This window comes from Pseudonocardia sp. DR1-2, assembly GCF_023717215.1.
Lineage (GTDB): Bacteria > Actinomycetota > Actinomycetes > Mycobacteriales > Pseudonocardiaceae > Pseudonocardia > Pseudonocardia alni.
Map to the genome: position 1 here is coordinate 1 of NZ_JAMQOF010000013.1, position 114062 is coordinate 114062.

General features: G+C 74.2%; 105 protein-coding genes and 3 tRNA genes (1 of these 108 running past the window's edge). 53 read left to right on the forward strand and 55 right to left on the reverse strand.

Going from position 1 to position 114062, the window contains the following annotated elements:
- Positions 1-326 precede the first annotated feature (326 nt).
- The 3 genes from ND486_RS27055 to ND486_RS27065 are packed head-to-tail and all read right to left on the reverse strand — an operon-like array spanning position 327 to position 2662.
- Positions 327-1430: a quinone-dependent dihydroorotate dehydrogenase gene (locus tag ND486_RS27055; protein ID WP_251787161.1), complete on the reverse strand. Its 1104-nt coding sequence runs from the start codon at positions 1428-1430 to the stop codon at positions 327-329.
- Positions 1431-1450: 20 nt separating this feature from the next.
- Positions 1451-1825: an RNA-binding S4 domain-containing protein gene (locus ND486_RS27060; protein WP_251787162.1), complete on the reverse strand. Its 375-nt coding sequence runs from the start codon at positions 1823-1825 to the stop codon at positions 1451-1453.
- A 36-nt stretch (positions 1826-1861) separates the two neighbouring features.
- Positions 1862-2662: an SDR family NAD(P)-dependent oxidoreductase gene (locus ND486_RS27065; protein WP_251787163.1), complete on the reverse strand. Its 801-nt coding sequence runs from the start codon at positions 2660-2662 to the stop codon at positions 1862-1864.
- Between the two features lie 53 nt (positions 2663-2715).
- Here ND486_RS27065 and ND486_RS27070 point away from each other — a divergent pair, with 53 nt between their 5' ends.
- Positions 2716-3594, forward strand: coding sequence for a diacylglycerol kinase family protein (locus ND486_RS27070; RefSeq protein WP_251787164.1), 879 nt, complete (start codon positions 2716-2718; stop codon positions 3592-3594).
- A 12-nt stretch (positions 3595-3606) separates the two neighbouring features.
- Here the strand turns inward: ND486_RS27070 and ND486_RS27075 are convergent, their stop codons facing one another.
- Together ND486_RS27075 and malQ are read right to left on the reverse strand one after the other, a co-directional pair.
- Positions 3607-4422, reverse strand: a complete 816-nt coding sequence (locus ND486_RS27075) for a 2-keto-4-pentenoate hydratase (protein WP_251787165.1) — start codon at positions 4420-4422, stop codon at positions 3607-3609.
- A gap of 28 nt (positions 4423-4450) precedes the next feature.
- Positions 4451-6451 carry a 4-alpha-glucanotransferase gene (gene malQ, locus ND486_RS27080; protein ID WP_251787166.1) on the reverse strand — a complete coding sequence of 667 codons (2001 nt, stop codon included), beginning with the start codon at positions 6449-6451 and terminating at the stop codon, positions 4451-4453.
- 253 nt (positions 6452-6704) lie between these two features.
- On the opposite strand from malQ, the gene ND486_RS27085 reads away from it, so the two are divergent.
- The 5 genes from ND486_RS27085 (at position 6705) to ND486_RS27105 (ending at position 16770) form a co-directional block, all read left to right on the forward strand.
- Positions 6705-9032: a carboxypeptidase regulatory-like domain-containing protein gene (locus ND486_RS27085; protein WP_251787167.1), complete on the forward strand. Its 2328-nt coding sequence runs from the start codon at positions 6705-6707 to the stop codon at positions 9030-9032.
- The gene (locus ND486_RS27090; protein ID WP_251787168.1) at positions 9029-9889 is read left to right on the forward strand and encodes an alpha/beta hydrolase; all 861 of its coding nucleotides are present in this window, start codon (positions 9029-9031) and stop codon (positions 9887-9889) included. The genes ND486_RS27085 and ND486_RS27090 overlap by 4 nt, the downstream gene beginning before the upstream one ends.
- Positions 9890-9963: 74 nt before the next feature.
- Positions 9964-15561 (forward strand): SpoIIE family protein phosphatase, encoded by a 5598-nt coding sequence (locus ND486_RS27095; RefSeq protein ID WP_251787169.1) that lies wholly within the window; start codon positions 9964-9966, stop codon positions 15559-15561.
- 214 nt (positions 15562-15775) lie between these two features.
- Positions 15776-16339, forward strand: coding sequence for a cysteine dioxygenase family protein (locus tag ND486_RS27100; RefSeq protein ID WP_251787170.1), 564 nt, complete (start codon positions 15776-15778; stop codon positions 16337-16339).
- Positions 16336-16770 carry a rhodanese-like domain-containing protein gene (locus tag ND486_RS27105; protein ID WP_226354896.1) on the forward strand — a complete coding sequence of 145 codons (435 nt, stop codon included), beginning with the start codon at positions 16336-16338 and terminating at the stop codon, positions 16768-16770. The genes ND486_RS27100 and ND486_RS27105 overlap by 4 nt, the downstream gene beginning before the upstream one ends.
- On the opposite strand, the gene ND486_RS27110 is transcribed toward ND486_RS27105, so the two are convergent.
- On the reverse strand, positions 16716-17009 hold the full coding sequence (locus tag ND486_RS27110) for a hypothetical protein (RefSeq protein WP_251787171.1): 294 nt from the start codon (positions 17007-17009) through the stop codon (positions 16716-16718). The two genes, ND486_RS27105 and ND486_RS27110, sit on opposite strands and share 55 nt — an antisense overlap.
- On the reverse strand, positions 17006-17371 hold the full coding sequence (locus ND486_RS27115) for a TetR/AcrR family transcriptional regulator (RefSeq protein WP_251787172.1): 366 nt from the start codon (positions 17369-17371) through the stop codon (positions 17006-17008). The genes ND486_RS27110 and ND486_RS27115 overlap by 4 nt, the downstream gene beginning before the upstream one ends.
- A 56-nt stretch (positions 17372-17427) precedes the next feature.
- Between ND486_RS27115 and ND486_RS27120 the strand changes: the two genes are divergently transcribed.
- Positions 17428-18663 carry an oxygenase MpaB family protein gene (locus ND486_RS27120; protein ID WP_251787173.1) on the forward strand — a complete coding sequence of 412 codons (1236 nt, stop codon included), beginning with the start codon at positions 17428-17430 and terminating at the stop codon, positions 18661-18663.
- Positions 18664-18678: 15 nt separating this feature from the next.
- Here ND486_RS27120 and ND486_RS27125 read toward each other — a convergent pair whose 3' ends face one another.
- The 3 genes from ND486_RS27125 to hrpA all read right to left on the reverse strand — a co-directional run bounded on the left by ND486_RS27125 (position 18679) and on the right by hrpA (position 24277).
- Positions 18679-19881, reverse strand: a complete 1203-nt coding sequence (locus tag ND486_RS27125) for an acyl-CoA dehydrogenase family protein (RefSeq protein WP_178374737.1) — start codon at positions 19879-19881, stop codon at positions 18679-18681.
- A 70-nt stretch (positions 19882-19951) separates the two neighbouring features.
- Entirely contained in the window at positions 19952-20341 is a 390-nt protein-coding gene (locus tag ND486_RS27130; protein WP_251787174.1) for a VOC family protein, read from the reverse strand.
- Positions 20342-20377: 36 nt separating this feature from the next.
- The gene (gene hrpA, locus ND486_RS27135) at positions 20378-24277 is read right to left on the reverse strand and encodes an ATP-dependent RNA helicase HrpA (protein WP_251787253.1); all 3900 of its coding nucleotides are present in this window, start codon (positions 24275-24277) and stop codon (positions 20378-20380) included.
- On the opposite strand from hrpA, the gene ND486_RS27140 reads away from it, so the two are divergent.
- Positions 24200-24559, forward strand: a complete 360-nt coding sequence (locus tag ND486_RS27140) for a hypothetical protein (protein ID WP_251787257.1) — start codon at positions 24200-24202, stop codon at positions 24557-24559. The two genes, hrpA and ND486_RS27140, sit on opposite strands and share 78 nt — an antisense overlap.
- Positions 24560-24994: 435 nt before the next feature.
- On the opposite strand, the gene ND486_RS27145 is transcribed toward ND486_RS27140, so the two are convergent.
- Positions 24995-25450 (reverse strand): MarR family winged helix-turn-helix transcriptional regulator, encoded by a 456-nt coding sequence (locus ND486_RS27145; protein ID WP_251787175.1) that lies wholly within the window; start codon positions 25448-25450, stop codon positions 24995-24997.
- A gap of 59 nt (positions 25451-25509) precedes the next feature.
- Here ND486_RS27145 and ND486_RS27150 point away from each other — a divergent pair, with 59 nt between their 5' ends.
- The 4 genes from ND486_RS27150 to ND486_RS27165 are packed head-to-tail and all read left to right on the forward strand — an operon-like array spanning position 25510 to position 27993.
- A complete protein-coding gene (locus ND486_RS27150; RefSeq protein WP_208824538.1) occupies positions 25510-26091 on the forward strand; it encodes a UbiX family flavin prenyltransferase in 582 nt (193 codons plus the stop codon).
- A complete protein-coding gene (locus ND486_RS27155; protein ID WP_251787176.1) occupies positions 26091-27524 on the forward strand; it encodes a non-oxidative hydroxyarylic acid decarboxylases subunit C in 1434 nt (477 codons plus the stop codon). Before ND486_RS27150 ends, ND486_RS27155 begins: the two co-directional genes overlap by 1 nt.
- Positions 27524-27748, forward strand: a complete 225-nt coding sequence (locus ND486_RS27160) for a non-oxidative hydroxyarylic acid decarboxylases subunit D (RefSeq protein WP_251787177.1) — start codon at positions 27524-27526, stop codon at positions 27746-27748. Before ND486_RS27155 ends, ND486_RS27160 begins: the two co-directional genes overlap by 1 nt.
- Complete coding sequence (locus ND486_RS27165) at positions 27745-27993, forward strand: hypothetical protein (RefSeq protein ID WP_208824544.1); 249 nt, start codon at positions 27745-27747, stop codon at positions 27991-27993. The genes ND486_RS27160 and ND486_RS27165 overlap by 4 nt, the downstream gene beginning before the upstream one ends.
- Before the next feature lie 7 nt (positions 27994-28000).
- Here ND486_RS27165 and ND486_RS27170 read toward each other — a convergent pair whose 3' ends face one another.
- A complete protein-coding gene (locus ND486_RS27170; protein ID WP_251787178.1) occupies positions 28001-28831 on the reverse strand; it encodes a serine hydrolase domain-containing protein in 831 nt (276 codons plus the stop codon).
- A gap of 135 nt (positions 28832-28966) precedes the next feature.
- Here ND486_RS27170 and ND486_RS27175 point away from each other — a divergent pair, with 135 nt between their 5' ends.
- The 3 genes from ND486_RS27175 to ND486_RS29980 all read left to right on the forward strand — a co-directional run bounded on the left by ND486_RS27175 (position 28967) and on the right by ND486_RS29980 (position 31686).
- On the forward strand, positions 28967-29728 hold the full coding sequence (locus ND486_RS27175) for an alpha/beta fold hydrolase (protein WP_251787179.1): 762 nt from the start codon (positions 28967-28969) through the stop codon (positions 29726-29728).
- The gene (locus tag ND486_RS27180) at positions 29725-30540 is read left to right on the forward strand and encodes a DUF72 domain-containing protein (RefSeq protein ID WP_251787180.1); all 816 of its coding nucleotides are present in this window, start codon (positions 29725-29727) and stop codon (positions 30538-30540) included. Before ND486_RS27175 ends, ND486_RS27180 begins: the two co-directional genes overlap by 4 nt.
- A 105-nt stretch (positions 30541-30645) precedes the next feature.
- Positions 30646-31686, forward strand: a complete 1041-nt coding sequence (locus ND486_RS29980) for an MmpS family transport accessory protein (protein ID WP_251787181.1) — start codon at positions 30646-30648, stop codon at positions 31684-31686.
- Between the two features lie 137 nt (positions 31687-31823).
- Here ND486_RS29980 and ND486_RS27190 read toward each other — a convergent pair whose 3' ends face one another.
- The 8 genes from ND486_RS27190 to ND486_RS27225 all read right to left on the reverse strand — a co-directional run bounded on the left by ND486_RS27190 (position 31824) and on the right by ND486_RS27225 (position 39668).
- The gene (locus ND486_RS27190) at positions 31824-32210 is read right to left on the reverse strand and encodes a DUF1304 domain-containing protein (protein WP_251787182.1); all 387 of its coding nucleotides are present in this window, start codon (positions 32208-32210) and stop codon (positions 31824-31826) included.
- A gap of 67 nt (positions 32211-32277) precedes the next feature.
- The gene (locus ND486_RS27195; protein ID WP_374231907.1) at positions 32278-33096 is read right to left on the reverse strand and encodes an ABC transporter permease; all 819 of its coding nucleotides are present in this window, start codon (positions 33094-33096) and stop codon (positions 32278-32280) included.
- Positions 33093-34064 (reverse strand): ATP-binding cassette domain-containing protein, encoded by a 972-nt coding sequence (locus ND486_RS27200; protein ID WP_251787183.1) that lies wholly within the window; start codon positions 34062-34064, stop codon positions 33093-33095. Before ND486_RS27200 ends, ND486_RS27195 begins: the two co-directional genes overlap by 4 nt.
- A 42-nt stretch (positions 34065-34106) precedes the next feature.
- The gene (locus tag ND486_RS27205; protein WP_251787184.1) at positions 34107-35324 is read right to left on the reverse strand and encodes an MFS transporter; all 1218 of its coding nucleotides are present in this window, start codon (positions 35322-35324) and stop codon (positions 34107-34109) included.
- A gap of 25 nt (positions 35325-35349) precedes the next feature.
- Entirely contained in the window at positions 35350-36975 is a 1626-nt protein-coding gene (locus ND486_RS27210; protein WP_251787185.1) for an acyl--CoA ligase family protein, read from the reverse strand.
- A 110-nt stretch (positions 36976-37085) separates the two neighbouring features.
- Positions 37086-37277 carry a ferredoxin gene (locus ND486_RS27215; RefSeq protein WP_062399810.1) on the reverse strand — a complete coding sequence of 64 codons (192 nt, stop codon included), beginning with the start codon at positions 37275-37277 and terminating at the stop codon, positions 37086-37088.
- Between the two features lie 95 nt (positions 37278-37372).
- On the reverse strand, positions 37373-37630 hold the full coding sequence (locus tag ND486_RS27220) for a hypothetical protein (protein WP_062399812.1): 258 nt from the start codon (positions 37628-37630) through the stop codon (positions 37373-37375).
- A gap of 148 nt (positions 37631-37778) precedes the next feature.
- Entirely contained in the window at positions 37779-39668 is a 1890-nt protein-coding gene (locus ND486_RS27225; protein ID WP_251787186.1) for a propionyl-CoA synthetase, read from the reverse strand.
- Between the two features lie 190 nt (positions 39669-39858).
- On the opposite strand from ND486_RS27225, the gene ND486_RS29985 reads away from it, so the two are divergent.
- The 6 genes from ND486_RS29985 (at position 39859) to ND486_RS27255 (ending at position 43070) form a co-directional block, all read left to right on the forward strand.
- A complete protein-coding gene (locus ND486_RS29985) occupies positions 39859-41220 on the forward strand; it encodes a GDSL-type esterase/lipase family protein (protein ID WP_251787187.1) in 1362 nt (453 codons plus the stop codon).
- A 185-nt stretch (positions 41221-41405) separates the two neighbouring features.
- A complete protein-coding gene (locus tag ND486_RS27235) occupies positions 41406-41624 on the forward strand; it encodes a hypothetical protein (protein ID WP_062399816.1) in 219 nt (72 codons plus the stop codon).
- Between the two features lie 120 nt (positions 41625-41744).
- Positions 41745-41817, forward strand: a tRNA-Glu gene (locus ND486_RS27240).
- A 40-nt stretch (positions 41818-41857) separates the two neighbouring features.
- Positions 41858-41931, forward strand: a tRNA-Asp gene (locus tag ND486_RS27245).
- A gap of 36 nt (positions 41932-41967) precedes the next feature.
- A tRNA-Phe gene (locus tag ND486_RS27250) sits at positions 41968-42041 on the forward strand.
- Between the two features lie 84 nt (positions 42042-42125).
- Positions 42126-43070, forward strand: coding sequence for an MBL fold metallo-hydrolase (locus ND486_RS27255; protein WP_251787188.1), 945 nt, complete (start codon positions 42126-42128; stop codon positions 43068-43070).
- Here the strand turns inward: ND486_RS27255 and ND486_RS27260 are convergent.
- The gene (locus ND486_RS27260; RefSeq protein WP_251787189.1) at positions 43054-43992 is read right to left on the reverse strand and encodes a hypothetical protein; all 939 of its coding nucleotides are present in this window, start codon (positions 43990-43992) and stop codon (positions 43054-43056) included. The two genes, ND486_RS27255 and ND486_RS27260, sit on opposite strands and share 17 nt — an antisense overlap.
- 86 nt (positions 43993-44078) lie before the next feature.
- Here ND486_RS27260 and ND486_RS27265 point away from each other — a divergent pair, with 86 nt between their 5' ends.
- Positions 44079-45020: an endonuclease/exonuclease/phosphatase family protein gene (locus tag ND486_RS27265; protein ID WP_251787190.1), complete on the forward strand. Its 942-nt coding sequence runs from the start codon at positions 44079-44081 to the stop codon at positions 45018-45020.
- Here ND486_RS27265 and ND486_RS27270 read toward each other — a convergent pair.
- The 3 genes from ND486_RS27270 to ND486_RS27280 form a co-directional block, all read right to left on the reverse strand.
- Positions 45002-45628, reverse strand: coding sequence for a MerR family transcriptional regulator (locus ND486_RS27270; protein WP_251787191.1), 627 nt, complete (start codon positions 45626-45628; stop codon positions 45002-45004). The two genes, ND486_RS27265 and ND486_RS27270, sit on opposite strands and share 19 nt — an antisense overlap.
- A 10-nt stretch (positions 45629-45638) precedes the next feature.
- Entirely contained in the window at positions 45639-46193 is a 555-nt protein-coding gene (locus ND486_RS27275; protein ID WP_251787192.1) for an ATP-dependent Clp protease proteolytic subunit, read from the reverse strand.
- Between the two features lie 62 nt (positions 46194-46255).
- Positions 46256-46738 (reverse strand): MarR family winged helix-turn-helix transcriptional regulator, encoded by a 483-nt coding sequence (locus ND486_RS27280; RefSeq protein ID WP_251787193.1) that lies wholly within the window; start codon positions 46736-46738, stop codon positions 46256-46258.
- Between the two features lie 91 nt (positions 46739-46829).
- On the opposite strand from ND486_RS27280, the gene ND486_RS27285 reads away from it, so the two are divergent.
- On the forward strand, positions 46830-47480 hold the full coding sequence (locus tag ND486_RS27285; RefSeq protein WP_251787194.1) for an FMN-dependent NADH-azoreductase: 651 nt from the start codon (positions 46830-46832) through the stop codon (positions 47478-47480).
- Positions 47481-47487: 7 nt separating this feature from the next.
- On the opposite strand, the gene ND486_RS27290 is transcribed toward ND486_RS27285, so the two are convergent.
- Both ND486_RS27290 and ND486_RS27295 read right to left on the reverse strand, forming a co-directional pair.
- Positions 47488-48219: a phosphotransferase gene (locus ND486_RS27290; protein WP_251787195.1), complete on the reverse strand. Its 732-nt coding sequence runs from the start codon at positions 48217-48219 to the stop codon at positions 47488-47490.
- On the reverse strand, positions 48198-49238 hold the full coding sequence (locus tag ND486_RS27295; protein ID WP_251787196.1) for a sigma-70 family RNA polymerase sigma factor: 1041 nt from the start codon (positions 49236-49238) through the stop codon (positions 48198-48200). The genes ND486_RS27290 and ND486_RS27295 overlap by 22 nt, the downstream gene beginning before the upstream one ends.
- Positions 49239-49473: 235 nt before the next feature.
- Between ND486_RS27295 and mftR the strand changes: the two genes are divergently transcribed.
- Positions 49474-50112 carry a mycofactocin system transcriptional regulator gene (gene mftR / locus ND486_RS27300; RefSeq protein WP_374231913.1) on the forward strand — a complete coding sequence of 213 codons (639 nt, stop codon included), beginning with the start codon at positions 49474-49476 and terminating at the stop codon, positions 50110-50112.
- Between the two features lie 61 nt (positions 50113-50173).
- Here the strand turns inward: mftR and ND486_RS27305 are convergent, their stop codons facing one another.
- Positions 50174-51145 (reverse strand): hypothetical protein, encoded by a 972-nt coding sequence (locus ND486_RS27305; RefSeq protein ID WP_251787197.1) that lies wholly within the window; start codon positions 51143-51145, stop codon positions 50174-50176.
- A gap of 644 nt (positions 51146-51789) precedes the next feature.
- Here ND486_RS27305 and ND486_RS27310 point away from each other — a divergent pair.
- Positions 51790-51993: a cold-shock protein gene (locus tag ND486_RS27310; RefSeq protein WP_020627638.1), complete on the forward strand. Its 204-nt coding sequence runs from the start codon at positions 51790-51792 to the stop codon at positions 51991-51993.
- Positions 51994-52070: 77 nt separating this feature from the next.
- Here the strand turns inward: ND486_RS27310 and ND486_RS27315 are convergent, their stop codons facing one another.
- Positions 52071-52871 carry a tryptophan-rich sensory protein gene (locus ND486_RS27315; protein ID WP_251787198.1) on the reverse strand — a complete coding sequence of 267 codons (801 nt, stop codon included), beginning with the start codon at positions 52869-52871 and terminating at the stop codon, positions 52071-52073.
- Positions 52872-53024: 153 nt separating this feature from the next.
- Between ND486_RS27315 and ND486_RS27320 the strand changes: the two genes are divergently transcribed.
- From ND486_RS27320 to lon, 7 genes are all read left to right on the forward strand, one after another.
- Positions 53025-53717, forward strand: coding sequence for a bifunctional DNA primase/polymerase (locus ND486_RS27320; RefSeq protein WP_374231916.1), 693 nt, complete (start codon positions 53025-53027; stop codon positions 53715-53717).
- 283 nt (positions 53718-54000) lie between these two features.
- Positions 54001-55344: a DUF445 domain-containing protein gene (locus ND486_RS27325; RefSeq protein ID WP_374231918.1), complete on the forward strand. Its 1344-nt coding sequence runs from the start codon at positions 54001-54003 to the stop codon at positions 55342-55344.
- Positions 55345-55503: 159 nt separating this feature from the next.
- Positions 55504-55968, forward strand: coding sequence for a helix-turn-helix domain-containing protein (locus ND486_RS27330; RefSeq protein WP_062399838.1), 465 nt, complete (start codon positions 55504-55506; stop codon positions 55966-55968).
- 5 nt (positions 55969-55973) lie between these two features.
- Positions 55974-56702 carry a hypothetical protein gene (locus ND486_RS27335; protein WP_224403690.1) on the forward strand — a complete coding sequence of 243 codons (729 nt, stop codon included), beginning with the start codon at positions 55974-55976 and terminating at the stop codon, positions 56700-56702.
- 207 nt (positions 56703-56909) lie between these two features.
- Positions 56910-57164, forward strand: a complete 255-nt coding sequence (locus ND486_RS27340; RefSeq protein ID WP_062404096.1) for a DUF2516 family protein — start codon at positions 56910-56912, stop codon at positions 57162-57164.
- Positions 57161-57700 (forward strand): YbaK/EbsC family protein, encoded by a 540-nt coding sequence (locus ND486_RS27345; RefSeq protein ID WP_251787200.1) that lies wholly within the window; start codon positions 57161-57163, stop codon positions 57698-57700. Before ND486_RS27340 ends, ND486_RS27345 begins: the two co-directional genes overlap by 4 nt.
- A gap of 246 nt (positions 57701-57946) precedes the next feature.
- Entirely contained in the window at positions 57947-60289 is a 2343-nt protein-coding gene (gene lon / locus ND486_RS27350; RefSeq protein WP_251787201.1) for an endopeptidase La, read from the forward strand.
- Positions 60290-60397: 108 nt separating this feature from the next.
- Here lon and ND486_RS27355 read toward each other — a convergent pair whose 3' ends face one another.
- The 3 genes from ND486_RS27355 to ND486_RS27365 form a co-directional block, all read right to left on the reverse strand.
- On the reverse strand, positions 60398-61315 hold the full coding sequence (locus ND486_RS27355) for a DUF559 domain-containing protein (protein ID WP_251787202.1): 918 nt from the start codon (positions 61313-61315) through the stop codon (positions 60398-60400).
- A gap of 183 nt (positions 61316-61498) precedes the next feature.
- Entirely contained in the window at positions 61499-62371 is an 873-nt protein-coding gene (purU, locus tag ND486_RS27360) for a formyltetrahydrofolate deformylase (RefSeq protein WP_208826575.1), read from the reverse strand.
- Positions 62371-62868, reverse strand: a complete 498-nt coding sequence (locus ND486_RS27365; protein ID WP_062399848.1) for a DUF2505 domain-containing protein — start codon at positions 62866-62868, stop codon at positions 62371-62373. Before ND486_RS27365 ends, purU begins: the two co-directional genes overlap by 1 nt.
- Positions 62869-62891: 23 nt before the next feature.
- On the opposite strand from ND486_RS27365, the gene ND486_RS27370 reads away from it, so the two are divergent.
- The 3 genes from ND486_RS27370 to ND486_RS27380 all read left to right on the forward strand — a co-directional run bounded on the left by ND486_RS27370 (position 62892) and on the right by ND486_RS27380 (position 65442).
- Positions 62892-63941 (forward strand): UDP-N-acetylmuramate dehydrogenase, encoded by a 1050-nt coding sequence (locus ND486_RS27370; RefSeq protein ID WP_308215890.1) that lies wholly within the window; start codon positions 62892-62894, stop codon positions 63939-63941.
- A gap of 132 nt (positions 63942-64073) precedes the next feature.
- Complete coding sequence (locus tag ND486_RS27375) at positions 64074-65246, forward strand: Ig-like domain-containing protein (RefSeq protein WP_251787203.1); 1173 nt, start codon at positions 64074-64076, stop codon at positions 65244-65246.
- A 16-nt stretch (positions 65247-65262) separates the two neighbouring features.
- Complete coding sequence (locus tag ND486_RS27380; protein WP_251787204.1) at positions 65263-65442, forward strand: hypothetical protein; 180 nt, start codon at positions 65263-65265, stop codon at positions 65440-65442.
- Here the strand turns inward: ND486_RS27380 and ND486_RS27385 are convergent.
- Both ND486_RS27385 and ND486_RS27390 read right to left on the reverse strand, forming a co-directional pair.
- Complete coding sequence (locus tag ND486_RS27385) at positions 65439-66176, reverse strand: SDR family NAD(P)-dependent oxidoreductase (RefSeq protein ID WP_251787205.1); 738 nt, start codon at positions 66174-66176, stop codon at positions 65439-65441. The two genes, ND486_RS27380 and ND486_RS27385, sit on opposite strands and share 4 nt — an antisense overlap.
- A gap of 17 nt (positions 66177-66193) precedes the next feature.
- Complete coding sequence (locus tag ND486_RS27390; protein ID WP_100879442.1) at positions 66194-66502, reverse strand: DUF2530 domain-containing protein; 309 nt, start codon at positions 66500-66502, stop codon at positions 66194-66196.
- Between the two features lie 65 nt (positions 66503-66567).
- On the opposite strand from ND486_RS27390, the gene ND486_RS27395 reads away from it, so the two are divergent.
- Positions 66568-68001: an NCS2 family permease gene (locus ND486_RS27395; protein WP_251787206.1), complete on the forward strand. Its 1434-nt coding sequence runs from the start codon at positions 66568-66570 to the stop codon at positions 67999-68001.
- A gap of 160 nt (positions 68002-68161) precedes the next feature.
- On the opposite strand, the gene ND486_RS27400 is transcribed toward ND486_RS27395, so the two are convergent.
- The 7 genes from ND486_RS27400 to ND486_RS27430 form a co-directional block, all read right to left on the reverse strand.
- Positions 68162-69076 carry a glycoside hydrolase family 16 protein gene (locus tag ND486_RS27400; protein ID WP_251787207.1) on the reverse strand — a complete coding sequence of 305 codons (915 nt, stop codon included), beginning with the start codon at positions 69074-69076 and terminating at the stop codon, positions 68162-68164.
- A 185-nt stretch (positions 69077-69261) separates the two neighbouring features.
- The gene (locus ND486_RS27405) at positions 69262-70893 is read right to left on the reverse strand and encodes a glycoside hydrolase family 16 protein (RefSeq protein ID WP_251787208.1); all 1632 of its coding nucleotides are present in this window, start codon (positions 70891-70893) and stop codon (positions 69262-69264) included.
- 24 nt (positions 70894-70917) lie between these two features.
- Entirely contained in the window at positions 70918-71484 is a 567-nt protein-coding gene (locus tag ND486_RS27410) for a hypothetical protein (RefSeq protein ID WP_251787209.1), read from the reverse strand.
- A gap of 4 nt (positions 71485-71488) precedes the next feature.
- Positions 71489-72628 carry a hypothetical protein gene (locus tag ND486_RS27415; RefSeq protein ID WP_251787210.1) on the reverse strand — a complete coding sequence of 380 codons (1140 nt, stop codon included), beginning with the start codon at positions 72626-72628 and terminating at the stop codon, positions 71489-71491.
- Between the two features lie 3 nt (positions 72629-72631).
- A complete protein-coding gene (locus tag ND486_RS27420) occupies positions 72632-73147 on the reverse strand; it encodes a hypothetical protein (protein ID WP_251787211.1) in 516 nt (171 codons plus the stop codon).
- The gene (locus tag ND486_RS27425) at positions 73144-74337 is read right to left on the reverse strand and encodes a hypothetical protein (protein WP_251787212.1); all 1194 of its coding nucleotides are present in this window, start codon (positions 74335-74337) and stop codon (positions 73144-73146) included. The genes ND486_RS27420 and ND486_RS27425 overlap by 4 nt, the downstream gene beginning before the upstream one ends.
- Positions 74338-74481: 144 nt before the next feature.
- A complete protein-coding gene (locus ND486_RS27430) occupies positions 74482-75969 on the reverse strand; it encodes a glutamate--cysteine ligase (RefSeq protein WP_251787213.1) in 1488 nt (495 codons plus the stop codon).
- 167 nt (positions 75970-76136) lie between these two features.
- On the opposite strand from ND486_RS27430, the gene ND486_RS27435 reads away from it, so the two are divergent.
- Positions 76137-76946 (forward strand): RNA methyltransferase, encoded by an 810-nt coding sequence (locus ND486_RS27435; protein WP_208827030.1) that lies wholly within the window; start codon positions 76137-76139, stop codon positions 76944-76946.
- Between the two features lie 84 nt (positions 76947-77030).
- On the opposite strand, the gene sepH is transcribed toward ND486_RS27435, so the two are convergent.
- The 3 genes from sepH to ND486_RS27450 form a co-directional block, all read right to left on the reverse strand.
- Complete coding sequence (sepH, locus tag ND486_RS27440) at positions 77031-78857, reverse strand: septation protein SepH (RefSeq protein WP_251787214.1); 1827 nt, start codon at positions 78855-78857, stop codon at positions 77031-77033.
- 885 nt (positions 78858-79742) lie between these two features.
- Positions 79743-80876, reverse strand: coding sequence for a phosphoserine transaminase (gene serC, locus ND486_RS27445; protein WP_251787215.1), 1134 nt, complete (start codon positions 80874-80876; stop codon positions 79743-79745).
- Between the two features lie 63 nt (positions 80877-80939).
- Positions 80940-81905 (reverse strand): GlxA family transcriptional regulator, encoded by a 966-nt coding sequence (locus ND486_RS27450; protein WP_251787216.1) that lies wholly within the window; start codon positions 81903-81905, stop codon positions 80940-80942.
- A gap of 70 nt (positions 81906-81975) precedes the next feature.
- On the opposite strand from ND486_RS27450, the gene ND486_RS27455 reads away from it, so the two are divergent.
- Positions 81976-83262: an MFS transporter gene (locus ND486_RS27455; RefSeq protein ID WP_251787217.1), complete on the forward strand. Its 1287-nt coding sequence runs from the start codon at positions 81976-81978 to the stop codon at positions 83260-83262.
- 88 nt (positions 83263-83350) lie between these two features.
- Complete coding sequence (locus ND486_RS27460) at positions 83351-84268, forward strand: hypothetical protein (RefSeq protein WP_251787218.1); 918 nt, start codon at positions 83351-83353, stop codon at positions 84266-84268.
- Between the two features lie 36 nt (positions 84269-84304).
- Here ND486_RS27460 and ND486_RS27465 read toward each other — a convergent pair whose 3' ends face one another.
- Positions 84305-85444 (reverse strand): citrate synthase 2, encoded by a 1140-nt coding sequence (locus tag ND486_RS27465; RefSeq protein ID WP_251787219.1) that lies wholly within the window; start codon positions 85442-85444, stop codon positions 84305-84307.
- A 200-nt stretch (positions 85445-85644) separates the two neighbouring features.
- On the opposite strand from ND486_RS27465, the gene pdxH reads away from it, so the two are divergent.
- The 4 genes from pdxH (at position 85645) to ND486_RS27485 (ending at position 90755) form a co-directional block, all read left to right on the forward strand.
- Complete coding sequence (gene pdxH, locus ND486_RS27470) at positions 85645-86298, forward strand: pyridoxamine 5'-phosphate oxidase (protein ID WP_251787220.1); 654 nt, start codon at positions 85645-85647, stop codon at positions 86296-86298.
- 49 nt (positions 86299-86347) lie between these two features.
- Positions 86348-87742: an MFS transporter gene (locus ND486_RS27475; RefSeq protein WP_251787221.1), complete on the forward strand. Its 1395-nt coding sequence runs from the start codon at positions 86348-86350 to the stop codon at positions 87740-87742.
- Between the two features lie 89 nt (positions 87743-87831).
- Complete coding sequence (locus ND486_RS27480) at positions 87832-89142, forward strand: citrate synthase (RefSeq protein WP_062399893.1); 1311 nt, start codon at positions 87832-87834, stop codon at positions 89140-89142.
- 221 nt (positions 89143-89363) lie between these two features.
- Positions 89364-90755, forward strand: a complete 1392-nt coding sequence (locus ND486_RS27485; protein ID WP_251787222.1) for a deoxyribodipyrimidine photo-lyase — start codon at positions 89364-89366, stop codon at positions 90753-90755.
- Here the strand turns inward: ND486_RS27485 and ND486_RS27490 are convergent.
- Both ND486_RS27490 and ND486_RS27495 read right to left on the reverse strand, forming a co-directional pair.
- On the reverse strand, positions 90736-91908 hold the full coding sequence (locus tag ND486_RS27490) for an ABC transporter permease (RefSeq protein WP_208824601.1): 1173 nt from the start codon (positions 91906-91908) through the stop codon (positions 90736-90738). The genes ND486_RS27485 and ND486_RS27490 overlap by 20 nt on opposite strands.
- A complete protein-coding gene (locus tag ND486_RS27495; RefSeq protein ID WP_251787223.1) occupies positions 91905-92816 on the reverse strand; it encodes an ABC transporter ATP-binding protein in 912 nt (303 codons plus the stop codon). Before ND486_RS27495 ends, ND486_RS27490 begins: the two co-directional genes overlap by 4 nt.
- Before the next feature lie 225 nt (positions 92817-93041).
- Between ND486_RS27495 and ND486_RS27500 the strand changes: the two genes are divergently transcribed.
- The gene (locus ND486_RS27500; RefSeq protein ID WP_238589777.1) at positions 93042-94367 is read left to right on the forward strand and encodes an MFS transporter; all 1326 of its coding nucleotides are present in this window, start codon (positions 93042-93044) and stop codon (positions 94365-94367) included.
- A 58-nt stretch (positions 94368-94425) separates the two neighbouring features.
- On the opposite strand, the gene ND486_RS27505 is transcribed toward ND486_RS27500, so the two are convergent.
- The 3 genes from ND486_RS27505 to ND486_RS27515 form a co-directional block, all read right to left on the reverse strand.
- The gene (locus ND486_RS27505) at positions 94426-95526 is read right to left on the reverse strand and encodes a gamma-glutamylcyclotransferase (protein ID WP_251787224.1); all 1101 of its coding nucleotides are present in this window, start codon (positions 95524-95526) and stop codon (positions 94426-94428) included.
- Between the two features lie 75 nt (positions 95527-95601).
- On the reverse strand, positions 95602-95850 hold the full coding sequence (locus tag ND486_RS27510) for a hypothetical protein (protein ID WP_251787225.1): 249 nt from the start codon (positions 95848-95850) through the stop codon (positions 95602-95604).
- A gap of 10 nt (positions 95851-95860) precedes the next feature.
- A complete protein-coding gene (locus tag ND486_RS27515) occupies positions 95861-97789 on the reverse strand; it encodes a helix-turn-helix domain-containing protein (RefSeq protein ID WP_251787226.1) in 1929 nt (642 codons plus the stop codon).
- A gap of 345 nt (positions 97790-98134) precedes the next feature.
- Between ND486_RS27515 and ND486_RS27520 the strand changes: the two genes are divergently transcribed.
- The 7 genes from ND486_RS27520 (at position 98135) to ND486_RS27550 (ending at position 106781) form a co-directional block, all read left to right on the forward strand.
- Positions 98135-99772 (forward strand): methane monooxygenase, encoded by a 1638-nt coding sequence (locus tag ND486_RS27520; RefSeq protein WP_043276429.1) that lies wholly within the window; start codon positions 98135-98137, stop codon positions 99770-99772.
- 206 nt (positions 99773-99978) lie between these two features.
- Complete coding sequence (locus tag ND486_RS27525; protein WP_073577855.1) at positions 99979-101034, forward strand: 2Fe-2S iron-sulfur cluster binding domain-containing protein; 1056 nt, start codon at positions 99979-99981, stop codon at positions 101032-101034.
- A complete protein-coding gene (locus tag ND486_RS27530) occupies positions 101031-102239 on the forward strand; it encodes a toluene hydroxylase (protein WP_251787227.1) in 1209 nt (402 codons plus the stop codon). Before ND486_RS27525 ends, ND486_RS27530 begins: the two co-directional genes overlap by 4 nt.
- Positions 102236-102592: a propane 2-monooxygenase effector subunit MimD gene (mimD, locus tag ND486_RS27535; RefSeq protein ID WP_350589363.1), complete on the forward strand. Its 357-nt coding sequence runs from the start codon at positions 102236-102238 to the stop codon at positions 102590-102592. The genes ND486_RS27530 and mimD overlap by 4 nt, the downstream gene beginning before the upstream one ends.
- A 179-nt stretch (positions 102593-102771) precedes the next feature.
- Positions 102772-104460, forward strand: coding sequence for a chaperonin GroEL (gene groL / locus ND486_RS27540; RefSeq protein ID WP_208824612.1), 1689 nt, complete (start codon positions 102772-102774; stop codon positions 104458-104460).
- A gap of 84 nt (positions 104461-104544) precedes the next feature.
- Positions 104545-105702, forward strand: a complete 1158-nt coding sequence (locus tag ND486_RS27545; protein ID WP_251787228.1) for an amidohydrolase family protein — start codon at positions 104545-104547, stop codon at positions 105700-105702.
- Between the two features lie 65 nt (positions 105703-105767).
- A complete protein-coding gene (locus tag ND486_RS27550; RefSeq protein ID WP_251787229.1) occupies positions 105768-106781 on the forward strand; it encodes an iron-siderophore ABC transporter substrate-binding protein in 1014 nt (337 codons plus the stop codon).
- A gap of 42 nt (positions 106782-106823) precedes the next feature.
- Here the strand turns inward: ND486_RS27550 and ND486_RS27555 are convergent, their stop codons facing one another.
- The 4 genes from ND486_RS27555 to ND486_RS27570 form a co-directional block, all read right to left on the reverse strand.
- Complete coding sequence (locus tag ND486_RS27555) at positions 106824-107969, reverse strand: MFS transporter (RefSeq protein ID WP_251787230.1); 1146 nt, start codon at positions 107967-107969, stop codon at positions 106824-106826.
- Between the two features lie 168 nt (positions 107970-108137).
- Positions 108138-108764 (reverse strand): MBL fold metallo-hydrolase, encoded by a 627-nt coding sequence (locus tag ND486_RS27560; RefSeq protein ID WP_251787231.1) that lies wholly within the window; start codon positions 108762-108764, stop codon positions 108138-108140.
- Positions 108764-109852 (reverse strand): S-(hydroxymethyl)mycothiol dehydrogenase, encoded by a 1089-nt coding sequence (locus ND486_RS27565; RefSeq protein WP_251787232.1) that lies wholly within the window; start codon positions 109850-109852, stop codon positions 108764-108766. The genes ND486_RS27560 and ND486_RS27565 overlap by 1 nt, the downstream gene beginning before the upstream one ends.
- A 168-nt stretch (positions 109853-110020) precedes the next feature.
- Positions 110021-110590, reverse strand: coding sequence for a hypothetical protein (locus tag ND486_RS27570; protein WP_224403663.1), 570 nt, complete (start codon positions 110588-110590; stop codon positions 110021-110023).
- Between the two features lie 149 nt (positions 110591-110739).
- Between ND486_RS27570 and ND486_RS27575 the strand changes: the two genes are divergently transcribed.
- The gene (locus ND486_RS27575) at positions 110740-111915 is read left to right on the forward strand and encodes a fumarylacetoacetate hydrolase family protein (RefSeq protein WP_251787233.1); all 1176 of its coding nucleotides are present in this window, start codon (positions 110740-110742) and stop codon (positions 111913-111915) included.
- A 23-nt stretch (positions 111916-111938) separates the two neighbouring features.
- Here ND486_RS27575 and ND486_RS27580 read toward each other — a convergent pair whose 3' ends face one another.
- A complete protein-coding gene (locus ND486_RS27580; protein WP_062399919.1) occupies positions 111939-112376 on the reverse strand; it encodes a thioesterase family protein in 438 nt (145 codons plus the stop codon).
- A gap of 29 nt (positions 112377-112405) precedes the next feature.
- The gene (locus tag ND486_RS27585) at positions 112406-113194 is read right to left on the reverse strand and encodes a MerR family transcriptional regulator (RefSeq protein ID WP_224403661.1); all 789 of its coding nucleotides are present in this window, start codon (positions 113192-113194) and stop codon (positions 112406-112408) included.
- Between the two features lie 179 nt (positions 113195-113373).
- Between ND486_RS27585 and ND486_RS27590 the strand changes: the two genes are divergently transcribed.
- Positions 113374-114062: the 5' portion of an acetyl-CoA C-acetyltransferase gene (locus ND486_RS27590; RefSeq protein ID WP_202968078.1), read on the forward strand. The gene runs 532 nt beyond the window's last position; only the first 689 of its 1221 coding nucleotides appear in the window; the start codon lies at positions 113374-113376; its stop codon lies beyond the right edge, outside the window.

Sequence of the window (114062 nt, forward strand, 5' to 3'; positions counted from 1 at the left end):
CATGGGATATGCCCCGGACTTTCGAGTCCGGGGCATTTCTCGTTTCCGGACCGTTTCTCGGTCCGATGCGTGCTACCCGGCCCGGGTGGGGTGTCGGGGTGTCCTTTCCCGAGCCCCTGGTGCGGGTTGTCCGGGGTCGCTGGTCAGGGGCGTGCCGCTCCCCGGCGGAGTCGGGGGGCCGCATCCGGTCCGGTCCTGCTGGTGGGCCAGCCGCACCTCGCACCCCTTTCTGCGACCTCGCACCCTCTGCGGGGGCTGCGAGGTCGCAGAAACAGGTGCGACGGGGGCGCGGGGGGCGGCCGGCGGGAACACCGGCGCCGCGGGTGTCAGAGATCGGCGCCCACGGCGTCGTCGACGCACGAGAAGCCGTCGGCGCGCAGCAGCGCCGCGAGCTCGCGGTGGACCCGGGCCGGCCAGAGCAGACCCCCGTAGACGAAACCGGTGTAGGCCTGCACCAGTGCCGCGCCGGAACGGATCCGGCGGTAGGCCTCCTCGGCGTCGGCGATCCCGCCGACGGAGACGACGACCTGGTCGTCGTCGAGGCGGGTCCGCAGCTGCCGCACGACGGCACGGGCCCGCTCGGTCAGCGGACGGCCGGACAGCCCACCCGCACCGGTGGCGGCGACGACGTCGGGGGCAGTGCGCAGACCGTCGCGGGCGACGGTCGTGTTCGTGGCGACGACCCCGTCGAGCCGCATCCGGCGGGCCAGGTCGGCGACGGCGTCGAGATCCTCCGGCGCGAGGTCGATCGTGATCTTCACCAGGAGCGGGACACGACGGTCCCGGGACACCCGGTCCAGCTCCTCGCGGACCGCGACGAGCAGCGGCTCCAGCACGTCGACCTGCTGCAGGTCCCGCAGACCGGGGGTGTTCGGGGAGCTGACGTTGACCACGACGTAGTCGGCGTAGGCGCCCAGCGCGGCGGCGCTCGCACGGTAGTCCGACGCGGCGTCCTCGGCGGGTACAGCCTTGCTCTTGCCGATGTTGACCCCGAGCACCGGCATACCCGGCCCGGAGCGGGCCCGGAGCGCGGCGAGGCGGGGCCCGACGGTCCCGGCACCGGAGTTGTTGAAGCCCATCCGGTTGACCAGCGCGGCGTCGTCGACGAGCCGGAACAGGCGGGGCCGCGGGTTGCCGGGCTGCGCCCGTCCGGTCACCGTGCCGATCTCGACCGCGCCGAACCCGAGCCTGCCGAGCGCGAGCACACCCTCGGCGTCCTTGTCGAAACCGGCGGCGAGACCGAGTGGGCCCGCGAACTCCAGACCCAGCGCCCGGGTGCGCAGCACGGGGTCCGACGGGGCGAACCGCTCCGCGACCCGCTCACCGACGACGGGTGCGGTCCCGAGCGCGCGGACCACACCGAACCCCATCCGGTGCGCGGGTTCGGACGGGACGTGCCGGAGCACGTGGCGTATGAGGGCGTCGTACATGCCCCCATCCTCACACCGGCCTAGGAGGTGCGGCGGGACAGCCCCAGCTGGTCGAGCATGCGGCGGTCGCGCTTCGTCGGGCGGCCGGCGCCGCGGTCGCGGTGGGCGAACAACGGCTGCCCCGCGGTGCTCGGCTCCGGCGGGGTGTGGTCGATGTAGCACTCCTGCGCGATCGGGGCACCGACCCGCTTCTCGATCACCCGGGTGACCTCGACGATCCGGTTCCGGTCGTACACCCGCGCCCGCACCCGGTCGCCGACCTGCACCGTCGCCGCCGGCTTCGCGGGCCGGTCGTTGATCCGCACGTGCCCGCCCCGGCACGCCGTCGCGGCGTCGGCACGGGTCTTGGCCAGGCGCACCGACCACAGCCACCGGTCCACGCGGGTCCCCTCCATCGGACCATCGTGCCATCCGGGACGGCGGTCCGGGCCTCAGTAGTGCACGACGCCCGGTGTTCCCCCGCCCGCGGCGACGGCGTCGCCGGTGATCGCGACCGAACGGGGCGAGCACAGGAACGTGATGACGTCGGCGACCTCCGCGGCGGTCGTGATGCGGCCGATCGTCGTCGTTGCGTCCAGCTCCGCGCGGGCCTCACCCCCGGTGATCCCGGCCGACTCCGCCCGCGCGGCGACGGCGTCGGGCGTCCGCTCGGTCTCGGTGACACCGGGGTGCACGACCGTCACGTTGATGCCGTGCGGACCCAGCTCCTGGGCGAGCGCCGCCGTCATCGAGGCCACCGCGACGTTGCGCACCGACCCCACCAGCGACGTCGACTTCCGTGCGTTCAGGCCGCTGACGTTCACGATCCGCCCCCACCCCTGGGCCCGCATCAGTGGCGCGACCGCCCGCGCGCACCGCAGGTAGCCGAGGACCTTCGTCTCCAGCTCGACCCGCACCGCGTCGTCGGTGATCGAGGCCAGGTCGGTCGGCGGGCCCGCGCTCGCCGGCCGCGCGGCGGCGTTCACCAGCACGTCCACCCCACCGAACCGGTCGGCGACGGCGGCGACACCCCGGCGGACCGCGTCGTCGTCGGTGGTGTCGACGGCGACGGCCAGCACCTCCGGCGCACCCTCGGCGCGCAGTCCGGCCGCCGCGGCCTCCAGGGCGCCGGCGTCGCGCGCGAACAACGCCACCCGGGCGCCCTCGGCGGCGAGCGCCCTGGCCGTCGCCAACCCGATGCCGCGGCTCCCACCGGTGACGATCGCCCGGCGCCCGTTCAGTTGCAGATCCATGATTCCCACCGTGCCGCAACCCTGCCGGGACCGCAGGCGTCTACGGTGTGCGCGTGGCTGAGCCGATCGACTCCGTGCTGGTGGTCTTCAACCCGGGCAGTACGGGGGACGCCGACGTGCTCGCCGAACAGCTGCGCGACGAGCTCGGCGCCGCCCGGCCCGAGTTGCCCGTGCGGCTGGTGCCCACCGAGTACGCCGGGCACGCCCGCGTCATCGCCCGCGAGGCCGCGTCCGCAGGCGGGCGCCCGCTCATCGTGTCGGCGTCCGGCGACGGCGGCTACAACGAGGTCGTCAACGGGATCATGGACGTCCCCGGCACCGACGCCTCGGCCGCCGTCCTCGCCGCCGGGAACGCCAACGACCACGACCGCGTCACCGCACGCCGTCCGCTGGCCGAGGCGATCCTCGACGGCCGCCCCGAGCCGATGGACCTGCTCGAGATGCACCGCGACGACGACCCGCCGCACTACGCGCACTCCTACATCGGGTTCGGGCTGACCCCCGTCGTCGCGCTGCAGATCGAGAAGGGCGGCAAGGGCAGCATCCGCGAGGTGATCACCACGGTGCGGGCGTTCTGGGCGTTCACCCCGTTCGAGGTGGAGTTCTCCCGCGGCGACCGGCGCCGGATCGACAACCTGGTCTTCGCCAACATCGGCGAGATGGCCAAGGTCGCCGAGCTGTCGGCCACGAGCCGTCCCGACGACGGCCGGTTCGAGGTCGTGCTGCTGGAGCACCGTCCGAAGTGGAAGCAGCTGTGGGTGGCTGCCCGGGCGGCGTTCTCCGGGCTCGGCCGCCAGCCCGCGACCTCGGACTTCCGGTTCACCGCGTGCGGGCCGATGCCGGTGCAGATCGACGGCGAGGTCGACGAGGTCGCCGGCGGCACCGCGATCCGCGTCCGCTGCGCGGCCGGGGCACTCAACGTCGTGCGCTGACCCCCGCCGTGCTCACGGGGCGAGCGTGAACTCCACCGCGCCGAGGTCGTCGCCGAAGCTCGCCCGCACCCGGGCGCCGCGGTGCACGGGCATCGGGACGGTCGTCGTCCCGGTGGTGACGACCGCGCCCGCCTCGAGCCGCAGGCCGTAGCCGGGCAGGACGTCGGCCAGCCACGCCAGCGCGGTCCACGGGTCCCCGAGGACGGCCGCGCCGGACCCGGCCGCCCGCTCCTCGTCGACCTGCAGGGTGGTCGGGGTCGCGGCGAGGTCGAGGTCGAGGGCGCCGGGGAGCTCCGGTCCCAGCACGAACCGGCCGGCGCACGCGGCGTCGGCCATCAGCGACGGCGCCCCCGCGGTGACGAAGTCGGTGAACCGCGACTCGGGCAGCTCCACCGCCCCGTGCACGGCCGCGACCGCGGCGCGCAGCTCCTCGCGGGTCGCGCCGGCACCCACCGGGGCACCCATCACGAACGCGAACTCCGCCTCGGCGACGGCCATGTGCAGGTCGTCGGAGGGCACCACGTCACCGGGGGAGTGCCGGAACCGCTCGAACAGCGCCCCCGGCAGCGGGGCGTCCACCCCGATGTGGGCCTGCCCGGCGGGCGCGGTCGCCGCGAGCTTCCAGCCGTAGGACGGCCCGGCCCGCTCCGACAACCTGCCCTGCGCGGCGAACCCCTCGGCCAGGCTGCGCGGACGCAGCAGCTCCGGCAGCGCGGCGATCCGCTCGCCGGTGGTCCAGGCCTGCCACAACGCGCCGGCGGTACCGTCGGCCCGCACGAGGTCGACGGCGGTCGGGTCCATGCCCGCGGAGCTGTTCTCGGCACTCATCGGGGCGGCATCCTGCCAGGGCCGCGGGTCAGCCGTCGTCGCCGGTCCGGGCGCGCAGCACCTCGGCGACGCGGCGGACCCGGTCGTCGGCGAGCGCGTCCTCCAGCGACACCGGCAGCGGGATCCGCCAGTTCGGGTACTCGTCGACGGTGCCGGGCAGGTTCGGCTGCCGCGTCTCGCCCAGCACGTCGTAGAGGGACGCCAGGACCAGCCGCGACGGCGCCGACGCCAGCAGCGCGTGCAACGCGACGACGATCGTGTCCTCGTCGGTCTCGTCCGGGGAGTCGAGCAGCCCCTCCGAGGTCAGCAACGCCAGCAGCTCGTCCCGTTCGGCTCCGGCCTTCGCCTCCTCGGTCGTCGGGTCGTCGAGAAGCCCCAGCTCGGCGCGCACCCGCACCTGCTCACCGGCCAGGAACCCGGGCGCGGTCGGCAGGTCGTGGGTGGAGATCGTCGCGACCGACCGCTCGGGCCAGCGACGCGGCGGGCGCAGCGGGCCGTCGTCGCCGCCGGTTACCGGGTCGGGGTCGCGGGAGAACCACAGCACCGTCGAGCCCAGCAGGTTCCGCTCGGCCATGTCCTCGCGGATCCGCGGGATCACCGTGCCCAGGTCCTCGCCGACGACCAGCGCGCCCGCGCGGTGGGCCTCCAGCAGCAGCACCGCGAGCATCGCGTCGGCGTCGTAGTGGACGTAGGTGCCGCGGTCGGCCGTCTGCCCCGACGGCACCCACCACAGCCGCCACAGCCCCATGACGTGGTCGATCCGCAGGCCGTCGGCGTGCGCGAGCAGTGCGCGGGTCATGTCGCCGAACGCGGCGTAACCGGTGTCGGCGAGGCGGTCCGGGCGCCACGGCGGCAGGCCCCACGTCTGGCCGCGCTGGTTGAACGCGTCCGGCGGTGCACCGACCGTCGCGCCGAGCGCGAGCACGTCCTGCAGCATCCACGCGTCGGCGCCCTCGGGGTCGCAGCCCACGGCGAGGTCGTGGATGACACCGACCGGCATCCCCGCGTCCTTCGCCGCGGCCCGCACCCCGGCCAGCTGCGCCTCGGCCTGGCGCTGCACCCAGGCGTGGAACGCGACGCGCGGCGCGAGTTCGGCACGGGCGGCCGCGACGCCGGGGGCGTCGGGACGACGCAGGTCGTCCGGCCACAGCGACCAGCGGCCGCCGAAGCGCTCGGCCAGCGCGCAGTAGGTCGCGAAGTCGCGCAGGTCGGCATCCGGGGCGCCGTCGGGGTACCCGGCGCTGCGCCACAACGCCTCCAGCGCGGACCGCTTCGCCGCCCAGACCCGGTCGTGCGCGATCCGGTCGCCGGTCGTCTCCGGGCGCAGGGCGTCGACCTCGGCGCGGGTGGCCGCGTCGGCGGCGGCGTAGGCCGGGAGGTCGGTGACCCGCAGGCTCAGCGGGGTGGCGTAGCGGCGCGACGACGGTGTGTACGGCGACGGCTGCACCGGCGGCACCGGGGTGATCGCGTGCAGCGGGTTGAGCAGCACCGCGCCCGCGCCGTGCCCGCCGCGGATCAGCGTGGTCAGGTCGCCGAGGTCGCCGATGCCCCACGAGTCGCGCGAGTGCAGGGCGTAGAGCTGCAGCATCCAGCCCCACGTCCGGGGCGGGTCGGGCAGCCTGGGCGGCGCGACGACGACGTGGGCACGCCCGGCCGTCGTCTCGCACGCGTAGCGGCCCGGCTCCAGCCCGGCGGGGAGCTCGCCGTCGATGTCGCGGGCCCATCCCTCGTCGCCACGCGCACCGTCGACGGCGGTGAGGCGACCACGGCCCGGCACGGTGCGGGAACGGTCGCTGCGCAGTCCGATCGTCGGCGGCAGCGCCCCGGCGCCGGCGCGCTCGCGGGCCCCGGCGAGCGCCACCCGTTGCGCCTCGGGGGAGGCGACGTCGACCTCCAGCAACCCGAGGACGGTGCGGACCACCTCCGCGTCGATCGGCTGCTCGGTCCTGCTGCCGTCGAGGTACGAGGTCGCGACGCCGTACGCGTCGGCGATCTCGGCGAGCTCGGGGGTCACCGGGTCGCTGGTCATGGGTCGATCCTGGCGGATGAGCGGCCGCCCGGCCCGGCCGCCCGGGGTGATACGGGCAACCGCCGCGACCGACACGCGGGACGCCTCCGATCACCCCCGGTCAGGGGGGCCGCGGTGCTACGGTGCGTCGCCGGATGCGCCGACCGGGTCACCGTGGCCGGCCGGGCGGCGGGGCCCGGCGACGGGCACCTCCTCCCGGGCCGCACCCTGTCGTGGACGACGGTTCGCGCAGCTCCGGCAGGAGGACTTCCAGATGTCGACGTGGGCCCTGCTCGGGCTGGTTGTGGTGGTGGTGCTGGTGGCCGTCGGGATCGCCGGGTTCCTGCGGTGGGGGCGGGGCCGGGAGGACGACGTCGCGTCGTCCGAAGGGGACCGTCCGCGCACCGTCGCCGATCTCGTCGACCGCCGCGCCCGCGGCCTCGACGACGGGCCCGGCAGGCCCGCGCCCGACCCGTCCGTGCCCGCGGCGCCCCCGGCGCCTCCGGTCGACGATGCCCCGGAGCCCGTGGTCGACGAGGAGCCGGCCGCGGACCGTGAGACCGCCGGGTCCGCCGCCGCGGCGGACGACGGTCCCGACGACACCGTCGCCGCGACCACGCCCGTCGCCGCGGTCCGTCCGCAGCAGGAGCGCCCGCGGCCCCCCGACGCGGAGGACACCGCCCCGGACGTCGGGCCGTCGTCGTCGGCGCCCGACATCACCGAGGCGGTCGGCACGGCCGATCCCACCGACGAGCTGCCGGCGGTCCCGCGGGTGACGCCCGACGTGAGCGCGGGCCCGGTCGGCCCGCCCTGGTCGCGCGGGTTCAAGGACGGCAAACCGCTCGAGCCCGTCGAGGTGGCACCGGCCCGGCGGACCCCGGCCCCGACGCCCTTCGTGCGACGACGGCCGGTCGCGGACCCCGCTGCCCGTACCGCCGACGAGGCGACCGCGGCCACCGGCACCGGCCCGGACAGCTCGGCGCCCGACATCAGCACGCCCACCTCCGGGACCGCGGTCGTGGGCGACGCGTCGACGACCGCGTCCGAGGCGCCGGCCGACGCGTCGACCGGCGTCACCGGGTCCACCGGCGTCACCGGGGACGTCGCGTCCGTCGGGGACACCGCCTCCGCCGGGGAGGAGGCCGACGAGTCGGTCGACGAGGCCCTGCCCGCCGCCACGACCCCGTCCCGCGCGCCCTTCGACCCGGACCTGGTCCGGCGGGTCACGGCGCTGCCGTCGGAGCGCACGTCGGTCCGCGCCCCGGCCGACCCGGACACCGAGCGGGAGTTCCGCGAGGCCCGGGACCGCATCTCGACCCCGCACACCTGGGCGGGCCGCGTCCCCGAGCAGGCCGGCGCACCCGAGACGGCCGGCGACACCCCGCCGGTGAGCCGGATCCCGTCGATCGGGCTCGCCGCCTCCGGCGCCCGTGCCACGCGCGAGAGCACCGACAGCCCCGAGCCGCCGCCGCGGCCCGCCCCGCGGGTCCTGCGGTCGGCGCGTCCCGGGAGCGGACCACGGCACCTCGCCCCGTCGCTGCGCGGGACGTCCGCGACCGACAGCGGCCCCGACGAGGACACCGCTCCTGTCGAGGACACCGTCGTGTCCGGCGAGACCGGGGACACCGGTTCCGAGGCGGGCTCCGGCGGCACGGTGACCACCGACCGCGCCGCCGGTGCGGTCGACGTCGTCGACGTCCGTGGTCCGGCGGGGGACACCGACGCCTCCGTGCCGGGCACCGGCGAGCGCGAGACCCCGACCGGGGATGCGGCCGACGACGCCACTACCGACGACGCCACGACGGACGACGCCACGACGGACGACGCCGCGACCGCCGCCCCCGAGGCGACGGACCCGGCCCCGCCCCGCCAGGCCCCGGACGAGCAGGCCTCGCACGTGCAGGCTTCGCACGAGCAGGCCCCGCGGGAGCAGGCCCTGCAGGAGCAGGACCCGCAGGCCGAGGCCCCGACCCCGGACCCCACCACCCCGGAGCGGTCCACCACCGCGCCGGAGGCCGAGGAGACACCCGTGCACGCCGGCCCGACCACCGCCACCCGCCCCGACCGCGCCGAGGACGTCTCCCTGTCCGTGCTCCGGACCGGGCCCGTGCCGTCGGCGGTCGTGCCGGACACGGCGCCACAGGACATCGAGGTCCGCGTCGTCGACGCCACCGACGCCCCGCTGCCCGGCGCCGAGGTCGCGCTGCGCGACCGCTCCGGCGGGCCGATCGGCTCCGCCACCACCGACGCCGACGGAACGGCGCACGTCACGGCGCCGGGCGCCGGGGCGTTCGTCGTCGTCGCCCGCGCCGACGGACACCTGCCCGGCGTCGCGACCTGCACCGTCGGCGACGACGACGCCGGCACCACCCTGCGCCTGGCCGCTGCCGCCGCGGTCCACGGCTCGGCGCCCGCGGGCACCGGCGTCGTGCTCTCCCAGGACGGCGAACCGGTCGCCTCGACGACCGCCGCGGCGGACGGGACCTACCACCTGGCCGACCTCGACCCCGGCCGCTACCTGCTCGCCGCGGGCGACGGCCCGGGGGTGGAGGTCGACCTCGTCCCCGGTGGCGACGAGCGGCGGGACCTGGCGGGCTCGTGACCGGCACCACGGAGGTCCACGGCCGGCTCCCCGGCGTCGGCGGTGTCGAGCTGTTCTGGCAGGGCCGCCTCCCCGAGGGCGACCCGAGCGGCGTCCTGCTGGTCAGCCACGGCATCGGTGAGCACTCCGGCCGCTACGACGCCGTCGTCGACACGCTGGTCCCGGACGGCTGGGCCGTGTACGGCCTCGACCACCGCGGCCACGGCCGCTCCGGCGGCACCCGGGTGCACGTCCGCCGCTACGACGACCTGCTCACCGACCTCGAGACGTTCCGCCGCGAGACCATCGCCCGCCACCCCGGCGTCCCGGTGTTCCTGCTCGGGCACAGCCTCGGCGGCCAGATCGCGCTCGCCTACGCGCTGCGCCACCAGAACCGCCTCGACGGGCTCGTCCTGTCCGCGCCCGCACTGGCCTCCGACGCCGTCCCGGCCGCGCTCGTGCCGCTGCTGTCGGTCGTCGCGAAGGTCCTGCCCACGGTCCGCCCGGTCGGGATCGACACCTCCGCGATCAGCTCGGACCCGGCCGTCGTCGCCGACTACGACGCCGACCCGCTCGTGCACCACGGCCGCCCCACCCTGGCTCTCGGCGCGGAGATCTACCGGCAGATGGCCGAGCTGCCCGTCCGGGCCGCCGAGCTGCGGATCCCGCTGCTCGTGCAGCACGGGACCGCGGACCGGCTGACCGACCCGGCGGGCACCCGGCTGCTCGACGAGCGCTCCGGGTCGGCCGACACCACCGTGCTCTGGTACGACGGTTTCTGGCACGAGATCTACCACGAACCGGGCCGGGCGACCCCGCTCGCGGACCTGCGGGACTGGCTCGACCGGCACCGCGACGCGGCCCGTCAGGCGACCTGACCCGACCGATCCCCGCCTCACCGCGCCGGACCCGCCCCGGTGGTGCGATCCTGGGGCCGGTACGGCGGAACGGGGTGGCGCGCACGGTGGAGCGGTTCGACCGGCGGACGGAGGACGAGTACGTCCCCGTCCGCGACCTGCTGGCGACGATCGACTGGTCGGCGACCCCGCTCGGCGTGCGCGACACCTGGGACCGCGAGCTCGAGGACACCATCCGGTTCATGCTGGAGAGCCGCCAGCCGCTCGTCGCGTGGTGGGGGCCCGAGCTCGTCCTGTTCTACAACGACGAGTTCGCCGGGCACTCCGGCCTGCGCCACCCCCGGTCCTTCGGCAAGCCCCTCAGGGAGGGCTGGCCGGAGATCACCGCGCATCTCGGGAGCCACCTCCACGAGCTGCTCTCCGGGGACCGCGAGGGCATCTACCGCAGCGACGACCGGATCGTGCTGCGGCGCTGGGACACCCTGGAGGTCACGTGGTGGACCTACTCCGCCACCCCGGTCCGCGGTCCCGACGGCGGCGTCCTCGGCCTGATCGTCTTCACGGCCGAGACCACCCCGCAGGTCGTCGGGGGCCGGCGGATGGCGCTCCTGGCCGCGCTCGGCGAGGTGGCCCGGGACGCACCGACGCTGGACATCGCCGTCGAACGGCTCACCACGGTCCTGACCGACCTGCCCGACGACGTCGGCTGCGCCGTGGTGACGACGGTCGGCGCCGACCCCGGCCCGCTGGCCACCGTCCGCATCGACGCGCCGCCCGCGGGCTGGCTCCCCGACGACCTCGACCCCGACCACGTCACCGACGTCGAGTTCCTCGCCGTCGACCCGGTCGCGGTCCACGGCGACGACGGCGTCCCGGTCACCGACGTCGTCCGGGCGGCGGTGCACACCCCCGACGGGTCGGCCGGCATCGCCGTCGTCATCGGGGCGCCGCCGTTGCTCCCGCTCGACGAGGACCACCGCTCGTTCCTGCGGCTGGTCGCGGGCACCGTCGGCGGCCTGCTGACCGCCGCGCTCGCCCGCGACCGCGAGCGCGACCGGCGCGACGACGCCGGGCTGATCGAGCAGGCCCGCGCCGAGTACTACGCCGGCCTCGGCGACGAGTTCCGCGACCCGCTGACCCTCGTCCTCGGACCGCTGGAGCGGCTGCGCGACCACGACGACGCCGCCGTCCGCACCCAGGTCGAGCTCGCGCAGCGCAACGCGCAGCGGATGCTCAAGCTCGTCGACGGGCTGGTGGACGTCTCCGCCCTGCAGACCGGCAAGCACGACGGCCTGTTCGCCCCGACCGAGATCGGGAAGACCACCGCGGCGCTCGTCGACGCGTTCGCGCCCGTCGTCGAGCGGGCCGGGCTGGAGCTGGCGGTGTCCTGCCCGCCGCAGGTCCGGCCGGTCTGGGTGGACCGCGACGCCTGGGAGAAGGTCGTCCTCAACCTGCTCAGCAACGCGGTCAAGTACACCCGCCAGGGCACGATCACCGTCGACCTCGCCCAGGACGGCGAGCAGGTCGTCCTGCGGGTCTCCGACACCGGCGCCGGCATCGTCGACGGCGAGCTCGACGCGGTGTTCGACCGCTTCCACCGTCCCACCCGGCGGCACGGCCGCAGCGGGGACGGCAGCGGCCTCGGCCTGCCGCTGATCCGCCAGCTGGTCCGTCTGCACGGCGGCACCATCGGGGTGACCAGCGAGCCCGGCGCGGGCAGCACCTTCACCGTGCGGCTGCCGCTGGGCTTCGCCCACCTGCCCCCCGAACGCCTCGTCCGGGCCCAGGTCGGGTCCCGCGCCGCCCCGCAGCTCGCCGCGCCCTACGTGGCGGAGGCGCTGCGCTGGCTGCCCGACGCCCCCGAGCCCACGGGCGCCGCACCGGTCCTCGCCCGCGGCCGCTCGGTGGACGGGTCCGTCGTCGACGGGCTGGAGGTCGACCACCGCGACCGGGTGCTCGTCGTCGACGACGACCGCGAGATGCGCGGCTACCTGCGCGACCTGCTCGTCGAACGCTGGACCGTCCGGGTCGTCGCGGACGGTGCGGCCGCACTGGAGTCCGCCCGCACCGACCCGCCGGACCTGGTCGTCGTCGACGCGGCGCTGCCCGGCAACGGCGGCATCGAGCTCCTGCGGGCGCTGCGGTCGGACCCCCGCACGATCGGGGTGCCGGTCGTGCTGCTGTCGTCGCGGGCCGGGGAGGAGGCCGCCGTCGAGGGGTTCGCCGCCGGCGCCGACGACTACCTGGTCCGCCCGTTCTCCGCCCGCGAGCTGCTCGCCCGGGTCGCGAACCACCTGCAGCTCGGCCGGGTCCGCCGGGCCGCCGAGCTGCAGTTCCGGGCCATGGCCGACTCCACCCCGGCACTGATCTGGGTCGACGACCCGGGCGGGCACCGGCTGTTCGTCAACCGGGGCTGGCTGGACTTCACCGGCGTCGAGGACGCGGCGCAGGAGCTGGGCCACGACTGGCGCCGCCGCATCCACCCCGACGACCGCGAGCGCTACCGCTCGGTGACCTCCGCCGCCGCCCGCGCGCACGCGCCGTTCGAGGTGGAGTACCGGCTGCTGGACCGGGCGGGCCGCTACCGCTGGGTGCTCGACCGCGGCGCCCCCGTCCGCGACGGTGAACGCTCCGCGGGCTACGTCGGCGGCTGCCTCGACATCGACGTCCAGCACCGTGAGCAGCGCCGGCACCGCATCTACTCCGAGGTCGCCGAGTCCCTGGAACGGGAGATCACCCGCACCGGGCGCACCGACCAGCTCGTCCGCGCCGTCGTCGAGGACCGGCTCGCCGACATCGCCGTGGTCCACGACGCCGACGCGGTCACCGGCACCGGCACCCTCGCCGTCTCCGCGCAGCGCTCGGCGCTGGAGCCCTCGCTGTGGCGGCTGGCCCCGCTGGTCCCCGCCGACGACGACGGCCGCCCCGAGATCCTCGACGCCGCCCACTTCGACGAGGTCCTGAGCCGGCTCGCACCCACCCAGCGCCGGGCCTGGACCCGGCTGCGCATGACCTCGGCGATGGTCGTGCCGCTGCCCGCCCGCGGCCGCACCAGCGCCGTGCTGACCGTCGTCCGCACCGAGTCGGGCGACCCCTACACCGACGACGACCTGGACCTCCTGTCCGAGATCGGGCGCCGGGCCGGGCTGGCCGTCGACAACGCCCGCCTGCTGGAGCAGGAACGAGCCTCGGCCCAGCGCCTGGGCCTGCTGCACCGCGCCACCGCCAAGATGTCGGCCGCGGCGACCCCCGGCGAGGTCGCCGCGATCGCCGCGGACCACATCGTCGACCTGCTCGACGCCGACCACGCCGGGCTCTGGGAGATCCGCGGGGAGTGGCTGCAGGCGCTCACCGGCCACGGGTGGGACCGCGACATGTGGCAGCGCGCCGCCCGGATCCGGGTCGACGCGCCGCTGGCGTTCACCGAGGTGCTGTCCGGGCACGAGCCGATGTGGTTCACCACCGCGCACGAGTGGGCGACGCGCTACCCCGCGGCCATCGGCATCGCACCGGACCACGCCCAGACCATCGGCTACCTGCCGCTCGTCGCCGGCGGGCGCTCGCTGGGGGTCCTCGCCGTCGCCATGCTGACCGAGCGACGGCTGTCCGACGCGGACAAGGAGGCGGCCGTCGCCGTCGCCGAGCTCGCCGCGCAGGCGCTGGACCGGGCGTCGATGCTGGAGGCCGAGACCGAGGCCCGGCGGCTCGCCGAACGCCTCGGCGCGGTCGCGACCGGGCTGGCCCGGGCCACCGACCTGGAGTCGGTCGCCGAGGTCGTCGTCGAGCACGGCCGGATCTCGATCGGGGCCGACGCGGTCGCGGTGCTCGTCGTCGACGAGGGCGGCGCGCTCTCGCTGCTCCGGGAGACCGGCTGGCCCGCCGACGGCCCGCCGATGCGCACCCCCGGCCGCGCGCACCCGCTGAGCCGCGCGGTCAGCAGCGGCGAGCCGATCTGGAACGCCGACGGGCCCGCCGACGGAGAGGTGCGGCGCTACCCGGTGCACACCGCGGTGCCGCTGATGGTCGCGGCCCGCCCGATCGGCGTCATCGGGCTGCGCTTCGAGACCGAACCGGTGTTCACCCCCGAGCAGCGCAGCTTCGTGCTGACCCTGGCCAACCAGTGCGCGCAGGCGATCGTCCGCGCCCAGCTGCACCAGGCCGAGCACGAGGTCGCGGTCACCCTGCAGCGCAGCCTGCTGCCCCAGCGCCTGCCCGACATCGAACGGCTGTCGCTGGCCACCCGCTACCGACCCGGCACCCAGGGCACCGAGGCCGGGGGCGACTGGTTCGACGTCCTGGACCTCGGCGACGACCTGGTGGCACTCGTCGTCGGCGACGTCGTCGGCCGCGGCCCGGCGGCGGCCGCGGTGATGGGCCAGCTGCGGTCCGCGGTCGCGTCGAACCTGGTCAACGGCCAGCCCCCGGCGCGGGCGCTGGAGCAGCTCGACCAGTACGCGCTGCGGGTGCGCGGCGCGATGGCCAGCACCGTGGCCATCGCGACGATCGACACCGGCACCGGCGAGATGCGCTACGCCAGCGCCGGCCACCCGCCGCCGCTGGTCGCGGGCCCGGACGGGGTGCGGACCCTGTCCGAGGGCCGCGGCGTGCCGCTGGGGATCTCCGGGCGGCCCCCGTTCCCCGAGGCCGTGGACCGGATGGAGCCCGGCGAGACGATCCTGCTCTGCTCGGACGGCCTGTTCGAACGCCGCAACGAGGTCATCGACGACGGCCTGGCCCGGCTGTCCGCCGCGTTCGACGAGCTGTCCGCCGCCCAGCCCCGCGACATGGCGGACACGCTGCTGCACCGCATGTCCGAGGGGACGGTCATCCCCGACGACACGGTCGTCGTCGTCGCGCGGCTCATGCCGCCGCCGCTGCGGATCGCGATCGAGGCCGACCCGAAACGGCTCGCCCCGCTGCGTCGCGCGGTGGCCGCCTGGGCCGCGCAGTGCGGGATGGGCCCGGACGCGGTCAGCGACCTGCAGCTGACCGTCGGCGAGGCCGCCACCAACTCCATCGAGCACGCCTACCTGCCCGAGGACACCGACGGGCGCGCCGGGGTCGACCTCGACCTGGCGCTGACCGCGGACGGCTCGGTCGCGGTGCGCGTCACCGACGGCGGACGCTGGCGGCCCCCGCCGCCCGACCCCGGCTACCGCGGCCGCGGCATCGCGCTCATCCGCGAGCTCGCCGGGGACGTGCACATCGACCCCTCGGACTCCGGCACCACCGTGCGGTTCCTGCTGCCCGCGATCCCGGTCGAGGTGGGCACCCCGGGCGCGGGACCGCCGGTGGAGTTCGTCGCCGGGGAGCCCGAGCCGGACCGCGACCGGATCGACACCCCGTCCGGCGACGGCGACGACGGCACCGTCCGGGCCCGGCTGCGTGCCGTCCCGGACGCGCACGGCGTGCGGATCGGGATCGTCGGCGACCTCGACCTCGGTGGGGTCTCGGCGATCCGGGCCCCGCTGATGGAGCACGTCGACCGCGGGCTGCCGATCACCCTGAACCTGCCGGGGGAGGCGTTCGTCAGCAGCGCCGGGATGGCCCTGCTGTCGGAGGTCGCCCGCCGGATGCGGACCAACGGCGCGGCGCTCACCCTCGTCGCGCCCGCGGGCAGCCAGGCCCGCCGCTCGCTGGTGCTGTCGGGGCTCGACACCGTCATCGGCATGTCCGACGACGACGGCGCCTGACCCGCCGACCTGTCCGGACACGCACGGGGTCCTCCCGCGGGCCGGACGGCGGGTTGAAACCGTGCCCACCGCTGTGATGCCATTCCCGGCATGAGTCAGGCAGCGACCCTCGGACCCCTGTGGGGCACCCGTCGCGCCGACCACTTCGACCAGGGCTGTCGCCCGAGCTGAGTCCCCCGACCACGCTCGCCCGATCGTCCCCTGGAGCACCACCGTGTCCGCGCCTGCCTCCGTGCCCGCGTCCCGCCCCGCCCGCCTGCGCGTCCCGCACGCACGACCCGTCACCGCGCCCACCCCGTACGGCCTCGAGGACCTGCAGGAGCTGACCCGCGAGATCGCCGCCGAGGTGCGCTCCGGGCGGCACGAGGTCGTCGTCGACCCGGAGCGCCGCTGGTACCGGCTGCTGCGCAGCGACGGCTTCGTCGACGTCTGGCTGATCAGCTGGGCCACCGAGCAGATCGCGGAGCTGCACGACCACGCGGGCTCCCTCGGCGCCCTCACCGTGGTGTCCGGCTCGCTGACCGAGCGCCGCTGGAGCGGACCGTCCGGGCTGCGCACCCGGACCCTGCGTCACGGCCGCGGCGCCGGCTTCCCGCTGGGCCACGTGCACGACGTCGCCAACACCGCCGACGACCCCGCGGTGAGCGTGCACGCCTACTCCCCGCCGCTGTCGGCGATGTCCTACTACGACGTCGAGGACGTCGCGGGCACCACCGGCCACCAGCGGCTGCGCCGCACCCGCACCGAGCTCGTCGAACCCGGCCGGGGTGTCGGATGAGCCGCACCGTCGCCGACCTGCTCGCCGCCGCCCGCGCCCGGCTCGACCGGCCGGACCCGCGGCGTGCCGCGGAGCTCGCCGCGGCCGGGGCGCACCTGGTCGACACCCGGCCGGGGTGGCAGCGTCGTGAGGAGGGGCAGATCCCGGGCGCGCTGGTGATCGAGCGCAACCACCTGGAGTGGCGCCTCGACCCGACCTCCGACGCCCGCGTCCCCGAGGCCGTCGACCACGACGTCGCCTGGGTGCTGTTCTGCTCGGAGGGCTACAGCTCCAGCCTGGCCGCCGCGTCGCTGCAGGACATCGGGCTGCACCGGGCCACCGACGTCGACGGCGGCTTCCGCGCCTGGGCCGCGGCCGGGCTCCCGGTCGAGGCCGGTCAGGACGGCCCGTCCGACGCCACCCGTCCGCCGGACAGGCGCGCGTCGAGGTAGCCCGCGACCAGCGCGGTCAGCTCGTCGACGACGACCGCCCGCGCGAACCCGGGCCGCTCCAGCACGAACCCGGTGGTGAGGTGCTCGACGGTCCGCACGACCGTCCACGCCGCGGCCCGCGCCGCGTCGGTGTGCCCGGCGCCGCGGGTGAGCAGCACCGTGGTGACCAGGTCGTCGATCCGGCCGGCGAACGCGGCCCGGCGCCCGCCGGGGGAGCGCGGCAGCTGCTCGACGATCACCCGTAGCAGTCCGGCTCCTCGCCGAACGTGTCGAGCAGGGCCTCGAGGGTCGCGCGCACCGCCGGCGCGGTGCCCGTCCCCGGCCCGGCCGCGGCGACCGAGTCGAGGAACGCGCGCGAGACGCGAGCCTCCATCGCGTCGAGGTAGCGATCCAGCACCTCGGTCAGCACCGCGTCCTTGTCCGGGAAGTACTGGTAGAGCGACCCGGGCGACACCCCGGCGGCGGCCGCGATCCGGTTCGTCGACGCGCCGTCGTACCCGCGGGTGACCAGCACGTCCCGGCCCGCCGCGACGATCCGCTCCACCATCGCCCGGGACCGCTCCTGGCGCGGCTCGCGCCGCCGGGCCCCGCGCCCGCTCACCGGGCGCCCCGGAACGCGCGTTGAAGGCGAGCATTCGCTCGTGTCAGCATCGGTCCATGCTGGCAGAGCCGCCCGTCGCCCCGCGACGCTTCCGCAGTGCGCCCGAGCGCGCGGCGCGGATCGCCCGTCCGCTCGGCCTGGTCGCCGGGGTCCGCGACCCCGACCCCGCGCTGCTCGCCGAGATCGGCCGCCGGATGCTCACCCGCGACGAGACCGGCGCCGCGCTGGCCCGCGCGATGGGACGCGACCGCGACGACGCGGGCCGCGCCGGGAACGGCCGTGTGACCATGCGGGCGTTGCACACCGCGCTGGCCGCGGGCGCCGCGCCGGCCGACGCCCCGCCCGCGCTGCGGGACTTCCTCGCCGCGGTCACCCCGGACCCGGACTGGCTCGACCGGGACCTGCTCGAACGCGGCGCCCGCGCCTACCGCAGGCTCGGCCGCAGCCGCGACGACGTGCTGCTGGGACTCTCGCTGATCGGCGGCTACCGCTACGGCGGCCCCACCGAGCTGCTCGTCCGCACCGGTGGGCTCACCGGCGCCGGCGCGATGCGCCGCCTCGGTGAGACCCAGGCGTGGGCGTTCGCCGTCAGCCGTCCCGGCGGGATGGTGCCCGGCGGTGCGGGCTGGGCGGCGACGCTGCACGTGCGCGCCATGCACGCCCTCGTCGCGGAGCGGTTCGAGCGGGGCGACCGCTACGACGTTGCCGGCCACGGGCTGCCGATCAACCAGGCCGACGCCGCGGCCACGCTCGGGCTGTTCAACAGCACCGCGATCCTCGGCTGCCGCCTGCTCGGACGGCACGTCCCGCGCGCCGACGGCGACGCGATCATGCACCTGTGGCGCTACGTCGGGTGGCTGATGGGCGTCGACGACGACTGGCTGTTCGACACCGAGCGCGCCCAGAACGCGTTCAACCACCACATCGTGCTGGCCCAGGGCGACGTCACCCCGGCAGGCCCGCTGCTCGCGGGCGCGCTCGTCGAGGGGCTGCGCAGCGAGCGGACCGGTGGCCCCGCCGACCGGCTCCGCGGCGCCTGGGAGCGACGACGGCTGCTGTCGCTGCTGCGGGTGTTCCTGCGCGCCGAGGGCCTGCGCGACCTGGACCTGCCGGTGACCGCGGCGTGGATGTGGCCGTCGCAGGTGCTGCGCAACCTGGTCGAGTCGCTGCTCGTCGCGCGGACCGCACGGGGGCGGCGGTGGCTGGAGCGCCGCTCGGACCGCCGCGTCGAGGCCGACCTGGCCCGTCGCTTCGGCCGCGAGACGCCCGGCCCCCGCGACCTGGCCGCCTGACCCCGCCCGCCGGGATCAGGTGAACGCGCTGATCCCGGTCACGTCCCGGCCCACGATGAGGGTCTGGATCGTCTCGGTGCCCTCGAAGGTGTGGATGGCCTCGATGTCGGCCCAGTGCCGCACGACGTGGTGCTCCAGCAGGATCCCGTTGCCGCCGAGCAGGTCCCGCGCCTCGGAGAGGATCTTGCGGGCGGTCCGGGTGTTGTGCATCTTCGCCAGCCCCGCGACGGTCGGCGACAGCTTGCCCACCTCGGCGAGCCGGGCGGACTGCATGCAGTAGAGCTGCATGCCGGTCAGGTCGGCGAGCATCGCGACGAGCCGCTGCTGCACGATCTGGAAGCTCGCCAGCGGCTTGCCGAACTGCTCGCGCTCCAGCGCGTAGCGCAGGGCGGCGTCGTAGCCGGCGGTCGCGTGGCCCAGCGCCATCCAGGCGCAGGTGCCCCGGGTGGTGGCCAGCACCGCGGCGCAGTCGGCGAAGGTCCGCGCCTCGGCCAGCCGGTTCTCCTCCGGTACCCGGACCCCGTCCAGCTCGATGTCGGCCTGCCAGAGCGCCCGCAGCGACACCTTGCCCGGGATGACGGTGGCCTCGTAGCCCTCCGCTGGGGTCTCGACGACGAACCCGAGCACCTCGCCGGAGTCGGTGTCGCGCGCCCACACGACCACCAGGTCCGCGACGCTGCCGTTGCCGATCCAGCGCTTCGACCCGCGCAGCACCCAGTGGTCGCCGTCGCGGGTCGCGGTGGTCTCCAGCGCGACCGAGTCCGAACCGTGCATCGGCTCGGTGAGCGCGAACGCGCCCAACTTGTCCATGGTGGACATCGACGGCAGCCAGCGTTGCCGCTGCTCCTCCGAGCCGCACATCGCGATCGCCTTCATCGCCAGGCCCGCGTGCACCCCGAGGAACGTGCCGAGCGAGCCGTCGCCGCGGTGCAGTTCCATGTGCACGAGGCCGAGCGCGAGCGGGCTCATCCCGGCCGCCCCGTAGCCCTGGATGTCCTCGCCGACGATCCCGAGCTCGGGCAGGCGCCGGAACAGGTGCCAGGGCAGCTCCGCGCGCTCCCAGTAGTCGTTGATGCCGGGGAGGACCTCGGTGTCGACGAACTTGCGGGTGTCGGCGAAGCGCTGCCACTGCTCGTCGGTGAACTGGTCGCGCACCGAGAAGAAGTCGGTGCCCAGGGCCTCGCCCAGCTCGGTGTACGGAGTGGTCGGTGCGGTCATGATCGCGGGCCCCTCGCCGTCGACGGAGACCTGATCCTCACAGAATCACCGGGGTTCCGCCGGGCGGAACTCAGGCCCGCACCAGGCAGAACGGGTGACCGATCGGGTCGAGGAAGACCCGGAAGCTCTCCGGTGCGGGCTGGACCTCGTGCCTGGTGGCCCCGAGCGCCAGCACCGCGGCCTCCCCGGCGTCGAGGTCGGGCACGTCGAAGTCGATGTGCCCGCGCTGCGGCCGCACCTGCCCCGGCCACTCCGGCGGGGTGAACTCCCCCTCGGAGATCTGCTGGAACGCCAGGGTGGCGCCCGCCCCGCCCGCGTCCAGCTCGACCCAGTCGGGGTCGCTGTCGGTGGGCCCCGTGACCGGCCAGCCGGTGATCGCGGAGTAGAACCGGGCGAGCTCCAGCGGGTCCGGGCAGTCGAGCGCGAACAGTGCGAACCTGGCAACGGGTGCATCGGTCATGGGGGCAGTGTGCCTGCGACCCCCGACAGTCACGCCTCAGAGCGCGTCGATCGCCCGCTCGATCCGCTGCACCGACACCGGATGGCGGGTCTTCATCGGGTGCGCGTACAGCGAGATGCGCAGCTCCTCGACCATCCACCCGATCTCGCGCAGCGCGGCCGACGGCGGCGTGTGCTCGGGCAGGGCGGCCAGCAGCCCGCGGTACTCCGCCTCGACCGGTGCGATCTCGGCGGTCCACCGGGCGTCGCGGGCGGGGTCGGCGCGCAGCTTCTCCAGCCGCAGCTCGCAGCCCTGCAGGTAGCGCTTCACGTCGCCGAGCCGGGTCGCCCCGGCGGCGGTGACGAAGCCCGGCGCGGTCAGCCGGCCCACGACCGCCGTCACGTCGGCGACGCCGTCGCGGGTGGCGGGGCCGCGCAGGTCCGCCAGCGCCGCACCGACCCGGTGCCAGACCTCCAGCACGCCGCGTACGGCGTCGAGGACCTGCAACGTCGTCGACGGCAGCCGCATCCGCAGCAGCTCAGCGAGCCGGGCGTACTGCGCCTCGTCGAACGGGTCGCCGCCGCCCCGGGCCATCAGGTGGTCGGCCGCGGCGGTGGTGCAGTCGTCGAGCAGGGCGTCGAGCGAGCCGTGCGGGTTGCGCGACAGGGCCAGCCGCGCCCGGTTGTCCAGGCCGCGCTGCACCTGCTTCCCCGGGTGGGTGGTGTTGAGGAGCAGGAGCCGCCGGGCGCCGCGGTGGTGGGCGGGGTCGCGCTCGGGCGCCGTCGCGTACACCCGGACGTCGGCGCTCGTGCCGCGGTCGCGCAGGCCCGGGTAGCCGGTGACCGTGTGCGCGCCACGCCGGATCGGCAGCTCCCGGGGGAGGTCGCCGATCGTCCACGACGTCAGCCCGGTCGCCTCGACGTCGCTGCCCGCGGCGGCCAGCTCCTCGCGGACCTTCGGGGCGAGGGCGCGGCGCAGCCGGTCCAGGTCGGTGTCGCGGGCCAGCTCGGCGCCGGACTCGTCGAGCACCCGGAAGGTCACCGTCAGGTGCTCGGGCAGCCGCTCCAGCTCCCAGTCCTCACGCCGGATGTGCACGTCGCGCATCCGGCCGAGCTCGTCCTCCAGGACGTCCAGCAGCGGACGCCGGCCGGTCTCGCCGCGCAGCCGGGCCAGCACCGCCTTCGCGTGGTCCGGGGCGGGGGAGAAGTTGCGCCGCAGGTTCCGCGGCAGCGTCCGGATCAGCGCGGTGACGAGCTCCTCGCGCAGCCCGGGCACCTGCCAGGTGAACGGCGTCGGGTCGACCTGGTTCAGTGCCGCCACCGGAACGTCGACGGTCACGCCGTCCTCGTGATGGCCGGGCTCGAACGCGTAGGACAGCGGCAGGGTCAGCCCGCCCGCCTCGACGTGGTCGGGGTAGTGGGCGCGGTCGACCTGCTTCGCGGCCTCGGTCGCGAGCATCTCCTCGGTGTAGGTCAGCCGGTCCGGGGCCCGCCTCGACTCCTTCTTCCACCACCGGTCGAAGTGCGCACCGGAGACGACGTCGGCGGGGACCCGCTCGTCGTAGAAGGCGAACAGGGTGTCCTCGTCGACGACCAGATCGCGACGCCGCGCCCGGTGCTCGAGCTCCTCGACGCTGTCGAGCAGCTCCCGGTTGGCGTGGAAGAACGGGTGCCGGGTCTCCCAGTCGCCCTCGACGAGGGCGTGCCGCAGGAACAGGTCGCGGCTCACCTCGGCGTCGATCCGGCCGTAGGCGACGCTGCGGTCGGCCACCAGCGGCAGCCCGTGCAGCGTGACCCGTTCGGTCGCGACGGCGGACGCGCGCGTGCGTGACCAGCGCGGTTCCGAATACGTCTTCTTGACGAGATGTCCGGCGAGGGGCTCGATCCAGTCCGGCTGGACCGGTGCGACGGTCCGCGCCCACAATCTCGTCGTCTCGACGAGTTCGGCGGCCATCACCCAGCGCGGGGGCTTGCGCGCCAGTCCCGAGCCGGGCCAGATCGCGAACTTCGCGCCGCGGGCGCCGAGGTAGTCCTTCGGGCCCTTCCGCTCCTTCTTCCCGTCTCCACCGTCCCCTCTGCGCTTCCCCGTGGCCTTCTCGGAGAGAGGGTCCTGCATACCGACCTGCGACAGCAGCCCGGCCAGGACGGACTGGTGGATCCGGTCGGCGTGCCGCGGCCACTCGGGGTCGTGGTCGTTCAGATCCATGCCGGAGCTGCGGGCGGCCTGGCGGAGCTGGCCGTGCAGGTCCCACCACTCGCGCACCCGCAGGTAGTGCAGGAAGTCCTCACGCAGCTCGCGGCGGAACCGGCTGCCCGACAGCTCGTCGCGGCGGGCGTTCAGGTGGTCCCACAGCCGCAGGTAGGCCAGGAAGTCCGAGCCGTCCTCACCGAAGCGGCGGTGCTTGTCGTCGGCGGCCTGGCGCTGCTCGGTGGGCCGCTCGCGCGGGTCCTGCACGCTCAGCGCGGCGGCGATGACCAGCACCTCGCGCAGACAGCCGTTGCGGTGCGCCTCCACGAGCATCCGGCCCAGCCGCGGGTCCACCGGCAGCCGCGCCAGCGACTGTCCGACCGCGGTCAGCGAGCGCCGGTCCGGGCGCAGCGCGCCGAGCTCGTGCAGCAGGTCCAGACCGTCGGCGACGGCACGCCGGTCCGGCGGCTCGACGAACGGGAACTCCGAGATCTCGCCCAGGTCCAGCGCGATCATCTGCAGGACGACCGACGCCAGGTTGGTCCGCAGGATCTCCGGGTCGGTGAACTCGGGGCGGGCGTCGAAGTCGTCCTCGGCGTACAGCCGGATCGCGATGCCGTCGGAGGTACGGCCGCAGCGCCCGGACCGCTGGTTCGCCGAGGCCTGGGAGATCTTCTCGATCGGCAGCCGCTGCACCTTGAGCCGGCGCGAGTAGCGCGAGATGCGCGCGGTGCCGGTGTCCACGACGTAGCGGACGCCGGGCACGGTCAGCGAGGTCTCGGCGACGTTGGTGGCCAGCACCACCCGGTTGCCCGCGTGCGGCGCCCAGACACGCTGCTGCTCGGCCGTCGACAGCCGGGCGTAGAGCGGCAGGATCTCGGTGTTCCGCAGGTTGCGCCGCTCCAGGGCCTCGGTGGCCTCGCGGATCTCGCGCTCGCCGGGCAGGAACACCAGCACGTCGCCCGGGCCCTCGCGCTGGAGCTCGACGACGGCGTCGCCGATCGCGTCGTCCAGCTGCCGGTCGGGATCGGCGTCGGGGTCGTCCGGGTCGACGACGGGGCGGTAGCGCACCTCGACCGGGAACGTGCGCCCCGAGACCTCGACGATCGGGGCCGGGGTCGGGTCACCGCCGTCGGTGGCCGCGCCGAAGTGCCGGGCGAAGCGCTCCGGGTCGATCGTCGCCGAGGTGATGACGACCTTGAGGTCCGGACGGCGGGGGAGCAGCCGGGTCAGGTACCCGAGGATGAAGTCGATGTTGAGGCTGCGCTCGTGCGCCTCGTCGATGATCAGCGTGTCGTAGGCCAGCAGGTCCTTGTCGCCGGCCAGCTCGGCCAGCAGGATGCCGTCGGTCATCAGCTTGACCATGGTCGAGTCGCCGACGGCGTCGGTGAACCGGACCTTCCAGCCGACCGCCCCGCCGAGCTCGACGCCCAGTTCCTCGGCGATCCGGGTGGCGACGGTGCGCGCGGCGAGCCGCCGCGGCTGGGTGTGCCCGATCATCCCGTGCACACCGCGGCCCAGTTCGAGGCAGATCTTCGGCAGCTGCGTCGTCTTCCCGGATCCGGTCTCCCCGGCGACGATCACGACCTGGTTGTCACGGATCGCGTCGGCGATCTCCTCGCGGCGTGCGGAGACCGGCAGCGTCGCGGGGTAGGAGATCCGCGGCAGCGCGGCGCGGCGCCGTTCCACGCGGTGCTCGGCCTTCGCGACGGCGTCGGCGACCCGCTGCTGGGCACGTCCGTCGCGGGCCCGGTCCAGCCGGCCGCGCAGCCGCTCGGCCTCGGCCGGTCCGAGCGCGTCGAGGCGCTCCCGCAGGGAGGTGAGCTCGGCGTCGCCGAGCGGGGGGAGCGGCTCGGCGGAGTCGCGGCCGTCGCGGTCGGGGCCGCGACGGCCGGGCTGGTCGGGGCCGGGCGCCGTGACGGCAGCGCGCCGACCCCGAGGCCCGCGGCGGCGCTGCGTCGATGCACGGCGGCGCTGCTGATCGCGGGCCGGGACGCCGCGCGCGGCGCCCTCCGTCCCGGGGGCGGCCTGCGCTGCGGCGAGGTCCGATGAGGTGTTCTCGTGTGGAGGTGTGTCCTGCGGGGTGCCGGAGCTCCCGCCGCGCGCCTGGTGGTCGCCCCGTGCGCCGGGACGGCGGCGGGGTCGGCGCGGACGGTCGTGCGACGACGGCTGTGCGGAGGTCGGAGACGGGACGGGTTCGCTGGACATCGTTCGTTCAGTCTGCCTGCTCGCCCGGGACCGGGCGTGCGCCGACCATGGTGACCGGCCTCGCAGGCGTCGTCGAATGGGTTTCGGGAATCGGCGGTATGGGGTCCGAACCGGACGCCGGTCGCCTCGCGGCGAGTGGCGCACCGCGGCTCCAGCCGAACGGAACTCCACGGCGGCGGTTGTCTGTTGCGGCCCGGGGACTCGGTTCGCCCGGCTCGGACAGTCGTTCCAACGGGCGGGGGTCCCGGATCATTCCCTCCCCGCGCGACGGTTTCCGGCTCAGCTCCCGTCCCCCTCGGGAACGGCGTCGGACCCCGTCTCGGCGAGCCGGGCCAGCAGGTCGCGCAACCGGGCCCGCTCGGCCTCGTCGAGCGGGGCGAGGAACTCCGCGGCCAGCGCACGGGCCTCGGTCGCGGCCCCGGTGGCCAGGCGTTCGCCCTCGTCGGTGAGGTGGACCAGCCGTCGTCGCTGGTCGGTCTCGGAACGCGAGCGGGTCAGCCAGCCGTGGCGTTCCATCCGGCGCAGCAGCTCGGTGGTGGTGCCCTTGTCGGTCGCGGCGAGCGATCCGAGCGTGACCTGGTCGATCCCGGGGCGCCGGCGCAGCGCGTCGAGCATCGCGTACTGCGGCTTGGTCAGCTGCGGGACGCGCTGCTGCCAGGCCGCGGTGTGGGACTGCAGGACCCGGCGGAGCAGGTGGACGACCGCCTCGTCGGCACCCGGGTTGCGATCGGTCATGCCGCGAGTATAGTGCGTGTGCAAACAGTTAGTATACGAACTAGTTGGGAGATGGTCCGGTGCGACTCGTCGTGGGAATCACCGGCGCGACCGGCGCGATCCTCGGGATCCGCCTGCTGGAGGCGCTGCGCGACGCCGAGGTCGACACGCACCTCGTGCTCTCGAAGTGGGCGCGGGCGACGATCGTCGAGGAGACCGGCTGGACGGTGCCCGAGGTCGAGGCGCTGGCCGGGACCGCGCACCCGTTCGGGGACCAGGCGGCCTCGATCTCGTCCGGCTCGTTCCGCACGGACGGGATGGTCGTCGTCCCCTGCTCGATGAAGACCCTCGCGCAGATCCGGCACGGCATCGCCGACGGACTCGTGGCCCGTGCCGCGGACGTCACGATCAAGGAGGACCGGAAGCTGGTCCTCGTGCCGCGGGAGACCCCGCTGTCGGAGATCCACCTCGAGAACATGCTGGCCCTGCGCCGCACCGGGGTGCGGATCGTCCCGCCGATGCCCGCCTTCTACAACCACCCGGCCGCGGTGGACGACGTCGTGGACCACGTCGTCGCCCGCATCTGCGACCAGTTCGACCTGCCCGCCCCGCGGGCCCGCCGCTGGACCGGCGGGTCCGCCCGACAGAGGAGGAGCGCCTGATGGACACCTTCCGCGACTACCTGGCCGAGCTCGAGCGGCACGGCCAGCTCCTGCGCATCGACGACGAGGTGAAGGCCGAGCCCGACCTCGGCGCCGCCGGTGCCGCCGCCCCGAAGCTCGGCGACCGCGCCCCCGCGCTGCTGTTCACCGACGTCGCCGGGTTCCGCGACCCGAACATCGTGCTCAACGCGCACGGCTCCTGGGCCAACCACGCCGTCGCGCTCGGGCTGCCGCCGGAGACCCCGGTGCGCGAGCAGGTCGAGGAGTTCGGCCGTCGCTGGGACGCCTTCCCGGTCCCGGTCGAGCGGCGCTCCGACCCGCCGTTCGCGGAGAACACCGTCGCCGGCGAGGCGGTCGACCTGTTCTCGCTGCTGCCGCTGTTCCGCATCAACGCCGGCGACGGCGGCTTCTACATCGACAAGGCCGCCGTCGTCAGCCGCGACCCCGACGACCCGGAGTCCTTCGGCAAGCAGAACCTGGGCATCTACCGGATGGAGGTCCAGGGGCCGCGCACGCTCGGTCTGCAGCCCGTCCCGCAGCACGACATCGCGCTGCAGCTGCGCCGCGCCGAGGAGCGCGGCGAGGACCTGCCGGTCGCGATCGCGCTCGGCAACGAGCCGACGATCCCCCTGGTCGCGGGCATGCCGATCGCCTACGCCGACAGCGAGTACGAGATGGCGGGCGCCCTGCGCGGCTCGCCCTGCCCGATCGCCACCGGTCCGGAGACCGGGCTCGACGTCCCGTGGGGCTGCGAGATCCTGCTGGAGGGCGTCGTCCTGGGCCGCGAGCGGCACTTCGAGGGCCCGTTCGGCGAGTTCACCGGGCACTACTCCGGCGGCCGCCGGATGCCGCAGATCCGCATCGACCGGGTGTCCTACCGGACCACGCCCTACTTCGAGCACCTCTACATCGGCATGCCGTGGACCGAGTGCGACTACCTCATCGGGCCGAACACCTGCGTCCCGCTGCTCAAGCAGCTGCAGGCCGAGTTCCCCGAGGTGCGCGCGGTCAACGCCATGTACACCCACGGCCTGCTCGCGATCGTCTCGGTCCGCAACCGCTACGGGGGCTTCGCCAAGGCCGTCGGGATGCGGACCATGACCACCCCGCACGGCCTCGGCTACTGCAAGGTCGTGATCTGCGTCGACGACACCGTGGACCCCTTCGACCTGCCCCAGGTCATGTGGGCGCTGTCGACCAAGATGCACCCCGCGCACGACCTGGTGACCCTGCCCGACATGCCGGTGCTGCCGCTGGACCCCGGGTCCGACCCGGTCGGCATCACCCACAAGCTGATCATCGACGCCACCACCCCGACCGCCCCGGACGACCGCGGGCACTACTCCCAGGGTGTCGTGCCGCCCGACGACACCGCGGCCTGGGTCGAGCGCCTCGGCCGCCTCGTCGCCGGCGACCGGAAGGAGAACCTCTGATGACCTGTCCCCGCTGCTCCACCGACGGCGCCGCCGTGCTCGCGACCTCCCCGGTCCCGGGCGTGTGGACCGTGCACCGCTGCAGCCTGTGCGGCTTCGTCTGGCGCGACACCGAGCCGCCCGCCGTCCGCGACGCCGCGCACTACCCGGCCCGGTTCCGGGTCACCGAGCAGGACGTGGCCGCCGCGGTCGACGTGCCGACCGTCCCGGAGCGCCGGGCGTGACCCCGACGTTGATGTGGGAGGCCCGCGCCGCCGACGGCCGGCGCGACGAGCTCCTCGCCCACGTGCGCGAGCGGGCCGCCGTCGCGCTGGCCGGCGCCGAGCGCCACGAGCTGTTCGTCGCCGACGGCGGGCGGGTCGTCGTCATCGCGGTCGGGGTGCCGGCCGGCACGACGCTGCCCGAGCCGCCCGGCGAGCTGCTGGCCCGGCCGCCGCACTCCTGGGGCTTCGACCGGGTCGGCCCCTGACCCGTCCTCAGCCGGCCCCGAGCGCCGCGAGCACCCCGTCGGTCCACGGCGTCCACGCCTGGACCGCCCACGGCCCGAAGTCGCGGTCGGTCAGCACGACGGCGGCGGCGCGCACGTCCGGGTCGACCCACAGGAACGTGCCGGACTGGCCGAAGTGGCCGAAGGTCCGCGGCGACGAGTGCTCCCCGGTCCAGTGCGGGGACTTGCCGTCGCGGATCTCGAAGCCCAGGCCCCAGTCGTTCGGCCGCTGCCGTCCGTACCCGGGGAGCAGGCCGTCGAGCCCGGGGTGGGTGACGGTCGTCGCCTCGGCGACGGTGCGCGGGTCGAGCAGCTGCGGGGCCTGCAGCTCGGCGGCGAAGCGGGCCAGGTCGTCGACGGTGGACACCGCGCCCGCGCCCGCCGAGCCCTCCAGCCGGGTGTGCGTCATCCCGAGCGGGGCGCAGACGGCCTCGTGCAGGTACTCGGCGAACCCGATGCCGGTCGCCTCGGCGATGGCGCCGGCGAGCACCGCGAACCCGGTGTTGGAGTAGATCCGCTGCTCACCGGGGGCGGCGCGGACGTCGTCAGTGTCGAACGCCAGACCTGAGGTGTGCGCGATCAGGTGGCGCACGGTCGCGCCCTCCGGGCCGGCCGCGTCGTCCCAGTCGACGGCGCCCTCCTCCACGGCGACCAGCGCGGCGTAGGCCGAGAGCAGCTTGGTCACCGAGGCCAGACCGAACTCGCGGTCGGTGTCGCCCGCGGTGGCGAGCACGGTGCCGTCGGCGGCGACGACGGCCGCGCCCACGTGGTCGACCGGCCAGTCCAGGACCCGGCGCACCGCCGGGGCGAGCTCGGTCACGACGGGAGGTGCGGTCGGGTGCGCATGCCGTCCATCCTGGCAAACGGGCGGGACCGCGGCCGCCCGGGCGATGATCGGGCCCGTACCGCGTCCGCCGGGTCCCGCACCCGGCCGCGCACCGCGAGGGAGGGCACCGTGCCGCTGCACCACGAGACCACCGGGTCGGGGCCGCCGCTGCTGCTGGTCCAGGGCGGAGCGGCCGAGGCCGGTGCGGCCCGGATGCTCGTCGGCGAGCTCGCCGTCACCCACCGGGTCCTCACCTACGACCGGCGCGGCGTCGGCCGCAGCCCGGCCGGGCCGGACCCGGTCGGGCCGGCCGCGCACGCCGACGACGCCGCCGCACTGCTGGCCGACACCGGGCCGTCCGCCGTCGTGGGGGTGGGCGTCGGCGCGGTGATCGGCCTGCTGCTCGCCGTCCGCCACCCGGACCTGGTCACGACGCTGGTGGCGCACGAGCCACCGCTGCCCGGCCTCGTCCGCGACCCGGACCACGAGGCGGGCCTGGACCGGGTCGAGGAGCTCGCGGCGCGCGACGACCTGGGCGGGGCGCTCCGGCTCCTGACCGCGCTGACCTCGGGCGAGGACCCCGTCGAGCCCGGCTACCGGCCGGAACCGCCGTCCGGGGACCCGGAGCCCGCGCTGCGCCGGTTCCTGCTCCACGACGTCCCCGCGGTGCGGGCCGTCCGCATCGACCCCGACGACGTCACCGCGAGCGGGGTCCGGGTCGTCCCCACCGGTGGGCTCGAGTCGCGCGGGCGCTGGGAGCACCGCTGCGCCGAGGTGCTCGCATCCCGGCTCGGGCGTGGGCTCGTCGAGCTGCCCGGCGGCCACGACGGGCCCGTCACGCACCCGGTCGCCGCCGCGGCCGCGCTGCGCGGGCTGGTCGGCGGCACGTGAGCGGAACCGTGCTCGTCGGCACGTCGGGGTGGCGCTACCCACCGTGGCGCGGCACGTTCTACCCGCCCGGGCTGGTCCAGCGCCGCGAGCTGGAGTACCTGTCCCGGCAGGTCACCTCGATCGAGATCAACGGGTCGTTCTACGCGTTGCAGCGCCCGGAGAGCTACCGCGCCTGGGCCGCGCAGGTCCCCGCCGGTTTCGTGTTCGCGGTGAAGGGCCCGCGGTTCGTGACGCACCTCAAGCAGCTGCGCGACGTCGCGGTGCCGGTCGCGAACTTCCTCGCCTCCGGGGTGCTCGGCCTCGGCCCGGCGCTCGGGCCGGTGCTGTGGCAGCTCCCGCCGCGGATGCGGTTCGACGCCGACCGGGTCGCGGAGTTCCTGACCCTGCTGCCGACGACGACGGCGGCGGCAGCCCGCGCCGCGACCGGCCACGACGACCGTCTCGACGGGCGCGCGCTCGTCGAGACCGACACCGACCGCCCGCTGCGCCACGCGGTCGAGCCCCGGCACGAGTCGTTCCGCGACCCCGCGTTCACCGCGCTGCTGCGCGAGCACGGCGTCGCCCTGGTGCTGTCGGACTCCGCGGGCACCTGGCCGGTGTTCGACGAGGTCACCGCCGACCTCGTCTACCTGCGCCTGCACGGCCAGGGGGAGCTCTACACCGGCGGCTACACCGCCGAGGCCCTCGACGGCTGGGCGGAGCGCATCCGCGGCTGGCGCGACGCCGGGCACGACGTCGTCTGCTACTTCGACAACGACGCGAAGGTCCACGCACCGACCGACGCGCTGGCCCTGATCGACCGCCTCGGCTGACCTGTTCGGCCGACCGTCGGCACGGCTGAACGGACCTGTCCTCACATTTGTTGATAAGGACGGGCAGCCTGATACGCCGGCCGCCGTCGCCGCGACAGCCGTGACGTGACCACTCCGCAGAACCGCCACGGCGCCCCGGACCTCTCCGGCCCGCCGCAGCAGCAGTCCGGCCCGCACCGGGTCCCGCAGCAGTACCCGGGCATTCAGGGCCCCGGCCGCCACCAGCAGCAGTACGCGCAGGACCCGCGCGGTGCCGCGCCGCAGGGCTGGGCGCCGCACCACCAGCCCCGGCCGCAGCACTCCGGCGGGAACCCGAACCCCTACTACGACGGCCACCCCGAGGTCCCCTTCGGCGGGCCGCCCTTCGGCCGCACCAACCCGGGCGGGGTCCCGCAGCAGGCCCGCGGCCCGCAGCAGCAGGCCCCGGCCGCCACCGGCGCCCAGCCCTGGCCGAGCGCGGCCCGGCGCGGCGGTGTCCCGCAGCAGCGCACCGCGGCCCCGGCCGTCCCCGCCGTCGCCCCGCGCAACGGGTTCGGCGTCACCGCGCTGGTGCTCGGGATCCTGGGCCTGCTGTTCTCCTTCATCCCGATCATCGGGATGATCGCCTGGCCGCTGGTGTTGCTGGGCCTGCTGTTCGGTGTGCTCGGTGTCGTCCGGGCGAGCAGGGGCCGGGCGGACAACCGCGGCGTCGCGATCGCGGGCACCGTGCTCTCGGCGATCGGGCTGGTCATCTGCATCGCCTACGCCTCGATGGTCGCCGCCGCGGTGTCGGGCCTGCCGACGACCGTGCCGGCCGCGGCCCCGGCCGTGTCCGCGCCCGAGTCCGACGCCGTCGCGTCGGCGCCCGCGGCCGCCGGTGGCGACGTGATCACCTACGAGGTCACCGGGTCCGGCACCGCCGGGAACATCACCTACGTCAAGGACGACAAGATGGGGATGGAGCAGGTCAACGGGACCTCGCTGCCGTGGACGAAGGACGTCACCTTCGACTCCGGCGTCCTCACCTTCCAGCCGCTGTCGCTGGTGGCCCAGTCCGGGTCCGGCGGGAACGGCGAGATCACCTGCCGCATCCTGCGCAACGGCGAGGAGATCACCTCCTCGACCAGCTCGGGTCCCTACGCGGTCGTGAGCTGCAGCGGCAGCTGACCCACCCAGCCGTACGCCGGGACGCTCCACAGCGACGCGCCCGCGCAGTCGCTGGAGTGGTCACGCACGACGAGCGTCCCGACGGACGACGAGGCCCTCCCCGGGGACGCCCGGGGAGGGCCTCCCCACGTCCGGGGTCAGGCCGCCAGCCCCACCGCGAGGGCCAGCACGCCCAGCAGCGGCGGCCCCAGCTGGATCGACGCCGGCCGCCGCTTCGACGGGTCCGACAGCAGCAGCACCAGACCGGCGGCGACCATCGAGCCCGCCCCGGTGAACACCAGCGTCGCGCCGATGCCGCGGGCGCCCGTCGCGAACACCACGGTCCCGAGCAGCACGGCGACGGCGAGGAACAGGTTGTAGAAGCCCTGGTTGAACGCCAGCGTCCGGGTCTGCTCCGCCTCCGCGCGGTCCGTACCGAAGGTCGCACGGGCCCGGTCGGTGGTCCAGAGCAGCGACTCCAGCACGAAGATGTAGACGTGGATCAGCGCCCCGATCCCGGTCAGCACCAGCCCGGCGACGATCACGACGGCCCCCTCCGCGGCGGAACCGTTCCGCCGCAGGGGGACCGTAGTGGGACCGGCGACGGCGGGGTCAGCGGCTCGCTGCCCGCCGGTACTGCCGGCTCGCCAGCGGCGCGAACACCGCGACGATCACGACCGACCAGATCAGCACGTAGAGCACCGGGTGCTGCAACGGCCAGGCGTCCGAGGCGGACGCCGACGCGGGGATCGCGCCGTCGTTGCCGAACAGGGTCCGTGCGGCCGCGGTGACCGCCGAGACCGGGTTCCACTCGGCGAACACCCGCAGCGGGCCGGGCAGCGAGTTCAGCGGCACGAAGGTGTTCGCCAGGAACGTCACCGGGAAGATCACGATGAACGACGCGTTGTTCACGACCTCCGGGCTCGGCACCAGCAGCCCGACGAATGCCATCACCCACGAGAACGCGTAGGCGAACACGATCAGCACCGCGAACCCGGCGAACGCCTCGCCGACCGAGGTGTGGATGCGCCAGCCGACCAGCAGCCCGGTCAGCGACATCACGACCAGCACGATCAGGTTGTTCACCACGTCGGACAGGGTCCGGCCGGTCAGCACCGCCGACGACGACATCGGCAGCGAGCGGAACCGCTCGATGATGCCCTTCTTGACGTCCTCGGCGAGCCCGGCGCCGGTGTTCGTGGCCCCGAAGATGACGGTCTGGGCGAAGATCCCGGCCATCAGGAACTCGCGGTACCCGGCCCCGCCGCCGGCCGGGTCGATCGCGCCGCCGAAGACGTAGGCGAACAGCAGCACGAACATGATCGGGGACAGGGTGGTGAAGACCAGCAGGTCCGGGACCCGCTTGATCTTGATCAGGTTGCGCTTCGCGACGACGGAGGCGTCGGCGAGCATGGTGGCGGCGGCGTTCACGGGGTCGGCTCCTCGGCCTGGTCCGCCTCGTCGGCGGGGCGCCCGGTCAGGGTGAGGAAGACGTCGTCGAGCGTCGGGCGGCGCAGCCCCGCGTCGTCGACCTTGGTGCCGGCCTCGGCGAGCCGGTCCAGCGCGGCGCGCAGCACCTCGACCCCGCCGCTGACCGGCATCGTCAGGGAGCGGCGGTGCCGGTCCAGCACGGCCTCACCCACGCCGAGCGAGGCGAGCAGTGCGGAGGTGGGCTCCAGGTCGTCGGCCAGGCTGGTCGTGACCTCCAGGCGCTCCCCGCCGACCTGCGACTTGAGCTCGTCCGCGGTGCCGCGGGCGATGACCCGGCCGTGATCGATGACCACGATCTCGTCGGCCAGCGCGTCGGCCTCCTCCAGGTACTGGGTGGTGAGCAGCAGCGTCGTCCCGCGCGCGACGAGACCGCGGATCACGTCCCACAGGTCGTTGCGGCTGCGCGGGTCCAGCCCGGTGGTCGGCTCGTCGAGCAGCAGCACCGGCGGGTCGGCGACGAGCGCCCCGGCCAGGTCGAGCCGGCGGCGCATCCCGCCGGAGTAGGTCCGGGCCGGACGGTCCGCGGCGTCGGTCAGGCCGAAGTCGGCCAGCAGCTCACGGGCCCGGTCCCGGGCCCGGCGCCGACCCAGGTGGTAGAGCCGCCCGACCATCTCCAGGTTCTCGAAGCCGGTCAGGTACTCGTCGACCGCGGCGTACTGCCCGGACAGACCGATCCGGCGGCGGACGCCTGCCGGGTCGGCCAGCACGTCGACGCCGGCCACGGTGGCCGCGCCCGCGTCCGGTGTCAGCAGTGTGGTCAGCACCCGGACGACCGTGGTCTTCCCGGCGCCGTTCGGGCCCAGCAGGCCGAGCACCGTCCCCTCCGGCACCGACAGGTCGACCCCGTCGAGCGCGCGGAGCGAACCGTAGGTCTTGACCAGTCCCGTGGCGCGGATCGCGTCCGGCATCGTGTTGTCCCCCTCGGAAGGTGCGAGCGGGGCCACTGTGCCCTACGACCCTGACAACCTGCGTCCTGATTCGGCCCGGCGGCGCGCGTGGGCGAGCAGCATCCGGCGCCCGACCAGCATCAACGCCGCCGACACCAGCATCACGACGGCGTTGACCGTCCACGCGGTCGGGAAGCCCGCGTGGGTGGCGAGCGAGCCGAAGACGATCGGTCCGGCGAAACCGCCGGCGTAGACACCGACCTGCACGATCGACGTCGCCGCGGCCGGGGCGGACGGGTTGAGCCGCACCACGGCGAACTGCAGCAGACCCGGCCACGCCCAGCCCAGCCCGAACGCCAGCACCACCCCGACGACCAGCGCCGGCGTCCCGGGCACGGCGAGCAGCAGGAACCCGCCGGCGCCCGCGGCGAGACTCGCCGCGACGACGGCGACGTGGCCGCCCGAGCGCATATCGGCCAGCCACCCGTGCAGCATCCGCACCGACAGCCCCACCACGCTGCCGAGGGTCAGCATCAGCCCGGCCAGACCGGGGTCGATCCCGCGGTCCACCGCCGAGGCGACCAGGAAGATGCCGAGCGCGGTCGCGGTCCCGGCCGCGAGCCCGGAGGCGGCGCCGATCACCGCGAGCGCGGCCGTCGCCCGGTCGCCGGACCCCGTGCGGGCCGCCGGGCGGGCGTCGGTGCGCGGGCACGCGGACAGTGCCGCCAGCGCCAGCAGCGCGCCGATCCCGTACGCCCAGCGCCAGCCCACGGTCAGCGCCACCGCGGGGACGGCCAGCCCGGCCAGCAGCGTCGCCGCCGGGATCGCGGCCTGCTTCACCCCGAAGGACAGCCCCATCCGGTGTGCGGGCACCGAGCGCGCGAGCGTCAGGTTCGACGACAGCTGGCCCATCACGTTGCACCAGGCGCCGCAGAGCAGCAGGACGACGAGCGCGACGTAGGACCGCGCGCCCAGCGCCAGGGCCGCCATCAGCACCGCCGCCCCGACGACGGCGATCCGGCTGGTCACCCGTGATCCCACCCGCTCGACGACCATGCCGACCGGCAGCGAGCACAGCGCGCTGACCCCGAAGTACAGCGCGACGACCAGCCCCAGCCCGGACGGGTCGAAGGCCAGGTCGCGCGAGAGCTGCACCGACAGGGCACCGGTGAGGAACACCGGGAGCACCGACGCCGTCGTCACGACCACCGCGCCGGTCGCGACGCGGAAGGCGGACGGCGACGCGGTGTCCGTCGTGCCCGGTTCGGTTGCGATGCTCACGTTCAGCAACGCTAACCGATATGCGTCAACCCTGGATGCGCGAGTCCCCGCGGCCGGCCCACTCCTTCTCGCGGAGCTCGAACTTCTGGACCTTGCCGGTGGAGGTCTTGGGCAGCTCGTCGACGACCTCGACGTACTTGGGTGCCTTGTAGCGGGCGATCCTCGTCTTCACGTGGTCGATCAGCTCCTGCGGCTCGGCGGAGCGGCCCGGCTTGAGCACGGCGAAGGCCTTGCAGACCTCGCCCCACTTCTCGTCCGGCACCCCGACGACGGCGGCCTCCAGCACCGCGTCGTGCGAGACGATCGCCTGCTCGACCTCGACGGTGGAGATGTTCTCGCCGCCGGAGATGACCACGTCCTTGGCCCGGTCGCGCAGCTCGACGTAGCCGTCGGGGTGCACGACGCCCAGGTCGCCGGAGTGGAACCAGCCGCCCCGGAACGCCTCCGCGGTTTTCTCCTCGTCGCGGTGGTAGCCCTTCATGACGTTGTTCCCGCGCATCACGATCTCGCCCATCGTGGCGCCGTCGCGGGGGACGTCGGCCATCTCCTCGTCGACCACCCGGACCCGGTCCGCGCACACCATGCCGACCCCCTGGCGGGCCTGGAGCCGGGCCCGTTCCTCGCCGTCGAGGTCGTCCCAGGCGTGCTGGTACTGGTTCACCGCGTACGGCCCGTAGGTCTCGGTGAGGCCGTACACGTGCACGATGCGGAACCCCATCCGCTCCATCTGCAGGATGGTCGTCGGCGACGGCGGCGCGCCGGCCGTCGTGATCGTCAGCCGGTAGTCCAGGGTGACGGCCTCGGGTGAGTTCATGATCGTCGTGACGACGGTCGGGGCGCCGTTGAGGTGGGTGACGCCGTGCTCGCCGATCAGCCGCCAGATGGTGTCGCCGCGGACCTCGCGCAGGCAGACGTGGGTGCCGCCGATGGCCGTCACGGCCCACGGGGTGCACCACCCGTTGCAGTGGAACATCGGCAGCGTCCACAGGTAGACGCTGTCCGCGGTGTGCCCGGAGTGGACGATCTCGCCGAAGGAGTTCAGGTACGCACCGCGGTGGTGGTACTCGACGCCCTTCGGGTTGCCGGTCGTCCCCGAGGTGTAGTTGATCGTGATGGTGGCCCGCTCGTCGTCGACGGCCCAGGACCGCGGGTCGTCCGAGCCGCGGGCGAGCAGGTCGGCGTAGCTCGTCCCGGAGCCGACGCCGTCACCGGGCGCCGCCGGGTCGACGACGGTGACGATCTCGCGGACCGTGGCCAGCTCGTCGGCGACCGGGCGGACCGTCTCGTACAGGACGGCGTCGACGACCAGCACCGTGGCCGCCGAGTGGTCCAGGATGTAGCGGACCTCCTCGGTCGACAGCCGTGTGTTGATCGCGACCAGGACCGCGCCCGCCAGCGGCACCGCGAAGTGCGCGACGAGCATCTCCGGGACGTTCGGCAGCAGGTAGGCGACCCGGTCACCGGGCTCGACGCCCGACGCGGCGAGGGCGTTCGCCACCCGGGTCGCCTCCGCCGCGAACTCGGCGTAGGTGTGCCTGCGGTCGCCGTAGACGATCGCCGTGGACTCCGCGAACACCTCGGCCGAGCGGCCCAGGAAGGCCAGCGGGGTGAGCGGGGTGGTCCAGACGTCGGTCGTCGCGCCCTGTGTCACGGTCGGCTCCTTCGCAGGCGGTGCACTCGTCGCCGCGATCCTGCTCGCCGCGAGGAGCACCCGGCAACCCGCGCCGGCCGAGCCCCCCGGCGCCCCCCGACCGCCGGGGCTCAGCCCTCGATCGTGATGGCGGCCTTGGGGCAGCTCCGTGCCGCCTCCTCGACCTTCGGCCGCAGCGACTCGGCCGGGTTCTCGTCGAGGATGTAGAGGTAGTCGTCGTCGCGCACCTCGAAGACCTCCGGCGCGACACCCATGCAGACCGCGTTGCTCTCGCAGCGGTCGAAATCCACGATGACCTTCATGGCATCCATGGTGCCCCCGCCGTGCCGACGCCGCAGGACTGAGGGCTCCCTGACCTGCGGTTATGCTTCCCTTCCTCGCTCGGGAAGGCCGCAGGTCAGCGGCTGTCGCGGGTCTGGGCGGCGGTCGGCAACGGCTGCGGCGCGAGGTTCGCGCGGGCCTGCACGGGCGTCGGCGGCGGGGTGGTGTGCGGCACCCCGGTGAGGAGCGCGGTCGTCGCCCGGGTGGTCACCGGGATGCTGCCGACCGAGGGCAGGCGCACCTCGTCGGGTTCGAGCATCGCGGCCACGCCGAGCAGGGCGCCGAGCGCCACCGGGGCGGCCAGTGCCGCGAGTCGCAGTCGCGCCGGGTCCACGGCACACCTCCACGTCGACGACCGCGCGGGGGATGCCGGGGAGCGGCAGCGGCCGTCGACCAACCATCGGGTCGCGGCCGTCCGCCGTTACCGCCATCGGGTGATCCGGGTCAAGCGGGGCGCATCCGGACCACCCGATGGAGGGCGCTCACTCCCTCCGCAGCACCGGACGCAGCGTGTCCAGCACCGACGCGTCGTCGATGGTGGAGGGCACCGGCTCCTCGGCGCCGTCGGCGATCCCGCGCATGGTCTTGCGGAGGATCTTGCCGGAACGGGTCTTGGGCAGGGCCGGGACGATCGCGACGTCCTTGAGGGAGGCGACCGCGCCGATCTGGTCGCGCACCATCTGCACGAGCTCGGCGCGCAGCCCGTCCTCGTAGCCCTCGGCGTCGCTGTCGACGCCGGACTTCAGCACCACGAAACCGCGCGGGACCTGCCCCTTCATGGTGTCCGCGACGCCGATCACCGCGCACTCCGCGACGTCCGGGTGCGAGGCCAGGACCTCCTCCATCCCGCCGGTGGACAGACGGTGGCCCGCGACGTTGATGACGTCGTCGGTGCGGCCCATGACGAAGACGTAGCCGTCGGCGTCGAGGTGCCCGCCGTCGCCGGTGAGGTAGTAGCCCTCGAACGCCGACATGTAGGAGCTGACGTAGCGCTCGTCGTCGTTCCACAGGGTCGGGAACGCACCGGGTGGCAGCGGCAGCTTCGCCACGATCGCGCCGTCGACTCCGGGCTCGGCCGGGTCGCCCCGCTCGTCGAGGACCTGGACGTCCCAGCCGGGCATGGCACGGGTCGGTGAGCCGGGCTTGATCTCCAGCAGCTCGATGCCCGCCGGGTTGGCTGCGATCGGCCAGCCGGTCTCGGTCTGCCACCAGTGGTCGATGACGGGGATGCCGAGCAGATCCGAGGCCCAGCGGTGGGTCTCGGGGTCGAGGCGCTCGCCGGCGAGGAAGAGGTACTTCAGCGAGGACACGTCGTACTGCCCGAGGAACGTGCCCTCCGGGTCCTCCTTCTTGATCGCCCGGAACGCCGTGGGCGCGGTGAAGACGGACTTCACCCCGTTCTCCTGGACGACCCGCCAGAACTGTCCGGCGTCCGGCGTGCCGACGGGCTTGCCCTCGTAGAGCACGGTCGTCGCTCCGGCCAGCAGCGGCGCGTAGACGATGTAGGAGTGGCCGACGACCCAGCCGACGTCGGACGCGGTGAAGATCGTCTCGCCGGGGCCGACGTCGTAGATGTTGGGCATCGACCAGGCCAGGGCGACGGCGTAGCCGCCCGAGTCGCGCACCACGCCCTTCGGCTTGCCGGTGGTGCCGGAGGTGTAGAGCACGTAGAGCGGGTCGGTGGCCTTCACCGGGACCGGGTCGGCCGGCGTGGCGTGGGCGACGGCCTCGGCCCAGTCGACGTCGGTCGGGCCCAGCTGCGCGGTGGCCTGCTCGCGCTGCAGGATCACCGTGGACGTGGGCTTGCGGTCCGACAGCTCGATCGCCCGGTCGAGCAGCGGCTTGTACTCGATGACGCGCTTGCCCTCGATGCCGCAGGACGCCGAGACGACGACCTTGGGCCCGGCGTCGTCGATCCGGACGGCGAGCTCCTTGGCGGCGAACCCGCCGAAGACCACCGAGTGGACGGCGCCGAGGCGGGCGCAGGCGAGCATCGCGATCGCGGCCTCGGGGACCATCGGCATGTAGACGACGACCCGGTCGCCGTGGCCGATGCCCTGGTCGCGCAGCACGCCCGCGAACAGCGCGACCTCGTCGCGCAGCTCCGCATAGGTGTAGGAGCGCCGCGACCCGGTGACCGGCGAGTCGTACACCAGGGCCGTGCGGTCGCCGTTCCCGGCGTCGACGTGCCGGTCGAGCGCGTTGTACGCGACGTTCAGCTCGCCGTCGGGGAACCAGCGGTAGAACGGCGGGTTCGACTCGTCGAGCGCGCGGGTCGGGGCGACGTCCCAGTCGATCCCGTCGGCCGCGCGGAGCCAGAAGCCCTCACGGTCGTCCACGCTGGAACGGAAGATCTCCTCGTAGGCGGTCACCGTCGTCCTCTTCCCCTGGCGATCCCGGCGGCCCACGGTGGCCGCCCCTCGTGTCGCCGACGACCCTAGGAGGTGACACCGACAGCGCGCAGCCCTCTCGTGGGCGGACCGCTCCGGAGGGACGGGCCGTTCGTCGACGACGATGCGCCGATCGTCGCAGTGTGACCGGGCGGATCCGTAACGTGATCGGGTGACGGCCCGACACAGCGCGTGGGGGACCCGTCCGATCCGCGGGCGGGCCCACGGACGGGAGGCGGTGCCGGTGCGGCCCGACGACGGTGCGGTCCGGTGGCGTGGCAGGCGGGGTGCCGCCGGTGCGGCGGTGCTCGGGACGCTGCTCGCCGGGTTCGTGGCCGCGGGCTGTGCCCCGGTCCCGTCGGTCGTCCCGGCGGCGGCCGCGGCGACGACGTGCACCCCCGGCTGGACGGCCGCCTGGCACGCCGCGCAGCAGGCCGTCCCCGGCGACAGCCTCGCCGGCCGGACGCTGCGGATGGTGGTGCGGCCCGGCGCGGCGGGGGAGGAGCTGCGGCTGCGGCTGTCCAACCGGCACGGCGACGGGCCGCTGCGGATCGCGGCGATGACCGTCGGCGCCACCGGCCCGGGAGCCGCGGTGACCCGGCCGGTCCCGCTGACCGTCGGCGGGGCCCCCGTGGCCGACATCCCGGCGGGTGCCGAGGTGCTGACCGATCCCGCACCGGTCGCCGCCGCGGCGGGCGTGCCGCTGACGGTGAGCCTGTTCCTGGCCGAGGTGCCGCGCACGATCGGCTCGCACCCGGTCGCGATGCGCACCGCGTGGCTGTCCGGGCCGGGGGACCGCACCGCGGCCCCGGACGCGGCGGGCTTCGACACGACCCTGCAGTCCTGGCCGGTGCTGACCGGTCTGGAGGTCCTGGCGGCCCGCCCGGACGGCGCCGTCCTCGTGATCGGGGACTCCCTCGTCGACGGCGTGGGCTCCACCCCCGGCGGCGACGACCGCTTCCCCGACCAGCTCGCCGCCCGGCTGGCCGCGGCGGGCGGCGACCGGCCGATGACCGTGCTGAACGCGGGACTGTCGCGCAACCAGCTGCTGCAGGACGACCCGCCGGCCGGCGGTGACGCGCCGCCGACCCGCTGGGACGACGACGTGGCCGCCGTCCCCGGCGTGCGCGACGTGGTGCTGCTCGTCGGCACCAACGACCTCGCCGCCGGCGCGGCCGCCGGTGACCTCGTCGCCGGGCTGCAGGGCTTCGCCCAGCGGGCCCGCGCCGCGGGGCTGCGCGTGTTCCTCACCACCATCCCGCCGTCGGCCAGTGGCGGTCGCGCCACCCCGACGGCCGTCGCGGCCCGGGACGAGGTGAACGGCTGGCTCCGTTCGGACGGTCGTCGCTGGGCCGACGGGGTGATCGATGCGGCCGCCGCACTGGGCGACCCGGGTGACCCGCACCGGCTCCGTCCGGATCTGGACTCCGGCGACGGGCTCCACCCGTCGCCCGCCGGGTACCGGGCGCTGGCGGCATCCGTGCCGGTCGGGGAGCTGTCCGGCAGCCCCTGCCGGGTCTCGCCGGATCGCTGAGCCGCACCCGTCCCGCACAGCGCTGGGTGACCGGCCGTCACCCGGGAAGGGGCGTGCGGGGTCCCCGCACGATGGGTAACGTCTTGGTCACGGCCACAGCACGTGGCGGTACCGACGGACACCGGCACGCGGCGCGTCCCACGGACGGGCCCGGAGCAGGTCCTGGCGGCCTACGGGGAGGCCTCGTGACCATCGGCGCGAAGCGCGGCATCGACGACGACACCAGTTCCATTCCGGCGCCGCGGAACGCGGCCGACGCCTTCAAGGTCTCCGACGACCAGGTGCAGCGCGCCCGGCTCGTCGTCGCCCGGAACTCGGACGACTCCGAGGATCTGCGCGAGCTGCTCGACATGCTGGGGCTGATCTCCGGCAACCCGGAACAGCCGCCACCCGTGGCTCGCTGACCTGCGGCGACGCCGGAACCGGGGGGTGGTTGCAGGGCCCCTCGGAGCGGTGTCGTAAGGTTTCCTCACTCCCAACGGACAGCCGTTGAGGGAAGGTCGAGGCCCCCGGGCCTGGTCCCAGCCCCCATCGTCTAGCGGCCTAGGACTCCGCCCTTTCAAGGCGGCAGCGCGGGTTCGAATCCCGTTGGGGGTACCGCGAGACACATCGGATACGATGCGTCTCGCGAGAGCAAGGCCCAGTGGCGCAGTTGGTTAGCGCGTCGCCCTGTCACGGCGAAGGTCGCGGGTTCGAGTCCCGTCTGGGTCGCTCCACTCTCTGGATCTCCGGTTCACCGGAGGCCGGGGCCAGGTAGCTCAGTTGGTACGAGCGTCCGCCTGAAAAGCGGAAGGTCGGCGGTTCGACCCCGCCCCTGGCCACAGTCCTGATCCCCCCGCAGAGCCGGTCGGTAGCCACCGACCGGCTCTCGTGCGTTCCGGGGTCGGTTCGGTCACGATCGGCCGATGAGCTCCCACCCGCACGACATCACCGTCCCCGGCCCGCCCCGGCTGGAGGAGGTCTCCGACGGGCTCTTCGCCTACGTCCAGCCGGACGGCACCTGGTGGATCAACAACGCGGGCCTGCTCGTCGGGCCGCAGGGGGCCGTCGCCGTCGACTCCTGTTCCACCGAGCGCCGGACCCGGGCCTTCGCGGCCGCGATCGGCGAGGTCACCGACCGGCCGGTCCGCACGCTGGTCAACACCCACCACCACGGCGACCACACCTGGGGCAACGCCCTGTTCTCCGGTGCGACGGTCGTCGCGCACGAGCGGGCACGTGCGGAGATGATCGCCTTCGGCCCGCCCCGGGACCTGCCGTTCTGGGACCACGGCGACTGGGGCTCGCTCCCGCTGGACCCGCCGTTCCTCACCTTCACCGACCGCATCGCGCTGCACCTGGGGGACCTGCGGGCCGATGTCCTCCACGTCGGGACGCCCGCCCACACCACCAACGACGTCGTCGTGCACGTACCCGACCGGTCGGTCCTCTACTGCGGGGACCTGGTGTTCAACGGCGGCACGCCGTTCCTGCTGATGGGCTCGGTGACCGGCGCGATCGACGTCCTGGAGCAGGTGGTGCTCCCGCTCGGGGCCGCGACGACGGTGCCCGGCCACGGGCCGGTGTTCCGGGGCGACGGGCCGCTCCGGGACACGGTCGACTACCTGCGGTTCGTCCTCGACCTGGCCGAGCGCGCCCGCGACGCCGGCATCCGCCCGCTGGAGGCCGCCCGCGACACCAACCTCGGCCGGTTCGGCGACTGGCCGGACGCCGAGCGCATCGTCGGGAACCTGCACCGCGCCTACGCCGAGCTCGACGGCGCCGAGCGCGGCGCCCCGATCGACAGCACGGTCGCGCTCGCCGAGATGGTCGAGTACAACGGCGGGCGCCCGCTCACCTGCCTGGCGTGAGCACCGGTCGCCGCTCCCGCAGCGCGACGACGGCGCCGGCCACCACCAGGACCGTCAGCACCCCGGCCGCGGCGACGGTGGGCGTGTCCGGCTCGACGAGCGGCTGTCCGCGCAGTGCCTGCCAGGTCAGCAGGGCGAGCACGCCGGTGTAGCCGGCGGCGGCCGTCGTCATCAGGTCGCGACGCACCCGTGGGTCGGCCAGCCGTGCCACCCGCCCTGCGGCCAGCTCGAACACGATCAGCAGCAGTGGCAGCAGCTGCAGCGCGTGCATCCCGACGAAGTGCGGGACGCGCAGGTCGCCGCCCAGCGTGCTCCACCCGACCAGCGGCATGCCCGGGCCGCCGTCGGGGAGGCCGACGGTGTGCGCCCCGGCGATCCCGCGGAAGTCGGCGAGCTGGTCCGGGGTCGGTGACGTCATCAGGAAGCCGAGCGCCATCCCGGCCAGCGCGAGCACCGCGCCGGCGCGGATCGCGACCGTGCGGGCGGGGTCGAGGTCGCGCACCGCGAACAGCCCGGCGGCGACCCACGACGTCGCCAGCCAGACGAGGACGATCGAGATCCCCATGGTGCTCCACAGGCCCGCGTCGAGCCGGGAGGTGTAGTTGAAGTGGCTGGTCGTGCCCCGCCCGGCCTGGACGGCGATGACGACCATCTCCACCACCAGGGCCACCGCCGCGACCGTGCCCGCGAGGTACGCGCCACGGGTCCGGCCGCGCCGGGAGCGCAGCTGGTCGTACAGCCAGGCCCAGGTCACGCAGAAGATCGCGATGGAGACGGCGAACTTGGTGGGCTTGAGCCACACCGGCGCGCCGAGCACCTCGCGCGGGTCGACGAGGGTGCCCAGCAGGCCGAGCGGGACGGCCGCGGCGCAGGCGAGACCGACGACCATCAACGGACGGTGCCACGCGAGGATGTTCCGCATGTGGATACTGTAACTATCCGATAGCTGGACTGTCCATATGGCTCGTGGAACCGTGCGCGGCCCGCGTCCGTTGTCCACCCGTGTCCGTGATCGTCGACCGAGCCCTGCGTACCGCCGTCACCGTGTTGCCGCGGCGGTGGCGGACCGACCGGCGCTCCGCCCTGGTCGGGCTGACCGCGCTGCGTCCGCACCTCGGCGTCGCCGGACTGGGGGTCGCGGGTCTCCTGCGGCTCACCGGGCTGCGCCGCACCGCGACGGCGGTGGGCCTGGCCGGCGCCGCGGCCGCCGCTCCCGCGCTGCGACGGGTGCTGCCGCGCCCCGACGGTCCGCTGCCGGACGGGCCCGAGCTGACCGTGCTCGTCGCGAACGTGCTGCTGGGGCGGGCCGACACCGGCGCGCTCGCCGCGACGGTGACCCGGGAGCGGCCGGACGTCGTCGTGCTGCCCGAGGCGGGCGTCGCCTACCTCGACCGGCTCCTGCCCCTGCTCGGCGGCTACCGCGGCTGGTCATCGGTCCCGCCCGGCGTCCCGGACCAGCGCGGCACGGTGGTGCTGGTCGCGCCGCGGGCCGGGGAGGTCGACGTGCGGCCCGGGCAGGGGATGCGGCTGCCGTACCTGGAGGTCACCGGTGGGCTGCTCGGTGCCCGGACGCTGTACGCGGTGCACACCTCCGCGCCGACGAACCCTCGGTGGACCGAGCTGTGGGCCGGTGAGCTCGCGCTGATCGGGGAGTGGACCCGCACCCGACCGGCGCCGGTCGTGGCCGGGGACCTCAACGCCGTCGTCGACCACCGGCGGCTGCGCGACGCGTCCGGCGACTGCGTCGACGCCACCGACGGCACCGGGCGGGGGCTCGTGGGGACCTTCCCGTCGTCGCTGCCGCGCTGGGCCGGGATCCGCATCGACCACGTGCTCGTGCCCCGCGGGTCGGTGACCCGCCGCCACGTCGTCCTCGAGACCCCGGGCAGCGACCACCGCGCGGTGCTGGTGACGGTGCGGCTGCCCGGGACTCAGGACCCGGCGCGGTAGCGCTGCGCGGAGCGGCTCTCCTGGGCGATCCGGCGCAGGGCCGCGAGCAGGGCGTCGCCGAGGACGGTGCCGACCAGTGCGGTCTCCGCGGCCTCCTCGCGGTCGGTGGTCCGCCCGATCGCGGCCAGGTCGCCCTCCGCGGCGCGGTCGGCGGCCTCGGCCCACGCCTGCAGGGTCTCCTCGCCGGGACCCCAGCCCAGCTCGTGCATCCGGGCCAGCACCGACCGGGCCCCGGCCAGCGCGGGCGCGTCCTTCCCGACCTGCCAGCCCACGTGGGCGACGGCTCCGGCCAGGTCGGCCTCCGCCTCGTCGAGCGAGCCGGACGCGCCGACGTCGCCGGTGATCGCGTAGACCGTCCGGCCGAGCATGTCGTGCAGGCCGACCGCGGGGTCGTCGACGGCCGACAGCACCTCGCGGACGGTCGCGATCGGCAGCCCGCCGACCTCGACGAGCGCCCGGATCAGGCGCAGCCGGCGGACGTGCGCGTCGTCGTAGCGGGCCTGGTTCGGTGACGTCGTCTCGCCGCGGGGCAGCAGGCCCTCGCGCAGGTAGTACTTGATCGTCGCGACGGGGACACCGGACGACCGGGACAGATCCGAGACTCGCACATCGGAGACTCTAGCTATCCGTTTCGGTCCGGGGTTCCGACAGCCCGTCGACGAGGCCGAAGGTCACCGCCTCCGCCGCCGACGGCCAGCGGTCCCGGGCGTCGTCGGGCAGCGGGGCGCCGCAGTACGCCGCGGTCAGCGACTCGATCTCGCGGCGGCGTCCGGCGAGGTGGTCGGCCCGGACCCGCACGTCGCCGGGGTGCGAGCCGCGGACCGGCCCGTCGGCGGTGGGCAGGAACGCGGCGTGCGCGCGGGCGAGCCGTTTGCCCGGCGTCCCCGACGCGACGAGGAACGGCACCGGGCCCGCGAGCGATCCCACGGCGACGGTCGCGACGTCGACACCGAGCGTGCGGATCGTGTCGTGCACCGCCATCGCGGCGACCGGGGAGCCGCCGGGCGCCAGGACGTGCAGGGTGATGTCGCGGCGCGCGTCCTCCGCAGCCAGCAGCAGCAGACGCGCGCAGGTCTCGGCGGCGACGTCGTCGTCGAGCTCGCGGGCGAGCAGCACGATCCGCTCGCCGAGCAGACGGTCGGCGGGGTCGGACGGGGTGGACAGGACGGGCATCGGATCTCCGCTCCTCGGGTGCCGCCCGACACTAGGGCCGGGGTGGGCCACCTGAGCTGCGGTTACGCCGACGGCGGACGGGGTTCGCCCTCGGCGGAGGTCGGGTCGGTGCCCGCGGTCGCGACCCGGCGCAGCAGCGTGCGGAGCGCGCCCTGCTCGTCCGGGGAGAGCGGCGCCAGGATGTGGGCCTCGGCGGCGCGCAGTCGCGTCTCGGTCTCGCAGAGCAGCGCCCGGCCGGCCGTGGTCAGCACGATCCGGCGGGCCCGTCGGTCGTTCGGGTCGGGGTGCCGCTCGATCAGTCCCGCCTCCTGGACCTTGTCCAGCAGGTAGGTCATCACGGTGCGGTCCACGCCGAGCTTGCGGGCGAGTGCGAGCTGGGTGGGCGGATCGTCCCCGGCCGCGGCGGCGAGCACCTGGAAGCCGCGCTGACCGCCGGGCAGCGTGCCGACGACGCACTGCACCGCCGTGGCGTGGTCGCGCGCGACCCGGGCCAACGCCCACGCCAGGTCGCACTCGACGCTCTGCGGGGCGGACGGACCGGACATCGTCACAGGGTACGTGCTTGCCAAGGTCGTCTCTCGCGCAGATACTCTGTTTAACAGAACATCTTCGCTCCAGATCGACCGGGAGGTCGCCATGTCCCTGTTCCGACTCGACGCGAGCATCCGCACCGAGGGCTCCGTCAGCCGCGAGATCGTCGACGAGGTCGAGCGCGCCTACCTCGACGCGCGACCGGGCGCCGAGGTCGTCCACCGTGACCTGGGCACCGCCCCGCTGCCCGCCGATCTATGGACCACCGCGGTCGCGGCCGGGTACGTGGCCGAGGCCGACCGCACCCCGGAGCAGCGCGGGGCCCTCGCGCGCATCGCGGAGCTGGCCGACGAGGTGCTGGCCGCGGACGCCGTCGTCATCGGATCGCCGCTCTACAACTTCGGCATCGCGGCGCACCTGAAGACCTGGGTCGACGCCCTGATCACCGACCCCCGGTTCGCGCCGGGCAGCACGCCCCTCGCCGGCCGCCCGGTCGTTCTCGTCGTCTCCCGGGGAGGCGGCTACGGGCCGGGCACCCCGCGCGAGGGCTGGGACCACGGCTCCGGCTGGATCACCCGCATCCTGCGCGACGTGTGGGGTGCCGACGTGACCGTCGTGGAGACGGAGCTGACCCTGGCCGACGTGGTGCCCGCGATGAGCGAGCTGCGCCCGCTGGCCGCGGAGAAGCGCGAGCGCGCCCGCATCGACGCCCGGACGGCCGGGGAGCGGGTCGCCGCGGTGACGCCGGCCGCGTGAGGCCCGGTCAGGGGGCGGCGCGCAGCGCGGCGAGCCGCTCCCGGGCGTAGCCGGGCTCGACGGTCCAGCAGACGGCGACCTCCCACGCGTCGACGGCGCGGCGGGCCTCGCGGGCAGCCCCGGGCCCACCGTCGAGGTCGAGTGCCGTCCGGTCCACCCGGCACTCGTCCCAGTCGAGCAGGCCCGGACGTCCGTCCAGGACCCGGATGTTGCCCGGGCCTGGGTCGCCGTGGACGACGGCGACCGGACCGCCCACCACGGCCCACGCGGCCCGGCACTCCGCGACGACGTCGGACGGCATCGCGGTCAGGTCCACGTCCCCGCCCCGGACGGCGCCCGCGAGCAGCTCGACCGTGCCCACGAACCCCGGCCGCTGGCTCCGCCCCGAGGTGAGGGCGTGCAGCCGGTGCAACTCGGCGGCGACGGCGGCCTCGTCGCCCGGCCCGGGCGGGTCGCCGTCGAGCCAGGTCCGGACGACGACCGCCCCGCACCGCCGTCGTCCGTCACCGGTCGGGACGACGTCGGGTACGCGGAAACCGTGGGCCCGCAGCTCGCCGGTCAGGTCGAGCTCCCAGTCCAGAGCCGCGGGCGTCCGCCCGCTCCGGTGGACCACCAGCCGTCGGCTCCCGTCCGTCGCCGCCCAGACCGCGCCGCGGTGCCCGCCGCCGAGCCGGGCCGTGATGCGCAGCCCCGGCCAGGCGGCGAGCCCGGGCGGCGTCAGCCGGCCTTCGGCTCCCACAGCTCCGGCCGGTCGGCAAGCTTCAGCGGCAGCCCGAAGTAGCCGAACAGCTTGGTGTTGAGGAAGATGCTCAGCCCGGTGACGGCCCCGTCCTCGATCCGCAGGGCCGTGATGCCCCAGGCCTCGAACTCGCCGTTCGGCCCGGACGGCTTCCACTGGGCGAAGCCGACCGTCCCGTTGATCTCCACCGGAGCCACCCGCGACCCGCGGCAGCCCTGCCCGGGGCCGGTCGCCATCCAGGCGATGACGTCGTCCCGGCCGCGGAACCAGAGCTCCAGCGGGGGCATGTTCTGCTCGACGTCCTCGTGGAGCAGCGCCGTCAGCGCCTCCATGTCGAACGCCTCGAACGCTGCCATGTAGCGCATCAGCAGCGCGGTCTGCGCCGGGTCCATCGCCGGGGAGGTCTGCGGCGCCGCCTCGGAGATGCCCTGTTCGCCCAGGGTGGCGCGGGCGCGCTGCAGGGCGCTGTTGACCGACGCGACCGAGGTGTCCAGCAGCTCGGCGACCTCGGCGGCCTTCCAGCACAGGACCTCGCGCAGGATCAGGACGGCGCGCTGGCGGGCCGGCAGGTGCTGCAGCGCCGCGATGAACGCGAGCCGGATCGTCTCCTTCGCGACGGCCTTGTCCGCCGGGTCCCCGGCGGGCGTCGACACCCGGGCGTCGGGCATCGGTTCGAGCCACTCGGCGTCGGGCAGCGGCTCGCGCAGCGACTCGGCGACCGGCGCGCCGGGGCCTCCGATGTCCATCGGGACGGCGCGGCGCTTGCGCCCGTTCAACGCGTCGATGCAGACGTTGGTGGCGATGCGGTACAGCCAGGACCGCAGCGAGGAGCGACCGTCGAACTTCGCGACGCCCTTCCAGGCCCGGACCATCGTGTCCTGCACCGCGTCCTCGGCCTCGAAGGCCGAGCCGAGCATCCGGTAGCAATAACCGGTCAGCTCACGCCGGTGGTCCTCGAGGCGTTCCTCGGGCGGCCGCTCGTCCACGGTGGTGTCGGCGGCCCGTGCGGGTGCGCTCATGGTTCCCCCTCGACGTACCCGTCCGGGTGGGTCCCGGTCCGTCTGGCCGCGAGTGTGCCGCGCAACACCGACAAAGTGGAGGGCCCGCGCGACGAACGGCCGCCGAACAGGGGCGACGTGCGCCGACGGGCCGGCCGCGACGTGGGATGATCGGGGCCGACGGCGTTCCGCTCGACCCTCCCGGTCCGCCGGTCGCAGGCACGACGGAGGAGTCGGGGAGCACGGCGGGGCGACGATGTCAGCGGTGACCGAGAACGACGGGATCGGGAGTACCGGCGGGGGCGGGGCGCGCCGCGCCGGTCGTCGCCCGGTCACGTCCCGCTCGGAGATCGAGCACATCGCGCTGGAGATGTTCAGCGACCAGGGGTTCGAGCACACGACCGTCGACGACGTCGCGCACGCCGCGGGGATCGGGCGTCGCACGTTCTTCCGGTACTTCGCCTCCAAGAACGACATCGCCTGGGGCGCCTTCGAGGAGCAGTTGGTGCGGATGCGCGCGGTGCTCGCGGCCCAGCCGTCGGACCTGCCGACGCTGGAGGGGGTCCGGCGGGCGGTGCTGGAGTTCAACCACGTCGAGCCGGACGAGCAGCCCTGGCACCGGCGCCGGCTGCGGCTGATCCTGCAGACCCCGGCGCTGCAGGCGCACTCGACGCTGCGCTACGCCTCGTGGCGGGAGGTCGTGGCCGACTACGTGGCCGAGCGTCGTGGCGAGGACGCCTCGGCGCTCGTCCCGCAGAGCGTCGGACACGCCTGCCTGGGCGTGTGCATCGCGGCCTACGAGCGCTGGCTGGCCGACGACGGCTCCGAGCTCGCCGACCTGCTCGACGAGGTGCTGCGAGCGCTGCAGCGGGGCTGGGCGACCGAGCTCCCCTGAGACGCACCGCGACGGCGCCCCGGTGCGGGACGCCGTCGCGTGGTGGTGTCTGCGTCGCAGGTCAGCGGGTGGTGCCGAACAGTCGCTCCCACAGGCTCGGGCGGGTCGGGGCGGTGTCCTGGGTCCGGGCGTCGGCCGGGGCCTGCGGAGCGGCGGTGCCGTCCGGGGCGGTGGCGACGGCCGGGGCGCCCGGTGCTGCCGGGGCCGCGGGCACGGCGGGAGCGGCAGGGGCACCCGGAGCGGCAGGGGCAGCCGGAGCGCCCGGGACGGCCGGGGCCGCCGGAGCGGTGGGCGCAGCCGGGACGGCGGGTACCGCCGGGGCCGCGGGAGCGCCCGGGACGGCCGGGGCCGCCGGCGCCTGCGGGAGGGCCGGGGTCTGGGGGGCCGCGGGGGCCTGCGGGGCGGCCGGCGCCTGCGGAACGCCCGGAGCACCCGGGACGGCCGGGGGCTCGGGGGCCTGCCGGCCCGCGGTGTCCGAGGTGACGGCGACGGCCGGGGTCACCGAGGCGGCCGGCGCCGCGGGGGCGACCGGGGCGGCGGGCGCCGCGGGGGCGACCTGCGCCACCGGAGCGGCCGGAGCCGCCGGGGCCGCGGGCACGGCGGGCGCGGCCGGCGTCCCCGGGACGGCAGGGGCGGCCGGCACCGCGGGAGCGGCGGGGGCCGCGGGCACGGCCGGAGCGGCGGGCGCAGCCGGGACGGCGGGCACGGCCGGTGCCGCCGGCGCACCCGGAACGGCCGGGGCGGCGGGAACCTGCGGCGCGGCCGGCGCGCCGGGGACGGCCGGAGCCGCGGGAACGCCCGGGGCGGCCGGGGTCGGTACGTCCTGGACGGGGACGGTGGTGTCGGCGGGCGTCGCCGGGGCGGTCGCCGCGCCGTTCCCGAAGAGCGTGTCGAACAACCGGTCCAGCGGGCCGTCGGACGCCGCGGCGGGCGCGTGGGTGACGGTCGCGGCCGGGGCGACCGGGGTGGAGGCCCGAACGGGCTCGGCCGCGCCGGCCACGCCGGCGCCGTACACACCCAGGGTGCCGATCATGAGGGTCAGGGCGACGGAAGTGGTGACTCGGGATCGCACGGTCTCTCCAGTTCGCTGTGCTGCTGCACGGGGTGACGGACGGCGCCGAGCTTGCGGTCACCGGGCGTCGTCCACCAGTGGCCCGATCGTGGCCACACGAGTCACAGGGGCCCCATCGGTCACGCTGTGAGCGGATCGCACCGCAACGCACCCGGAACGGGCGACCCCGTCCGGGGATGGAGGGGGCCGTTGGACGGGCCCGGACCGCGGTCACCACCCGAATCGGGGAGGACGGGCGCCCGGCGCTCACCCGACGGCGTGGAATGCGTCCTGTGCTCACCCGTTCGGGACGGTGATGACCGCCCGTCGCCGATCGGCGGATCGGATCTCACTTTCCGTGATCGCGCCGGAGTGGTGCGACGGGCGGTCGGCGTCGCGGAACGGGCCCGTGCGGGGGCGTCGAGTGAGGACGGTCGACGTGCCGGAGAGCCGTGGTAGCGTCCGCGTCGGTTGCAGTCGTTCTTCTCCGATCGCCGCGAAGCGTCCGTGTGAAGTTGTGACGGTGGGCGTCGTCGATCGGTGCTGAGGTGCCACGGCGGTGTCCACGCGACCTCCGGCTCTTGCTGTGAGGGCCGGAACCGCTCCATCTGAGAAGGACACACGCTATGCCGCAGGGCACCGTCAAGTGGTTCAACGCCGAGAAGGGCTTCGGCTTCATCGCCACCGACGACGAGGGACCGGACGTCTTCGTCCACTACTCCGCCATCGAGTCGAACGGATTCCGCACGCTGGAGGAGAACCAGCGCGTCGACTTCCAGGCCAGCCAGGGCAAGAAGGGCCCGCAGGCCGACTCGGTCCGCGTGATCTGACTTCTGCGCGGGCACGACCCGCGCACCGCGACGGCGCCGGCTCCCCTCGGGGACCGGCGCCGTCGTCGTTCCCGGGGTCAGCCGAAGGCCGGCCGCAGCCCCTCCCGCGCCCGCAGCGCCGCCGCGACGACCACCGCCACGACGCCGAGCGCCGCGACCACGGTCACCGGCACCGTGCCGGCCGCCGCGGACTCCACCGCGACCCAGACCAGCGCCCAGACGGCCGTCGCCGCGTAGGGCAGCGCCGCCGTCGTCCGCCGGGTCGCGACGCCCGCGGCCAGCACGCCGGCACCGAGGAGGGCCGCGGCCGTCACCGGGCCGAGCGGCGCGCCCCAGTAGGTCAGCGTCACCGAGAACCCGGCCACGGTCGCGAGTGACACCCAGCCCGTGTAGAAGGCCAGCGGGCCGTGCAGGAGTGCCCGGTCGGCCACTCCCTCGGCGGGGAACGCGGCGAGCCGGTGCAGCACCACGGCCAGGGTCACCAGCAGTGCCACGATCAGCAGCTGCGCGGTGCCCAGGAGCTCCTGGGAGAACACGACGATCCAGCCCGCGTTGAGCGCCGCCGTCGCCACGAACAGCCAGCCGGTCGCCCGGTGCACCGGGCGCGACCGCTGCCCGGGCAGCGACTGGTACACCGCGTACACGAGCAGGGCCAGGTAGATGAGGCCCCACACGGAGAACGCCACCGTCGCCGGGGTGACCAGTGAGGGGTAACGGTCGCTGAGCACCCGCTGCGACTCCCCGAACGTCCCGCTGCCGCCGAGCGAGCCCGCCACCGCCTGCAGCACCGCCGCGGCGAGCACCGCCCAGGTGCGTGCCGTGTCCATCCCGGTGGCCGGGCCTGCCGTGCGGCCCGCCCTCGCCGTCGTCGACGCCATGTCCAGTCCTTCCGATCGTCGCAATCATCTCGATGATAAAGACAATCGACGCACGAGGCATGTCGAGCGGTACGACGACCGGCACTGCGCCGGACGGCGGCGGGGTTGCCACCGGTCGTCGGTCCGCTGCGCCCGGTCACCCGCCGTTCACCGGTGGTCGCGACGCCGTGCGGTCGGCGTTCCCCGCTCGTCTCGCCGCTGCGCACCCTCGCCGCGTACCCCTCGCGAACTCGTGCCCGGAGCCCGATCCTGGTGTTGTACTTCACAGGGAAAGCGGCACCACAGGGGTTGTCGCGCAAGCGGAAGGAAGTGACCTCCATGTCCTGGTGGGACAGCTACCGAGCCGTCTACGGCGCGGAGCTGCGAGCGGCCGCTCGCGAGTACGCCGACCACGGTTGGCCGCTCGTGCCGGGGCCGGGCGCGGAGGTCATGCTCGCGACGGGCGACGTGCTCGACGTGGTCGAGGTCCCGGCGGTCATCGGTCGCCAGGTCTGCCAGACGCTGCGTGAGGCCGGCGAGGTCGTGCCGGTCGCCGCGACGCCCGAGGGCACCTGGTGGTTCCCGATGAGCCCGCGGCACGCGCTCCCGGCCGAGCTGAGCCTGCACACCGACGTGGTGCTGCACACCGACGGCATCGGCGTCGTCGCCCCGCCGACCGAGCGTCCCGAGGGCTGGGTGCAGTGGCGCGTGGCCCCGGCGCGGGTCGGCTACCGGGTGCCCGAGGCCGCGGTCGTCGTCGAGGCGATCTGCGACGCGGTGCGCCGTCGCGACAGCGAGCAGGCCCTGCCCGACGAGCAGGAGGCGCGGGCCGAGCAGTCCGGCGTCCCGGGCGCCCTGCGGCGCTGACCCTCCCGCGCGGCCCGGACGGAACCGAGGATCCGGCCCGCGCGACCGCGTACCGCCCGCCCGGGTTCCGTCCCGTTGCCGTCCACGCCGCTCACCCGCGGGGGACGCCGGGACCGGCCGGGCGGTACGCCCGGAAGCGGCGCCCGAGGGGGCACTTCTCCCTCGCCGCGCAGCCGCTCCACCGGCCACGGCCGGGTCCGGCGGGACATCCCCCGGGCCCGGCCGGGACCCACGGCGCGTGCCCCCGCCGCCCGATGTCGGTGTCCCCGGGCACTATGGGTGTGTGCAGACCTCCCGCGCGCCGGAGCGCCCGACCCCCGTCCCGCAGCGGGACCGCACCGTCAGATCCGTTCCCAGCGTCCCCCTCGGCGGCTTCGGCCCCGGTGACGAGCAGAAGCGGCGCGACCTGCGGCGCATGAAGGCCGTCGCCACCGGGTTCCTCCTCGGCGCGACGGTCGTGTTCTTCGTCGCGAAGTACTTCGAGGTCGTCCGCGGTGTCCCCGGGGCGGACTACGTCCGTGCCGCCGCCGAGGCCGGCATGGTCGGTGCGCTCGCCGACTGGTTCGCGGTGACCGCGCTGTTCCGGCACCCGTTGCGGATCCCGATCCCGCACACCGCGATCATCCCGCGCAAGAAGGACATGATCGGTGACAGCCTCGGGGACTTCGTCGGGGAGAACTTCCTGTCCGAGTCCGTCGTCCGCGACAAGCTCGAGCGGATCGGGGTCAGCGAGTCGGTCGGGCGGTGGATCGCCGAGCAGCACAACGCCGACCGGATCACCACCGAGCTCGTCACCGCCGCGCGGGCCCTCGTGACCGTGCTGCGCGACGAGGACGTGCAGAACGTCATCGAGACCGTCGCGGTGCGCAAGCTGATGGAGATCCCGGTCGGTCCGCCGATGGGCAAGGCGCTGGAGGGCGTCCTGGCCGACGGCGCCCACCGCAGGCTGGTCGACCTCGTCTGCGACCGCGCCTACGACTGGGTCGCCGACAACCAGGAGATGGTCCTGCGGGTCGTGCACGATCGCGCACCGTCCTGGACGCCGCGCTTCGTCGACGACCTCGTGGCCGACAAGTTGTTCGCCGAGATCCGCGGGTACGCCTGGGCGGTCAAGACCGACCCCGAGCACCCGCTGCGGCACGCCGTGGACCGCTACCTCGCCGAGTTCGCCCGCGACCTGCAGCACGACGCGACGACGATGGAGCGCGCCGAGCAGGTCAAGCGCCAGGTCGTCGAGCACCCGGAGGTGCAGCACTTCATCGGCCGCGCCTGGACGGTCGTGAAGTCCATGGTCCTCGACGCCGCCGACGACCCGTCGAACGAGCTGCGCCTGCGCGTGCGCGACGGCCTCATGGCCTTCGGGCGGCGGCTGGGCCGCGACGCCGAGCTGCGCGCGAAGCTCGACGGCTGGCTGGCCGACGCCGCGTCGTACGTCGTGCGGCACTACCGGCACCAGATCACCACCCTGATCACCGAGACCGTCGCCCGCTGGGACGCGGAGGAGACCTCGCGCAAGATCGAGCTCCAGGTGGGGCGGGACCTGCAGTGGATCCGGATCAACGGCACCGTCGTGGGGGCGCTCGCCGGCCTGGTCATCCACGCCGTGGGGGAGCTCGTCATCGGGTGATCGGTCGGGTGTCCCCGGATGACATCGCACCGTCACCGGGCCGTCACCGACGTGGCGCACGCCACGTGACCAGCGCTAGCACTGTGCTTGCAGGAGCTAGCAGCGCCGCGTACGGTCGGTTCCGTCAGTGAGGAACGGATCGAGGCGGAGGTGAGACGGATGGCCACCGAGCGCAAGCACGGAGAGCGTGAGTCCGTCGAACCCGTCGAGCGCGTCGCGCAGGCCGTCGAGAGCGTCGGTCAGACCGTGGGGCACGCGGTGGAGGACATCGGGTCCTACATCCGCGCCCAGCGCGAGGCCGCCCAGGTCTCCATGCGGCAGCTGGCCCGCACCGCGGGCGTCAGCAACCCGTATCTCAGCCAGGTCGAGCGCGGGCTGCGCAAGCCGTCCGCCGAGATACTGCAGCAGATCGCCAAGGGGCTGCGGATCTCCGCCGAGGCGCTGTACGTCCGCGCCGGGATCCTCGAGGAGCGGCCCGCCGGTCAGGTGACCGACGCGGTGCTCACCGATCCGACTCTCAACGAGCGGCAGAAACGTGTGCTGCTCGATGTCTACGAGTCCTTTCGCAGGGAGAACGGCCTCTCTGCCGGCACCACCGACACCCCCACCGATACGAGGAAGTGATCACCATGGCCGTGAACCTCCCCACCAGCGCCGACGTGCAGAAGCTGCGTGAGCAGACCGCCGAGCAGGCCGAGGTCGTCCGGACCCCGCTGCTCGCCGTGCTCGGCGCCGGCGACTTCGCCGTCACCACCGTGAGCAAGGCCGTCACCGACGCCCGCTCCACCGCCACCAAGCGCGCCGAGGAGGTGCAGACCCGCGTCCAGGAGCTCCCCGACGAGCTCAAGGAGCTCCGCGGCAAGCTGTCCTCGGACAACATCCGCAAGCAGGTCGAGGAGTTCCGCTCCGAGGTCGAGGGCGTCTACGTCGGATTCGCCCAGCGCGGTGAGAAGGCCTGGGGCCGGATCCGCAAGCAGCCGCAGGTCAAGCAGGCCATCGCGACCGTCGAGGGTCTGACCGAGAAGTTCGACACCCGCGTCGACGAGTTCGTGGACGAGACCCACGACGTCGCCGTCAAGACCCTGGGTGCGGTCACCACGCAGACCCGCTCGGTCGGTGAGAAGGTCGCCCGCCGCGCCCAGACCGCCGCGAGCGAGGCCGCCGAGGTCGTCACCGAGGTCTCGAAGGAGGCCGCCGAGGCGATCGAGGAGGCCGGCGACGAGGTCGCGTCGACCACGCGCTCGACCGCGCGCCGCACCGCCGCCAAGACCGACCCGAAGACCGCCACCGGCGCGAAGGTCCCGGCCCGCAAGCCGACCACCCGCCGCGGCACCTCGACGGCGTCAGCCAAGAAGTGACCCCCGCCGGGCCCCGCGCCCGGTGAGCACGACCCGCGCCCCCGGCCGATCCCGATCGGCCGGGGGCGCCGTCGTGTGCGGATGCGGATCGTCCTGCCCGGATCCGGCGCCGGACGTGACCGACGCCCGGGTTGTCCGTACCCTGGCCGAGTGCTGTCACTGCCAGGTGCCCCCGATGAACTGATCATCTTCGTGATCAAGTGGATCATGGTCGTGGTCGGCGGGTTCTCGTTCGGGCACGCACTGATGCAACGTGCGGACGCCTTCACCGCGGCGGGCAAGCTCACCAAGAACGCATGGCTGGGCATCACCGGCGTCGCGCTGCTGCTCCTGATCATCACGAACGGCCCGATGTTCGGCGGTGCCATGTTCTGGCTGGCCGCCACCGTCGCGACGCTGGTCTACCTGGTCGACGTCAAGCCCGCGGTGATGGAGGTCCAGGGCGGCGGACCGCGCTGGTGAACCACCCGGTCCTCGGGACGCTCACGGCCGTCCCGGCGCCGGCCCGGCCCGACCTGCTCGCGGAGCCCGTCGCCGTCGCGCTGGCGGGGCTCGACGCGGGCCGGATCGCCGTCGCCGAGATCGATCCCGACCTGGCCGACACCGCCGCGTTCTGTGCCGCCTACTCCTCCCCGGTCGAACGGGCCGCGAACTGCGTGGTCGTCGCCGGGAGGCGTGGCGGCGAGACCCGGTACGTCGCCTGCGTGGTCCTCGCGACGACCCGGGTCGACGTCAACGGCGCGGTGAAGCGCCGCCTCGACGTGCGCAAGGCGTCGTTCGCGCCGATGGACGACGCCGTCGCCCTGACCGGGATGGCCTACGGCGGCATCACCCCGATCGGGCTCCCCGCGGACTGGCCGCTCTGGCTGTCGCCCGGGGTCGCCGGGGCCGACGCCGTCGTCGTCGGGAGCGGGACGCGGGCCGGGAAGCTGGCGGTGCCCGGCGACCTGCTGGCGTCGCTGCCCGGCGCCGAGGTCGTGCCGGACCTCGCGCGCTGAGTCGGCAGCCCGTGCTGCGGGCGGCCTCCGCGGCGGTGCACTCCACCCGGTGGCGGCCGCCCCCGGGGGAACCGGACGGCGGGCCCGTCGGCCGAGGTCCAGCCCGCGGGCAGCAGCAGGAACTGGCCGCCCGCGGTACCCGGTGTGCCCACGGTCGCCCTGACGTGCTCCGGTGGCCACGTTCGCCCTGAGCGGACACGACTCAACTCCGGGAAGCGGAGGACCCTCCGTGTGGTTGGGCAGGACATGAGTGACGTGCTGACGCTCCCGGTCCTGCCCCTCGACGACGCCGTGGTCCTGCCCGGCATGGTCGTCCCCGTCCGTCTCGACGACTCCGACACCCGTGCCGCGGTCGACGCGGCCACCGCCGCGGCCCAGGACCGCGACGACGGGAGACGGGTGCTCGTCGTCCCCCGCATCGACGGCCGCTACGGCGCCATCGGCGTCGTCGCCGTGCTCGAGCAGATCGGCAGGCTCCCCAACGGGGACCGGGCCGCCGTCGTGCGGGGTGAGCGGCGCGCGCGCATCGGGTCGGGGGTCTCCGGCCCCGGCGCGGCGCTCTGGGTCGAGGCCGAGCCGGTCGACGCCGGCGAGCCCACCGGCCGCACCCACGAGCTCGCCCGCGAGTACAAGGCCCTGGTGATCGGCATCCTGCAGCAGCGGGGAGCCTGGCAGGTCATCGACTCCGTGCAGCAGACGAACGACCCGGGCGCGCTCGCCGACCTCGCCGGCTGGGCGTCGTGGCTGGACGTCGCGCACAAGGCCGAGCTGCTCGCCGAGACCGACCTCGACGCCCGGCTGGAGAAGCTCCTGAGCTGGACCAAGGAGCACGTCGCCGAGCAGGAGGTCACCGAGAAGATCTCGAACGACGTCCGTGAGGGCATGGAGAAGCAGCAGCGCGAGTTCCTGCTCCGCCAGCAGCTCGCCGCGATCCGCAAGGAGCTCGGCGAGGACGACCCGGAGGGCTCCGACGACTACCGCGCCCGCGTGGAGGCCGCCGACCTGCCCGACGACGTCCGCAAGGCCGCGCTGACCGAGGTCGGCAAGCTGGAGCGCTCCTCGGACCAGAGCCCGGAGTCCGGCTGGATCCGGACCTGGCTCGACACCGTCCTCGACATCCCGTGGAGCACCACGACCACCGACTCGTCGGACCTCGTGGAGGCCCGCCGCATCCTCGACGCCGACCACGCCGGCCTCGACGACGTGAAGGAGCGCCTCGTCGAGTTCCTCGCCGTGCGCGCCCGTCGCGAGCGCAAGGGTCTCGACACCGTCGGCGGCCGCGGCTCGGGCGCGGTGCTCTCGCTGGTCGGCCCGCCCGGCGTCGGCAAGACGTCACTGGGGGAGTCGGTCGCCCGCGCGCTCGGCCGGAACTTCGTCCGCGTCGCGCTCGGCGGCGTCCGGGACGAGGCGGAGATCCGCGGTCACCGGCGCACCTACGTCGGCGCGCTGCCCGGCCGGATCGTCCGCGCCATCCGCGAGGCCGGCTCGATGAACCCCGTCGTGCTGCTCGACGAGATCGACAAGGTCGGCAGCGACTTCCGCGGTGACCCGACCGCGGCGCTGCTGGAGGTCCTCGACCCGGCGCAGAACCACACGTTCCGCGACCACTACCTGGAGGTCGACCTCGACCTGTCGAACGTCCTGTTCCTGGCGACGGCGAACGACGGCTCCGCGATCCCCGGCCCGCTGGCCGACCGCATGGAGATCGTGACGCTCGACGGCTACACCGAGCCGGAGAAGGTCGCGATCGCCCGTGACCACCTGCTGCCGCGCCAGGTCGCCAAGGCCGGTCTCGACGACGGCGACGTCGAGTTCACCGACGTCGCGCTGTCGATGATCGCCGCCGAGTACACCCGGGAGGCCGGGGTCCGGCAGCTGGAGCGGGGCCTGGCGAAGGTGCTGCGGAAGGTGGCCGTCCAGCTGGACGCGTCGGAGACCGAGCGCCCGGTGCACGTCGACGCCGACGCGCTCGTCACCTACCTCGGCCGTCCGCGGTTCACGCCGGAGTCCGCCGAGCGGACCTCGGTGCCGGGCGTCGCGACCGGGCTGGCGGTGACCGGTGCCGGTGGTGACGTGCTGTTCATCGAGGCCACCTCGATGGACGGCGAGCCGGGCCTGCAGATCACCGGGCAGCTGGGCGAGGTGATGACCGAGTCCGTCTCGATCGCGCTGTCCTACCTGCGCTCGCGCGGGCTGGCCGGTGACCTCGCGTCGCGCAAGCTGCACGTGCACGTCCCGGCCGGTGCGGTCCCGAAGGACGGCCCGTCCGCCGGCGTCACGATGACGACGGCGCTGGCGTCGCTGGCCTCCGGACGTCCCGTCCGCAGCTCGGTCGGCATGACCGGCGAGGTGACGCTGCAGGGCAAGGTCCTGCCCATCGGCGGGGTGAAGCAGAAGCTGCTCGCCGCGCACCGGGCCGGACTGATTGACGTGATCATCCCGAAGCGCAACGAGCCGGACCTGGACGACGTCCCGGCCTCGGTCCGCGAGGAGCTGCGGGTGCACCCGGTCGCCGACGTCTCCGAGGTCCTGGCGATCGCCCTGGAGCCCGCCCACGACGCGGCGACGGCCGAGCAGTCCGCGGCCTGACCTCCGTCCGACCCGCGGCCCGAGCCGCACGATCCGGCGCCCGTCCCGCAGCACGCGGGGCGGGCGCCGTCGTGTGCCCCCCCCCGGGGGAGTTCGCCGAGATGCAGCTCAGCGGGAATTGTCGATCTCCATGACCCGCTGAGCTGCATCTCGGCGAGTGCGGTCGAGGGCCCGGCCCACCTCGGCGACGATCTCGTCGGGCCGTCGGTGCATGTCCGGTGCGGTGTAGCGCAGCACCCGCCACCCCGCCGCGACGAGTCGGGTGTGCCGTTGTGCGTCGGCGCGGGCCGCCTCGGGCGTCGCGAAGTGGCCGCCGCCGTCGTACTCGACGCCGAGGTGGTGGTCCGGGTAGGCCAGGTCCAGCCACAGCGCCGTGCGCCGGGCGTCGTCGAGGACCGGGTGCTGGGGCACCGGCCGCGGGAGGCCACCCCGGACGAGGATCAGCCGGAGCCGGGTCTCGGGCGGGGAGCCGGCGCGCGGGTCGGCCCACGCCGTCGCGTCGACCACCCGTCGGACACCCCGGGCGTGGGCGTGCCGGACCGCGAGGTTCAGCAGCACGTCCGGGGCGAACGACCCGCGGGACAGTGCGTCGACGGCGACGACACCCTCGGTCGGGGACAGACGCCGCGCGAGGTCGAACGCGGTGCGGACACGCGTGGTGACCCGGACGCCGCGGACCTCGGTCACCTCGTCGGGGTGCAGGACGTCGCGGCGGACGAGCACACCGTCACGGGAGCGGGCTCCGGGGTGCGCCGCACCGACGGTCACCTCGGCCGGTGCGGCCCACGGTGCGCACGACGCGCCGAGCAGCTCGGCGGCCGAGTATCCGCTGAGCACGGCGTCCGATCCGGCCCAGCGGTGCGCCGCGAGCGAGCGGAGCCGTAGGTCGGGGCGCAGGTCGGCCGGCGCGTAGGTGTCCGGGAGCAGCCGGCGGTAACGGGGCCCTCGTAGAAGGTCGGGCGTGACGAGACCCGCCGCCACGGCCGCGGTCCCGCGGAACACCTCGGGCCATCCGGGGATCGTCACGCGCTGATCATGCGCCGGCTGCCCCGGCCGACGGACCGGATCGGCCGGACGCCATCGCCATCGCGAACGAGGACGTACGCCGAGATGCAGCTCAGCGGGCCACGGAGATCCACAATTCCCGCTGAGCTGCATCTCGACGACACTCCGCTGCGCGCGACCCGGCAGGGCGGCAGGGCTGTGGGCTCAGCGGAAGACGACGGTCCGGTTGCCCTGGATCAGCACCCGGTCCTCCAGGTGCCACCGCAGCCCCCGGGCCAGCACCAGGCGTTCGATGTCGCGTCCCCGTCGCACCATGTCGGTCGCGGTGTCCCCGTGGTCGACGCGGGCGACGTCCTGCTCGATGATCGGGCCGGCGTCGAGGTCGGCGGTCGCGTAGTGGCAGGTCGCGCCGATCAGCTTGACCCCGCGCCGGTGCGCCTGGTGGTAGGGCCGCGCCCCGGCGAAGGACGGCAGGAAGCTGTGGTGGATGTTGATCGCCCGCCCGGCCCAGGCCTCGCACAGGTGCGCGGGCAGGACCTGCATGAAGCGGGCGAGGACGATCGCGTCGGGGGAGTCGTCGTCAACGAGCTTGCGGATCTCCTCGAACGCGGTGACCTTGCCCTGCTCGCGGGCCGGGTCGCCGGGCGCGGGGAAGGGCACGTGGTGGAACGGCACGCCGTGCGCGGCGACGACCGGCTCCAGCGACGTGTGGTTGCCGATCACGCGGGTGATCTCCACCGGCAGCTCGCCCGCCCACACCCGGCCGAGGATGTCGTGCAGGCAGTGCTGGTCGCGGGTCACCAGCAGCACGGCGCGCTTGCGGACGCCGGTGTCGGAGATGCGGTGCTCACCGCCCAGCTCGGCGGCGACCGGGGCGAACCGGGCGCGGAGCTCGTCGACGCCGAAGGGGACCGACGCGGCGTCGACGACCTGGCGGGTGCAGAACACCCCGGCCTCGACGTCGGCGTGGTACGCGGCCTCGGTGATCGAGGCGCCGAGCTCGGCGAGGAACGTGCTGATCCGCGCGACGATGCCGGTGCGGTCCGGACAGGACAGGGTGATCACGTAGTGGGGCATCAGGAGATCCGGGAGAGGGTGAACTGGGTCTCGGCGGCGAGCAGCTGCTCGATCTGCCCGGCGACCGCCTGCTCGATCTTCGCACCCACCAGCGGGACCTTGACCGTGACCTCGGCCCGGATCCGGACCTCGCTGCCGCCGTCGACGTCTGCGATCCGCATCACCGACCGTGCGGTGGCGGGGGTGCCGATGACCTTCACGGAGCCGGTTCCGTCGTAGACGCCCGAGTCGCCGGCCCGCCACTGCTCGCTGCGGTCGATCTGCAGGTCCCCGCCGGGCACGAACGACGACACGATCGACGGCAGGTGCTCGCCCGGGATCCCGTGCCGCAGCGTGTAGCGGACGCCGTCGGCGGTGGTCTCGTACGCGGTCACCCCGGCCCCGGGGCCGCCGATGTGACGCAGCTGCTCCTCCAGGAGATCGCGGTCGACCATCGCCGCGTAGACCTTCGAGGCCGGATGCGCGGACGTTGCGCGGTAGTCGATCGAGCGCGGCATGGGCGAAGGCTACCGTTGCGGTCGTGAGTTCCCCCGCTCCGACAACGGTCGACCCGATGCTCAGTGCGCACACCACACTGCGCCTCGGCGGACCGGCCTCCCGCATCGTGCGCGCCGAGGGCGCGGCCGAGGTGGTCGACGCCGTCGCCGCGGCCGACCGGGCCGGGGAACGGGTGCTGCTGGTGGGCGGCGGGTCGAACCTCGTCGTCGCCGACGCCGGGTTCGACGGCACCGCCGTGCTGCTGGCGGGGCGCGGGATCGGCCACGAGCGCGACGGCGACCGGGTGCTGCTGACCGTCGAGGCCGGTGAGGACTGGGACGACGTCGTCGCCGCGACCGTCGCCGACGGGCTCGGCGGGCTGGAGTGCCTGTCCGGGATCCCCGGGCGGACCGGCGCGACCCCGGTGCAGAACGTGGGTGCCTACGGCGTCGAGGTCGCCGACCTGCTCGTCGACGTCGACCTCTACGACCGGCGCACCGGCACCGTCCGCGCGCACGTGCCCGCCTCCGACCTGGGGCTCGCCTACCGCACCAGCGTCCTCAAGGGCAGCGACGCCGCGATCGTCCTGCGGGTGCGCTTCGCGCTGCACGCCGACGGCCGCTCCGCCCCGATCCGCTACGGCGAGCTCGCCCGCACCCTCGGCGTCGACCCGGAGACGCGGACCGACCCGGCCGCCGTCCGCGAGGCGGTGCTCGGGCTGCGTCGCGGCAAGGGCATGGTCCTCGACGCCGAGGACCACGACACCTGGTCGGCCGGCTCGTTCTTCACCAACCCGATCCTGCCCACCGAGCGGGCGCCGCAGGTCGACGGCCTGGCCGCGTGGCCCGCGGGAGAGGGCCGGGTCAAGCTCAGCGCCGCCGGGCTGATCCAGAACGCCGGGTTCGGCCGCGGGCACGCCGGCCCCGGCGGCCGGGTGTCGCTGTCGACGCGGCACGTGCTGGCCCTGACCCACCGCGGCAGCGGGACGACGGCCGACCTGCTGGCCCTGGCCCGTGAGGTGCAGGGCGGCGTCGCCGAGCGGTTCGGCGTCACCCTGCATCCCGAACCGGTGCTGGTGAACTGCGCCGTCTGACACCCTCTGTACATCGACGTCCGGTTCACGTTGCGCCGCACGGGGGAGCACCGTCCTCCTGCCGATCACGTGGACCGGATCCCGGCGTACGGTCGGTGCGCAACGCAGGAGATCGAGTACGCGGGGGAACGGTTGCGACGGGTACTGATCGTCGTGGTGGCGCTGATCGGCGCGCTGGGCGTCGTCGGGGCGGTGGCCCTCGCGGCCCCGCCGCAGGACCCGGCGGTGCCGCAGGCCGCCCCGGCCCCGGCCGGACCACAGGTGAGCTACCAGCCGGCCGCCTCGGCGTCGTCGGCGAACCCGGCGCAGCCGGTCTCGGTCCGCGCGGCGGGCGGCACGCTGGACGGGGTGTCGCTGACCGGCCCGGACGGCGACGCCGTCGACGGCGCGCTGTCCCCGGACCGCACCACCTGGACCAGCAGCGGTGACCTGGACTTCGCGACCACCTACACCTGGCACGGGCGCGCCGTCGCCCCGGACGGCACGGCGACCCCCGTGCAGGGCACCGTCGCGACGCTGGAACCCGCCCACACCGTGCGCGGCACCCTGAACATCGGCGACGACCGCACCGTCGGCATCGCGGCGCCGATCGAGATCCAGTTCGACCGGCACGTCGAGGACCGCGCCGCGATCGAGAAGGTCCTCAAGGTCACGACCTCGAAGGAGGTCGAGGGCGCGTGGGGCTGGCTGCCCGACGAGAACGGCGGCTCGCGCGTGCACTGGCGGCCGAAGGAGTACTGGCCGTCGGGCACGAAGGTCACCGTGGACGCGCCGCTCAAGGGCGTCGACTACGGCGGCGGCAGCTACGGCGCCGAGGACCTGACCACGTCGTTCGCGATCGGCCGCGCCCAGATCGTCAAGGCCGACGCCCGATCGTTCCGGATGATCGTGATCCGCGACGGCAGGCAGATCGCGGACTACCCGGCGTCCTACGGTCTGGCCGACGACCCGAACCGCAACACGCGCTCGGGCATCCACGTCGTCACCGAGAAGTTCACCGACAAGCGGATGGTCTCGCAGCAGTACGGCTACGACGTCGTCGAGAAGTGGGCCGTCCGGATGAGCAACAACGGCGAGTTCATCCACGCCAACCCGGTGTCGGCCGCCGCGCAGGGGGCCGCGAACGTCACCCACGGCTGCGTGAACCTGTCGATCGAGAACGCCAAGGCGTACTACGACACCGTGCTCTACGGCGACCCGGTCGAGGTCACCGGCACCCCCGTGCAGCTCTCCGCCCGCGACGGCGACCTGTGGGACTGGACGCTGTCCTGGGAGAAGTGGAAGGGGTTGTCGGCGCTGTCCTAGCGGGTACCCGCCCGCCATGAGCGTTCCCGACGACCGCGCCGCCAGCCGTGCCACCCCGCTCCCGGAGGAGGAGGGCACCGAACCCGGTGCCGAACAGATCCTGCGCGAGTCCGAGGAACGGATCGCCGGCGCCGCCCGGAGCGAGAGCCCCGGTGACGACGCCGAGCAGAACCGCCGGTCGGAGGAGACCCTCTAGCGCCGGTGCCGCCGCGTGCCCGACGCCTGGTCACGCGGCTTGAGCACGATCTGGTCCAGGTTGACGTGCGACGGGCGGGTCGCGGCGAAGACGATCGTGTCGGCGACGTCGTCGGCGGTCAGCGGGGTCAGGCCCTCGTAGACCTTCGCCGCCTTCTCGGCGTCGCCCAGCCGCACCTCGGAGAACTCGGTCTCCACCATGCCGGGGCAGATCTCGGTGATCCGGATCGGCTCGCCGAGCAGCTCCCCGCGCAGGGTGCGGTGCAGCATCGCCTGGGCGTGCTTGGCACCGGTGTAGCCGGCGCCGTTGTCGTAGAAGTCCAGCGCGGCGATCGAGGTCACGGTGACGATGTGCCCGTCGCCCGACGCCCGCAGCTTCGGCAGGAACGCCTGCGTCAGACGCAGCGTGCCGGCGACGTTGGTCTCCCACATCCAGCGCCAGTCGTCCTCGTCGGCGTCGGCGACGGGCTCCAGGCCCTTCGCGCCGCCGGCGTTGTTGACCAGCAGCTTCGCCTCGGGCACGGCGTCGGCGAACGCGCGGACGGACTCCCGGTCGGTGACGTCGAGGGACAGCGCCGTGCCGTCGATCTCCTTCGCGATCTCCTCGCAGCGCTCCACCCGGCGCGCCCCCAGCACGACGTGGAAGCCGGCGGCGCCGAGCGCTCGGGCGGTGGCGGCGCCGATCCCGGAGGAGGCCCCGGTGACGACGGCGGTCGGACGGTCGTTCGCGGTCATGCCGCTGAGCCTATGACCTACCTCGGCTCGACGCCGCGCTGCGCCGACCGGTCCCCGCGCCGGGCCGCGGCCCGCTGCGCCGAGAACACCGCGGCGCCGAACAGGCCCACCCCGACCCCGGCGATGCAGGTCCAGAACCAGGCGCCGGCGCCGCTCGCGGGATCGAACCCGGAGCCGGTGACCATCACGAACGCGGCGGCGACGCCCGCGCCGACCGCCCACAGCAGCATCCCGCCGAGGATCACCGGCGGGGACTCGTAGAAGCGCGCCGGCAACGGCGGCGGGGGCGGGGGATCGCTCGCGCGCTCGCTGTCGTGGGCCGTCACGGGGCCGTAGCCTAAACGGTGCACGTACGGAACCCGCAGCGTTGCACCGCGTCTAGGGTGTCGCCGTGATCGAGCGCCTGTTCCGCGTGTCCGAGCGCGGCTCCACCGTCTCCCGCGAGCTCCGCGGGGGTCTCGTCACGTTCATGGCGATGGCCTACATCATCGTCCTGAACCCGCTGATCCTCGGCAGCGTCACGCCGGGCGACCCGTCGGCCAAGGCCGACGCGCTGGGCGGGATCCTCCCGGTCGCGCAGGTCGCCGCGGTGACAGCCCTGGTCGCGGGCGTGATGACCATCATCTTCGGCGTCGTCGCGAACTACCCGTTCGCGATCGCCACCGGCCTGGGGATCAACACCCTGCTGGCGGTGACCATCGCGCCGCTGATGACCTGGCCCGAGGCGATGGGCCTGGTCGTCATCAACGGCGTCATCATCGTGATCCTCGCCCTGACCGGCTTCCGGACGGCGGTGTTCAACGCCGTCCCCACCGAGCTCAAGACGGCGATCGCGGTCGGCATCGGCGCGTTCATCGCGCTGATCGGCCTGGTCGACTCCGGCTTCGTGCGCCGGCTGCCCGACGCGGCCAACACCACCGTCCCGGTCGGGCTGGGCACCGGCGGCTCCATTGCCTCCTGGCCGACGTTCGTGTTCGTCGTCGGACTGATCATCGTCGGGGTGCTCGTCGCCCGCGGTGTCCGTGCGGGAATCCTCATCGGCGTCGTGGTGAACACGATCATCGCGATCGTCGTCGAGGCGATCGTCCGGGTCGGCCCGGGCGGCCCGACCAACCCCGGCGGCTGGTCGCTGGCCGTGCCCGCCATCCCGGACCGGATCGTCGGGCTGCCGGACCTGTCGCTGGTCGGGCAGGTCTCGCTCGGGGCGTTCACCCGGCTCGACATCATCACCGTCGTCCTGCTGATCTTCACCCTGGTGCTGGCGAACTTCTTCGACGCGATGGGCACGCTCACCGGTCTCGGCCGCCAGGCGGGCCTGACCGACTCCGACGACAAGCTCCCGGACGTCGGGAAGGCGCTGGTCGTCGAGGGGGCGGGCGCGGTCGCCGGTGGTGTGGGGTCGGCGTCGTCGAACACGATCTTCGTGGAGTCCGCGGCCGGCATCGCCGAGGGCGCACGGACCGGTCTGGCCAACGTGCTGACCGGTGTCCTGTTCCTGCTGGCGATGTTCTTCACGCCGCTGTACGCGATCGTCCCGGTGGAGGCCGCGGCCCCGGCGCTGGTGGTCGTCGGCGCGCTGATGTTCCGCCAGATCACCTCGGTCTCGCTCGACGACCTGCGCACCGCGATCCCGGTGTTCCTGACGATCACGGTCATGCCGTTCACCTACTCGATCGCGAACGGCATCGGCGCCGGTTTCATCAGCTACGTCGCGCTCGCCGCGGCCACCGGTCGCGCCCGGCAGGTCCACCCGCTGATGTGGGTCGTGGCGGTGCTGTTCGTGGGGTACTTCGGCGTGGGACCGTTGCGGGAGCTGCTCGGCTGAGAACCCGCCCTTGCGCTCGCGACGAAGGTTAGGCTAACCTCAATCTCGTCGCTTCGTGGTGGGAGCGGCGCGTCAGTTCGGGACAGGAGAAGGCCCCGGACCCCACAGGGTCCGGGGCCTCCTTCTTTCCCCAGTCACACCCGACCCGCCGCCGAGCGGGTCAGGGCGCGTAGATGCGGACCCAGTCGACCTGGAAGTCGAGCGAGTCCGGCGTGGTCGCGTCCGGAGCGGGGATCCAGTCGTCGCCGTAGGGACCGATGTCCTGCTGCATCGCCAGGTGCATCGACCGCGGCGGGATCTGCTCCGGATCGGTGGTGCGGAAGACCTCGGCGCCGTCGATGTAGAACACGACCCGGTCGGGCAGCCACTCGACGGCGTAGGTGTGCCACTGCGTGAAGTCGCCGCGGACGGTCTTGCCGACCTGGCTGTTGTCCTCGCCGTAGTGGACGATCGTGTGCGTCTCGTCGCGCTGCGGCTTCGGGATCTCCATGAAGTTGAGCTCGCCGCCCTCGGGCCAGTCCTCGGCGTCCGGCCAGAGCAGCGCCACGTCGCCGTAGCCGACGGCGGGGTTGGTCTTCGCCCGGATCTCCCAGCGGCCGTACTGCTGGCCGCCGCGCCACGCCAGACCGGCGGACGTGCGCCCCCGGCTGGTCAGGACGAGCTCGCCGTTGCGCACGGAGATGTTCTCCGCGAGGTGCCGACCGTTGCCGCCGGTGGTCTCCCCGGTGTACGGGCTCCAGCGCGTGCGGTCGAGCGCGGCGCCGTCGAACTCGTCGTGGTCGGTGAGACGCCAGCCGTTGCGCACCGCCGCCTCGGTGTCCGAGCGCGCCGCGGGGTCGAGCTCGCCGACCTCGGTCGGGCGTTCCTGGTCGTGCATCCCGCCCGGCGGCGTCGCCGGGGCCGACGGCGCGGGCGTCGGGGTCGAGGAGCCGGTGAGCAGCGACGGGTCGGTGGCGACGGTGACGACACCGGCCAGCACGGCCAGACCCGCCGCGATGCCGACGACGGCGGGCCAGCGGCGTCGCGACGGCGCCTCGGGGTCGTGCTCGGGCTCCTGCTCCGTCTGTTCCGGCACGACCCCCTCCTCACTCGTCGACGGCGGGTCGGCGGCAGCCTAGGAGGGGACGGCTGTGGGGGAGCTGAGAAGTCCGGGCCACCTCCCGCGGCGGGGCCGGTCGGGGGCTCCATGATCGACGGTTGTGGAGCGCAGGGTGCGCTTCGCGTACCTCCGTACTCCACAACCGGTGATCATGGCCGGGCTCAGCCGGCCGAGCCCGTGGTCCCCCCGCTGCCGGTGGCGCTGCCGCCGTCCGCTGCTCCGCCGTTCGCTCCGCCGGCTGCGCCCCCGTCGAGTGTGTACTGGCGGACCCAGTCGACCTGCATCTGCGTCTCCTTCCCCGACCCGCCCTTGGGGAACCAGTCGAGCTGGATGCACAGGTGCATCGGCCCCGGCGGCTGCACCTTCTGCTCGGTGGTCTCGAACCACTTCTCGCCGTCGACGTAGGCGGTGATCCGGTCCGGCGTCCACTCCAGGGCCCAGTTGTGCCACTGCGTCGCGTCGATCTCGACCGAGCCCTCGACCTGGGAGTTGTCCGCGCCGTAGTGGAAGAACGCGTTGGTCTTCTGCCGCTCGGGGTCCATCATCTCCATGAAGTCGAGCTCGCCGCCCTCGGGCCAGTTCTCCGCGGTGGGCCAGAGCAGCAGCAGGGCGTTGTACGACGGGTCCCCGACCGGCGCGCGCACCCGCCCCTCCCAGCGTCCGTACTGCTGGGAGCCCTCCTTCCACGCCATGCCCGCGGTGTTGCCCTGGCTGTCGCCGGTGATCGTCAGGACGCCGTCGGCCACCGCGGCCGCGTCCGGGGTGCGCCGGCCGTTGCCCGCGTGCCCGGCGCCGTCGTAGATGCTCCAGCCGTCGGTGCCGTTGTCGAACTCGTCGGCGCGGACCGGCCGGCCCCAGCCCAGCTTCGCCGCCGCGGTGGTGCCCTCGGCCGCCGTCGCACCGCCGGTGGTCGCACCGCCGGCCTCCGGGGTGCTCCCGGTGGCGGGCGCGGGATCGGCCGCGCCACCCGAGCCGGTGGGGCAGGGGGCGGGGGTGGTCCGGCCGCCGGTGCCACCGGTGAGGAGGCCCGCGGCGGCGTCGTCGCTGGTGCCGTAGGCGGTGGCACCGGACTCGTCGGGGGCGCCGGAGGCGGTGCCGCCGCTGCCCGAGCCGCCGCTGCCCGAGCCGTTGCTGCCCGAGCTGCTGCTGCCCGAGTCGCCGCTGCCCGAGTCGCCGCTGCCCGAGCTGCCGCTGCCCGAGCCGCTGCCCGAGCCGCTGCCCGCGTCGCTGTCGCCGGGGCCGTTGTCGTCCGAACCGGAGCCTCCGGAGCCGCTGCCTCCGGAGCCGCTGTCCCCGGAGCCGCTGTCCCCGGAGCCGCTGTCGTCCGATCCGCTGCCGCTCCCGGAGTCGTCCGACCCGCCGGCCCGGCGCAGGTCGTCGGAGTCGTCCGACCCGTCGGAGCTGTCGGAGCCGCCGGCCCCGGTGGACCCGGACCCGGCGGTGGACCCGTCGGCACCGGACCCGCGCTCGCGATCCCCGCCGCCCGAGCTGTCCGAGCCCGACCCGGAGCCGGAGCCCGACCCGGACCCTCCGGAGCCCGACCCGGACCCTCCGGAGCCCGACCCGGCCCCGGAGGACCCGCCCGACCCGACGCACACCTCGCCGTCGGCTCCCAGCTCCAGGTCCGGACGCGGCGCACCGGCGGCATCCTGCCCGGAGCTCACCGACGGCGTCGCGGACCCCCCGGGTTCCACCCCCACCAGCTCCCCGGCAGGGCCCAGCGCCAGCAGGACGACCGTGACCCCCTTGGCCAGCAGGGACTTGAGCAGCTGCTCGAGCTCGTCGGCGGTCATCGCCCACTCCAAGGTTCGGTCACGTCAGTCGTCCACGTCGGGGGTGTCGGTGGTGATGGGGGTGTCGGCGGTGACCAGCCAGTGGCCCGCCGCGTCGAGCGCCACGACCACGCGGGTACGCCAGCGCCGGACCTCGGGGGCCGCGCCGGGGCCGGCCGTCGTCGTGCGGACGGTCGCGACGAGCGCGGTGCGCCCGTGGGCCCAGTCGGTGGCGCCCTCGTCGAGGTCCTCGACCTCGGCGGTCCGTCCCGCGCCGGGCGGCGGCGGGTCGAGGACGGGCGCTCCGGCCGCGGCCGGGCTGCCGGGCAGTGCGTACGGGGTGCCGTCGAGGGTGGTGCCCGCGGCCGCGCCGGCCCGGGTGCCGTGCGCGGCGACGAGGTAGGCGCGCGCCACCGCCCCGGGCGACGACGGCCGCGTCGCCGGCACGGGTGGCTCCGCTCCGCGGACGGGACCGGGATCACCGAGGGCGTCCCGGTCGGCCGAGGTCAGCACGGCCTGCGACGGCGGTCCGGGCAGCAGCGCCGGCACCAGCAGGGCCAGGGGCACCGCGAGGACCGCGGCGAGCACGAGCAGCGGCAGGGAACGTCGCACGGGATCACTCCGCGAAGCTGATGTGGACATGGTCGTAGTGGCCGCCGGTCGCGTCGGAGGTGTCGTAGACCCCGCCGCCGGTGTAGCGACGGCCCCAGCCGGAGCCGTCGGCGCGCACCGAGGGGTCCCAGTAGCGGCCCTGCCAGATCAGGTACTTGACCTTCAGCGGGGCCGCGTTGCGTTCCAGCCAGTGCGCGATCGCCCAGCCCTCGTCGAGGTCGGCGCCCTTCGCGAACGCCCCGGCCTCCCCGGTGAACACGTCGCAGGCCCTGCCCTTCGGATGGTCCGACCGCGGGTTCTGCAGGTGCTCGTCCCAGCAGCCGACCGTCTCGATGGTCGGGCCGAAGACCGCCCGGACCGCGTCGAGACCGTGCTTCGTCGCGCCGGTCAGGCAGCCGTCGGAGCGCACCGGATCGGGTTCGTGGCAGCCCGTCGCGCCGCCGGTCCAGGCGGGTGCCGGTGCCGATGCGGCGTCCTTCGCCGCCGGCGCCTTCGCCGGGGCGGCCTTCTGCGGCGGTGGCGGGGACGACTCGCGGTCGTCGACGGCCGTCGTGCCGGAGTAGTCCGCGACGAAGCCGTGCACCGCGTCGAGGTAGCGCCGGATCGCCGACGCGCAGGCCTGCGAGCAGTCCGCCTCCCCGCCCGTCGGGACCCCCGACACCGAGCCGGTGACCCGGCTGCAGCCCGCGATGTGGCAGACCAGCATCGCGTCGAGCACCGGCACGTCCTTCGGGGTCGTCGCCAGGTACCCGGCGGCGGCGCGCAGCGTCGAGCAGAGCCACGGCACGACGACGCGCAGGTGCCCCTCCGGCTCGGCCAGCGCCGCGTCCGGCCACGGTGCGCCCCCGGCCGCGACCCAGGTCCGTTCCGAGACCTGCAGCAGCCCGGCGGCGGTGCCGGTGCGCAGCTCCGGATCCCATCCCGACTCCGCCTGCACCTGGGCGACCACCCAGGCCGGTGGCAGCTCCGGGCAGCCCTGCGAGGTCAGGTCCGTGACCAGGTCGAGGTACGGCCGCGCCGCCTCCGGCACGCGAGCCGCGTCGACGCCCGAGGTGACCGGTTCCGCGGCCGGTGCGGCCAGGACCTGCCCCGCCGCCCCCAGCAGGAGTGCGACGACGACCGGCACGATCAGCAGCGCTCGCACGGCTCACCGGACCGGCCCGGTCGGGACCGCCAGCACCCCGCGCAGGGGTCGCAGCCCACCGACGCCGGCCGGGGTGAGCGGCCGGTCGAGCCGGCCGGACGTCGTCAGCGCGGTGACGATCCGGCCGATCGCGTCGGCGTAGCGGCGGACCGCGGCCGAGGGCCCGGGTCGGGTGAGCACCCCGGCCGCGTCCGACCACGGGTCGGCCGAGCGGGCCCAGCCCGGGACCGCGGGCAGCGCGACGACGGCCGCCCAGCCGGGACCCGCGGCGTCGGCGTCGATGCCGTCGGGGTCGGCGGTGCCGGGGTGCAGGACGAGGACCGGCGCGCCCGGCCCCTGCGCCGGGGCGACGAGGGCCGCGGCGGCCAGCCCGGCCACGGTGTCCCGGGTGACGACGACGTCGGGCAGCAGGTCCGGCCCGCACACCCGTCCCAGGTCACGGCCGTGCAGGGCCCGGGCGACGGTCGTCGTCCCGACCCCGCCGGCCAGACCCCCGACGACCGGTATCCGCCCGCTCACCGCGCACCGCCCCGGGCGAGGTCGACCGGCGACGGTCGCCGGGCCGGCTCGGCCTCGGGTCCCGCGTCGACGACGAGCCCGTCGCCGGTGAGGACCACGCCCACCTCCAGCCGGACCCATCGCGCGGCCAGCCCGCGCCAGCCGCGCGCGGCCGGGGCCGGGGCACCGGCGGGCGCCCCGATCGGGTCGTCGGGTTCGGGTTCCGGCGCGGCCGTCCCGCGGGCGTCGACGCGGCGGTAGGGCACGACCCGCACCCGGACGTCGACGACGGCGCGGTCGCCGTCGGTGCGGACGCGGCCCGGCAGCACGAGGTCGGCCCGCTGGCGTCCGGTCCCGGTCCAGCCGAGCAGCCCGTCGGCCGCGGTCGCGGGCAGGTAGGCGGAGAGGACGCGGCCGCGGCGGGTGACGTCGTCCTCGTCCCAGGACAGCAGGTCCGCGGCGAAGGCCCCGGCCAGCGCGGACGCCTCGGCGGGGTCGACGGGCGGCGACGGGGTCCCGACCGGCGCTCCGGCCGAGCGGGACACCGGACCGTGATCGGACAGCGTCGGGCCGGACGGTGCCGGGCCGGACGGTGCCGGGCCGGACAGCGCCTGCGTGGCGGGCGTCGATCCCGAGGACGCCGGGCCGGAGGGCACAGCGGGCGTCACCCGTCCGGACGGCGCCGCCGAGCCGGACGAGTCCGGGTCAGCGGGTGCCGGACCGGACGCAACGGCCGCGGTGTCGGACGCGGAGGGCGGCACACCGGGATCCGCGCCGCCCTGCGAGCCGTCGGCCCGCGGCGTTGCGGCGGGCGCCCACGCCGCCCAGGCCGCGGCGACCTCGTCGGAGACGGGGGCGGTGGCGGGGACCGGGGCGACGGCAGGGGGCGGCCCGGCCGGCGGCACCGGCGGGAAGCCGAAGGGATCGGTGACCGGCTCCGGCTCCGCGACCGGTTCCTGTGGCGGCCGCCGCGGCGTCCAGACCGCCGGTCGCGCCGCCGCGGTCGCGGGGCCCTCGGCCACCGGAGCCGCGGGTGTCCCACGGGTCGACGGAGCCGGGGCGGCCTCCCGGGCCCGGGGCGCGGCGGGCCGCGGAGCCGGGCCGGGGGCCGGGTCGTCGAGCCACGGGTCGGGGCCGTCGTCGAGGGGGCGCCCGTCGCGGGCGGTGCGGCCGAACAGCCGGAACGGGGACATCGTCGTCGCCCGGGTCATCGACGCCGGTCGGGGTGGTGCTGGATGGACATGTCCCTCCGTCCCGTACGCGCACCCGGGGCGGGTGTGCGGAGGGGGACGGTAGGAACGTGCGGGCGGTGAGCGGGCCCGGTCGCGGAGAATGCTTCGCGATGGTGAAGCCGGTCAGCCGGGGATCTCCCAGGTGTGGACGGGCTGGTTCGCGGTCGAGTGCGCCAGGTAGCGCTCGAGCATGCCGCGCAGCGCGGTCATCCGGTCCGCGCCCCGCGCCTCCAGCGCGGCGACGGTGTCGATCTGCCACGACGACCCGGTCTGACGCGTGACGCAGCGCCGCTCCAGCACCGTCAGGTACCGGTCGCAGACCGCGCCGGAGACGCCCCAGCGGGCGAGACCCTCGTGGGCCAGGGGGAGCAGCTTGCGCAGGGCGAGCTCGTCGGGGAGCACCCAGCCGGTGCCGGGCCAGTACAGGGGAGCGTGCATGCCGTGCTTGGCCGCCGTCTGGAAGTTCTCCCGCGCCGCCTCGAACGACACCGACCGCCACAGCTGCTGGTCGGCCTCGACCAGGGTGCGCAGCAGGCCGTAGAAGAACAGCGCGTTGGCGACCATGTCGACGGTCGTCGGCCCCGCGGGGAGCACCCGGTTCTCGAGCCGGACGTGCGGGGTGTCGCCCGTACTGTCGTAGATCGGCCGGTTCCAGCGCCAGATCGTGCCGTTGTGCAGGGTCAGCTCGGGCAGGTCCGGGAAGCCCTTGTCGCGCATCTGCGTCGCCGGGTCCACATCGGACGTCAGCGGCATCAGCGCCGGGAAGTAGCGGGCGTTCTCGGAGAACAGGTCCAGCACCGAGTCGATCCAGCGCTCACCGAACCACACCCGCGGCCGTACCCCCTGGTTGTGGAACTCGGGGGTCCGGACGTCGCAGGACTGCTCGAACAGCGGGATCCGGGTCTCCGACCACAGCTGTGACCCGAGCAGGAACGGCGAGTTCGACCCGAGCCCCAGCTGGACACCGGCCAGGCACTGCGCGGCGTTCCAGTAGCGCCCGAAGTTGGCGGGGGACACCTGCAGGTGCAGCTGCATCGACGTGCAGGCCGCCTCGGGAATGATCGTGTCGAAGTCGGCGTTCACCCGCTCCTCCGGCGAGCAGCCGACGATGTCGATCCGGATCGGCTCGCCCCGGGCGTTGAGCATCTGGTCGTTGAGCGCCTCGTAGCGGTCCTCGGGGGAGATCGCCTCGGCGGTCATGTGTGCCGGGTCCAGCGTCGGCAGGATCCCGATCATGACGAGCTGGGTGCGCAGGTCGCCGGCCTTCGCCCCGGCGCCCGCGAGCAGGTCGAGGAGCTCGTGCTCCAGCTGGCGCCACTGGTCGCCGGGCAGCGGCCGGGGCGGCAGGTTCAGCTCGAGGTTCCAGCGGCCGAGCTCGGTCTGCCACTCGCCCGAGTTGATCGTGTCCAGCACGTCGCTCCCGTTGAGCGACGGCGCCAGCTCCGTATCCACCAGGTTGAACTCGATCTCGACGCCGGTCATCGGCTCCGTGTCGGAGAACGGGTAGCTGCTGAGCAGGTCACCGAGAGTGTCCAGACAGCGCTGCACCTTGATCCGGTACCGCTGGCGGTCGCGCCGGCTGAACGTCGTCCGGTCGACCACCTGACCCATGCGCGAACCGACCTCCATCGAACGGGGAGCGCCTTCTCACTCACACGGCGGAGGACCGTGCCGAAGGAGGCGGCACTACACCGTGTCATATCGCCGGACCGGGCGGTACCGGCTGACCGGGCGACCAGGCGCGGCGAACGGTCCGTGACGTGGGACGATCGGGCGTCGTGGCCATACTCACCACGGTCGAGCACTCCGACGACCCCCGAATCGACGACTACCGCGACCTCACGACCGCCGATCGGCGCCCGGATCGGCCCGGTGGGCGCGGGCTGGTGATCGCGGAGGGTGTCGTCGTCGTGCGTCGGCTGCTCGACTCGCCGTATCCGGTGCGCTCCCTGCTGGGGGTCCCGCGTCGCCTCGACGAGCTCTCCGACGACCTCGCCGGCGTCGACGTCCCGGCCTACGCGACCGACGCCGACACCATGGCCCGAGCGGTCGGGTTCCACCTGAACCGGGGGGTGCTCGCCGTCGCCGACCGGGCTCCCGCGCCGTCCCTCGACGACGTCCTGGCCCGCGCCCGCACGCTGGCCGTCTGCGAGGGGGTGGGGGACCACGAGAACCTGGGGTCGTTGTTCCGCAACGCCGCCGCCCTCGGCGTCGACGCGATCCTGCTCGGCCCCGGCTGCTCAGACCCGCTGTACCGGCGCAGCGTCCGCGTCTCGATGGGGCACGTGCTGCGGGTCCCGTTCACGACCCTCGACGGCGCGTGGCCCGCCTCGTTGGACCGGCTGCGGGAGGCGGGGTTCACCGTCGCCGCCCTCACCCCGTCCGCCGACGCCGAGCCCCTCGCCACGGCGGGCCTGGGTGGCCGGAAGGTCGCGCTGCTGCTGGGTGCGGAGGGTCCCGGCCTCACCGACGAGGCACTGGCCGCCGCCGACCGCCGGGTCCGGATCCCGATGGCGAGCGGCGTGGACTCGCTCAACGTCGCGACGGCCGCCGCCGTCGCCTTCCACGCCGTCACCGGCGGGGGCTGACCGCGGGCGCGGTCCCGCACCGGATCCGTGCTCCCACACGGGACCGGTCCCGGTGCGGGAGACCGGACGCCGTGCGTGAAGGTGTCAGCGCTGGCCGCGGACGCCGAGCAGGACCTCGTCCCACGACGGCATGACCGGCTTGCCCTTCTTCGTCCGCCGCGACCCGGCGGTGGACGGGCGGCGCGGGGCCGTGCTCTCGGTGTCCTGTGCCGGAGAGGGGTCCGTCTCCTGCTCCGAGCCGTTCGACGACGACGTGCCCGGTGCCCCGGTGGCGGCCGCGGCGGTCCCGGTGGGTGCGTCGGTGCCCTCGTCGGGGGCGTCGCCCGACGCTGCCGGGGAGGCCTCGCCGTGGTCGGCGGAGGTGCTCGTGGAGCCCGCGGCGGTGCCCGCGGACGCCGGGGTGGTCGGTGCCGGGGTGGTCGGTGCCATGGTGGTCGTCGCGGCGGTCCCGGTGTCCTGCGCCGGGGCCGCCGTGGCCGAGCCCGGGTTCGTCGGGTTCGTCGTGGTCGGTGCGGCGTCCGACGCGGGGGTGGCCGTGGCCGCTTCCGACGAGGTCGTCGCCGACGACGCGGCCGGGCCCGCCGCGTCGCCCGCGGACCCGGAATCCGTGGCGGACGTCTCCGCACCGGACGCGGTCGTGTCGCCTGCGTCCGTGGCGGCCGGGGCCACCGCGTCCGTGGCGGCCGCGTCCGTGCCGGTCCCGTGGGGGGCGGCGGAGCCGGTGCCTGCCGACACCGGGGCGCCCGGGTCCGCGTCGGTGGTGTCCGAGGCCGTCGACTCCCGGCCGGTCGTGCCCGCGCCGACCGGTGCCGCGGCGGCCGGGGCCGGGACGTTCGAGGAGTCGCCGTTCGAGGAGACGTCGTCCGGCGAGGTACCGGTCGAGGCGGAGCCGTTCGGGGCCGCGCCGGTCGTGCCCGTACCCGTGCCGGCCGCCGCGGTCGTGTCGGCGCCGGGAGCGTCCGCAGTGGCGGTCGAGGCAACCGTGCCGTCGGTGGTCGCGGAGTCGGCCTGCGAGGTGCCGGCCGCAGCGGAGGACCCGGCGTCCTCGACCTGCTCGGCGCGCCGGGGGACCACGGGCGCCGCGGCGGCCGGGGCCCGGGTGTCGTCCGGGCGGGCGCCCGCGGTGCGACCGGGCGTCTCGACGCGGGTCCGGGGCGGCGGGGGGCTCGCCCGGCGCTGCTCGGGCGCGATCCCGCGCCCGGCCCAGGCCTCGGGCTGCTGCCCACCGGCGGCCGCGACGGCGCGCGCCGGAGCGGCGGTCGTCGGGGCCTGGGGGGTGTGGTCCTCGTCGCGGGCCATGTCGACCACCGCGCCGAGCGGACGCAGCGGGCGTGCGGGCAGACCCTCCACGAGGTCGGAGGCGTGCTCGTCCAGCGCGACGACGGTGCCGCCGTGCGCGCCGGGCTGGAACGCCCAGTGCGCGGCGTTGTCCGAGCGGCCGGTCTGCCACGTCAGGACGACGACCCACTTGCCGTCCTCGCCCTTCCAGGAGTCCCAGCCGGCTCCGCCGTAGTCCTGTCCGCGCAGGCCGAAGGTGTGCGCGACGGTCTCACCGAGCGTGCGCGAGTCGGGTCCGTCGGCGCGCTGCGGGTGGGCGCCCTGGGCCAGCTCGGCGGTCCGCGACCGTTCGAGCAGGACGGGATAGGCGAAGCGCTCGATCTTCTGGGTCGGGACGCCGGCCGCGGCTGCGACCTCGTCGACCGACGCGCCACCCCGGATTCGGGCCTGGATCTCCCGTGGGCGCAACTGGCTCTCCAACTCGATCGCGATCTGGCCGAGCCGGGTCACGTCACCCCGTGCCGCGGCCCGCAGCTGCTCGTCGGCCGGCACCGTGTAGCGCTCGCGACGCCCCGGGTCCTCGAGGACGACCGAGCCGTCCCCGGTCACCCCCACGACCCGCAACGCGCGCATCGACCTGACCTCCTGCTGTCGTCCCCGTCCGGGTGACGGTAGATGGCGAGGGGTCCGTGCCGGGTGAGGCGCGCCGGGCGAGTTCTGCCTGGTCGACAACACCTACTCGCCCGGGGGACCGCCGAGCCGTTCTCACTCACCGTGCGCAGCGTCGCACAGTTCGTGACTCACGAGGTAATTGGGGCGATTGATACGTGTGTGACTACAACGAGTTGCTATCGATCACGCAACGACGCCGCGCCGCGACGCAACCCGGCGTGCGCGATGCCGGAGCCACCCCGATCCGGAACAGGACGGCCGGGACGTATCCCCCCCGGTGCGGCATCAGGACGGGGACGGCAGCGGGGCCGTCGTGGCGGGTGGACGCGAGGCACCTGCGGGCGCGCTCCTGCCGCGGTGACCGGACCCGCCCGGCGATCCCCCGCCCGCGCGCGTCCGGACGCGCGCACACGACGGAACTGCACGCGCCATGTGGATCACCGGCCGACGCGCACGCCGGCGCCCGCTGTCCGCCGCGCGTCGCCCCGGGCGGCGCGGTCGTTCACCGCCGGCGTGGGCGATCCCCGCCCGCCCCGACCCCGGCCGGAACCGCCCGAGGCCGGGTTCGCGACACCGGCACGGCGTCGGCGGCGTCGCGGGACGACATCGCCCGCAGGCCGGGAGCGCGCGGACTCCGAGCGCGCGACGGCGACGAGCAGGAGAGCGGCCGCGGGCGGCCGGGGCCTGCCCGGGAGCGGCGCCCCGGTGACGACGGTCGGGACGGTCGGGGTGCCGGCGGACACCGCCACGACGAGGGCCGCCGCCGGGTGGGCCGACCGCAGCCGGTCGACCCACCTCGGTGGACGGTCCTCGTTCACCCGGGAGGGATGCCCTCCCGGGGTACGGTCAGGAACCCAGCCGCTCCACGACCCAGTCGATGCACGCGGTCAGCGCCGAGACGTCCGACGGCTCCACGGCCGGGAACATCCCGATCCGCAGCTGGTTGCGGCCCAGCTTCCGGTACGGCTCGGTGTCCACGATCCCGTTCGCGCGCAGCGCCTTCGCCACCGCGGCGGCGTCGACGGCGTCGTCGAAGTCGATCGTGCCGACCACCAGGCTGCGGTGCGCCGGGTCGGTGACGAACGGCGTCGCGAACCTGCTCTTGTCGGCCCAGGTGTAGAGCCGGTCGGAGGAGTCGCGGGTGCGTGCCACGCAGCCGTCGAGCCCGCCCAGCGCGTTCATCCAGCGGACCTGGTCCTCGAGCAGGAACAGGGTCGCCAGCGACGGCGTGTTGTAGGTCTGGTCCTTGCCGGAGTTGTCGACGGCGGTGGCCAGCGACAGGAACGGCGGGATCCAGCGGTCCGACGCGGCCAGCTCGGCGACCCGCTCCAGGGCCTTCGGGCTCATGATCGCGAGGAACAGGCCGCCGTCGGAGGCGAAGCCCTTCTGCGGGGCGAAGTAGTAGACGTCGGACTGGGTGATGTCGACCGGCAGTCCGCCGGCGCCCGAGGTGGCGTCGATCAGCACGAGCTGGTCGTCGGTGGTGCCCGCGGGCCGGTTGATGGGCACCGCGACGCCGGTCGAGGTCTCGTTGTGCGCCCACGCGATGACGTCGACCGACGGGTCGCTCACCGGCTCCGGCGCGCTGCCCGGGTCGGCCTTGACGATCACCGGGTCGGCCAGGAACGGCGCGCCGGTGGTGGTGTCGGCGAACTTCTGGGAGAACTCGCCGTAGGTCAGGTGCAGCGAGCGCTCACGGACCAGGCCGAACGCGGCCGCGTCCCAGAAGGCGGTGGAGCCGCCGTTGCCGAGGACGACCTCGTAGCCGTCGGGCAGTGAGAACAGCTCGGCCAGCCCGGACCGCACCCGTCCGACGAGCTCCTTCACCGGCTTCTGCCGGTGCGAGGTGCCCATCAGGGAGTCACCGGTCGCGGCGAGGGCGGACAGCTGCTCGGGGCGCACCTTGGACGGACCGCATCCGAAGCGGCCGTCCTGCGGAAGGAGATCGCCGGGGATCTTCAGATCGGCAGGGGAGGTCACCCCACCAGTGTCGCAGCCGGACCGGCGTGCCGTGCGACGAGTGCTGCGCGCCACCCGCCGGCGTCACCGGGTGACGGCGGGGGCGCGGTGCGAGCGCCGGTAGGCGAGCGGGGCCATCCCGATGTCGGCGTGCAGCCGCTGGCGCAGCGCGGCGGTGGTGCCGAAGCCGGAGCGGGCCGCGACCTGCTCGACGGGGAGGTCGGTGGTCTCCAGCAGGCGTCGCACGAGGTCGAGGCGGCGCGCGGACAGCCAGCGCCCCGGGCTGGTGCCGGTCTCGGCGCGGAAGCGGCGGGTGAAGGTCCGCACGCTCATGGACGCCCGTTCCGCCAGCTCCTCGACGGCGAGCGGCCGGTCGAGGTGCTGCAACGCCCACTCGCGCACGGCGCGGGTGTCGGGGCCGCCGCCGGGGTCGGGGACGTGGGACTCCACGAACTGCGCCTGCCCGCCCTCCCGCCACGGCGCGACGACGTTGCGCCGGGCCGTCGCCGCGGCGGTCCCGGCGCCGTGGTCGCGGCGCACCAGATGCAGGCAGAGGTCGATGCCCGCGGCGACGCCCGCCGAGGTGAGGACGTCGCCGTCGTCGACGAACAGCACGTCGGGGTCGAGCTCGACGCGCGGGTACAGCGCGCGGAAGTCGTCCACGTGCGCCCAGTGGGTGGTGGCGCGGCGGCCGTCGAGCACCCCGGCGGCGGCGAGGGTGAACGCGCCGGTGCAGATCGCGACCACCCGCGCGCCGCGGTCCACGGCCCGGCGCACCAGGCCGAGGACGGCCGGGCCCGGGTCGCCGGTGTTCGGGCCGCGCACGGCCGGCACGACCAGGGTGTCCGCGCGCTCCAGCGCCTCGATCCCGTGTTCGGGCAGCACCCGGTACCCGGCACTGGTGCGGACCGGGCCGCCGTCGACGGTGGCGACCCGCACGTCGTAGAGGGGGGTGCCGTCCGCCGTGGTCGTGGTGCCGAGGATCCGCTCGGGGATGCCCAGCTCGAAGGCGATCACCCCGTCGACGGCGAGCACTCCGACCCGGTGCATGGCCGAATTCTTGCACATGTCGTCCGAGCGGCCACTGTCGCGCATCGCAGCGCCACCGCACGATGGAGCCATGACGACAGCGCCCGCGACGGCGGACACGCAGCGGCGCCGGGTGCACCCGGCCTGGTGGGCGGCCGGGGCGACGTTCCTCGCCCTGCTCGGCGCGGCCGGGTTCCGCTCCACGCCGGGCGTGCTGGTGGAGCCGCTGCACGCCGAGTTCGGCTGGGGCATCGGGTCCATCTCCTTCGCGCTCGCGGTGAACCTCGCCCTGTTCGGGGTGACCGCGCCGTTCGCGGCGGCGCTGATGGAGCGCTTCGGCGTGCGCCGCGTGGTCGCGACCGCGCTGGTCATGGTGGCGGTCGGCGCGGGCACGACCGTGTTCATGACGGCGGTCTGGCAGCTGGTGCTGCTGTGGGGCGTCGTCGTCGGGCTGGGTACCGGGTCGATGGCGATGGCGCTGGTCGCGACCGTGGTGAACCGCTGGTTCGTCGCCCGTCGCGGCCTCGTCTCCGGCATCCTCACCGCCGCCACCGCCACCGGGCAGCTGGTGTTCCTGCCGCTCGTCGCGGCCGTCGTCGAGTCGGGCGGGTGGCGGCCCGCGGCGCTGATCACCGCGGGCGCGGCCCTGGCCGTGGTGCCGGTCGTGCTGCTGTTCCTGAAGGACCGCCCCGCCGACGCCGGGGTCCTGCCCTACGGCGGCACCGAGGCCGACGTCGTCCCGCCGCAGCGCACGGGTGCCGCGCGGCTGGCGCTGCGGGCCCTGGCCGACGCCTCGCGCACCGGCACGTTCTGGCTGCTCGTCGGCGGGTTCTTCATCTGCGGCGCGACGACGGCCGGGCTGGTCCAGTCCCACTTCGTCCCGGCCGCGCACGACCACGGCATGCCCGCGACGACGGCGGCCTCCCTGCTCGCCCTGGTCGGCATCTTCGACCTGCTCGGGACGATCTTCTCCGGCTGGCTGACCGACCGCGTCGACCCGCGGCTCCTGCTGGGCGCCTACTACGCGCTGCGCGGGCTGTCGCTGTTCCTGCTCCCGCCGCTGTTCGGGACCGATCTGAACGCGAGCATGCTCGCGTTCGTCGTGTTCTACGGCCTGGACTGGGTCGCGACCGTCCCACCGACGATGGCGCTGGCCCGCGAGGCGTTCGGCGCCCGCTCGGCGGTGGTGTTCGGCTGGATCTTCGCCTCGCACCAGATCGGGGCGGCGTTCGCCGCACTCGTCGCGGGGCTGGTCCGCGACGCGCTGGGCAGCTACGACGCGGCCTGGTACGGCGGCGCCGTCCTCTGCGTCGTCGCGGCCGGGCTGTCGCTGGCGATCCGGCGCCGGCGGGTCCCCGCGCCGCTGCCCACCGGCTGATCACCATCGGCTCACGATCGCCGAAGATCCCGCCCGGGCGTCCCCGATGTCCGGTAGGACACGAACCGGGCGAGCAGAGGGGGCGACCGTGACGGAGGACCACCCCGGCCCGGGGGAGCCCGGGCCGCCGCAGCCCGGCATCGTGCCGCTGCGACCGCTCGACGCCGGAGAGATCGTGGGTGGGGCGTGGCGCCATGTGCGCCGCGGCCCCGTCCTCACGCTGGTGCCGGCCCTCGTGCTGATGGTGGTCGTGCTCGGGGCCGAGGGCCTGCTGACGCTCGTCGAGCCCACGCCGCCCCCGGCCCCCGACCTGGTGGAGGCGTTCGCGGGGTCCCTGGGCAGCGGCCTGCTGGTCGCGCTGCTGGGGGCCCTGGTGACTCCGCCGTTCGCGGTGCTGCTGCTGGCGGGCCTGCACCTCGCGGTGCTCGGGCAGCGGCCCACGCTGCGGTCGGCGTGGGCGGCCGGTCGCGACCGGCTCGGCGCCGCGTACGGGGCACAGCTGATCCTCACGGCGATCGGTCTCGTGCCGACGGCGCTGGTGTGGGCCGTGTCGTTGCCGCTGTGGCGGGCGGGCGGCGTGGCCGCGACGGTGGGTGCGCTGATCGCGGTCGCCGCCTACCTCGCCGTGCTCTGGGTGACCGTGCTGCTGGCTCCGACGCTCCCGGCCGTCGTCCGGGAGCGGCGCGCCGCCGTCGACGCGCTGTGGCGGTCGGTCGAGCTGGTCCGTGGCGCCTGGTGGCGCTGCTTCGGCGTTCTCGCCCTGCTGTTCCTGATCATGCTGCTGGCCGGACTCGTGGTCGGCGTCGTCGGCGGGCTGGCCCTCGTCGGGCTGGTGTTCGCCGGGTACGAGACGGCGGGCATCGCGGTGTTCGTGGTGGCGATCCTGCTGGTCGTCGTACCCGGTACGGCCCTGAGCTACGGCGTGTACGGGCTGCTCCACCAGGACCGGTGGCTCCGCCGCGACGGCGGGGAGGCCGTCGCGCGGATCACCGGCCCCCGCTCCTGAGCGGGCCCCGTACGTCGCACGGGCCGCGGGTCCCGGTCAGCGGGCGACGACCGAGTCCCAGCCCTCGACCTCCTGCGGACGGCGCGGGCCCGGGCCGATGTACTGCGCGCTCGGACGCACGAGCTTGCCCTCGCGCTTCTGCTCCATCACGTGCGCCGACCAGCCCGCGGTCCGGGCCGAGGTGAACATCGCGGGCATCATGTGCGGCGGGACCTCGGCGAAGTCGAGGATCACCGCCGCCCAGAACTCGACGTTGGTCTCGATCGGACGGTCCGGGCGCCGCTCGCGCAGGATCGCCAGCGCCGTGCGCTCCAGCTCGGCGGCCACCTCGTAGCGCGGGGCGTTCAGCTCCTGACAGGTGCGGCGCAGCACGCGGGCCCGCGGGTCCTCGGCCCGGTAGACCCGGTGCCCGAAGCCCATGAGCTTCTCCTTGCGGTCCAGCAGGCCCGTCACCAGCGCCCCGGCGTCACCGGTGCGCTCCACCTCGTCGATCATCGGGAGCACCCGGGCCGGGGCGCCGCCGTGCAGCGGGCCGGACATGGCGCCGATCGCGCCGGACAGCGACGCGGCGGCGTCGGCGCCGGTGGAGGCGATCACCCGGGCGGTGAAGGTCGAGGCGTTCATGCCGTGCTCGGCGGCGGACACCCAGTAGGCGTCGACGGCGGCGACGTGGCGCGGGTCGGGCTCGCCACGCCAGCGGGTCATGAAGCGCTCGGTGATGGTGGAGCACTCGTCGATGCGCGACTGCGGCACCGCGGGCACACCGATGCCGCGGGCGGACTGGGCGACGTAGGACAGCGCCATCACCGAGGCGCGGGCCAGGTTGTCGCGGGCCTCGGTGTCGTCGATGTCGAGCAGCGGGCGGTAGCCCCAGTACGGGGCGAGCATGGCCAGCGCCGCCTGCACGTCGACCCGGACGTCACCGGTGTGCACCGGGATCGGGAACGGCTCGGCGGGCGGCAGGCTCTGGCCGAACCGGCCGTCGACCAGCAGGGCCCAGACGTCGCCGAAGGTCACGGTGCCTGCCAGGTCCTCCAGGTCGACGCCGCGGTAGCGCAGCGACCCGCCGTCCTTGTCGGGCTCGGCGATCTCGGTCCGGAACGCGACGTGGCCCTCCAGCCCGGACGTGAAGCCGGGCGGCGGCGGGGGCACCTCGTACGCGGTCGTCTCGGTCACCGGGTCTCCTTCGGCTCGGATCGTCGCCGTCACCCTGCTCCGAACGGGTCAGCGGGGCAACGCGACCGGCCGGTGGTGTCGATCACGAACCGGACTCCCGTCCGTGAACACCGGTCGCGACCACTCCGATCGGCGGGTGCACACGCGGCTCCGGCGCGCTTACCGTGCGAGACGCACGCACCTGTCCGGAAGGGGAACCGATGACCGACGCGCCCGCCCTCGAGAGGATGCGGACGGACTACTCGAGCCGCCCGCTCGACGTCGACGACCTGGCTCCGACCTGGCACGAACAGCTCACCGCGTGGCTGGAGCAGGCCCGTGAGGCCGGGCTGACCGAGCCGAACGCGATGGTGCTGGCGACGTCGGACCCGGACGGGCTGCCGTCGTCGCGCACCGTCCTGTGCAAGGGCCTCGACGCCGGCGGGATCGTCTTCTACACCAACTACACCTCGGCCAAGAGCCACGACCTGAACCGCACGCGCGTCGCCTCGGTGACCTTCCCCTGGTACGACCTCCAGCGGCAGGTCCAGCTCTCCGGCCGGGTGGAGCGCTGCTCGGACGCCCAGTCCGACGCCTACTGGGCGCTGCGCCCGCGCGGGTCGCAGCTGGGTGCCTGGGCGTCGGCGCAGTCGACGATCGTCGCCGGGCGCACCGTCCTCGACCAGGCGCTCGCCGGGGTCACCCGCCGCTTCGACGGCGTGGACGAGATCCCGCGGCCCCCGCACTGGGGCGGCTGGCGGATCGTGCCGTGGCAGGTCGAGTTCTGGCAGGGCCGCGCCGACCGGATGCACGACCGGCTGCGGTTCGAGGTCGGCCGCGACGACTCCTGGTCCGTGCGGCGGCTCGCCCCCTAGGGAGATCCCGGAGGCGCGTCGTCGGGGCGTCCGTGTACACCTTGACGTCGTGAGCACGCGCAACGATCCCGGCGAGGGGCCGACGCAGCCCGTGCCCGGTGCGGAACGGGACACCCCGACCCGCCCGGTCCCCTCCGCCGCGGACCAGGGCCCGACCGTCCGCACCCGCGCGTCGCGGATCACCGGGCTGCTGCGGTCGACCTTCGCCGACACCACCCCGCTGCGGACACCCGCCTACCGGCGGCTGTGGGTGGCCGGGATCGTGACGGTGATCGGCGCGCAGCTGTCGGTCGTCGCCGTGCCGATCCAGATCTTCCAGCTGACCGGCTCCTCGGCCTACGTCGGACTCACGGGGCTGTTCGGCCTGGTCCCGCTGGTGGTGTTCGGGCTGTGGGGCGGCGCGGTCGCCGACGCCGTCGACCGCCGGGTGATGCTGCTGTTCACCGGCTCCGGGATCGCGCTGAGCTCGCTGGCGCTGTGGGTGGTGTCGGCCAGCGGCGCCGGGAACGTGTGGGTCGTGCTGGTGCTGTTCGCGTTCCAGTCGGCGATGCTCGCGATGAACCAGCCCACCCGCAGCGCGGTCATCCCGCGGCTGCTGCCCGCCGAGCAGCTGCCGGCGGCGAACGCGCTGAACATGACCGTCGTGCAGGTCGGCGCGGTGCTCGGGCCGCTGCTGGCCGGGGTGCTGATCCCGTTCATCGGGCTGTCGACGCTCTACCTGATCGACGCGATCTTCCTGCTGGCGACCTTGTGGGCGACCTGGCGGCTGCCCGCGCTGCCCAGCTCCGCGCAACGGGTGGACGGCGCCCGCCCGAAGGTGGGGCTGCGCTCGGTCGTCGACGGCTTCCGCTACGTCGGGACGCAGCGCATCCTGCTCGTCTCGTTCCTGGTCGACGTGATCGCGATGGGGCTGGGCATGCCCCGGGTCCTGTTCCCGCAGATGGCGGTGGACACCTTCGGCGGGACGGCCGACGGTGGTGTCCAGCAGGGTTTGCTGTACGCGGCGATCCCGATCGGGATGGTCGCCGGCGGCGTGCTCTCGGGCTGGCTGCAGAAGGTGCAGCGCCAGGGCGTCGCGGTCGTCGTCGCGGTGTGCGTGTGGGGCGGCGGCGTGCTCGTGTTCGGGCTCACCGGGTCGCTGTTCCTCGCGGTGCTCGCGCTCGCCGTCGCCGGTGCCGGTGACCTGGTCAGCTCGGTCTACCGGTCGTCGATGCTGCAGACCGTCGCCACCGACGAGATGCGCGGCCGGATGCAGGGCGTGTTCATCGTCGTCGTCGCGGGCGGGCCCCGGCTCGCCGACATGTGGCACGGGTCGGTGGCCTCGCTCGTCGGGCCCGGCCCCACCGCGACGCTCGGCGGCCTCGCCGTGATCGTCGGCGTGCTGCTGTGCGTGTGGCGCTTCCCGGAGTTCCTCCGATATCGGGCACCCCGCGACGGAGGGTGAGAATCGTCGCCGCGTTCTGCGGAATCGCCCCGGCGAGCTAGCGTGTGCCCGAGACCCGATTGATCCCCGCTGTGAGAGGGAACCTCCACATGTCCGACGAGACCGCCGCCAAGTCCGACACCGCCGTACTCCGGTACTCGGGCGGCGAGTTCGAGACCGCGGTGCACACCCCGACGGAGGGGTCGCAGGCCGTCGACGTCAGCAAGCTGCTCGGCAAGACCGGCCTGGTCACCTTCGACCCGGGCTTCACCAGCACCGCTGCCTGCTCGTCCGCGATCACCTACATCGACGGTGACGCCGGCATCCTCCGCTACCGCGGCTACCCGATCGACCAGCTGGCCGGGAACTCCACGTTCCTCGAGGTCAGCTACCTGCTGATCTACGGCGAGCTGCCGAGCCAGCAGCAGCTCGACGCCTTCACCAACCGGATCAGCCGGCACACCCTGCTGCACGAGGACCTGAAGCGCTTCTTCGAGGGCTTCCCGCGGGACGCGCACCCGATGCCGGTGCTGTCGTCGGCGGTCAGCGCGCTGTCGACCTTCTACCAGGATTCGCTGGACCCGCACGACGAGGAGGCCGTCGAGCTCTCCACCGTGCGGCTCATGGCGAAGGTCTTCACGATCGCCGCCTACGCGTACAAGAAGTCCGTCGGTCAGCCGTTCCTGTACCCGGACAACTCCCTCGGCCTCGTCGAGAACTTCCTGCGGATGACCTTCGGGTTCCCCGCCGAGCCCTACGAGCTGGACCCGGACATGGTCCGCGCTCTCGACACCCTGCTGATCCTGCACGCCGACCACGAGCAGAACTGCTCCACCTCGACGGTGCGGCTGGTCGGCTCCAGCCAGGCGAACCTGTTCGCCTCCATCTCCGCCGGCATCAACGCGCTGTTCGGCCCGCTGCACGGCGGCGCCAACCAGGCGGTCCTGGAGATGCTGACCCGCATCAAGGACGTCGAGGGCGGCAACGTCGACGACTTCGTGAACCGGGTCAAGAACAAGGAGCAGGGCGCGAAGCTGATGGGCTTCGGGCACCGGGTCTACAAGAACTACGACCCGCGCGCGAAGATCGTCAAGGAGCAGGCCGAGACGATCCTCAAGAAGCTCGGCGTCAACGACCCGCTGCTCGACATCGCCATGACGCTCGAGGAGAAGGCGCTGGCCGACGACTACTTCGTCGAGCGCAAGCTCTACCCGAACGTCGACTTCTACACCGGTGTCATCTACCGGGCGATGGGCTTCCCGGTGAAGATGTTCACCGTGCTCTTCGCACTCGGCCGGCTCCCGGGCTGGATCGCGCACTGGCGCGAGATGATGAACGACCCGCAGAACAAGATCGGGCGTCCGCGCCAGCTCTACACCGGTTCCGCGGAGCGGCTGTACGTGCCCGTCGGGCAGCGCTGACCGCGTAGCCCCACCGCCTCACCCCCCGAGCGGGCCGGTCCCACGACCGGCCCGCTCGCTCGTTCCGGGGAGCCGCCGCCCCGCCTCGCGCACCGCCGCCCCGGCGCTCCCAGGGGAACCCTCGTAGCGCTCTAAGCCACGAGAGTTCCCCTGGGGGCACACCGGAGGGGTGCGACGGCTCGGCGGGCGGCGCGGCGGTGGCGCCGCTAGCGTCGACCGGCATGGCGCCCAGCACTGCCGTCGTCTGGTTCCGGCGCGACCTTCGGGTCGCCGACCAGCCCACGTTCCTCGCCGCGGCCGACGCCGCCGACCGCGCGCTCGCGCTGTTCGTGCTGGACCCGGCGCTGCTGACCCCCTCCGGTGCGGCCCGCGCGAACTTCCTCTTCGGGTGTCTGCGCGAGCTCGACGAGGCACTCGGCGGGAAGCTGCTCGTCGTGAAGGGCGACCCGGCCGACGTCGTCCCGCGGATCGCGAAGGCCGTCGGCGCACAGACCGTGCACGTCGCGGCGGACTACGGGCCCTACGGCCGCGAGCGCGACGAGCAGGTCGAGAAGGCGCTCGCCGAGGACGACGTCGAACTCGTCCGCACCGGCTCGCCGTACGCCGTCGCACCCGGCCGGGTGGAGAAGGGCTCCGGCGGGCCGTTCAAGGTGTTCACCCCGTTCAGCCGCGCCTGGGCCGACCACGGCTGGCGCGCCCCGGCCGACACCGACGCGTCGACGTGCACCTGGATGGATCCTTCGGACAAGGACGGCGGGCCCCGCGCGGTGAAGGTCCCCGACGACGAGCCGGTCGAGGCCGAGCTGCCCGAGGCGGGGGAGTCCGCGGCACTGGCCCGCTGGAAGGACTTCCTCGACGAGGGCGTCGAGGACTACGGGTCCGCCCGCGACCTGCCGGCCGAGCGCGGCACCTCGGGCATGTCGCCGTACCTGAAGTACGGCTGCGTCCACCCGCGCACGCTGCTCGCGGACCTGGCGAAGCGGAAGGGTGACTCGGTGAAGACCTACCGCACCGAGATCGCCTGGCGGGACTTCTACGCCGACGTGCTGTACCGGCGCCCGGACTCCGCGCGGGGGAACTACGACACGGCCTTCGACCACCTGCCGCTGCGCACCGGGAAGGCCGCCGACGCCGACTTCGAGCGCTGGTGCGAGGGCCGGACGGGCTTCCCGATCGTCGACGCCGGGATGCGCCAGCTGCGCGGCGAGGCGTGGATGCACAACCGGGTGCGGATGATCGTCGCGTCGTTCCTGGTCAAGGATCTGCACATCCCGTGGTGGCGTGGCGCGCGGCACTTCATGGCGCTGCTCGTCGACGGCGACCTGGCCTCCAACCAGCACGGCTGGCAGTGGACGGCCGGGTCGGGGACGGACGCGTCGCCGTACTTCCGGGTCTTCAACCCGATCACCCAGGGCGAGCGGTTCGACCCCGACGGCGACTACGTGCGCCGCTGGGTGCCCGAGCTCGCCGATGTCGAGGGGAAGGCCGTGCACCAGCCGTGGAAGCTGAAGGGCGGCATCCCGGAGGGGTACCCGGAGCCGATGGTCGACCACAAGGCCGAGCGGGAGGACGCGCTCGCCCGCTACGACCAGGTCAAGGCCGCCCGGTCCTGAGGGCGTCCCGCCAGCGGACCCGTGCCCCGGTGCGCAGCACCGAGTTGCGGTAGACGCGGGCCGACAGCACCACCATCCCGGCCAGCGCGAGCAGCGCCAGCACGAACGCGACGACCGGCTCCCACCACGCGGTGACCCCCAGCGCGGTGCGGGCCGGCATGAGCGTCTGCGACAGGTAGGGCACGAACGACAGCACCGTGGTGACGGGGTTGCGCGGGTCCACGGGCAGCACGGCGACGGCGAGCAGGAACGGCACGAGCAGCACGACGGCGATCGGCGCGGTCACCGACTGGAGCTCCTCCTGGCGGGACACGAGCGCCCCCGCCGCCGCGTAGAGCGTCGCGAACAGGAAGAACCCGACCAGATACCAGGCCAGCGCCGACACCAGCGTCGGCAGCAGCAGCGCCGGGACGGCCAGCGCGCCCGTGCCCACCGCGACGGCCGCGCCCACCGCGCCGAGGATCAGCAGCTGCAGCAGCCCGACCAGACCGAGGCCGAGCACCTTCCCGGCGAGCAGCTGCCGGGCCGGGATCGTCGCGAGCAGCAGCTCCACCACGCGTCCGGACTTCTCCTCGACCACCCCCTGCGCGACCGCCGCGCCGTAGGCGGTGACCGAGAAGAACAGCAGGAACGTCACGACGAACGCGGTCCCCACCCGCTGGCCCAGCTCGGTGTCGACCGGTTCGAGGGTGCGCACGCCCACCCCGGACAGCGTGCTCACCCGCTCCGGGTCGGCGCCGGCGGCGAGCAGCGACTCGCGCACGGCCTGCTGCTCGACGACGTCGGCGACCAGCGACCGCAGCCCCGGGGCGACGTCGTCGAGGCCCACGAGCTGGTAGGTCCCCGGCGCCCCGGTGAGCATCGCGTCGGCCTCGCCGGTGCGGACCATCGACTCGGCGGTGGCCCGGTTCCCGGCCTCGGTCAGCCGCAGCGCGGTGCCCAGCCGGTCCGCGGTGCCCTGCAGCTCGCCGCGCAGCTCGCGGGCCGGCCCGTCGAGCACCAGCGACGACGACGAGCTCTGCGACCCGGCGAACACGATCACCGCGCCGTAGCCGCCGAACACCAGCAGCATCAGCAGGATCCCGACGACGAACGTCCGCGACCGCAGCTGGGTGGTGATCTCCCGCCGCGCGACGAGCAGCACCGTCCTCATCGGGCACCGTCGGTCGCCGGGACGGCGCGGTCGCGCACGGCGTCGCGGTACAGCTCGGTCAGCGGCGGCCGGTACGGACCGAACGAGTGCACCGGTCCGGCGGCCAGCGCCGCGGCGAGCAGCGCCTGGTCGTCGGTGCCCGGCGCCAGCTCGACGCGGGTGCGGTCGCCCTCGGTGCCGACGACCCGCACCCCGGCGACGGTGTCGGCCCAGCCGGGCGGCGGGCCCGTCACGTCGTAGCGGTCGGCGGCCCCGGCCCGCAGTCCGTCGACCGTCCCGACCGCGGCCATCCGGCCCGCCGAGATGATCCCGACCCGGTCGCACAGCCGCTCCACCAGCTCCAGCTGGTGGGAGGAGAACACCACGGGCACCCCGGCCGCGGCGCGCTCGCGCAGCACCGCCCCCAGGGTGTCGACGGCCGCCGGGTCCAGCCCGGAGAACGGTTCGTCGAGGACCAGCAGGTCGGGGTCGTGCACCAGCGCGGCGCACAGCTGCACCCGCTGCTGGTTCCCCAGCGACAGCTTCTGCACCTCGTCGCCGCGGCGGTCGGCGAGCCCGACCCGGTCGGTCCAGGTCTCGGTGGCGGCGAGCGCGGCCGACCGGGACAACCCGTGCAGCCGGGCCAGGTAGACGAGCTGCTCGGCGACCCGCATCCGTGGGTACAGACCGCGTTCCTCGGGCAGGTAGCCGATCCGGCGCCGTTCCGCGGGACCGAGCGGGCCGCCCCTCCAGGTGACCGCGCCGGCGTCGGCGTCGAGGACGCCGAGCACGATCCGCATCGTCGTCGTCTTGCCCGCCCCGTTGCCGCCGACGAAGCCGAACACCTCGCCCGCGCCGACCGTGAAGCTCACCCCGTCGAGGGCGGTCGCGGAGCCGAACCGCTTGGCGAGGCCGTCGATCGCCAGCACCCCGGCGACGCTACACGGGGTGGGTGTCGCGCACCGGTATCGATCACCGCGCGTGGGTGGCAGCCCCCCTTTCGGCTCTGTAGGCTCCGCACACCGCAATGGTGCTGGATATGTCGATCGTGTAACGAAATGCGCTTCCGGTAGCGGTTTACGCATTGCGCGAGTGGGGGTCCTCGAATGTCATCGGTTCCGGCAGGTGCTGGTCAACAGAGTGGCGAGAACGACGTGGAGCCCTCCGTACTACGGAGGGCGGTCGCCGCGTCGGCGATCGGGAATGCGACGGAATGGTTCGACTACGGCATCTACGCCTATCTGACGGTCGAGCTGACGCAGGCGTTCTTCCCGGGTGAGCTGGGCTATCTCGGCACGCTGCTCGGGTTCGCGATCTCGTTCGTCCTGCGGCCGCTCGGCGGCTTCGTGTGGGGCCCGCTCGGTGACCGCATCGGCAGGCAGAAGGTCCTGTCGATGACGATCATCCTGATGGGTGTCGCGACGTTCCTGATCGGCGTCATCCCGTCGTACGAGACGATCGGCTGGGCCGCCCCGGCGCTCCTGTTCCTGCTGCGGATCATCCAGGGCTTCTCCACCGGCGGTGAGTACGGCGGCGCCGCCACGTTCATGGCGGAGTATGCGCCGGACCGCAAGCGCGGCTTCTGGGGCAGCTTCCTGGAGTTCGGCACCCTGGCCGGCTTCACGCTCGCGGTGCTGGTCGTCTTCGGCCTGGAGACCGCGATCGGCGAGCAGGCCATGCTCGACTACGGCTGGCGCATCCCGTTCATGATCGCCCTGCCGCTGGCCATGATCGGTCTCTACATCCGGACCAAGCTCGAGGACACCCCGGTGTTCCGGGACCTGGAGGCCGCCGGCGAGTCCGAGTCCGCCGCGACCGGAGCGCTCAAGGACCTCATCGTCCGCTACTGGCAGCCGATCCTGGCGCTGTTCGGACTGGTCATCGCGCTGAACGTCATCAACTACACGCTGCTGACCTACATGCCGACCTACCTGCAGACGACGCTGTCGATGGACTCGGCGAGCGCGGACACCGTCGCCGTGGTCGGCCAGGTCGTGATGATGCTGCTGATCCCGTTCGCCGGTGCGCTGTCGGACCGGATCGGCCGCAAACCGTGCTGGTGGATCTCACTGGTCGGCATCTTCGTGCTGGCGATCCCGATGTACATGCTGATGGCGGTGAGCGTGCCGCTGGCGATCCTCGGGTTCACCGTGCTCGGCCTGATCTACCTGCTGCAGCTCGGGACGATCTCCGCGACGTTCCCGGCGATGTTCCCGACCCACGTCCGGTTCGCCGGCATGGCGATCTCCTACAACGTGGCGACGGCGGCGTTCGGCGGCACCGCGCCGCTGATCAACGAGGCGGCCATCGAGGGCACGGGCGACGTCCTGTTCCCGGCCTACTACATGATGGGCGCCTGCGTGGTCGGCATGATCGCGCTCTACTTCGTCATCGAGACGAAGGGTGTGTCGATCGCCGGCCGGGACGTCCCGGGGCTCGCCGAGCACCGCGCGCGGCAGGCCGCGAAGACCGGCTCCTGAGCCGCACCACCGGTCCGCACCGGGCCCGTCCCCGCCGGGGGCGGGCCCGGTCGGCGTCTCAGGGGGTCGGCCAGCCGGCCGGCAGCGGCACGTGCCCGTCCCGCGCGGCCGTCCACACCCAGGCCCAGCACACGGTGCCGTCGCCGAGGACGACCCGGGACCGCGCGTACTCGGGGCCCTCGTAGGCGTCGAGCGCGGCGAGCGCGGTCTCCGGGTCGGCCAGCTCGACGACCCAGCCGGGCACCCCGTCGCCGGTGTCGAGGGTCAGCGCGGGATACCCGAGACCGGTGTCGGCGACCCCGCCCGTCGGCAGCAGCACCGGCTGCGGCAGCACTCCCGAGGCGTGCGCGCGCAGCATCCCGAAGGCCCGCCGGCCGGGCATGAGGGTGCCGTAGACGAACACCCGCGACGGCCACTGCTCCGGCACCGGCACACCGTCGACGGTCCGAGCGTCCAGACCGTCCGGGCCGGGGGCACCGGTGAGCGCGACGGCGCCGGCCTGGTCGAGGTCGGCGCAGCGGACGGGTGCCCCGTCGACGTGCAGCGGGCGCCGGTCCGTGCGCGGGTCGCCGGTGGGGACCTCCGGGGCGAGGTAGGCCCACGGCCGGTCGAGCTCCCCGGCGGCGTCGACGAGCGTGACCCGTCCGGTCGCGACCCGGGCCAGGCGGTAGCGCGGCGGGTCGGCGTAGCGGCCCTCGACGGTGTCGAGTGCCGCGAACTGTTCCGGAGCCGCCAGCCAGACCGCGTGCTCCTCGGTCACACCGGGCACGGCCGCGAGCGTCGCGGGGCGCTGGTCGTCGACCACCCGGCGCCCGGCCGACCACACCGCGGCCAGGCCCTCGGTCCGGACCCGCAGCACGACGACCGGACCGGTCAGCCCGCGCTCCCCGCGCATCCAGGAGACCTTCGACGGGCAGGCGTTCGAGCCGTAGGCCAGCAGCGGGACGCGCGCGGTCAGCGGCGGTGCGCCCAGGTCGGCGAGCACGTCGTCGAGGCAGCGGTCCGCAGCGCGCCAGCCGGAGGTGGCCGACGGGTCGGCCGCCAGCGGACGGGTGCGGCCGTCGACGTGCAGGAACGAGCACGGCGGCCGGGCACCCGGGTAGGGATCGGCAGGGAACGCCGAGTCCGGCCACGGTGCGGTGATGTCCGTTCCCGTCATGGGCACGGACCGTAGATCAACGACCCGGGGTCGGGGGTACGCGCCCGGGTGGCGCCGACGCAGCCCGGGCGGACCTCAGCCCGCCCGCCGACGTCCGCCCTGCGCGGCGGCCCGGCGGAGCAGCGCCGCGGTGAGCAGCACCAGGCCGAGTACCGCGAGCGCGGACAGCACCACCCGCAGCCACGTCGGCGCCGGGTCCGGCAGCAGCATCGCCACGACGAACACCCCGGCCATCGAGCTGCTCAGCAGGATCATCACCAGCAGCGGGGGCGGCGTGCCCTCCGGGAAGGAGAACGCGCGGACGATCCGGCTGCGGCGACCCACGCCGCGCAGGCTACCGGGACATCCCCGCCCCCTCCGGGGTCGCGATGCCGTAGCCGCGGATCTTGCGGTAGATCGTGGCCCGGCTCATCCCGAGCCGGCGCGCGGCCTCGGCCTTGTTGCCGTCGGCGTCGAGCAGGGCGTCGACGATGGCGTCGCACTCGATCGACTCCAGCGGGGTCAGCACCCGCCGGGCCAGCACCCGCGTCTCCGGCGGCAGGTCCTCCAGCCGGATCACCCCGGTGCGGCGACGGCTCACGACCTTGCGCAGCACCTGGTAGAGCTGCTCGACGTTGCCCGGCCACCGGTGCCGCATGAGCACCCGCAGGGCCTCCGGCGCACAGGTCAGGTCGGCGCCGCGCGTCAGCCGGGCGAGCAGGTACGGCACCAGCTCGGCGACGTCCTCCACGTGGTGGCGCAGCGGCGGGACCTCGATGGTGCGCGGGAAGCAGTCCAGCAGCGACGCGAGCTCGGGTGAGTCGGTCGTCCGGGAGCTGCCGCGGGTCGCGACGACCCAGGCCCGCTCCGGGTCGGTCGACTCGCGGTGCGGCTCGAGCACGTCGGCGAGCGCCGCCGCGGCGGCCGGGGGGAGCCGGTCGACCTCGCGCAGCACCAGCGTCCCGCCGCCGCCCTCGAGCTCGTCGGACACCTCGGAGAGCCAGCGCGGGCCCACGTCGCCGGCGTCGAGCACACGGACGTGCCCGGCGGGGGAGTGGAGGTGGTGGGTGGCGCGGGCCAGCGTGGTCCGGCCGGAGCCGTGCTCGCCCTGCAGCACCAGCCACTCGTTCGTGCGGAAATGCCGGTCCACCGCCTGGGCGCACTTGGTCCACAGCGCCCCCGAGCCGACGGCGGTCGGCAGCGCGGTGGTGATGGTCGGGGTCGCGGAGCCGCGGCCGACGGTCTCGCGGTGGGTCAGGCTCACCTGCAGGATGCCGCCCGCCGAGCCCGCCTCGTTCCAGCTCGGCCGGCACTGCACCCGCGCGGTCGCCCCGCTCGGCAGGTCGACGACGAGCTGGCGGTTGCGTCCGGCCCGCAGCGCGTCGGTCGCCCCGGCGAGCAGCGGGACCTGGTCACCGGGTGCGATGAGCTCGCGGGCGCGGTCGTTCATCATCACGAGGTCGTCGCCGACGGCGAGTACCGCGGAGTCGCCCCCGCGCTGGACCGCGGTCAGGTAGTCGTGCAGCAGCGTCAGCTCGTGCCGCCCGGACGCGGCGAGCAGCGCCTCCTCGATGCGGCGCGCCGTCGTCGCGGCGGTGGCGACCATCAGCGCGTTGGCCTCGCTCCGCCAGCAGGTCAGGTCGACGACGCCGAGGATCTTGCCGGTCACCGGGTGCCGGATCGGGGCGCCGGCGCAGGCCAGGTCCTCCAGGTGCTCGACGAAGTGCTCGTGCCCGAACACCTCGGTCGGGCGCCTGCCCTCCAGCGCGGTGCCGATGCCGTTGGTGCCGACGTGCTGCTCGGCGTAGGAGAAACCGGGGACGAGCCACACCCGGTCCAGGTGCTGACGCAGCGCCGAGTCACCGGTCCGGCGGTCGAGGACGACACCGTCGCCGTCGCAGAGGATGAGGCTGACCGGCTCGGTGGCGAACTGGTCGCACAGCTCGGAGACGATCGGCGTGGCCGCCCGCATCAGCGGGCTGTCGGTCTCGCGGCCGATCTCGGGCAGGTCGATGGAGTCGGGCGCGACGTCGCTGTCCCGCGACCGGATCCAGGACGCCAGGATCGGCGGGCGCACCGCGTCCTCGCGCATCTGCTCGTGGTGCAGGAACGCGTCGCGGGCCGCCGCGATCCGTTCGGCCGCGGCGCTGGTGCTGGTCCTGGTGGCGGGTGCGGGCGCCGAGCCGGTGACGGGGGAGTCCCGTCCGTCCCCGGGCTGTCGCGGGCGCGGCGTCGGCCGGCCCGCCCGGGTGGCGCCCTGCGCGCCGTCGGGCAGGGGTCTCACACACGGCCTCCTCGCCTGTGTCGAGCTCGGGACACGACCACCGAGGACCCGCGTGCAACAGCGGTGACCTGCCCGGATCCCGTGGTCACGGCGACGGTACGCGCCGTGAGAGCAAGATCACCACAGGTGGCGGGACGGAAGAGTCTCATATTGAGACCTCGAATGCCTGTCGAACCATGTGTGATTCGCAGCACGGAGGAGAGACGGCACCGCCGGGCGCGGCAACCAGCCACGTCGCCGGGCCGTCCGACCTCCGCGTTCGACCACGACATCGGGCTACCCGCGCTCGCCCGCTGATCCGACCACAACCCACCACCGTGAGGAGACGACGTGAGTCGGCAGAGTTTGGCGAAGGCTCACCAGAAGATCCAGGAGCTTTCCTGGGAGCCGCAGTACCACGAGCCGTACATGAAGTACGGAACCGACTACACCTTCAAGAAGGCGGCGAAGAAGGACCCGCTCAAGCAGGTCCTGCGCTCGTACTTCCCGATGGAGGAGGAGAAGGACCACCGCGTCTACGGCGCCCAGGACGGTGCCATCCGCGGCAACATGTTCCGGCAGGTGCAGGAGCGCTGGCTGGAGTGGCAGAAGCTCTTCCTGTCGATCATCCCGTTGCCGGAGATCTCGGCGGCGCGCTCGATGCCGATGCTGTTCCACGTGGTTCCGAACCCGGAGCTGCACAACGGCCAGGCGATCCAGATGATCGACGAGGTTCGGCACAGCACGATCCAGCAGAACCTCAAGCGCCTGTACATGAACAACTACATCGACCCGGCGGGCTTCAACAACTCGCTGCGGAACTTCCAGTCGGACTACTGCGGCACCATCGGCCGCCAGTTCGCGGAGGGGTTCATCACCGGTGACGCCATCACCGCCGCGTCGATCTACCTGACCATCGTCGCGGAGACCGCGTTCACGAACACCCTGTTCGTGGCGATGCCGGCAGAGGCGGCCGCCAACGGCGACTACCTGCTGCCGACGGTGTTCCACTCGGTGCAGTCCGACGAGTCGCGGCACATCTCCAACGGCTACGCCACGCTCCTGATGGCGCTGTCGGACGAGGACAACCGCCAGCTGCTCGAGCGCGACCTGCGCTACGCGTGGTGGAACAACCACCGCGTCGTCGACGCCGCCATCGGTACCTTCATCGAGTACGGCACGAAGGACCGCCGCAAGGACCGCGAGTCCTACGCGGAGATGTGGCGCCGCTGGATCTACGACGACTACTACCGCAGCTACCTGCTGCCGCTCGAGAAGTACGGGTTGGTGATCCCGCACGACCTGGTCGAGGAGTCCTGGAACCAGATCTGGAACAAGGGCTACGTCCACGAGGTCGCGCAGTTCTTCGCCACCGGCTGGTGCGCCAACTACTGGCGCATCGACGGTATGACCGACACCGACTTCGAGTGGTTCGAGTACAAGTACCCGGGCTGGTACGACCGGTACGGCAAGTGGTGGGAGAACTACAACCGCCTCGCCAAGCCGAACGGTCACCACGCCATCGTGGCCGAGGACGTCGACTACGTGTACCCGCACCGCTGCTGGACCTGCATGGTCCCGTGTCTGGTGCGCGAGGACATGGTCGTCGACAAGGTGGACGGCCAGTGGCGCACGTACTGCCACGAGGTCTGCCGCTGGACCGACGCCGAGGCCTTCCGGCCCGTGTACCAGGGTCGCGAGACCCCGAACATGGGCAAGCTCGTGGGTCACCGCGAGTGGGAGACGCTCTACCACGGCTGGAACTGGGCCGACGTCATCCAGGACATGGGCTTCGTCCGTGACGACGGCAAGACGCTGACCGCTCAGCCGCACCTCGATCTCGACCCGAAGAAGATGTGGACGCTGGACCACATGCGGCGCATGCCGCACCTGGCCAGCCCCAACGTCATCCTCAACGAGATGAGCGACGCCGAGCGCGAGGCGTTCGTGGCGGACTACAACCGCCAGGGGCCGGGAGGCCGGCCCGCGCCCACCGACGCCTGAGCGCGGGTCAGGCGAGGGGAGGGGGTTCCCGTCACGCCATGACGGGTCCCTCTTCCCGCGGCCCGGCCGGGGGGTCGTCTTCCCCGGCCGGGTCACCCCGGGACTCCCGTCCGCCGGGCGGGGCCCGGGGCGACGCCTGCCCACATCTGTCCGATTGGTCTTTTTTCTCACGCCACTAGTCACGCCAAGAGAGGTGGTCTGCACTCGTGGGCGACAAACACGTCGTGCGGTTCGAGCCCGTCGGCATCGAGATCGAGGTCGACGAGGACCAGAACATCCTCCGCGCCGCGGCCGAGCAGGGCGTCCAGCTCATGCACGGCTGCAAGGAGGGCCAGTGCTCGGCCTGCAAGTCCTTCGTGCTCGAGGGCGAGGACATCGAGTACGACAGCTACTCGACCTTCGCGCTCCCGGACTACGAGAAGGAGGAGGGTCACACCCTCCTGTGCCGGGCACATGCCTACGAGGACCTGGTCATCGAGCTGACCAACTACGACGAGGAGATCATCCGGTCCGGCCTGCCCCTCACCAAGGGCGTGGTCGAGGTCGTGTCGGTCGAGGCCGTCACCCACGACATGCGGCACCTGACCGTCAAGCTGGTCGAGCCGTCGGAGATCAAGTTCTTCCCCGGGCAGTACATGGACCTCGTCTGCCCCGGGACCGAGGAGAGCCGTTCGTTCTCCATGGCCAACACCCCCAACCGGGACGGCACCTACGAGTTCGTCATCAAGGTCTACCCGGGTGGGCTGTTCGGGACCTGGCTCGACGAGAAGGCCGCTCCCGGTGACCGGCTCGACGTCGAGGCGCCCTTCGGCACCTTCACCCTCCGCCAGAACCGCAGCTCGCCGATCGTCTTCGTCGGCGGCGGCGCCGGCATGGCGCCGGTACTGGGCCTGCTGCGGGCGATGGCCGACGGCGGCGTCGAACGACGGGCCACCTTCTACTACGGCGCGCGCACCGCGGCCGATCTCTGCTTCGAGAAGGAGATCGCCGAACTGGCGCCCCAGCTCAACGGCTTCCGGTACGTCCCCGCCCTGTCCGACGGCGACGGCGGGGACTGGGCCGGCGAGACCGGCCTGATCACGGAGGTGGTCAGGCGCAACGAATCCGATCTGAAGGGAGCGGATGCCTACGTCTGCGGTCCCCCGCCGATGGTCGACGCGGCGATCGCGACGCTGACCCAGCTGGGTGTGAGTGAGACCAACATCTTCTACGACAAGTTCACCACGACCGGTGAGCAAGAAGGCGAGGACGGACAGCAATGACTCAGTCCCCCACCACACAGGACACGTCGTCCGGTTCGCAGCGCAGCGTTCCCAAGCCCGTCTTCACCGACGCGGAGGCCGGAGCGCGGGAGTTCCCGGACTCGAGCTCGAGCGCACGCCACTACAACTACTACACCCCGGCCAAGCGGAAGCAGACGCTGTACGAGGACACCACCGTCGAGGTCCAGCCCGACCCGCGGCACTACCTCTCGCAGGGCTGGATCTACGGCTTCGCCAACGGCGAGGGCGGCTACCCGCTGCACTGGACCAAGCTCAAGGCCTGGGGCGTCGACGAGCCCGAGCCGCAGCGCGGCGTCGGCACCGGCGGCATGCACGTCAAGAACTGGCCCGCGCACGGCTGGCACGAGTTCCGCGACCCGAACGAGGAGTGGGAGCAGAGCCTCTACCGGTACAACGCGAACGTCGTCCGGCAGCTCACCCAGAACATCGAGAACGCCCGCAACGCGAAGGCGTTCGAACTGTGGAACTCGAACTGGATCCGGTTCGTCGAGCGCAACGTCGGCGCCTGGATGCACATCGAGCACATCCTCGGCCTCTACGTCTTCGCGTCCAACGAGCGGTCCGCGCCGACCAACATGCACAACACGGCGCTCGCGGCGAACTCCACCCGCAAGATCCGCTTCGCCCAGGACCTCGCGCTCTACAACCTGACGCTGTCGGAGGAGATCGACGGGTTCGACGGCGCGGCCCACCTCGACGCGTGGGACAACGCGCCGGAGTGGCAGGGCGCCCGGAAGATGACCGAGGCCCTCACCGCGGTCCAGGACGACTGGGGCGAGGCCGTCTTCGCGACCAACTGCGTCTTCGAGCCGCTGGTCGGGGAGCTGTTCCGCTCCAACCTGGTCATGCAGTCCGCCGCCCAGAACGGCGACTACGTGACGCCGACGGTCATGGGCGCCGGTGAGTACGACTACGCCCAGCGCGACCTGCGCTGGTCGATCGCCTGCTTCGCGCCGCTCACCCAGGACCGCGAGTTCGCCGAGCACAACCGCTCGCTGATGAGCGGCTGGCTGCGGACCTACGTCCCGCAGGCACTGGAGGCCGCCCGGACCATGCAGCCGATGTGGTCCCAGTCGGACTCGAAGCCCCCCACGTTCGAGGACTCCCTCGACCGCGCCAAGAACCGGTTCGCCGGGATCTGCAGCGATCTCGGCCTCGACGTCCCCGAGGAGCTGAAGCAGTGACCAGCACCAGCCCGTTCAAGCAGGACAGCACCGCGTCGAACATGTGCGGCTTCACGCTGATGAACAACCAGATCGGCGCGGTCATCGCGACCGTTCTGGACCGTCAGGACAACGTGACCGTGCAGCACCTTCCCTCGATGATCCGCGTCGACGGCACGGGCAAGTTCGAGCTGGACTACGTCGCGATGGACGAGGAGGCCGGCCAGGAGGAGGGCTGGTTCGACGCCGCCCAGTTCGAGGAGAACATGTCCACCCACTACGGGCGGATGGTCCACCTCGACGACAAGACGATCATGTTCGCCAATCCCGAGGACGCCGCCGAGTACATCGACTTCGACCTGAAGCCGGTGTAGGACCCGCTCCTCACCCGGAACGCACCGCCCGGGACGACGACCCGTCCCCGGCCCACCACGGCCGGCGACGGCCCGGGCGGTGCGCTCCACCCGCGCAGCGCGCCTGGACGGCGCCACGGCTGCGCACGTTGATCCGCACCCGCGCACCTGGACCGACTCTTTCTCCGGGAGGACCCACCATGGCCAAGGAACTCCGCTTCGGCGCCGAGGGCCGTCATCTGCTGCAGGCCGGCGTCGACCAGCTGGCCGAAGCCGTCAAGAGCACGCTCGGTCCGAAGGGCCGCAACGTCATCCTGGAGAAGATCACGGGCTCGCCCGAGGTCACGAACGACGGCGTCACGATCGCCCGCGAGATCCATCTGCGCGACCCCTTCGAGAACATGGGCGCCCAGCTGGTCAAGGAAGCGGCGGTCAAGACCAACGACACGGTCGGCGACGGGACCACCACCGCGACCGTCATCGCCCAGGCCATCGTCCGCGAGGGCATGAGCGCCATCGAGCGCGGCGGCAACCCGGTGCTGGTCAAGCGGGGCATCGACATCGCGGTCAACGCGCTCGTCGACCGTCTGCAGACGGTGTCGCACCCGGTCAGCACCGAGGAGGACTACGCCCGCGTCGCGTCCATCTCGGCCAACGACGACTACACGATCGGCCGCGTCGTCGCGAGGGCGCTGCACACCGTGGGCGACGACGGCGTCGTCACCGTCGACGACACCCCGCTGCCGGGCGTCTCGGTGGACTTCGTCGAGGACTTCGAGTTCGACAACGGGTACGTCTCGCCGTACATGGTGACCAACCCCGGCACGCTCGAGGCGATCGTCGACGACCCCTACATCCTCTTCACCGCGCACAAGATCAAGGACGTCCAGCAGATCATGCCGGTGCTGGACCGGATCATGCGCAACGACCGGCGCCCGCTCGTCATCGTCGCGGAGACCGTCGAGGGCACCGCCCTGCAGATGCTGGTCCACAACCACGTCAACGGGCACTTCCAGGCCGTCGCGATCAAGGCGCCGGGCTTCGGCGAGAAGCGCATCCACCTGCTGGAGGACATGGCCGCGCTCTGCGGCGGGCAGGTGCACTCCAAGAGCTCCTCGTTCTCGCTCGAGCAGATCGACGTCGAACACCTGGGGCGCGCCGTGCAGGTGCAGGTCACCAGCGAGGGCACCACCATCATCGGTGGGCACGGCGACAAGCAGAAGCTGGAGTACCGGCTGTCGCAGCTGCGGGCCGAGCTGGCCCGCGCGACGATCGGCACCGACGAGGACTTCTTCTCCGACCGCATCGCCCGGCTCTCCGGGAAGGCCGCGATCATCTCGGTCGGGGCGCCGACCAACGCCGAGGCCCGCGAGATCCGGCACCGGGTGGACGACTCGCTGCAGGCGACCCGGGCCGCGGTGGCCGAGGGCATCGTCGCGGGTGGCGGCTCGGCGCTGCTGCACGCCGAGCCCGCGCTCGACGAGCTGGACGTGACCGGGGACTACCGGATCGGCGTCGAGATCGTCCGGCACGCGCTCACCGAGCCCGTGCACCTCATCGCCTCCAACGCCGGCTACGACGGCGACGAGGTGGTCAAGCAGGTCACGACCATGGGCGTCGACGAGGGCTTCGACGCCCTGGAGGGCCGCTTCGGGGACATGGTCGAGATGGGCATCATCGACCCGCTGCGGGTCGTGCGCTCCGCACTGCAGAACGGCGCCTCGGTCGCCGGGCTGATCCTCACCACCAACTCGCTGGTGGCCGAGGAGGTCACGCCCTGGAACAAGGCGCTCATGACCGAGTTCGGCCAGCTCGACGAGGGCATCCCGCAGCCCAGCCCGGACTCGAGCACGCCCCAGTCGATGGGGCTCGGCCCGTCGGTCGGATAGGTACCGGCCCGTCCGGTCGGAGGAACAGTGGGAAGCGGCCCGGCACGCGCTGCGTGTGCCGGGCCGCTCCGCGACAGTGGAGAGGTGGTCGTCGTGGACCGGTGCTGTGGAGCGCCCCAGGGGCGTGGTGGTCTCCCGGCGGTCGTCGACGCCCAGGTGCACGGCTGGGACGGCCGGCCGCACAACCAGGCGGGACCGGCGGGGGAGCAGTTCGTCGCCGACCTGCTGCACCGCCACCGGATGGTCGACCCGTCGCCGCGCCCGCTGTCCGCGGACACGTTCGAGCTGGTCACGCCGCAGGCGCTGGCCGCGCACGTGCTCTCCGCGGTGGACCGCGCGGTGCTCGTCCCGGCCGGCTTCGAGGACCTGTTCGTGCTCGGGTTCGCCGCACCGGCCTGGCACGCCGAGCTCGCCGCCGAACACCCCGGGCGGCTCGCGCTGGCGGGGGAGCTCGACCCCGCCGACCGGGCCCGCGCCCGCGGCATCGGGGCCCGGGTCGGCCGCGACGGTCTGCGCGCGCTGACCGTGCTGCCCGCCCGTCGTCCGGAGACCGCCCTGTCGCTGCGGGCGCCGTGGCTGCGCCGCACCCTGATCCGGGCCGAGCAGGCCGGCGCCGGGGTGGTCCACATCGGTATCGCGCCGACCGCGCGACCGTCGCGCGCGGCACCGGAGTGGGCGCACGCGGGCGTCGTCGCCGAGGGCGACGCCGTACCGCGGCCCCGGTGGCCGGAGTGGGCCGAGCCGGTCCGCGCCGGGTCCGCGCTCCCGGTCCGGGTGCGCAGCGCCGGGCCGCTGCCGGCCGGTGCCGTCGACGTCACCGAGGTCGCCGCGCTGGCCTCGGCCCTGCCCAAGGTCCGGTTCGTGGTCGGCGCCGCCTGCGCCCCGACCGCGTCGCTGGTCCGGCTGGCCCGCCTGCCCAACGTCTACGTACTGCTCACCGACCTGCTGATCGCGTTGCGCCGGCACCGGGTGCCCGCCGCCGAGGCGCTCGGCGAGCTGCTGGCAGCCTACGGCCCGGACCGGCTGATGTTCGGCAGCGGCTACCCGCTGGTGCGCCCGGCGCGCCTGATCCGCGACCTCATGACCTTCCGCTACCCCGACGAGCTGCGCGGACGGTTCCCCGAGCTCGACGACGACGTCCGCGCCGCCCTGCTCGGCGGCACCGCGGCACGGGTCCACGGGTTCGACCTGGCCTGCACCACCGTCCGTCCGCGCCGCCGGGGAGTGTTGAGCCCCACCTGAATGCAGGAGAGGCAACCCTCACAACGTGTCCTATCCTTCCGCCGGACGAGGGAAGGGGAACGGACATGGGACTCACCCGACGGCAGATGCTTCGCACGACGCTGGCCGCGGCCGGTGGCGCCGTACTGGCCGGGTGTGGCGGGGGCGGCAGGTCGGAGACCGGCACCGGTGCCGCGACGGGGAGTTCCGGGTTCCCGGTGACGATCGAGGGCAAGCTCGGTGCGGCGACGATCCCGCAGGCCCCGCAGCGGGTGGTGTCCGTGGGCTACACCGACCACGACGCGATCCTCGCGCTCGGGGTGGCGCCGGTGGCGGCGCGCTACTGGTACGGCGACGAGAAGGTCGTCGTGCAGCCGTGGGCCCGGGCGGCCGCGCAGGCGGTGGGCGCGGCACCGGCGGTGCTGAACATGTCCTCCATCGAGCCGGAGAAGATCGCCGCACAGCGCCCCGACCTGGTGATCGGCCTCTACTCCGACCTCGACGCCCAGAGCTATCCGGTGGTGAGCGCCGTCGCGCCGACCGTCGGACCGCCCCGGGGGTTCGACGACTACGGCGCACCGTGGCAGGAGTACACCCGCGAGACCGGCCGGGCGCTGGGCAAGGAGGCCGAGGCCGAGAAGCTGGTCACCGACCTGGAGGCCAGGTTCGTCGCCGCCCGCGACGCCGACCCGCAGTGGAACGGGCGCTCGGTCGTCGTCGCGAGCCGCAGCGCGGACACGATCAGCGTGTTCTCCTCGCAGGACCCCCGCTCGCGGTTCTTCACCCAGCTGGGGTTCACGGTGCCGCCCCGGATCGACCAGCTGGCCGCAGGCAGGTTCTACACCGATTTCAGCTTCGAGCAGGCGAGCGAGCTCGACCACGACCTCATCGTCTGGGACCAGCTGTCGTTCACCCCCGGCGGGAAGGCGACGGTCGTCGGGGACCCGCTGCTGTCGCGGTTGCCCGCGATGCGCGACGGGCGCACCGTGTTCCTGGAGGGGGCCACCGAGCTGGCCTTCGCCTGGCAGACCGTGCTCAGCCTCCCGTCCGTGCTCGACGCGGTCGTCCCCCAGCTGCAGCGGGCGATTCCGAGGACCTGACCCGCCGGCCCGACCGCCGCTCCGAGGTTGCCGTGGTGGTGCTCAGGCACGACGACGCCGGACGGCCGGGGTGAGCAGGAGCAGCACCGCTGCCGTCGTGCCGAAGGCGGCGGCGAACCCGAAGGGCTCGGCGATCGCACCGAGCCCGGTCGCCCCCAGGCCCGTACCGGCGTCGTAGGCGATGTTCCAGGCGGCGCTGGCCGCGCCGTAGTGCAGCGGCCCGGCGGCGGCGAACAGGGCGACCATCGCGTCGTTCTGCACCAGCCCGAACCCGGCGCCGACGACGGCCGCCCCCACCACCAGCAGGACCGACGCGTACGGCGCGGCGAGCACCCCGAGCAGCCCGACCGTGGCGCACGCCGTCCCGACCGGGAGCAGTGCCCCGGGACGTCCGCTGCGGTCGGTGAGGGTGCCCGCGACGCCGCGGCCGAGCAGCGCGCCGAGTGCGGTGGCGAACAGCGCGGCGGGCACCGCGACCGTCGCCCCGGGGGCGACGAGCGGGGCGAAGGTGATCACACCGCCCTGCGCGGTGGAGCAGCCCAGCATCGCCAGGACCGGCGCGGCGGGGAGCCGCCTGCGGGTCTCGCGGGGGTGCGGGACGGCGTCGTCGCGGCGGGGTGCCGGGGCCCGCCGGGGGCCCCGCACGAACGCCACCACCAGGGCTCCGGCGACCGGGGTGATCCCCGCCAGCAGGAACACCCCGGTGAACCCCAGCGCGTCGACGACCGCGACACCTGCCGGCAGGAACACCAGCTGGGGCAGTCCGACGGCGTAGCCGTAGCGCGCCGACGCGCGACCGTGTGCGGAGGGCTCGACCAGCTCCGCGACGAGCGCGCTCCCGGCGACCGTCGCCAGCCCGAACCCGATCCCGCGGACCGCGGAGATCGCCAGCACGGGCCCGAGGTCGGCGGTCAGCGCGAGCAACGGCGTCGGGAGGCCGAGCAGCAGCGACCCCACGACCAGCACCGGACGGTGCCCGACCCGGCGCAGCATCGCGGGCACCAGCAGCTGGGTGGCCACGGTGGCCGCCATCAGCACGCCGGTGCTCAGCCCCGCGCCGAACTCGCCGGAGCCGCCCCGGGACACCCACAGCGGCACGACCGGCAGGAGCAGGGCGTACCCGCCGAACGCCAGCGCGGTCGCGGCGAGGAGCAGGCGGAACGGGAGCGACGACAGCGACCGGGGCACGCCCCACCGTGTCAGACCGCACCGGTCCCGGCCCGCCCCTCCCCGGATCCGGGACCCGTTTGTGGATCTCCCCGGCCCGCTGGGGTGCATCTCGGCGGGGGAACGGCCGCGGCCCGGCCTCTCGGGGTGAGGGGCCGGGCCGCGTCGTGTGCGCGTCGTGTGCGGGGGTCAGGATCCGTTGCGGATCCACTCCTCCAGGTGGGGTGCCTCGTCGCCGATGCGGGTGGAGTCGCCGTGTCCGGTGCGGACCCGGGTGTCGGCCGGCAGCGGGAGCAGCGTGGTCCGGATCGACTCGATGATCGTGTCGAAGCTGGAGTAGGACCGTCCGGTGGCGCCGGGTCCGCCCTGGAACAGGGTGTCGCCGGTGAAGACGATGCCGAGTTCGGGGGCGTAGAGGCAGGACGAGCCCGGAGAGTGGCCGGGGGTCTGCAGGACCCGCAGGTCGATCCCGCCGGCGGAGAGGACCTGCCCGTCGGCGAGTTCCTGGTCCGGCTTGCGGTCGGGCCAGGTCATGTCCCAGAGGACCATCTCGGCCGGGTTGAGCAGGATCGGCGCGGAGAACCGGTCGGCGAGGGCGGGTGCCTGGTTGACGTGGTCGTCGTGGGCGTGGGTGCACACGACGGCCTTGACGCGGCGGTCGCCGACCGCGGCGGCGATGGCGTCGGCGTCGTGGGCGGCGTCGATGACGATGACCTCGCGGTCGTCGCCGACGATCCACACGTTGTTGTCGACGTCGAAGGACCCGCCGTCGAGGTTGAAGGTGCCGGAGGTGACGACGTGGTCGATCGGGGCCATCAGAGGATCACCACCGAGCGGAGGACCTCACCGGCGTGCATCTTGTCGAAGGCGGACTCGATGTCGTCGATCCCGATCTCCTCGGTGACGAACTTGTCGAGCGGGAAGCGGCCCTGCAGGAACAGGTCCACATACATCGGGAAGTCGCGGCTGGGCAGGCAGTCGCCGTACCAGGAGGACTTCAGCGCCCCGCCGCGGCCGAAGTAGTCGATCAGCGGGATCTCCGGTGCCTTGAGGTCCGGGGTCGGGACGCCGACCAGGACCACGGTGCCGGCGAGGTCGCGGGCGTAGAAGGCCTGCTTGTAGGTCTCGGGGCGCCCGACGGCCTCGATGACGACGTCGGCGCCGTTGCCGTCGGTCACGCTCTGGATGAACTCGACCGGGTCGGTCTCCTTGGCGTTGACGGTGTGGGTGGCGCCGAACTCGCGGGCCCACTCCAGCTTCCGGGGGTCGGTGTCGACGGCGATGATCGTCGTCGCCCCGGCGAGGGTGGCGCCGGCGATGGCGGCGTCACCGACGCCGCCGCAGCCGATGACGGCGATCGAGTCGCCGCGGCCGACCTGGCCGGTGTTGACCGCGGCACCCAGCCCGGCCATGACGCCGCAGCCGAGCAGGCCCGCGACCTTGGCGGGAGCGTCGGGGTTGACCTTCGTGCACTGTCCGGAGTGGACGAGGGTCTTCTCGATGAACGCGCCGATCCCGAGTGCGGGGGACAGCTCGGTACCGTCCTCGAGGGTCATCTTCTGCGTCGCGTTGTGGGTGTCGAAGCAGTACTGGGGCTTGCCCTTCTTGCAGGCCCGGCACTGGCCGCAGACGGCGCGCCAGTTCAGGACGACGTAGTCGCCGGGCTCGACGTCGGTGACGCCCTCGCCGACGGACTCCACGATCCCGGCGGCCTCGTGGCCGAGGAGGAAGGGGAACTCGTCGTTGATGCCGCCGAGCTTGTAGTGCAGGTCGGTGTGGCAGACCCCGCAGGCCTGGATCTTCACCACGGCCTCACCGGGACCGGGATCGGGGACGTTGATCGTCTCGACGGTGACCGGCTCACCCTTGGCGCGGGCCACGACGCCGCGTACCTGCTGTGCCATTGCTCGTACTCCACTCGTCCTCGATGCCGCCCGCTCGGGACGGATGCTCGGATGGCGACTCTGGCATGGGTGACCGGACGGTGCCAGGTCGGCTCCGGCCCTGCAACAGGTGTTGTGCCGACAGGCCCCGGCCCGCGGGACGCGGACCGGGGCCGTGGCCGGGCGACCTCAGAAGTCGAAGTCGCCACCCATGTCCATGCCGCCGTCGTCGAAGCCGGGGTCCTCGGCCGGGGGCTCCTCGGCCGCGGCCACGTCCTCACCGGCACCGGCGTCGTCGAACATCGCGCCGGCGATCGCCGTGCCGATGAACGCGCCCGCGACACCCGCGAGCAGCGACCCGGCGATCATCCCGCCCATGCCCGGACCACGGCCGCCGCCGAGCGAGCGCTCCATCGTGCCGGGGTTGCGCATCTCGGCGCGGGTCGCCATCCGCGCCAGCTCCTGCGGGTCGGTCGACCGCGCCCGCTCGGCCTCGGGGACCTGCGCGCCGACGTCGTTCAGCACCGCCTGCCGCTGCTCGGGGGTGAGCTTCGCGAAGGCCTCCGCGTGCGCCTGCTCCACCTGCTCCGGCGGGGCGGTGCGGAGCATGTAGCGGTAGCGCTCGATCGCCTGCTGGTCGGGATCCTGCTGCTGCTGCGCCCGGCCGGAGCCCTGGTGGGGCGCGCCCCCGAAGCCCTGCTGCGGCTGTGTCTGCGCGCCTCCGGTGAGGCGTTCCTTGAGCTTGTCGAGCAGACCCATCTGCGGGTGTCCTCCTGCGTTCCGGGTGAGTTCCCGGTGGTGTGTCGGTACGTGTCCGATCCGGACGGATCGGGCACACCGGTCGAACGCGTGACAACCGCGGCGAGTTCCCACCCACGCCGTCGCCGGATCGCCTACGGTCGGGGACCGTGACGACTGCGCCACCGCCGACGACCGTCCCCGCCCTCGCGCTCGGCGCCGTCGCGGGGAAGGGGCGCCCCGGGAGCTCGCGCATCGCCTGCCCGCTGCCCGACGGTGGCCTGCTCGACGTCGGCTCGCTGGCCACCGCGCAGCGTGGCCCGTACCCGGACCTGCTGGCCGCGCCCGACCTGACCCGGCTGCTCGACGCCGGTGCCCCGGCCTGGCGTGAGGTCGTCCAGTGGCTGCGCGGCTGGCGCGAGGACCACGAGCGGGCCGCCGCGTACCGCCTGCCCGACGAGGGACTGGTCCCGGTGCTGCCCTTCGCCGTCGCCGACTACGTCGACTTCTACGCCTGCGAGCAGCACGCACGGAACGCCGGACTGATCTTCCGTCCGGACGCCGAGGACCCGCTCACCCCGAACTGGCGGCGGATGCCGGTCGGGTACCACGGCCGTTCCGGCACGGTCCGGGTCACCGGCACCCCGGTCGCGCGCCCGTCGGGGCAGCGCGGGCCCGAGGACTTCGGTCCCTGCGCCAAGCTCGACTTCGAGGCCGAACTCGGCTTCGTCCTCGGCGGGCCGGCCCCGGGGCCGGTCGGGATCGACGACGCCGCCGACCACGTCCTCGGCGTCGTGCTGCTCAACGACTGGTCCGCCCGCGACATCCAGTTCTTCGAGTCCCGCCCGCTGGGCCCGCACCTGGGCAAGTCCTTCGCGACGTCGATCTCGGCGTGGGTGACGCCGCTCGACGAGCTGTCCGCGGCCCGGGTCCCGCTGCCCGCGCACGATCCCGCGCCGCTGCCCTACCTCACCCCGGGTGAGCCCGCGCTCGGACTGGACCTCGACCTCGCCGTGCACGTCAACGGCGAGCTGGTCGCGTCCCCGCCCACGAGGGACCTGTACTGGTCCCCGGAGCAGATGGTGGCCCACCTCACCTCGGGCGGCGCCGGGCTGCGCGCCGGTGACCTGCTCGGCTCGGGCACCGTCTCCGGCCCGGAGCGCAGCGGGTTCGGCTCGATGCTGGAGCTGTCCTGGAACGGCCGCGACCCGGTCGTGCTCGCCGGTGGCGCCTCGCGCACCTGGCTGGAGGACGGCGACGAGGTCGTGATGACCGCGACCGCGCCCGCCCGCGACGGCGGCCGGGTCGCCCTCGGCGAGGTCCGCGGACGGATCCGCGGCGCCTGACCGCCGCAACCGGCCGGGGGTGCTCAGGGGCGCAGCGGCATCAGCGGCTCGGGGTCCCCGAGCGCGTTCAGGATCAGCGCCGGCACCTCCTGCTTGCCGGTGCCGTCGACGGCGATGACCACGTAGACGGTGCGGCAGTCGCAGGTGACGATGCGCTCGCCCGCGTCGTCGAGGGCGCGGACCTGGAAGTCGAGGGCGAAGCTGGTCCGGCCGATCCGCGCCGTCGACACCGCGACGACGACGTCCTCGCCCCAGCCGACCCCGGCCCGCCAGTCGAGCTCGGTGTGGACGAGCTGGACGTCGTAGCCGGCGTCGAGCATCGCCCGGTAGGTGAGGCCGCGGGACTCGAGGAACTCGGTCATCGCCTCGTCGAACCAGGCCAGGTACCAGGCGTTGAAGACGACGCCCTGGGCGTCGACCTCGTGGTAGCGCACCCGGACCGGGAACTCGAAGCTCGCCATGGGCCGATGTTACGACTCACCCGGCGGGCTCACCCCTCGTGCCGGTCGGCGCCCCCGGAGGAGTCGACGCGCTCCCGGATGGCCCGGTTGACCGCCCGCCCGAACGCTGCGACGACGCCCTGCACGGTGATCGGCTTGAGCCGGGAGAAGGCGGCGGCGAGCCGTCGCCGCTCGTCGGCGGGGCGGCCGCGGTCCCGGTAGGGCTGCAGGACCTCGTCCTGGAACAGCGTCATCAGGTCCTCCGCGAGCGCGGCGGTGTGCCGCTCGATGAGGTCGTGCGAACGCTTCCACAGCTCGGGGGGCAGGCCGGAGTCCAGTGCCTCCAGTGCGGAGCCGAGCGCGACCGCGCCGTGCAGCCGGACGGTCGCCGGGCCGTCGCCGGGCAGCCGGGTCAGGGCGCCGAGCCGTTCGAGGGTGGTGACGTCGTCGTCGGACAGACGGCGACCCGCGCGCCGGTCGAGCCCGGCCCGGTCCAGCTCCTCGTCGACCTCGGGCAGCCAGGGCGTGAGCAGCGCGCGCTGCAGGGCCAGCTCCTCCGGCGCGGTCTCCAGTGGTACCCGTTCCAGCTGCCGTTCGATCGCGGCGAGGGTGAAGCCCAGCCCGGTGAGCTCGCCGATCAGCTCCAGCCGGGCGCGGTGCGCGGCGTCGTAGAGGCCCGTGCGGCCGCGCAGCCGGGGCGCGGGGATGAGTCCCTTGCTCGCGTAGAAGCGGATGGTGCGCACCGACATCCCGGTCCGCTCGGCGAGCTGGTCGACGGTGAGGAGATCCCCGTCGTCGGGGGTCGGGCTCATCGCGGAGCCGTCGATGGCGGCGGACATGGCGAGCAGGTTACGGGTCGGCCGCTCGATATGACAGTGCCGGTGTGACATCATTCGTGTCACATGCACGCCGGTCCGTCTTGACCCATGTGACAGTGCTGCTGTAACAAAAGCTACCAGTAAGTAGGGGCAGTGCCGCCTGTACCGCCCCCGTGCCGACCACCCCACGAGAGGTTCGGATGAGCGAGATTCCCGAGGCCTACATCTACGACGCGATCCGTACACCGCGCGGACGGGGCAAGGCCTCCGGTTCGCTGCACGAGGTCAAGCCGATCTCGCTGGTGACCGGGCTGATCGACGCGGTGCGCGAGCGTCACCCGGACCTGGACACCAACACGATCGACGACCTCGTGCTCGGCGTCGTCTCGCCGATCGGCGACCAGGGCGGCGACATCGCCAAGACCGCCGCGATCGCGTCCGGGCTGCCCGACACCGTCGCCGGTGTGCAGCTCAACCGCTTCTGCGCCTCCGGCCTGGAGGCCGTGAACACCGCCGCGCAGAAGGTCCGCTCCGGTATGGAGGAGCTCGTCCTCGCCGGTGGGGTCGAGGGCATGAGCCGGGTGCCGATGGGCTCCGACGGCGGCGCCTGGGCGATGGACCCCGACACCGCCTACGCCACCGGCTTCGTGCCGCAGGGCATCGGCGCCGACCTCATCGCGACCGTCGAGGGCTGGTCCCGCACCGACGTCGACACCTTCGCCGTCGAGTCGCAGACCCGGGCCGCCAAGGCGTGGGCCGACGGTCGCTTCGCGAACTCGGTCATCCCGGTCAAGGACCGCAACGGCCTGACCATCCTCGACCGCGACGAGCACATCCGCGCCGGCGCGACCGTCGAGGCGCTGGGCGGGCTCAAGCCGTCCTTCGAGAT

What these genes read in the sequence shown, in the direction of transcription:
- ND486_RS27280 (WP_251787193.1), bottom strand. Translation starts at nt 46,738, where the DNA reads ATGTCCGGTCCGTCCGCCCCGCAGAGCGTCGAGTGCGACCTGGCGTGG.
- ND486_RS27580 (WP_062399919.1), bottom strand. Translation starts at nt 112,376, where the DNA reads ATGGCGAGCTTCGAGTTCCCGGTCCGGGTGCGCTACCACGAGGTCGAC.
- purU (WP_208826575.1), bottom strand. Translation starts at nt 62,371, where the DNA reads ATGCCCCACTACGTGATCACCCTGTCCTGTCCGGACCGCACCGGCATC.
- ND486_RS27380 (WP_251787204.1), top strand. Translation starts at nt 65,263, where the DNA reads ATGAGCGTTCCCGACGACCGCGCCGCCAGCCGTGCCACCCCGCTCCCG.
- ND486_RS27295 (WP_251787196.1), bottom strand. Translation starts at nt 49,238, where the DNA reads ATGAGCGCACCCGCACGGGCCGCCGACACCACCGTGGACGAGCGGCCG.
- ND486_RS27060 (WP_251787162.1), bottom strand. Translation starts at nt 1,825, where the DNA reads ATGGAGGGGACCCGCGTGGACCGGTGGCTGTGGTCGGTGCGCCTGGCC.
- lon (WP_251787201.1), top strand. Translation starts at nt 57,947, where the DNA reads ATGAGTGACGTGCTGACGCTCCCGGTCCTGCCCCTCGACGACGCCGTG.
- ND486_RS27160 (WP_251787177.1), top strand. Translation starts at nt 27,524, where the DNA reads ATGACCTGTCCCCGCTGCTCCACCGACGGCGCCGCCGTGCTCGCGACC.
- ND486_RS27315 (WP_251787198.1), bottom strand. Translation starts at nt 52,871, where the DNA reads ATGGCGTCGACGACGGCGAGGGCGGGCCGCACGGCAGGCCCGGCCACC.
- ND486_RS27155 (WP_251787176.1), top strand. Translation starts at nt 26,091, where the DNA reads ATGGACACCTTCCGCGACTACCTGGCCGAGCTCGAGCGGCACGGCCAG.
- ND486_RS27120 (WP_251787173.1), top strand. Translation starts at nt 17,428, where the DNA reads ATGCTGGCAGAGCCGCCCGTCGCCCCGCGACGCTTCCGCAGTGCGCCC.
- ND486_RS27200 (WP_251787183.1), bottom strand. Translation starts at nt 34,064, where the DNA reads ATGCCGGACGCGATCCGCGCCACGGGACTGGTCAAGACCTACGGTTCG.
- ND486_RS27405 (WP_251787208.1), bottom strand. Translation starts at nt 70,893, where the DNA reads ATGACCGCCGACGAGCTCGAGCAGCTGCTCAAGTCCCTGCTGGCCAAG.
- ND486_RS27450 (WP_251787216.1), bottom strand. Translation starts at nt 81,905, where the DNA reads ATGCACCGGGTCGGAGTGCTCGCCGTCGACGGGGTGATCGCCTTCGAG.
- groL (WP_208824612.1), top strand. Translation starts at nt 102,772, where the DNA reads ATGGCCAAGGAACTCCGCTTCGGCGCCGAGGGCCGTCATCTGCTGCAG.
- ND486_RS27125 (WP_178374737.1), bottom strand. Translation starts at nt 19,881, where the DNA reads ATGACCGCACCGACCACTCCGTACACCGAGCTGGGCGAGGCCCTGGGC.
- ND486_RS27075 (WP_251787165.1), bottom strand. Translation starts at nt 4,422, where the DNA reads ATGAGTGCCGAGAACAGCTCCGCGGGCATGGACCCGACCGCCGTCGAC.
- ND486_RS27340 (WP_062404096.1), top strand. Translation starts at nt 56,910, where the DNA reads ATGGTCGTGGTCGGCGGGTTCTCGTTCGGGCACGCACTGATGCAACGT.
- ND486_RS27065 (WP_251787163.1), bottom strand. Translation starts at nt 2,662, where the DNA reads ATGGATCTGCAACTGAACGGGCGCCGGGCGATCGTCACCGGTGGGAGC.
- ND486_RS27305 (WP_251787197.1), bottom strand. Translation starts at nt 51,145, where the DNA reads ATGATCGGCACCCTGGGTGTGTACGGCGCCGGCGTGGCCGGCGCGGCC.
- ND486_RS27215 (WP_062399810.1), bottom strand. Translation starts at nt 37,277, where the DNA reads ATGAAGGTCATCGTGGATTTCGACCGCTGCGAGAGCAACGCGGTCTGC.
- ND486_RS27365 (WP_062399848.1), bottom strand. Translation starts at nt 62,868, where the DNA reads ATGCCGCGCTCGATCGACTACCGCGCAACGTCCGCGCATCCGGCCTCG.
- ND486_RS27275 (WP_251787192.1), bottom strand. Translation starts at nt 46,193, where the DNA reads ATGCCCGTCCTGTCCACCCCGTCCGACCCCGCCGACCGTCTGCTCGGC.
- ND486_RS27260 (WP_251787189.1), bottom strand. Translation starts at nt 43,992, where the DNA reads ATGCGGAACATCCTCGCGTGGCACCGTCCGTTGATGGTCGTCGGTCTC.
- ND486_RS27550 (WP_251787229.1), top strand. Translation starts at nt 105,768, where the DNA reads ATGGGACTCACCCGACGGCAGATGCTTCGCACGACGCTGGCCGCGGCC.
- ND486_RS27255 (WP_251787188.1), top strand. Translation starts at nt 42,126, where the DNA reads ATGAGCTCCCACCCGCACGACATCACCGTCCCCGGCCCGCCCCGGCTG.
- ND486_RS27425 (WP_251787212.1), bottom strand. Translation starts at nt 74,337, where the DNA reads ATGACCCGGGCGACGACGATGTCCCCGTTCCGGCTGTTCGGCCGCACC.
- ND486_RS27455 (WP_251787217.1), top strand. Translation starts at nt 81,976, where the DNA reads ATGACGACAGCGCCCGCGACGGCGGACACGCAGCGGCGCCGGGTGCAC.
- sepH (WP_251787214.1), bottom strand. Translation starts at nt 78,857, where the DNA reads ATGCGCGCGTTGCGGGTCGTGGGGGTGACCGGGGACGGCTCGGTCGTC.
- ND486_RS27310 (WP_020627638.1), top strand. Translation starts at nt 51,790, where the DNA reads ATGCCGCAGGGCACCGTCAAGTGGTTCAACGCCGAGAAGGGCTTCGGC.
- mftR (WP_374231913.1), top strand. Translation starts at nt 49,474, where the DNA reads ATGTCAGCGGTGACCGAGAACGACGGGATCGGGAGTACCGGCGGGGGC.
- ND486_RS27145 (WP_251787175.1), bottom strand. Translation starts at nt 25,450, where the DNA reads ATGACCGATCGCAACCCGGGTGCCGACGAGGCGGTCGTCCACCTGCTC.
- ND486_RS27570 (WP_224403663.1), bottom strand. Translation starts at nt 110,590, where the DNA reads ATGGGTCTGCTCGACAAGCTCAAGGAACGCCTCACCGGAGGCGCGCAG.
- ND486_RS27430 (WP_251787213.1), bottom strand. Translation starts at nt 75,969, where the DNA reads ATGGGTCAGGTGGTCGACCGGACGACGTTCAGCCGGCGCGACCGCCAG.
- pdxH (WP_251787220.1), top strand. Translation starts at nt 85,645, where the DNA reads ATGACCGACGCGCCCGCCCTCGAGAGGATGCGGACGGACTACTCGAGC.
- ND486_RS27055 (WP_251787161.1), bottom strand. Translation starts at nt 1,430, where the DNA reads ATGTACGACGCCCTCATACGCCACGTGCTCCGGCACGTCCCGTCCGAA.
- ND486_RS27530 (WP_251787227.1), top strand. Translation starts at nt 101,031, where the DNA reads ATGACTCAGTCCCCCACCACACAGGACACGTCGTCCGGTTCGCAGCGC.
- ND486_RS27480 (WP_062399893.1), top strand. Translation starts at nt 87,832, where the DNA reads ATGTCCGACGAGACCGCCGCCAAGTCCGACACCGCCGTACTCCGGTAC.
- ND486_RS27330 (WP_062399838.1), top strand. Translation starts at nt 55,504, where the DNA reads ATGGCCACCGAGCGCAAGCACGGAGAGCGTGAGTCCGTCGAACCCGTC.
- ND486_RS27130 (WP_251787174.1), bottom strand. Translation starts at nt 20,341, where the DNA reads ATGACCGATGCACCCGTTGCCAGGTTCGCACTGTTCGCGCTCGACTGC.
- ND486_RS27385 (WP_251787205.1), bottom strand. Translation starts at nt 66,176, where the DNA reads ATGACCGCGAACGACCGTCCGACCGCCGTCGTCACCGGGGCCTCCTCC.
- ND486_RS27585 (WP_224403661.1), bottom strand. Translation starts at nt 113,194, where the DNA reads ATGTCCGCCGCCATCGACGGCTCCGCGATGAGCCCGACCCCCGACGAC.
- ND486_RS27565 (WP_251787232.1), bottom strand. Translation starts at nt 109,852, where the DNA reads ATGGCACAGCAGGTACGCGGCGTCGTGGCCCGCGCCAAGGGTGAGCCG.
- malQ (WP_251787166.1), bottom strand. Translation starts at nt 6,451, where the DNA reads ATGACCAGCGACCCGGTGACCCCCGAGCTCGCCGAGATCGCCGACGCG.
- ND486_RS27560 (WP_251787231.1), bottom strand. Translation starts at nt 108,764, where the DNA reads ATGGCCCCGATCGACCACGTCGTCACCTCCGGCACCTTCAACCTCGAC.
- ND486_RS27505 (WP_251787224.1), bottom strand. Translation starts at nt 95,526, where the DNA reads ATGACGGGAACGGACATCACCGCACCGTGGCCGGACTCGGCGTTCCCT.
- ND486_RS27085 (WP_251787167.1), top strand. Translation starts at nt 6,705, where the DNA reads ATGTCGACGTGGGCCCTGCTCGGGCTGGTTGTGGTGGTGGTGCTGGTG.
- ND486_RS27335 (WP_224403690.1), top strand. Translation starts at nt 55,974, where the DNA reads ATGGCCGTGAACCTCCCCACCAGCGCCGACGTGCAGAAGCTGCGTGAG.
- ND486_RS27490 (WP_208824601.1), bottom strand. Translation starts at nt 91,908, where the DNA reads ATGAGGACGGTGCTGCTCGTCGCGCGGCGGGAGATCACCACCCAGCTG.
- ND486_RS27105 (WP_226354896.1), top strand. Translation starts at nt 16,336, where the DNA reads ATGAGCCGCACCGTCGCCGACCTGCTCGCCGCCGCCCGCGCCCGGCTC.
- ND486_RS27485 (WP_251787222.1), top strand. Translation starts at nt 89,364, where the DNA reads ATGGCGCCCAGCACTGCCGTCGTCTGGTTCCGGCGCGACCTTCGGGTC.
- ND486_RS27285 (WP_251787194.1), top strand. Translation starts at nt 46,830, where the DNA reads ATGTCCCTGTTCCGACTCGACGCGAGCATCCGCACCGAGGGCTCCGTC.